This is a genomic window from Rahnella bruchi (assembly GCF_003614975.1).
In the GTDB taxonomy this organism is placed as follows: domain Bacteria; phylum Pseudomonadota; class Gammaproteobacteria; order Enterobacterales; family Enterobacteriaceae; genus Rahnella; species Rahnella bruchi.
The window spans coordinates 286,880-402,222 of sequence record NZ_QZWI01000002.1; the positions used below are offsets into that span (position 1 = coordinate 286,880).

At 51.2% G+C, this 115,343-nt stretch carries 93 protein-coding genes (1 of these 93 cut by a window edge); 40 read left to right on the forward strand and 53 right to left on the reverse strand.

The genetic code is table 11. The features are described from left to right. Positions 1-384: 384 nt before the first annotated feature. Genes mukB through cmoM form a run of 4 tightly spaced genes read right to left on the reverse strand, consistent with a single transcriptional unit; the run spans position 385 to position 7,646 of the window. Positions 385-4,833 (reverse strand): chromosome partition protein MukB, encoded by a 4,449-nt coding sequence (mukB, locus tag D5398_RS06770; RefSeq protein WP_120506917.1) that lies wholly within the window; start codon positions 4,831-4,833, stop codon positions 385-387. Continuing rightward, positions 4,830-5,561, reverse strand: coding sequence for a chromosome partition protein MukE (mukE, locus tag D5398_RS06775; RefSeq protein ID WP_120506918.1), 732 nt, complete (start codon positions 5,559-5,561; stop codon positions 4,830-4,832). Before mukE ends, mukB begins: the two co-directional genes overlap by 4 nt. Further along, the gene (gene mukF / locus D5398_RS06780) at positions 5,542-6,864 is read right to left on the reverse strand and encodes a chromosome partition protein MukF (protein ID WP_120506919.1); all 1,323 of its coding nucleotides are present in this window, start codon (positions 6,862-6,864) and stop codon (positions 5,542-5,544) included. Before mukF ends, mukE begins: the two co-directional genes overlap by 20 nt. Beyond that, a complete protein-coding gene (gene cmoM, locus D5398_RS06785; RefSeq protein WP_120506920.1) occupies positions 6,861-7,646 on the reverse strand; it encodes a tRNA uridine 5-oxyacetic acid(34) methyltransferase CmoM in 786 nt (261 codons plus the stop codon). Before cmoM ends, mukF begins: the two co-directional genes overlap by 4 nt. Positions 7,647-7,793: 147 nt before the next feature. On the opposite strand from cmoM, the gene elyC reads away from it, so the two are divergent. Then, positions 7,794-8,573, forward strand: coding sequence for an envelope biogenesis factor ElyC (gene elyC, locus D5398_RS06790; RefSeq protein ID WP_120506921.1), 780 nt, complete (start codon positions 7,794-7,796; stop codon positions 8,571-8,573). Between the two features lies 1 nt (position 8,574). Here the strand turns inward: elyC and D5398_RS06795 are convergent, their stop codons facing one another. The 15 genes from D5398_RS06795 to D5398_RS06865 form a co-directional block, all read right to left on the reverse strand. Next, the gene (locus D5398_RS06795) at positions 8,575-9,468 is read right to left on the reverse strand and encodes a YcbJ family phosphotransferase (RefSeq protein WP_120506922.1); all 894 of its coding nucleotides are present in this window, start codon (positions 9,466-9,468) and stop codon (positions 8,575-8,577) included. A gap of 192 nt (positions 9,469-9,660) precedes the next feature. Next, positions 9,661-10,413, reverse strand: coding sequence for a 3-deoxy-manno-octulosonate cytidylyltransferase (gene kdsB, locus D5398_RS06800; RefSeq protein WP_120506923.1), 753 nt, complete (start codon positions 10,411-10,413; stop codon positions 9,661-9,663). Next, positions 10,410-10,592: a Trm112 family protein gene (locus D5398_RS06805; protein WP_056771818.1), complete on the reverse strand. Its 183-nt coding sequence runs from the start codon at positions 10,590-10,592 to the stop codon at positions 10,410-10,412. The genes kdsB and D5398_RS06805 overlap by 4 nt, the downstream gene beginning before the upstream one ends. 408 nt (positions 10,593-11,000) lie before the next feature. Continuing rightward, on the reverse strand, positions 11,001-12,224 hold the full coding sequence (locus D5398_RS06810) for a winged helix-turn-helix domain-containing protein (RefSeq protein ID WP_120506924.1): 1,224 nt from the start codon (positions 12,222-12,224) through the stop codon (positions 11,001-11,003). Between the two features lie 95 nt (positions 12,225-12,319). Next, complete coding sequence (locus D5398_RS06815; RefSeq protein ID WP_120130813.1) at positions 12,320-12,532, reverse strand: cold-shock protein; 213 nt, start codon at positions 12,530-12,532, stop codon at positions 12,320-12,322. A gap of 249 nt (positions 12,533-12,781) precedes the next feature. Then, the gene (gene cspE / locus D5398_RS06820; protein ID WP_120506925.1) at positions 12,782-12,991 is read right to left on the reverse strand and encodes a transcription antiterminator/RNA stability regulator CspE; all 210 of its coding nucleotides are present in this window, start codon (positions 12,989-12,991) and stop codon (positions 12,782-12,784) included. A 350-nt stretch (positions 12,992-13,341) separates the two neighbouring features. Continuing rightward, entirely contained in the window at positions 13,342-14,331 is a 990-nt protein-coding gene (lpxK, locus tag D5398_RS06825) for a tetraacyldisaccharide 4'-kinase (protein ID WP_120506926.1), read from the reverse strand. Beyond that, positions 14,328-16,076: a lipid A ABC transporter ATP-binding protein/permease MsbA gene (gene msbA, locus D5398_RS06830; protein WP_120506927.1), complete on the reverse strand. Its 1,749-nt coding sequence runs from the start codon at positions 16,074-16,076 to the stop codon at positions 14,328-14,330. Before msbA ends, lpxK begins: the two co-directional genes overlap by 4 nt. A gap of 38 nt (positions 16,077-16,114) precedes the next feature. After that, entirely contained in the window at positions 16,115-18,361 is a 2,247-nt protein-coding gene (locus D5398_RS06835) for a DNA internalization-related competence protein ComEC/Rec2 (protein WP_120506928.1), read from the reverse strand. A 283-nt stretch (positions 18,362-18,644) separates the two neighbouring features. After that, a complete protein-coding gene (ihfB, locus tag D5398_RS06840) occupies positions 18,645-18,929 on the reverse strand; it encodes an integration host factor subunit beta (RefSeq protein ID WP_013574835.1) in 285 nt (94 codons plus the stop codon). Positions 18,930-18,989: 60 nt separating this feature from the next. Beyond that, positions 18,990-20,663, reverse strand: a complete 1,674-nt coding sequence (gene rpsA, locus D5398_RS06845; RefSeq protein ID WP_095925166.1) for a 30S ribosomal protein S1 — start codon at positions 20,661-20,663, stop codon at positions 18,990-18,992. 156 nt (positions 20,664-20,819) lie between these two features. Continuing rightward, positions 20,820-21,518, reverse strand: coding sequence for a (d)CMP kinase (gene cmk, locus D5398_RS06850; protein ID WP_112287348.1), 699 nt, complete (start codon positions 21,516-21,518; stop codon positions 20,820-20,822). 197 nt (positions 21,519-21,715) lie between these two features. Beyond that, entirely contained in the window at positions 21,716-22,999 is a 1,284-nt protein-coding gene (gene aroA, locus D5398_RS06855) for a 3-phosphoshikimate 1-carboxyvinyltransferase (RefSeq protein WP_120506929.1), read from the reverse strand. A gap of 104 nt (positions 23,000-23,103) precedes the next feature. Next, positions 23,104-24,189, reverse strand: coding sequence for a 3-phosphoserine/phosphohydroxythreonine transaminase (gene serC / locus D5398_RS06860; protein ID WP_120506930.1), 1,086 nt, complete (start codon positions 24,187-24,189; stop codon positions 23,104-23,106). Positions 24,190-24,361: 172 nt separating this feature from the next. Next, positions 24,362-25,051, reverse strand: a complete 690-nt coding sequence (locus D5398_RS06865) for a DUF421 domain-containing protein (RefSeq protein ID WP_120506931.1) — start codon at positions 25,049-25,051, stop codon at positions 24,362-24,364. Between the two features lie 160 nt (positions 25,052-25,211). Between D5398_RS06865 and ycaO the strand changes: the two genes are divergently transcribed. The 4 genes from ycaO to pflA all read left to right on the forward strand — a co-directional run bounded on the left by ycaO (position 25,212) and on the right by pflA (position 31,692). Beyond that, positions 25,212-26,975, forward strand: a complete 1,764-nt coding sequence (ycaO, locus tag D5398_RS06870; protein ID WP_120506932.1) for a 30S ribosomal protein S12 methylthiotransferase accessory factor YcaO — start codon at positions 25,212-25,214, stop codon at positions 26,973-26,975. 489 nt (positions 26,976-27,464) lie between these two features. Then, positions 27,465-28,322, forward strand: coding sequence for a formate transporter FocA (focA, locus tag D5398_RS06875; protein WP_120506933.1), 858 nt, complete (start codon positions 27,465-27,467; stop codon positions 28,320-28,322). Between the two features lie 75 nt (positions 28,323-28,397). Continuing rightward, positions 28,398-30,680 (forward strand): formate C-acetyltransferase, encoded by a 2,283-nt coding sequence (gene pflB, locus D5398_RS06880; RefSeq protein ID WP_120506934.1) that lies wholly within the window; start codon positions 28,398-28,400, stop codon positions 30,678-30,680. 271 nt (positions 30,681-30,951) lie between these two features. After that, positions 30,952-31,692 carry a pyruvate formate lyase 1-activating protein gene (pflA, locus tag D5398_RS06885; RefSeq protein WP_120131445.1) on the forward strand — a complete coding sequence of 247 codons (741 nt, stop codon included), beginning with the start codon at positions 30,952-30,954 and terminating at the stop codon, positions 31,690-31,692. Between the two features lie 75 nt (positions 31,693-31,767). On the opposite strand, the gene D5398_RS06890 is transcribed toward pflA, so the two are convergent. From D5398_RS06890 to lrp, 12 genes are all read right to left on the reverse strand, one after another. Then, on the reverse strand, positions 31,768-32,913 hold the full coding sequence (locus D5398_RS06890; RefSeq protein WP_120506935.1) for an MFS transporter: 1,146 nt from the start codon (positions 32,911-32,913) through the stop codon (positions 31,768-31,770). Positions 32,914-33,046: 133 nt separating this feature from the next. After that, positions 33,047-33,619 carry a ferredoxin-type protein NapF gene (locus D5398_RS06895; protein ID WP_120506936.1) on the reverse strand — a complete coding sequence of 191 codons (573 nt, stop codon included), beginning with the start codon at positions 33,617-33,619 and terminating at the stop codon, positions 33,047-33,049. Beyond that, complete coding sequence (gene dmsD / locus D5398_RS06900) at positions 33,619-34,227, reverse strand: Tat proofreading chaperone DmsD (protein WP_120506937.1); 609 nt, start codon at positions 34,225-34,227, stop codon at positions 33,619-33,621. Before dmsD ends, D5398_RS06895 begins: the two co-directional genes overlap by 1 nt. Positions 34,228-34,295: 68 nt before the next feature. Further along, positions 34,296-35,153, reverse strand: coding sequence for a dimethyl sulfoxide reductase anchor subunit family protein (locus tag D5398_RS06905; RefSeq protein WP_120506938.1), 858 nt, complete (start codon positions 35,151-35,153; stop codon positions 34,296-34,298). 1 nt (position 35,154) lies between these two features. Beyond that, on the reverse strand, positions 35,155-35,772 hold the full coding sequence (locus D5398_RS06910; protein ID WP_120506939.1) for a DMSO/selenate family reductase complex B subunit: 618 nt from the start codon (positions 35,770-35,772) through the stop codon (positions 35,155-35,157). 11 nt (positions 35,773-35,783) lie between these two features. Next, positions 35,784-38,231, reverse strand: a complete 2,448-nt coding sequence (gene dmsA / locus D5398_RS06915; protein ID WP_120506940.1) for a dimethylsulfoxide reductase subunit A — start codon at positions 38,229-38,231, stop codon at positions 35,784-35,786. Between the two features lie 82 nt (positions 38,232-38,313). Continuing rightward, positions 38,314-40,770, reverse strand: coding sequence for a selenate/tellurate reductase subunit YnfE (gene ynfE / locus D5398_RS06920; protein ID WP_120506941.1), 2,457 nt, complete (start codon positions 40,768-40,770; stop codon positions 38,314-38,316). Between the two features lie 201 nt (positions 40,771-40,971). Beyond that, on the reverse strand, positions 40,972-42,264 hold the full coding sequence (gene serS / locus D5398_RS06925; protein ID WP_120506942.1) for a serine--tRNA ligase: 1,293 nt from the start codon (positions 42,262-42,264) through the stop codon (positions 40,972-40,974). Positions 42,265-42,371: 107 nt separating this feature from the next. Then, positions 42,372-43,715, reverse strand: a complete 1,344-nt coding sequence (locus D5398_RS06930; RefSeq protein WP_120507009.1) for a replication-associated recombination protein A — start codon at positions 43,713-43,715, stop codon at positions 42,372-42,374. A gap of 7 nt (positions 43,716-43,722) precedes the next feature. Continuing rightward, positions 43,723-44,334, reverse strand: a complete 612-nt coding sequence (lolA, locus tag D5398_RS06935) for an outer membrane lipoprotein periplasmic chaperone LolA (RefSeq protein ID WP_120131436.1) — start codon at positions 44,332-44,334, stop codon at positions 43,723-43,725. A gap of 196 nt (positions 44,335-44,530) precedes the next feature. After that, positions 44,531-48,052, reverse strand: a complete 3,522-nt coding sequence (locus D5398_RS06940) for a DNA translocase FtsK 4TM domain-containing protein (RefSeq protein ID WP_120506943.1) — start codon at positions 48,050-48,052, stop codon at positions 44,531-44,533. A 120-nt stretch (positions 48,053-48,172) separates the two neighbouring features. Next, on the reverse strand, positions 48,173-48,667 hold the full coding sequence (gene lrp, locus D5398_RS06945) for a leucine-responsive transcriptional regulator Lrp (RefSeq protein WP_013574775.1): 495 nt from the start codon (positions 48,665-48,667) through the stop codon (positions 48,173-48,175). A gap of 733 nt (positions 48,668-49,400) precedes the next feature. Here lrp and trxB point away from each other — a divergent pair. The 5 genes from trxB to infA all read left to right on the forward strand — a co-directional run bounded on the left by trxB (position 49,401) and on the right by infA (position 55,109). Further along, complete coding sequence (trxB, locus tag D5398_RS06950) at positions 49,401-50,369, forward strand: thioredoxin-disulfide reductase (protein WP_120506944.1); 969 nt, start codon at positions 49,401-49,403, stop codon at positions 50,367-50,369. Positions 50,370-50,518: 149 nt separating this feature from the next. Further along, complete coding sequence (cydD, locus tag D5398_RS06955) at positions 50,519-52,285, forward strand: heme ABC transporter permease/ATP-binding protein CydD (protein ID WP_120506945.1); 1,767 nt, start codon at positions 50,519-50,521, stop codon at positions 52,283-52,285. Positions 52,286-52,287: 2 nt separating this feature from the next. After that, positions 52,288-54,009, forward strand: a complete 1,722-nt coding sequence (gene cydC, locus D5398_RS06960; protein WP_120506946.1) for a heme ABC transporter ATP-binding protein/permease CydC — start codon at positions 52,288-52,290, stop codon at positions 54,007-54,009. 53 nt (positions 54,010-54,062) lie between these two features. Next, positions 54,063-54,797, forward strand: coding sequence for a leucyl/phenylalanyl-tRNA--protein transferase (gene aat, locus D5398_RS06965; RefSeq protein ID WP_120506947.1), 735 nt, complete (start codon positions 54,063-54,065; stop codon positions 54,795-54,797). Between the two features lie 93 nt (positions 54,798-54,890). After that, a complete protein-coding gene (gene infA / locus D5398_RS06970) occupies positions 54,891-55,109 on the forward strand; it encodes a translation initiation factor IF-1 (RefSeq protein ID WP_002211347.1) in 219 nt (72 codons plus the stop codon). Positions 55,110-55,327: 218 nt separating this feature from the next. Here infA and clpA read toward each other — a convergent pair whose 3' ends face one another. After that, positions 55,328-57,610: an ATP-dependent Clp protease ATP-binding subunit ClpA gene (gene clpA / locus D5398_RS06975; RefSeq protein ID WP_120506948.1), complete on the reverse strand. Its 2,283-nt coding sequence runs from the start codon at positions 57,608-57,610 to the stop codon at positions 55,328-55,330. Positions 57,611-57,637: 27 nt separating this feature from the next. Further along, entirely contained in the window at positions 57,638-57,958 is a 321-nt protein-coding gene (gene clpS / locus D5398_RS06980) for an ATP-dependent Clp protease adapter ClpS (RefSeq protein WP_013574769.1), read from the reverse strand. Between the two features lie 394 nt (positions 57,959-58,352). Between clpS and cspD the strand changes: the two genes are divergently transcribed. Next, entirely contained in the window at positions 58,353-58,574 is a 222-nt protein-coding gene (cspD, locus tag D5398_RS06985; RefSeq protein ID WP_015696601.1) for a cold shock-like protein CspD, read from the forward strand. A 294-nt stretch (positions 58,575-58,868) separates the two neighbouring features. Continuing rightward, complete coding sequence (locus tag D5398_RS06990) at positions 58,869-59,858, forward strand: VirK/YbjX family protein (RefSeq protein WP_120506949.1); 990 nt, start codon at positions 58,869-58,871, stop codon at positions 59,856-59,858. On the opposite strand, the gene D5398_RS06995 is transcribed toward D5398_RS06990, so the two are convergent. Then, entirely contained in the window at positions 59,855-61,588 is a 1,734-nt protein-coding gene (locus D5398_RS06995; protein WP_120506950.1) for an ATP-dependent endonuclease, read from the reverse strand. The two genes, D5398_RS06990 and D5398_RS06995, sit on opposite strands and share 4 nt — an antisense overlap. A gap of 189 nt (positions 61,589-61,777) precedes the next feature. Here D5398_RS06995 and D5398_RS07000 point away from each other — a divergent pair, with 189 nt between their 5' ends. The 7 genes from D5398_RS07000 (at position 61,778) to D5398_RS07030 (ending at position 71,249) form a co-directional block, all read left to right on the forward strand. After that, entirely contained in the window at positions 61,778-62,677 is a 900-nt protein-coding gene (locus D5398_RS07000; RefSeq protein WP_120506951.1) for a LysO family transporter, read from the forward strand. A gap of 166 nt (positions 62,678-62,843) precedes the next feature. Then, positions 62,844-64,496 (forward strand): hydroxylamine reductase, encoded by a 1,653-nt coding sequence (gene hcp / locus D5398_RS07005; protein ID WP_120506952.1) that lies wholly within the window; start codon positions 62,844-62,846, stop codon positions 64,494-64,496. A 6-nt stretch (positions 64,497-64,502) separates the two neighbouring features. Continuing rightward, positions 64,503-65,516: an NADH oxidoreductase gene (gene hcr / locus D5398_RS07010; protein ID WP_120506953.1), complete on the forward strand. Its 1,014-nt coding sequence runs from the start codon at positions 64,503-64,505 to the stop codon at positions 65,514-65,516. Between the two features lie 179 nt (positions 65,517-65,695). Continuing rightward, positions 65,696-67,417, forward strand: a complete 1,722-nt coding sequence (gene poxB, locus D5398_RS07015; protein WP_120506954.1) for a ubiquinone-dependent pyruvate dehydrogenase — start codon at positions 65,696-65,698, stop codon at positions 67,415-67,417. A gap of 89 nt (positions 67,418-67,506) precedes the next feature. Then, positions 67,507-68,520 (forward strand): low-specificity L-threonine aldolase, encoded by a 1,014-nt coding sequence (gene ltaE, locus D5398_RS07020; RefSeq protein WP_120506955.1) that lies wholly within the window; start codon positions 67,507-67,509, stop codon positions 68,518-68,520. Positions 68,521-68,603: 83 nt separating this feature from the next. Beyond that, a complete protein-coding gene (locus tag D5398_RS07025; RefSeq protein ID WP_120506956.1) occupies positions 68,604-70,058 on the forward strand; it encodes a DUF2867 domain-containing protein in 1,455 nt (484 codons plus the stop codon). Between the two features lie 156 nt (positions 70,059-70,214). Further along, entirely contained in the window at positions 70,215-71,249 is a 1,035-nt protein-coding gene (locus D5398_RS07030; RefSeq protein ID WP_120506957.1) for an NAD-dependent epimerase/dehydratase family protein, read from the forward strand. A 22-nt stretch (positions 71,250-71,271) separates the two neighbouring features. On the opposite strand, the gene D5398_RS07035 is transcribed toward D5398_RS07030, so the two are convergent. Together D5398_RS07035 and D5398_RS07040 are read right to left on the reverse strand one after the other, a co-directional pair. Then, positions 71,272-72,120 (reverse strand): N-acetylmuramoyl-L-alanine amidase, encoded by an 849-nt coding sequence (locus D5398_RS07035; RefSeq protein ID WP_120506958.1) that lies wholly within the window; start codon positions 72,118-72,120, stop codon positions 71,272-71,274. Further along, on the reverse strand, positions 72,117-72,443 hold the full coding sequence (locus D5398_RS07040) for a heavy metal-binding domain-containing protein (RefSeq protein ID WP_112287284.1): 327 nt from the start codon (positions 72,441-72,443) through the stop codon (positions 72,117-72,119). The genes D5398_RS07035 and D5398_RS07040 overlap by 4 nt, the downstream gene beginning before the upstream one ends. A 189-nt stretch (positions 72,444-72,632) precedes the next feature. Here D5398_RS07040 and D5398_RS07045 point away from each other — a divergent pair, with 189 nt between their 5' ends. The 10 genes from D5398_RS07045 (at position 72,633) to D5398_RS07090 (ending at position 83,083) form a co-directional block, all read left to right on the forward strand. Then, positions 72,633-73,214 (forward strand): lipoprotein, encoded by a 582-nt coding sequence (locus D5398_RS07045; RefSeq protein ID WP_120506959.1) that lies wholly within the window; start codon positions 72,633-72,635, stop codon positions 73,212-73,214. A 211-nt stretch (positions 73,215-73,425) separates the two neighbouring features. Further along, a complete protein-coding gene (artP, locus tag D5398_RS07050) occupies positions 73,426-74,154 on the forward strand; it encodes an arginine ABC transporter ATP-binding protein ArtP (RefSeq protein WP_120507010.1) in 729 nt (242 codons plus the stop codon). A gap of 47 nt (positions 74,155-74,201) precedes the next feature. Then, positions 74,202-74,933: an arginine ABC transporter substrate-binding protein gene (artJ, locus tag D5398_RS07055; RefSeq protein ID WP_120131417.1), complete on the forward strand. Its 732-nt coding sequence runs from the start codon at positions 74,202-74,204 to the stop codon at positions 74,931-74,933. Positions 74,934-74,945: 12 nt separating this feature from the next. Continuing rightward, positions 74,946-75,662 (forward strand): arginine ABC transporter permease ArtQ, encoded by a 717-nt coding sequence (gene artQ, locus D5398_RS07060; protein ID WP_120506960.1) that lies wholly within the window; start codon positions 74,946-74,948, stop codon positions 75,660-75,662. Beyond that, the gene (artM, locus tag D5398_RS07065) at positions 75,662-76,330 is read left to right on the forward strand and encodes an arginine ABC transporter permease ArtM (RefSeq protein ID WP_120506961.1); all 669 of its coding nucleotides are present in this window, start codon (positions 75,662-75,664) and stop codon (positions 76,328-76,330) included. Before artQ ends, artM begins: the two co-directional genes overlap by 1 nt. 216 nt (positions 76,331-76,546) lie before the next feature. Next, complete coding sequence (locus tag D5398_RS07070; RefSeq protein ID WP_120506962.1) at positions 76,547-77,281, forward strand: arginine ABC transporter substrate-binding protein; 735 nt, start codon at positions 76,547-76,549, stop codon at positions 77,279-77,281. A gap of 171 nt (positions 77,282-77,452) precedes the next feature. Further along, entirely contained in the window at positions 77,453-78,337 is an 885-nt protein-coding gene (cdd, locus tag D5398_RS07075) for a cytidine deaminase (RefSeq protein ID WP_120507011.1), read from the forward strand. Positions 78,338-78,495: 158 nt separating this feature from the next. Continuing rightward, positions 78,496-80,193, forward strand: a complete 1,698-nt coding sequence (locus tag D5398_RS07080; protein ID WP_120506963.1) for an NAD-dependent malic enzyme — start codon at positions 78,496-78,498, stop codon at positions 80,191-80,193. Positions 80,194-80,420: 227 nt separating this feature from the next. Next, the gene (sanA, locus tag D5398_RS07085; RefSeq protein ID WP_120506964.1) at positions 80,421-81,338 is read left to right on the forward strand and encodes an outer membrane permeability protein SanA; all 918 of its coding nucleotides are present in this window, start codon (positions 80,421-80,423) and stop codon (positions 81,336-81,338) included. A gap of 683 nt (positions 81,339-82,021) precedes the next feature. Continuing rightward, the gene (locus D5398_RS07090) at positions 82,022-83,083 is read left to right on the forward strand and encodes a fimbrial protein (protein ID WP_120506965.1); all 1,062 of its coding nucleotides are present in this window, start codon (positions 82,022-82,024) and stop codon (positions 83,081-83,083) included. 154 nt (positions 83,084-83,237) lie between these two features. Here D5398_RS07090 and D5398_RS07095 read toward each other — a convergent pair whose 3' ends face one another. From D5398_RS07095 to D5398_RS07105, 3 genes are all read right to left on the reverse strand, one after another. Then, complete coding sequence (locus D5398_RS07095; protein WP_120506966.1) at positions 83,238-83,834, reverse strand: helix-turn-helix transcriptional regulator; 597 nt, start codon at positions 83,832-83,834, stop codon at positions 83,238-83,240. A gap of 61 nt (positions 83,835-83,895) precedes the next feature. After that, a complete protein-coding gene (locus tag D5398_RS07100) occupies positions 83,896-84,768 on the reverse strand; it encodes a LysR family transcriptional regulator (RefSeq protein ID WP_120506967.1) in 873 nt (290 codons plus the stop codon). Positions 84,769-84,817: 49 nt separating this feature from the next. Continuing rightward, positions 84,818-85,735: a LysR family transcriptional regulator gene (locus tag D5398_RS07105; protein ID WP_120506968.1), complete on the reverse strand. Its 918-nt coding sequence runs from the start codon at positions 85,733-85,735 to the stop codon at positions 84,818-84,820. 933 nt (positions 85,736-86,668) lie between these two features. Between D5398_RS07105 and D5398_RS07110 the strand changes: the two genes are divergently transcribed. From D5398_RS07110 to D5398_RS07135, 6 genes are all read left to right on the forward strand, one after another. Next, entirely contained in the window at positions 86,669-87,205 is a 537-nt protein-coding gene (locus tag D5398_RS07110; protein WP_415838555.1) for a fimbrial protein, read from the forward strand. 92 nt (positions 87,206-87,297) lie between these two features. After that, the gene (locus D5398_RS07115; protein WP_162940734.1) at positions 87,298-87,987 is read left to right on the forward strand and encodes a fimbria/pilus periplasmic chaperone; all 690 of its coding nucleotides are present in this window, start codon (positions 87,298-87,300) and stop codon (positions 87,985-87,987) included. A gap of 82 nt (positions 87,988-88,069) precedes the next feature. Beyond that, the gene (locus D5398_RS07120; protein WP_162940725.1) at positions 88,070-90,637 is read left to right on the forward strand and encodes a fimbrial biogenesis usher protein; all 2,568 of its coding nucleotides are present in this window, start codon (positions 88,070-88,072) and stop codon (positions 90,635-90,637) included. Positions 90,638-90,774: 137 nt separating this feature from the next. Continuing rightward, positions 90,775-91,311: a fimbrial protein gene (locus D5398_RS07125; protein WP_120506970.1), complete on the forward strand. Its 537-nt coding sequence runs from the start codon at positions 90,775-90,777 to the stop codon at positions 91,309-91,311. A gap of 10 nt (positions 91,312-91,321) precedes the next feature. Further along, positions 91,322-91,852, forward strand: a complete 531-nt coding sequence (locus D5398_RS07130) for a fimbrial protein (protein ID WP_120506971.1) — start codon at positions 91,322-91,324, stop codon at positions 91,850-91,852. Beyond that, complete coding sequence (locus tag D5398_RS07135) at positions 91,845-92,540, forward strand: fimbrial biogenesis chaperone (protein WP_120506972.1); 696 nt, start codon at positions 91,845-91,847, stop codon at positions 92,538-92,540. The genes D5398_RS07130 and D5398_RS07135 overlap by 8 nt, the downstream gene beginning before the upstream one ends. A gap of 18 nt (positions 92,541-92,558) precedes the next feature. Here D5398_RS07135 and D5398_RS07140 read toward each other — a convergent pair whose 3' ends face one another. The 8 genes from D5398_RS07140 to D5398_RS07175 form a co-directional block, all read right to left on the reverse strand. Next, complete coding sequence (locus D5398_RS07140) at positions 92,559-93,458, reverse strand: LysR family transcriptional regulator (protein WP_120506973.1); 900 nt, start codon at positions 93,456-93,458, stop codon at positions 92,559-92,561. 138 nt (positions 93,459-93,596) lie between these two features. Further along, positions 93,597-94,607, reverse strand: coding sequence for a galactose/methyl galactoside ABC transporter permease MglC (gene mglC / locus D5398_RS07145; protein WP_120506974.1), 1,011 nt, complete (start codon positions 94,605-94,607; stop codon positions 93,597-93,599). An 18-nt stretch (positions 94,608-94,625) separates the two neighbouring features. Beyond that, positions 94,626-96,161, reverse strand: coding sequence for a galactose/methyl galactoside ABC transporter ATP-binding protein MglA (gene mglA / locus D5398_RS07150; RefSeq protein WP_120506975.1), 1,536 nt, complete (start codon positions 96,159-96,161; stop codon positions 94,626-94,628). Positions 96,162-96,430: 269 nt separating this feature from the next. Beyond that, positions 96,431-97,429, reverse strand: a complete 999-nt coding sequence (gene mglB / locus D5398_RS07155; protein WP_120506976.1) for a galactose/glucose ABC transporter substrate-binding protein MglB — start codon at positions 97,427-97,429, stop codon at positions 96,431-96,433. 249 nt (positions 97,430-97,678) lie between these two features. Further along, positions 97,679-98,710, reverse strand: a complete 1,032-nt coding sequence (gene galS, locus D5398_RS07160; protein ID WP_120506977.1) for an HTH-type transcriptional regulator GalS — start codon at positions 98,708-98,710, stop codon at positions 97,679-97,681. Between the two features lie 270 nt (positions 98,711-98,980). Continuing rightward, positions 98,981-100,135, reverse strand: a complete 1,155-nt coding sequence (gene yeiB, locus D5398_RS07165; RefSeq protein WP_120506978.1) for a DUF418 domain-containing protein YeiB — start codon at positions 100,133-100,135, stop codon at positions 98,981-98,983. Between the two features lie 175 nt (positions 100,136-100,310). Then, a complete protein-coding gene (gene folE, locus D5398_RS07170) occupies positions 100,311-100,976 on the reverse strand; it encodes a GTP cyclohydrolase I FolE (protein ID WP_095922690.1) in 666 nt (221 codons plus the stop codon). 126 nt (positions 100,977-101,102) lie between these two features. Continuing rightward, positions 101,103-102,230 carry a YbfB/YjiJ family MFS transporter gene (locus D5398_RS07175; RefSeq protein WP_120506979.1) on the reverse strand — a complete coding sequence of 376 codons (1,128 nt, stop codon included), beginning with the start codon at positions 102,228-102,230 and terminating at the stop codon, positions 101,103-101,105. 199 nt (positions 102,231-102,429) lie between these two features. Between D5398_RS07175 and ptrR the strand changes: the two genes are divergently transcribed. Genes ptrR through fghA form a run of 3 tightly spaced genes read left to right on the forward strand, consistent with a single transcriptional unit; the run spans position 102,430 to position 105,396 of the window. Then, positions 102,430-103,359: a putrescine utilization regulator PtrR gene (gene ptrR / locus D5398_RS07180; RefSeq protein ID WP_120506980.1), complete on the forward strand. Its 930-nt coding sequence runs from the start codon at positions 102,430-102,432 to the stop codon at positions 103,357-103,359. A gap of 43 nt (positions 103,360-103,402) precedes the next feature. Continuing rightward, entirely contained in the window at positions 103,403-104,527 is a 1,125-nt protein-coding gene (locus D5398_RS07185) for an S-(hydroxymethyl)glutathione dehydrogenase/class III alcohol dehydrogenase (RefSeq protein WP_120506981.1), read from the forward strand. 11 nt (positions 104,528-104,538) lie between these two features. Further along, the gene (gene fghA / locus D5398_RS07190) at positions 104,539-105,396 is read left to right on the forward strand and encodes an S-formylglutathione hydrolase (protein ID WP_120506982.1); all 858 of its coding nucleotides are present in this window, start codon (positions 104,539-104,541) and stop codon (positions 105,394-105,396) included. A 212-nt stretch (positions 105,397-105,608) separates the two neighbouring features. Here fghA and gsiD read toward each other — a convergent pair whose 3' ends face one another. The 5 genes from gsiD to D5398_RS07215 form a co-directional block, all read right to left on the reverse strand. Further along, positions 105,609-106,529, reverse strand: coding sequence for a glutathione ABC transporter permease GsiD (gsiD, locus tag D5398_RS07195; protein WP_120506983.1), 921 nt, complete (start codon positions 106,527-106,529; stop codon positions 105,609-105,611). A gap of 8 nt (positions 106,530-106,537) precedes the next feature. Next, a complete protein-coding gene (gsiC, locus tag D5398_RS07200) occupies positions 106,538-107,458 on the reverse strand; it encodes a glutathione ABC transporter permease GsiC (protein ID WP_120506984.1) in 921 nt (306 codons plus the stop codon). 109 nt (positions 107,459-107,567) lie between these two features. Further along, on the reverse strand, positions 107,568-109,124 hold the full coding sequence (gene gsiB, locus D5398_RS07205; RefSeq protein WP_120506985.1) for a glutathione ABC transporter substrate-binding protein GsiB: 1,557 nt from the start codon (positions 109,122-109,124) through the stop codon (positions 107,568-107,570). 59 nt (positions 109,125-109,183) lie between these two features. Continuing rightward, positions 109,184-111,040, reverse strand: coding sequence for a dipeptide ABC transporter ATP-binding protein (locus D5398_RS07210; RefSeq protein ID WP_120506986.1), 1,857 nt, complete (start codon positions 111,038-111,040; stop codon positions 109,184-109,186). Beyond that, positions 111,037-112,044, reverse strand: coding sequence for an isoaspartyl peptidase/L-asparaginase family protein (locus D5398_RS07215; RefSeq protein WP_120506987.1), 1,008 nt, complete (start codon positions 112,042-112,044; stop codon positions 111,037-111,039). The genes D5398_RS07210 and D5398_RS07215 overlap by 4 nt, the downstream gene beginning before the upstream one ends. 278 nt (positions 112,045-112,322) lie before the next feature. Between D5398_RS07215 and tsgA the strand changes: the two genes are divergently transcribed. Further along, positions 112,323-113,519, forward strand: a complete 1,197-nt coding sequence (gene tsgA / locus D5398_RS07220) for an MFS transporter TsgA (RefSeq protein ID WP_120506988.1) — start codon at positions 112,323-112,325, stop codon at positions 113,517-113,519. 49 nt (positions 113,520-113,568) lie between these two features. On the opposite strand, the gene D5398_RS07225 is transcribed toward tsgA, so the two are convergent. Then, positions 113,569-114,483, reverse strand: a complete 915-nt coding sequence (locus D5398_RS07225; protein WP_120506989.1) for a LysR family transcriptional regulator — start codon at positions 114,481-114,483, stop codon at positions 113,569-113,571. A 158-nt stretch (positions 114,484-114,641) separates the two neighbouring features. On the opposite strand from D5398_RS07225, the gene xapA reads away from it, so the two are divergent. Continuing rightward, on the forward strand, positions 114,642-115,343 hold the 5' portion of the coding sequence (gene xapA / locus D5398_RS07230) for a xanthosine phosphorylase (RefSeq protein ID WP_120506990.1). Its footprint extends 132 nt past the window's final position; only the first 702 of its 834 coding nucleotides appear in the window; the start codon lies at positions 114,642-114,644; its stop codon lies beyond the right edge, outside the window.

Here is a 115,343-nt window from a genome sequence, read left to right on the forward strand (position 1 = left end):
TAAAGTGCCCAATTCATTCCCCAAAATTAAGCCAGTAACGTCTGGTTTAAGTATATAAACAGAATTCTTTTTTTGCGCGGTAACTCAATGAAATACAGTCCGCGTGTTACGTGAAGACTCTAAGCCAGCCGCCAGACGAAATAAAGGTTTGATTGGGTACTTTCCGTTCAATGGCAATCCGTCAGCTCAGATTTCATCCAGTCATTAGGAAAATCTTTATCTTAAAATTAATAAAGCATGGGATTTTCAGGGAAATATCTGATGAATGAATAAGTGGATAGGGAAGCTGAAAAAGGTGTTAAGAAAAGGAACAACGAAAATAACGGGCAAAAAGACAAAAAAAGCCCCGACATAAGCCGGGGCATGATCATATTCTGAAAATAATCAGGAGACGTCAGCTTCAGTATTGGCCAGTACAGGAAGTTCTGCGGCAAAACCGCGTAAACCCACCACATGCACATGTTCATTATTGCCAAACACTTTACGCACAAGTTTATACGTCGTCCCTTTTTCCGGGCTGATGTTTTCTGGCGCAGCAATGATCAGCTGCATTTCCAGACGGTCACACAGCTCGAACAGCGTGGCGATAGATTTCGCATCCAGGCGCGCGGCTTCATCAAGGAACAGCAGGCGGCATGGCGAAATATCTTTACCACGCATACGGCTCGACTCGTCTTCCCAGCTCTGAACAACCATCACCAGAATCGACATACCGGTACCGATCGCTTCACCGGTCGACAGCGCACCACTTTCCGCACGCAGCCAGCCGTCTGAACCCCGGTTTACTTCGACTTCCATTTCCAGGTAGTTGCGGTAATCCAGAAGTTCTTCGCCAATCGTTTGTGGCGTACGCTGGCCCATATCAATTTGCGGATTCAGACGCTGGTAGAGTTTCGCCAGCGCTTCCGAGAAGGTCAGGCGGTTACTGCTGAACAAGTCCTGATGCTGCTCCTGCTGCTCAGACAGCACATCCAGTAAACCTGCGTGGGCTTCACGCACGTTCACGTTCAGACGCACACTTTTCACCTGACCAAACGCCACAGCCTGCAGCCCCTGGTTCAGCTGACGGATACGGTTCTGTTCGCGCTGAATAGTTTTGCGAATGATATTCGCCACACTTTTCGAACTGATGGCCAGTTGCTGCTCGCGGGCGGTCAGTTCTTCAGTCAGACGTCCCAGCTCGATTTCCATCTGCTCGATGGCTTCGACCGGATCGTCGGTGCGGATAATATCCTGACGGATACGTTCGCGCAGATGCTGATAGACGGCGATATAGAACTGGATTTTACGTTCCGGACGTTTCGGATCTTCCGAAAGACGCAGCACGTCGCGCAGATGTTCGTTATCCGACACCGCAAGGCGCAGCGCACCCAATGCTTTATCCGACATTGAACGCAGTTCGTCGCCATCCATGTAAGCCAGCTCACGACGGTGCAGACGACGCTCAACGCCATTATCTTTCACCAGACGCATGACCGCACACCAGCCCGCTTTCGAGGACACCACCTGCTCACGACTCTGGTGGTAATCACGCTCAAGCTTACGCAGTTTTTTCTGCAGATTATCCATTTCTGCTTCGCAGAAGGTGATCTGTTTTTCCAGCTGGTTGCAACGTGCGCGGTTAGTACTGAGCGCGGAGTGCAACTCATCACGACGGGTCTTGGCACGCGCTTCGGCATTCGGATCAGCCTGAACGCCGATATCCTGCAATTCCTGACTCAGCTCTTTGAGCATATCGCGTTTGGCATCGAATGAACTTTTCAGCGAGGCCAGAACCTGACTGTATTGAGTCAGCTGAGTCTGATGTTGACGCATCTGCTCACGGGCACGCGTACGTTCCGCTTCCGCATGTTCCAGGCGCTGACGCAGTTTGTCATTCAGGTCACTGTTTTCATTCAGCATACCGGCAGAATCGGTATAGCTGAAGTGCGCACGGCGCTGAACCACTTCGGTCAGCGCAAATGCCTGTTGTTTCGCCAGGCGCTGTGAATGCTGCGCCTGCGCGTAATCTTCTTTAAGCTGCTCGTGCTGTTCCGGATCGCTTTGCAATACCGACACCAGCGGTTCCAGCTTAGCCAGTGAAATACCGTGTTGCTGAATGAAACGGGCAGAATCCTGCGCCTCTTCCATTTCTTCGCGGATTTCTTCCACACGGTCAATCAGCGTTTCGTCGCACAACAAACCAACGCGCGGCTGCAATTTATTGAGCATGCCGATCGCATCTTTCGCCTGATCGTATTGCTGACGCTGTTGCTGATTCTGGCCTTCGTGCGCATTGATAGCACGTTCCAGTTCGCCACGACGACCACTCAGGGTGCGGATTTCCGCTTCCGGATCGGCATCAAATGCAACGGCCAGATGGCTGCCAATGAAACGGCTGAAGGCCTGATGCGCGCGCTGAATTTTCTGCACGTCAAACGACAGTGTCGCATAGCGCTCGGAGAGATTTTCGCGCTCTTTATGTAAAGTCTCGAGACGATTTTCACGCGCCGCACGTCCAAACAACGGTACCTGCGGGAAGTGAGAATAACGCCACTGGCGGTCTCCGGTTTTCACCAGGACAGCGCCCTGCATTTCTTCGACTTCAAACACGTTGTCATCGAATGACTGCGGATCGCCTTCGATCAGATAGAGATCTTCCGGGCAATCATCCAGTCCGTCGAGCTGGTCGCGGATCAGCGATAAATCAGGCACAACAATCGCGTGGCGCGACGGGCCATACAACGCGGAGAAATAAGGCGCATCGTCAATGGTGACGTCATCATAAATTTCTGATAGCAGCACACCGCCGAAGCGTTCCGCCAGGGCGATCAAACGGGAATCTTCCGCACCGCTTGGCTGACTCAGACGAGTGATCTGACCTTCAATACGACGCTTGCGTGCAGCCACTTCGTCACGCTCAACCGTGGTTTCACGTTCCGTTTCCAGCAACTGCTGCATGTATTCTGTGACCTGCTGGCTGCTTTCCAGCGGTTCTTTACTTTGCTCGCTTAACTGGCTGAGTGCTTCCTGTGCGGCCAGCCAGACTGGCGCACGGGCGGTCAGTTCACGAATGCGCGACTGAACACGCTCCAGCTCCTGACGCATTTCCATGCGACGTTCACCGGCCTGCGACACCACGCCCTGCAATTCTTCAATCTGCACTTCCAGCTCGCGCTGCATTTCGTCCAGATCTTCCGGATGCACATCCTGACCGGTGCGTTTGCAGAATTCCTGCAACTGGCGTTCAGCGTCCTGCTGTTCACGCAGTCGCCCTTCCAGCTCCGACAAACGCATACGCAGCGGTTCAACCCGCTCCGCCTGATGTTGCTGCGAAGACCAGTCGCGCAATAATTCACGCGCCGTTTGCCAGGCTTCGCTACGGCTCACTTCACCAGCGATTTTCACCACCAGCTGATAAGCATTTTCGAACTGATTATGAGCCGCAGAAGCCACGCTCATTTTCTGTTCCAGCATCAGCAGGATTTCAGTCGCTTCCTGCTCTTTGCTCTGGAATGTTTCGAGCCATTCTTCACTGTTCTGAATACTCAGATCAGGGATCTGACACAAGTCACGCGCGCGCTCAATGGCCTGCAAAGCTTGCTGGTACTGGATTGCACGGGTTTGCTGAACATCCAGCGCCTGCTGATAATCGGCCAGCTGACTTTTCAGTTCATCCACTTCAAGCTCAGCCGCTTCCGCCCGCGCTTCATGCTCTGCGTGCTGTTCGCTGGCTTCCGCTACGACTTCGTTCTGCTCTTCCAGACGGTAAGTCAGTTCTTCAAGATCACTTTCGTAACGCTCGATTTTTTCCTGCTGACGCATCGCGGTCTGAACCAGACTCAGATGGTCACTGGCAGCCTGATAATCGGTTTCCAGATCACTTTGCGAACTACTTTGCTCAGCCAGTTCACGCGCCATTTCAACATGACGATATTGCTCGCTGGAAAGCTGTTTGCGGCTGGTCAGCAAATCGTTACGCAGCACCAGCGCGCCATCGAGATGAATGCGGCGCTCGTTGGCGTGGCGCATATAGTCGGCGGCCACGTAAGACGTCGCTTCAGAAATCAGATGCTTAAACAGATCACGGTCAGATTGTGTAACGCGGATCGCTTCCAGTGTCATACGGTTTTCACGCAGCGCCGCTTCCATATCCTGGAACGCTTTGCGCACACCGCTGTTTTCCGGCAACAGATAGTCGCGCAGGGAACGGGTGATGGCGCTGGAGATACCGCCGTACAACGAGGCTTCAATCAGGCGATAGAACTTACTGCGGTCAGACGCTGAACGCAGACGACGCGGGATAACACCCAGGTCGAACATCAGCGCATGATAATCAGTAATCGAGTTGAACTGCTTGAACTGCACGCCTTCCATTGCTTCCACGCGCTCTTTCAGTTCATGCAAAGGCAACACGCGGGCCTGACGCTCGCCGACCGTTTCTGTCAGCATTTCCGTCGGGTTCACCGCTACCGGTAAGCCCTGAATGGTGAAAGGTTTGATATCGACTTTACGGTCACGACCGGCAACCTGTTGCAGACGAACACCCACAACGATGCGCTGATGGCGCGAGTTGACGACATCCAGAACCGAGTAACAGACACCTGCGCGCAATTTACCGTGCAGACCTTTGTCGCGTGAGCCGGACGTCGCACCCGCTTCGGTGGTATTACGAAAATGCAGCAACGTCAGATCGGGGATCAGCGCCGTTACAAAGGCGGCCATGGTGGTGGATTTACCCGCCCCGTTACCGCCTGACAGCGTGGTGACCAGTGAATCGAGGTCAAATGTCCGGGCGAAAAAGCCGTTCCAGTTAACCAGCGTCAGTGAGCGAAATTTACCGCGTTCAATCATTCCTGTTCATCCTCTGCGCTCTCATGCCCTTGCTGCCCTGCCAGCGGTTCGCCATCTTCAGTTTCGTCGTTCAATGACAACGCGCTGTCGACGGGCATCGCTTCGCCGTCGCGGATCATGCGCAACTGCGCTTCGCGCGCGTCATCGCCGCTGCGGACATCCGCACCAAAACGAAATACCGCTTCGGTAATACGGAATTTAGTGCTGTCGACGCCCATGAAATACACCATGCCCAGGCGGCGCAGGCGATTCAGTGACGTGCGGACTTTATCCTGCAACTTCTGGCGATCTAAATCCGAGCCGGTTGAGCGCTGGTTGACGTATTTCAGCAATTTGCTTTCGTCGGCCAGACTCAGCAATTCGTCATACAATTCCTGCTGGGTAAAAATGCCCTCATGCGCCAGACGTTCCGGACTCAGATACAGATAGCAGAGAATTTTCCCAACCATCATATCCAGCTCAGAAAGCACGGAGCGCGGGATAAGCGTGGTGGAACGCGGGCGCAGATAGAAGAAGCCTTCCGGCGCCCGGATTAATTCCACGCTGTAGCGGCTGTAAAACAGTTCCATCTCTTCCTGATAATCCATCAGGAAAGCGTGGTTATCCAGTTCATCAATGCCGATATGACGGCCAGAACGAAGCTGGCTGTCGAGAGCAGGAAACACTGAGTTCGCCAGTGCCTGCGCCAGCTTAGCTGGCATTATGTGTTCAATATTTGTCGATGACATGGGCCTGCACCTTGGCTCCGTAATCATTGATTGCCTGCCATTCGGCATGCAACCCTGAAAAATCTGCTTCAGCCACACCGAGGCGTACCGCCTGGTCGACCACAATTCGCGCGACATCAAAATGTCGGGCACGCGGATACTGCTTAAGGTATTCACGCATTACCATGCCCAGATTGAGCGGCGTTTTTTGTTGCTGATAAACTTGTAATGCCTGTTCAATCAATGCCGCAAGTTGTTCGCGGATTTCGTTAAATTCTTCAAACTCGAGATCTGGCGGAAGTTCGCCGGTCACTTCTTCGCTGCGCAGTGCCAGCTCTTCATCACGCATATCAAGCAGACGGTCGGCATTAGCAAAGGTCAGCGTCCACGGCTGGTCAAAGTAGTTTTGCACCGACTGACGCAGACGTTGCGCAAACACCCGGTTTTTATCCATGTCGATCGCAGTACGGATAAATTTATGCACATGGCGGTCATAGCCAATCCACAGGTCAATGGCCTGCTGACCCCAGCTGGTAATGCGGTCGAGTTTGTTCTGTAAGTCGAACACCAGTTTGTCGACGAAACTCAAGTCGAGTTCAACCATCGTGGCGTCCTGAATGCGCATCAGATGCGCCTGTAACAAGTTGCCCGCGGCTTCGAGCGTATCTTGTAATTCACGCAGCGTGCCGGAGGTTTCTGACAGAAGGATTTCACAGCTGGAAATGGCCGCGCGCCAGTCTATATTCAGCAGTGCAGCAATATCGTCTTTCACACCCTGCTGCTGTTCATCCATGATGCGCTGGGTCATGTCGATACTGTCAAAAATCTCAGCAACGGAATATTTGAGGGGTGCGTAAACGTTGCGATGCCAGTGGAAATCATCGCCGCCCTCTTCGGCCGCATCAGCCGCACGTTTGAGTTCTTGCGCAACAATCGACAACTGCATAGACAACCGCAACGTGGAAAATTCACGCTGACGGATGTAATAATCTGAAATACCGATCGCCAGCGGGGTCAGGCGATAAATGGCATTACCGTCCGCCATTTCACTGACAAAACGGTTGAGCAAGCGCTGACGCACCATGTCATTGATGGCGTTATTGGCACGTACGGTGATGGTTTCGTTAGTCTGCTCAAATCCTTTGCTGACATGACGAAACGCATCAACCAGTTCACCCTCACTCATTTCCCCGTCAAGGCGCTCGCTGTTTAACGTGGCAATCGCCAGAAGAAAAGCCAGCCGCTCCGTTGGCAGCGAAATTGAGAAATCATTTTTTCGTGCCCAGGCGACCAGTTCGGGTACAGTCTGGGAAAATTCACTCATAATTCGTCCTTCAGAATGGGTTTGTGCGCCATCACATGGATGTAACGTCCCAAACTAACAAAAGGTTCCTGACGGCAATAACGCTGCTCCAGCGCCAAAAGCTCGTCAAAATCCTGCTTATGTTGTTGTCTGTTTCGCAAATAATCGTGGAACACTCTAACACCGGTCTTGCCGCTTATCTGCATTCCCAGTTCTTCCAGCCACTGATAAACCTGCGCAGGTTCCAGCGGATGATCGGGTAACAGGGAGCTTTTTTTGATTTTTGGCACACCTGCTTCGACATGACCGAAATTGCCGAGGATCATATGCCGCATGACCAGACCGTGGATATTGTAAAACATCAGCGATAATGCGCCACCTGGGGCCAGACAATCGACCAGCGCGGCAAGCGCCTCACGAGGTTCAGCCAGCCATTCAATGACCGCATGGAACAATATCAGATCAACCGGCTGTTCCAAATGTTCTGCAATGTGCTGAGCCGGACATTGTACAAATTGCATGTTCCCGCTCACACCTTTTTCCACCGCAGCCGCCTCGGCGCGTCGGATCATCTCACCGGAGAGATCGCACAACAAGACCTGATGTCCTAAAGCGGCAAGTTCACAGGCCATTTGTCCTTCACCACCGCCCGCATCGAGAATACGCAATGGACGCTGAGGCAGCGTTTGTAGCAATTCCTGCAGATCCTGACCCAGCACCGCCTGACGGATACGTCCCTTAGTTGTGCCGTAGATATTGCGCGAAAACTTTTCCGCCATATCGTCGAAGTTACGATCCTGCATGAAGAGATACCTGTTCCTGATAGTGCAATCTGTTAAAGGGTTTATCTGCGCGACCTGCTATTTTGGCACAGGCTGGCGTAGAATAAATCATCCTGACGCGGATTCATGCCCGGATGTCGTTTTTTCACCCAAAAGGACCGGTTTCAGATGTTATTTATTCTAAAAAAGACCTTCGGCGGCCTGTTATTACCGCTGCCCTTTATTCTGGTCATCATGGCGATTGCACTGGTGTTATTGTGGATGACCCGCTGGCAAAAAACCGGAAAAGTGTTTTTTTTACTGAGTTGGCTGCTGTTACTGCTGCTAAGTGTGCAGCCGGTCGCGGACAGTCTTTTGCGCCCGATAGAATCCGGGTATCCGACTTATCAGATAGCAGCGCATGCGCCCGTTAAATTCGTGGTGGTTTTGGGGGGGGGTTATACCTTCAACCCGGACTGGGCGCCAAGTTCTAATCTCATCAGCAACAGCCTGCCACGGGTGACGGAGGGTATCCGAATTTATCGCGCGAACCCGGGCTCGAAAATGATTTTTACCGGCGCACAGGCGATGACGAATCCGGTCAGCAGTGCTGCGGTAGCGGGTAAGGTGGCGCAAAGTTTAGGCGTGCCTGAAAGCGATATTATCTTGCTCGATAAACCCAAAGATACGCATCAGGAAGCGCAGGAAGTCAAAGCGCTGATCGCAGATCAGCCTTTCGTACTGGTAACGTCAGCGAATCATTTGCCGCGTGCAATGGTGTTCTTCCGGCAGCAGGGGTTGCATCCGATCCCGGCACCAGCGAATCAGCTGGCGATCGATTCACCGCTGAACCCATGGGAACGAGCCCTGCCTCAGGCCTTGTTCTTATCGCACAGCGAACGGGCATGGTACGAAACGCTGGGGCGCTTGTGGCAATGGATGACACTGCCCGCGCCCGTAACGAAGTAAATCAGTTCAGCCACGGCAACAACTGTTGCCGTGCAAAATCAAACTGACGGCGATCGAGTTTACCCGTGTGGATCATGTGAGCAACGGACTCCCACACCAGATACATCCATCTGCGGGCAAGGAAGCTTTCCGAAACAGGCGCTTTTTGCAGATAGCCGAACAGCAACTGCTCGCTCATCCCCTTTTCCCAGAGGCGGAACAAATCAAACTCACGTGGTGCCCAAAGTACCGGTCCCGGATTGATCATCGCCAGCAGTTGATCGCTGCGCGGATCTTTTAACATACTTCGAAGCGACAGATTGCCGTGGACCAGCACCGGCGTATCGTCAAAATCTTCAAACAGCGCCGCAATGCAGTTACGGGAACGAAAAAGCAGCGTGCGGTCTTCTGGAGTCAGCTCAGGTGCCTGCAAATTCGTTAATGTCGCCCACAGCACTTCTACTCTTTGCGGATACCAGTTCTGCCAGCTGTTTTCCTGTGTGCTGTCGACGGAACCAACGCAGCCGTGACTGTCGATGCGGTGCCAGGCCAGCATCGCCTCGACAATTTGCTCCTGCAATATTTTCCATCGTTCCGGCGTGCGTGTCGGCGCTTCCGCTGAAACACCACGAAGACGCTCAATTAACAGGATTTCCTGATAAGGTTTCTGGTGCGTTGTCACCATGCCATAGACCGTCGGAACCCTTACCACGCCCTCTCTCGCCAGCATCGAGAGTTTATAGGCTTCCTGTCCGGCGATACCCTGACAAACAAAACTTTTCGCCAGCAAGGGCATGGCATAACCCTGCTCATCATAAAGGGAAAACAGATGGGCATAAGGCTGCTCACTCACACATTCCAGTCGGGACAAACGTTCGCCCAACACGATGCTCAATTCGGCTTTTAGCTGTTCCATAACGTATTCGCAGTGACGAAAAAGTTAACGTTTATGATGAAAGCTTCAGTGGCGGATTACCCCGTTTCAGATCAAACAAAAACCGGATAATGAAGGCAGAAAAAGGAAGATGTCGCGCAAAACGCAGAGAAAGTCTAAAAGTAGAAACGGAATGCAGGAGCACCCCGCCTTATTATTTATGGATCAGGATCTTTATTTATGGCTCAGTATTGCGCGCACGCGTTCTAAATCTTCTGCCGTATCCACACCCACGGACGGGATAGCTTTCGCTACATCAACGTGGATTTTTTCACCGTACCACAGTACCCGCAGCTGTTCGAGCAGTTCGATGTGCTCAAGCTGGCTCGGTTCCCACTTCACATACTGGCGGATAAATCCTGCGCGGTAAGCATAAATGCCGATGTGGCGAAGGAAAGTATCTCCAACGGTTTCTTTCGAGACGGCGAAACGTTCACGTTCCCAGGGAATGGTCGCCCGTGAGAAATACAGGGCGTAGCCCCGTGCATCGCGGACGACTTTTACAGCATTCGGATTGAACGCTTCTTCCGCCGTTTCGATAGGTACCGCCAGTGTCGCCATACCTGCTTCGCTTTTTGCCAGATTGTCTGCCACCTGACGGATAATCACCGGTGGGATCAACGGCTCGTCACCCTGCACATTCACGATAATTTCGTCATCGGCAAACTGACATAATTCAATCACTTCAGCCAGACGCTCTGTACCGGACTCATGATCAGGACGGGTGAGGCAGACTTCACCACCGGCTGCTTCGACGGCTTTAGCCACATCGGGATGATCGGTCGCAACAATCACTCTTTTCGCCCCGGACTCAAGGGCGCGATCCATTACATGCACAACCATCGGTTTACCGTTGATATCCGCCAGCGGCTTGCCGGGTAAACGGCTTGACCCATAACGGGCCGGAATAATCGCAATAAAACTCATGGATGCGTCTCATCAACAGAAAGCGGACGGGCTTCATTTTCTAATAATACCGGGATACCGTCACGAACCGGATAAGCCAGGCTGTCCGCCTTACATACCAGTTCCTGTGATTCTTTATTAAAGTAGAGCTTACCGTTGCAGACAGGGCACGCAACGATTTCAAGTAAACGATGATCCATAAGTTCCTCCCGGAGGCGAATACACCGCGTTTTCAGTAAGGTGTAACGCAAAAAAACATTGGAAAACACGAGACAGCGGCCTGACAGGATAACATAACGCCTGTCACCCGTTAATCCTCAGTTCGCCTGCGGCGGCTTCAAAAAAGTTAATTCAATGTGACTAAAAAATTTCATCAGCGAGTGATTGCGTTGGAGATTTAGTGGGAGTACAATTTTTTTGTGATGCAAGTCACATTATCAACCCCACAGAAGAGCACTAAAATGAAAACCATTAACAAAATTATCGCAATGCTCGCTAACTTCAGTCACTAATACTGAAGTCACACCTGCAATCATCGTGAAATAACGGCTGCCTGACGCAGCCGTTTCATTTTACGGGATCCCACTTACAGAAGGGTATTTACGGCATCAGACCTGCCAGTCAGTCCCCCATAGCGCCATAAGTGTTTCAGGCACATTTCCCGTCAATACCCTTTCAGCCCCCTGCCACTGCGCAAACCGCGTAATCGCACTGTGAACATCTTGCGCGCGACGAGCTGTCATAGCGACCTGTGGTTCAAGATGCAAACTTTTCACTTCCAGGATTTTCTCTTTGCGATGCATTTTGGCATCGACCCGGCCAATCAGTTCACCACGCTGTAATACCGGAAGCGTGAAATACCCGTACTGGCGTTTTGCTTCCGGCGTATAACATTCAATCCGGTATTCAAAATTAAACAGCACCGACGCGCGTTTGCGATCCCACACTACCGGATCAAAAGGTGAAAGCAGCGTGGTGACGGTTGATCTTATTCTTGATTCAGTCGCTTGTTGTAACAAAGAAAACTGTCGCTGATGAACGTAAAAAACACCTTCAAGCCCTGTCACTTCGACCGGTGTGATTTCCTCATCTGCCAGTAATTGTGCAATAACGGCGTTGATATTCACACGCTTAAGGCGGTAATAGTCCGCCAGCCATTCCGGTTTGAAAATGCCGAGATACTGCGCCGAGCGTCGCAGCATCTGGAATTGTGCCACATCTTGTTTAAGAGTCTGACGGGCATCATCCCAACCTGGCATCACCCGTTCGGCCAGGTCGTAAACCCGGTGGAAATTGCGCCGTTCAGACACCATCAGTTTTCCCGAGGTGAACAACGTTTCCAGATGTTTTTTATGAGGTTTCCAGTCCCACCAGCCACTGGCAGATTTTTTATCTGCGGTGAAATCGGCAGAACGTACAGGACCGTTCTCTGCAATATGCCCCAGCAGCGCCTGAATATCGGATTCATGCTCATCAAACCAGGCCTGGGAAAACTTCCAGCCCATTCCTTGTGGATTCAGCATCCGGTGTCGCAGCAGTCCATAATCTTCGCTGGGAATAAAGCAGGCTTCATGCGCCCAGTACTCAAAAATTTTGCCAGCAGAGAGTGCTTCTTCGAGCCATTGTGGAGAATAACTACCCAGGCGACTGAACAAAACCAGATAAGGGCTGCGGGCCACCACGCTGATGGTATCGATTTGCAGCAATCCCATGTCACGGATGGTATCTACCACATCAGCAGCAGACGGTTTTCGGGTAAGGGGTTTTAAGAGATTTTGCGCAGATAAATGCAGAGTGCGGGCTGAAGCGAGAGATATAACCGGGTGAGACATATCGGTATCCATGGCAGCGAGTAAACTGTGGATACCGATAGCATATTTTTTCCGGAGCGTAAAATTCAGCTCAACGGTGAACGACTAAATCAGATTCAGAATGCAATCACATCTGCCGCTGAGGGGCCATGTGCCACGCTGCGATAGGTTGTAAACTCTACTTTCTGACCCGCGCTGAGTGATTTATTTTTGGTATTGGCGATGGCAGTACGCTGAACATAAATTTCAGAAGTACCATCAAGCGGGCAAATAAAACCATAGCCTTTAGCCTGGTTGTACCATTTAACTAAACCCATTTTTAACATCATAATTTCTATCCTTTCTTTTGGGCATCCATGAACACACTTTTTTATTATTGTTCGGATGCGTTTGCCCATTTCTAAGTTATTTTTTTATAAAAAACCTCTAATGAGCGAATTATTTAACGATTATTTTTACTTTTTAAATTTTAAAACTTAACTGACTTCTTCACACTAAAAACCCGCCTTAGGGCGGGCTTTATTCTGCTGATATAAATCACGATTCACGTTATTTTATATCACCACGTTAGTCTCTTATCAGAGAGCGATAACGTTGGCAGCAGCCGGACCGCGCGGGCTGTCCTGAATGGTGTATTCTACACTCTGGCCTTCAGCCAGAGTTTTGAAGCCATCAGTTGCGATTGCAGAAAAATGTACGAATACATCTTTACCGCCATCAGCTTGCTCAATAAAACCAAAACCTTTGCTTTCATTGAACCACTTAACCTGACCATTTTTCTTAGACATATTTATAACCTTATTACGAAATATAAAATCCTGCCATTCGGCAATGTTGGCCAATAGTTCAGACAATTACTTATGGGGAGGACTTAGAAGGTTCGTCTTGGAAGCGGAATCATCGGGAAAGAGATAACGTCTGGGAGGAACTGCTTTACTCTACACTCATACATAAATAGCGCTGCAACACAGGCTGCACGCATTTACTCATAAGTACTGCCTGATAGCAAGCCACCTTACGCGATTATTTTCAATAAAAGGGTGATTTTTTAATTTAAACCTTTAAAATCAATCACCTTGAAATTATATATTTACGTAAACTTTAAATCAGAATGTGAATTTAATCTGAAAACTTGGGTTCAGCGTATATTTTTTAGTATCAGATCGCTGATTTCTTGCAGTAATTTCTCTGCAAGAACCCCTTCGATTTTTGCATCTACCGGTAAATACCACCAGTCAGGCTGAGCAAACGAGCGGCATTTTACTGCGTCTTTTTCAGTCATCAGAAGAACTTGTCCGGATTGTGCAACGTCTGAAAGCGTATCGGGTGTGTAAGGCTGGTGATCAGAGAATGCGACTTCTTTTTGCACGTTCACATTCAGCTGTTTCAGCGTGGCAAAAAAGCGTGGCGGATGTCCAATCCCTGCCATTGCAACCACATTCGATAATTTTGCAGGATCACGCTGCTCACCGGTCAGCAGATTGACGGCTTTTCCAGGCTGGAGAATCATTGCTAATTCGCCTGGGTGTGCCGTGCCGCCATTAGTTATCACAGCATCAACTGAGCGCAAACGTGAACGACGTTCCCGCATCGGTCCCGCCGGCAACCAGTGCCCGTTGCCGAAGCGCCTGATGCCATCTACCACAACAATTTCAACATCACGCGCGAGTGCGTAATGTTGCAAACCATCGTCGGTGATAATCACATCCAGCTCATGCGAGGCTAGAAGTGCTTTTACTGCATCAGAGCGAACCGGTGACACCGCAACCGGTGCCCCCGTTCTCTGAAAAATCAACACGGGTTCATCACCCGCTTGTGCGGTTGAAGTATCTTCACAAAGCAGCAGCGGATAGCTTTGCGCTTTTCCTCCATACCCGCGTGAAACCACGCCGACACGAAAACCATGTTGTTGCAGTGTTTCAACCAGCCAGATGACCACCGGCGTTTTACCATTACCTCCGGCAGTCAGATTTCCGACTACCACGACAGGCACCGGGGCCCGCCAGCTTTTTTTCACCCCATGTTGATAACTGTAACGGATCAGAGTCGAGACGAGTCCGTAAAGCCAAGCCAGAGGCAGAAGTAACAGATATAACGGTGATTTCCCTGACCAGATGCGATCAATCATTGCCCGAATTGCATCCGGTAAAGTTGGGAGTAAACACCGCGCTCTTCGAGCAGTTTCACGTGAGAACCACGTTCCACAATACAACCATCCTCAATAACCAGGATTTCATCCGCTTTTTCGATAGTCGATAAACGGTGGGCGATAACCAGAGAGGTACGGTTTTTTTGCAATTCATCCAGCGCGGCCTGAATAGCACGCTCAGACTCTGTATCCAGCGCGGATGTTGCTTCATCGAGGATCAGAACCGGCGAATCACGTAACAAGGCCCGCGCAATGGCTATACGCTGACGCTGGCCGCCTGAAAGCAGAACGCCATTCTCACCAATGACCGTATCCAGCCCTTTATCCATTTTGCTGATGAAGTCCATCGCATACGCCATGGTGGCCGCTTTTTCGATTTCTTCGCGGGAATACATATCAGTACGGGCGTAAGCGATGTTGTTGGCGATGGTATCGTTGAACAAGTGAACGTTCTGAGAAACCAGCGCAACCTGGTCACGCAGTGACGACAGGGTATATTCACGCAAATCATGCCCATCCATCAGGATTTTACCTTCCTGAATGTCATAGAAACGTGTCAGCAAATTCGCGATGGTCGATTTACCTGAACCGGAGCGTCCAACCAGTGCAACGGTTTTCCCTTCAGGCAGGTCGAAAGAGATATTACGCAGTGCCGGAATATCACGACCAGGATAAGTGAAAGTCACATTTTTGAATTCCACATCACCTTTCACACGTTTCACTTCCAGTTTGCCTTCATCTTTTTCCTGTTCCATATCCAGAATGGAGAACAGAGTCTGACAGGCAGCCATACCGCGCTGGAACTGAGAGTTAACGTTAGTCAGGGATTTTAGCGGACGCATCAGGGCAATCATGGAAGAGAACACGACGGTAATAGTACCTGCGCTGAGCGTTTCCATAACAGACGGGAAGCTTGCCGCATACAACACGAAAGCCAGTGCCAGAGAAGCAATCAGCTGGATGATCGGGTCTGAAATTGAAGATGCAGAAACCATCCGCATACCCTGCTGGCGCATACGGTTACTGACTTTATCAAAACGCGCGGTTTCAACTTTCTGACCACCGAAGATCAACACTTCTTTATGGCCTTTCAGCATCTGCTCAGCGCTGGTTGTCACCTGCCCCATGGTGTTTTGCATCGACTTACTGATGTTACGAAAGCGTTTAGACACAACACGGATAACCACCGAGACAATCGGCGCAATCACCACGAGGATCACCGACAGCTGCCAGCTGTAATAGAACATCATGGCAAACAGTCCAATGATCGACGCGCCTTCACGTACGACTGTCACCAGTGCACTGGAAGAGGAAGAGGCGACCTGTTCTGAATCGTAGGTTATGCGCGAAAGCAAGGTACCGGTAGATTGCTGGTCAAAGAAGGCGACGGGCATTCTCATCATGTGACCGAACAGACGGCGGCGCATATGCATCACCACTTTGCCCGAAACCCATGAAATGCAGTAGCTGGAAATGTAACCACTGACACCACGAACAACCATCAGGCCGATAACGACCAGTGGCATCCAGAGAAGAATTGAGCGGTCAGCTTTGCCAAAACCGTCATCCAGCAGTGGCTTCAGCAAAGACAGCATGAAGGTATCACTGGCGGCGTTAGCGACCAGCGCAATAGCCGCAGCGATAAGCCCGGCTTTAAAAGGTGTGATCATCGGCCACAAGCGGCGGAATGTCTGCCATGTGGAGAGATCTTTATCGTTCATCATGCAATATCAACCAGCATCGAAAGAAATAGCGGTCTATTCTACTCATTATCTTCAGATACTCCAAACTGGCGGTGATACCAACGGGGGTTTAATTGCTCGCGTAAGCCATTAATTGTCCAATAATCGTCATAAATGAACAGACTCAACTGGCCCGATTCAGAGGTAGAATGCCAGTCATAGCGCGCTTTGTTGTATCTGCTAACAACTTTATGCGCGGGCAGATGCCATTTATTGAAACGTGAAGCAGAAGCGAGTGCAGTAACAGGTTTGACCGTTCTCAGGAAAGGCGGCGTGGAAGACGTATTACTCCCGTGATGGGGGACCTGTAGCACCGTCGCCTGTAAATCCTGACGCCACTTCATAATGAGAGCCTTTTCTGTTTCTGCTTCAATATCACCGGTCAGCAGTAAACTAAACGCCCCTTCACTGACGCGAATGACACAACTTTCATTGTTTCCCGCATCTGCGACCAGCTGCTCAGGCCACAGCACTTTAAACGTCAGGCCTTGCCATCGCCATTGCTCACCACCGGTACATGCTAAGTGAATCTGCGGAGATATTGAGCTTTGCCGAAGCGTAGCTTCAGGATATCGGGCTTGTAATATTTCTAATCCACCACGATGATCCATATCATTGTGACTGATAATTATCTGCTCCAGTTGGATATTCCGCCAATTCAGGAACGGAATAATATTCTGTTCAGCCGCCGAACTGCCTTCCCACCGGTTGCCGGTGTCATAAAGAACCCCCTTCCCGTTTTTGCTGATGAGAACTGAAAGACCGTGGCCGACGTCCAGCATATCAACCCGCCACCTTTCCGCCGGGATCCTGATAAACGAGGCGACAGAGAGAGCACACAAAGAGAGCAGCAAAGAAAAAGAGTGTCTAAAGGGAAGGAGGCGCCAGCAAATAATCATCGGCCATCCCAAGAGGCTTATTACCCCAAACGACTCACCGAGCGGAGTCCAGCCAGCAGCAAAAGGCTTTATCCCCCACATAGCCAGACTCAACGTAGTATCAGCGAGCTTCCAGACAATAATTTTCGCGCTAACCACCCAGCCCGCTGGCAGTAAATTAGCAAGTAAGGACAACAATACCAAAGGAACGGTGATCAGTGAAACAACCGGTACCGCCCACATATTAGCCAGGAAAGAAAAGATATTAACCCCGTGGAAAATCCCAATTTGTATGGGCAACAGCAGAAAAGTCATGCCAGCCTGTAGATGCCCCCAGCGTAAAAATGACCAATACCAAGCATGCTGAAAACGGGCCGGGAGTGGCGCCCACTGAAACCAAAACACCAGAGATGCCACCGCAAAACAGGACAACCAAAAACTGTCCGATAGCAGATTCATAGGATCTAAAAGCAGCAACAGCGCCACTCCCCACAACCAGATTTGCCACGGATGACAACGGATACGGAAAAAACGGAGAATTAGCCACATTGACACCGCCAGTGCCGCGCGCAAAGCTGGCGCATTTCCGCCCGACAGCCAGGCATACGTCAGCAAGAATATGCCACTGACTAATATCGGAAAGCGGTAGTTAATCATTCTTTCCGGCATAAAAAATTGCAGTCCACGCGCCAGCCACCAGCCGAATAAAGCCGCAATACCGATATGCAGTCCTGATATCGCCACCAGATGTGCTATCCCTGTTCTCTGCAAAAGAAGTTTTTCCGGTCCCTGAATTAGCCCTTTCTCACCAAATGCCAACGCCACCAGCACCGGCGTATTTATCAGCTGTGGCATCCCCTGCTGTACCCGGTGGATAAATTGCTGACGGAGGGTTCTGCTATTATCAAGCAACTCAGCGTTTCGGATTGTAGCGGTCAGAGGCGCATGCTGAGACAGAGCCCAGCGCTGCGCGTCAAAGCCGCCTTCGTTGAGCAGGCTATGAACAGGTCGTAAGCTGACTTTCATTTGCCATCGCTGACCGGCCTGAAGGCTTTCTCCTTCCTCACGCCACTTTGTTCTGAACATAACCGGTGGAAAGACCCTCTTGCCTTCAAGACTTTCAATTTTGAAGAGCTGGGATTGTTCACCGGCATTTCCCAGATTAATGGTTTGCAAAGTTGCAGTAACATTTCTGGAGGTTCCCTGAAATGTATTTATCTGGTGTATCTGAATTCCCCCCTGAAAAGCCCCCCAGCTGAAACTTAGCAAAACGATCGCTAACACCCTGAATAGTTTTTGCTGCCTCGCGGCCAGTGCCCAGGCGATAGCACATAATGCCGCCAGAAAACCTGCTGACGGAATATGAGGAAGAAATATCAGTGGCACCATGCCAGTTATGACGACAGCTGCGGCCTCATCCGTTGAGATTTTTATTTTTTGCTCCCTGACGTTTAACCACCAATCCCTTCGGTAGCTTTCCGTTGCGGAGTATGATTTTCAGGCAAAAAAGGGACAAGCAGAAGAGAGAGTCAATACGAGACATTACGCAAAATATCGAAAGGAGACCGGATTTTAGGGGGTAAGAATTGACATAAAAGGCAAAAAAAAACGGCACCCCGAAAGGTACCGTTTACGTTCGCTATAGGCAGACATTTATGTTCAGGCTAAAGCCTTAGCCATAAATGTTCGCGCGATCACGCAACTCTTTGCCTGGCTTAAAGTGAGGGACATACTTGCCGTCCAGCTCAACTTTATCACCTGTTTTAGGGTTGCGCCCAACACGCGGAGCACGGTAGTGAAGAGAAAAACTGCCAAACCCACGGATTTCGATGCGTTCACCATCAGCCAAGGTTGCAGCCATATGCTCAAGCATCTCTTTCACTGCATCCTCAACAGCTTTCGCCGGGATATGAGAGTGCTGGCCAGCAAGTCTTTCAATAAGTTCAGACTTGGTCATAGTACCTCCAAGCTTTGCAGCTAAACTACCGTTTCGGGGCGACAGAGCCGCCCCCCGTCATTACTCGCCTTTTGCCGCTTTGAACGCTTCAGCCATAGCGTTAGAGAAGTTGCTTTCGTCTGGTTTGTTGTTAACAACAGCGATTGCATCTTTCTCGTCTGCTTCGTCCTTAGCACGGACGGACAGGCTTACTACGCGGTTCTTACGATCAACACCGGTGAATTTAGCTTCTACTTCATCACCAACGCTCAGAACCAGAGTTGCGTCTTCAATACGGTCGCGAGAAGCTTCTGAAGCGCGCAGGTAACCTTCTACGCCACCAGCTAATTCAACTGTAGCACCTTTGGCGTCAACTGCTGTGACTTTACCAGTAACAATAGTACCTTTCTTGTTAACAGACAGGTAGTTATTGAATGGATCTTCAGCCAGTTGTTTCACGCCCAGGGAGATGCGCTCACGTTCTGCGTCAACTTGCAGGACCACAGCTGCGATTTCGTCGCCTTTCTTGTATTCACGTACTGCTTCTTCACCTGCAACGTTCCAAGAGATGTCAGACAGGTGAACCAGGCCGTCGATGCCGCCGTCCAGACCAATGAAGATACCGAAGTCAGTGATTGACTTGATTTTACCTTCAACACGGTCGTTCTTGTTGTGGGTTTCTGCAAATTGCTGCCATGGGTTGTTTTTGCATTGTTTCAGGCCCAGGGAGATACGACGACGTTCTTCGTCGATATCCAGAACCATAACTTCAACAACATCGCCCACGTTAACAACTTTAGATGGGTGGATGTTTTTGTTAGTCCAATCCATTTCAGAAACGTGAACCAGACCTTCAACGCCTTCTTCGATCTCTACGAAGCAGCCGTAATCAGTCAGGTTAGTAACGCGACCAGTCAGTTTAGTACCTTCTGGGTAACGTTTAGCGATAGCGACCCAAGGATCTTCGCCCAGCTGTTTCAGACCCAGTGACACACGGGTACGTTCGCGGTCGAACTTAAGGACTTTAACAGTGATTTCATCGCCAACATTAACGATTTCGCTTGGGTGTTTAACACGTTTCCAAGCCATGTCAGTGATGTGCAGCAGGCCGTCAACGCCGCCCAGATCAACGAATGCACCGTAGTCAGTGAGGTTCTTAACGATACCTTTAACTTCCATGCCTTCCTGCAGGTTTTCCAGCAGTTGATCGCGCTCTGCGCTGTTCTCAGACTCAATTACTGCACGACGGGAAACAACAACGTTGTTGCGTTTCTGGTCCAGTTTGATGACTTTGAACTCAAGATCTTTGCCTTCGAGATGCAGCGTGTCGCGAACAGGACGAACGTCTACCAGTGAACCTGGCAGGAACGCACGGATACCGTTCAGCTCTACAGTGAAACCGCCTTTAACTTTACCGTTGATAACACCGGTAACAGTTGCAGATTCTTCGTAAGCTTTTTCCAGCGTGATCCAAGCTTCATGACGTTTAGCTTTTTCACGGGACAGCAGAGTTTCACCGAAGCCGTCTTCAACAGCGTCCAGCGCAACATCAACTTCGTCGCCAACCTGGATTTCCAGTTCGCCCTGTGCGTTTTTGAATTGTTCTGCCGGGATTGCAGACTCAGATTTCAGACCGGCGTCAACCAGTACGATATCTTTGTCGATTGACACAACAACACCACGAACGATGGAACCAGGACGGGTTTCGATTGTTTTTAAGGATTCTTCAAAGAGTTGAGCAAAAGATTCAGTCATGTTGATAATCTTTAGGTTCTTAAGTTTAACGTCCATCTGGCTTCCTGCTGGATGGGGTTGTTTCAAATGCCCCGCTACAGATCCTTGCGGCGAGGTTAAAAAAAACTATAGCCAAAACTGGCACTGAATATTCTTCAGCACCAGATTACGGCTCGATTACCGGGTTTGTTTTTGCGGCAATCCTAGAATTTCTGTGGCATAAGCCAGCGCTTTTTCGATGACTTCGTCGATGGACATACTGGTTGAATCCAGTAATAACGCATCAGAAGCAGCCACTAAAGGCGCAATAGATCTGTTACGATCACGATCATCGCGTTCTTTGATCTCGGCTAAAAGCCGTTCAAAGTTAACACTAAAGCCTTTTTCCTGCAACTGTAGCATTCTTCTGTTTGCACGCTCTTCGGAACTGGCATCCAGAAATATCTTTACAGGTGCATCAGGGAATACCACCGTGCCCATGTCACGTCCATCTGCAATCAGGCCCGGCGTATCGCGGAATGCGCGCTGCCGGCGAAGTAGTGCTTCACGAACGCGGGGAAATGCCGCCGCCTGAGACGCAGTATTCCCTACCGTTTCAGTGCGGATTTCGTTGGTAACATCCTCACCTTCTAAAATAACGTGTAACTGCCCGTCCTGTGCCACAAAGCGAACATCGAGATGTGCGGCAAGCGGAACGAGCGCCTCTTCTGAGACAATATCAACCTGGTGATGTAAAGCCGCCAGCGCCAGGACGCGGTAAATCGCGCCGGAATCGAGCAGATGCCAGTTAAAGGCTTCTGCCAGCGCTTTACACAACGTACCTTTACCTGCACCACTTGGCCCATCAACGGTGATTACCGGGGCTAAAGCCGTCATTTTTGTCTCCTTTCGGTGGGGTATACCCGCTTCATTAGTCTTCGATGACTAATTCAGGAGCGGCATTATACGCTGCCTTTAGGACAACTGTTACCCCACATTTTTCAGTTGCCTAAAAAGCGGACGGTTCTGAGCCTTAAAACAAAAAACGGACATCTTGTGATGTCCGTTCGTTCTGTGTCATTCACAGTCAAAGACTATGCCAGAGTGCTGATTCCCGCCAGACGGTCAAAATAGTCGGGGAATGTTTTCGCCGTGCATTTCGGATCAAGGATAGTCACTGGAGTATCTGACAATGCGACCAGCGAGAAACACATCGCCATGCGGTGATCATTATAAGTTCCGATCTCGGCAAACTTCAGAGCCTTTGGCGGTTCAACGCGAATATAATCTTCGCCCTCTTCCACTGTCGCACCGATTTTACGCAGTTCAGTCGCCATCGCCGCCAGACGATCAGTTTCTTTGACACGCCAGTTATAAATATTTCGCAGGGTCGTCGGGCCTTCGGCAAACAATGCAGCCGTCGCAATGGTCATCGCAGCATCAGGAATATGGTTCATGTCCATATCGATACCTTTCAGCTCGCCACGGGTACACTCAATGTAATCGTCCGCCCAGTGAATGGTTGCACCCATTTTTTCCAGCACGTCTGCAAAACGAATATCGCCCTGCATGCTGTTTTTGCCAATACCCGTCACACGAACGGTGCCGCCTTTGATCGCCGCAGCAGCGAGGAAATAAGATGCAGAAGATGCATCGCCTTCGACCAGATAAGAACCTGGGGAGACATAGTGCTGACGCCCTTTGATGCTGAATTTTTGATACTGGTGGTTCTCCACTTCAATACCAAAAGTTTTCATCAGGTTCAGGGTGATATCGATATAGGGTTTAGAAACCAGATCACCTTTTATCTGAATGGTGGTGTCGTTGTCTGCCAGCGGAGCTGTCATTAACAGCGCAGTCAGGAACTGGCTGGAAACGCTGCCATCCACACTGACGTCACCCCCGTTAAATCCACCACGTAAACGCAGTGGCGGATAATTTTCCTGTTCCAGATAATCAATCTGCGCACCGCCCTGACGAAGTGCATCAACCAGATGGCCAATCGGACGCTCTTTCATACGCGGCTCGCCAGTCAGCACGACATCCTGTTCACCCAGACATAGTGCAGCGGCCAGCGGACGCATTGCGGTGCCAGCGTTACCCAGGAACAGTTCCAGACCTTTAGCATTGGAAAAAGCCGTGCCCAGACCATCAATTTCGCATTCAGTGCGGTTTGCCGATAAGCGGTGCGTTACACCCAGCTGAGTCAGTGCATTAAGCATATGACGCACGTCGTCGCTGTCGAGCAGATTAGTCAGGCGGGTAGTGCCCTGTGCAAAAGCAGCCAGCAAAAGCGCGCGGTTAGAAACACTTTTTGAGCCGGGTAAATTGATGCTGCCGTTAACCAGCGCAACAGGTTGTAATGTCAGGGATTCCACTCTTTCTCCAATTCTTCTTTTCATAAAATGACCCCGGACATTGAGCCGGGGTCATTTTTAAGGCTACTTACTTAAGCATTCTGCGGGCCCGAAAGCCAGCACGCTTAGCCGTGGCGTTTTTCGAACTCCGCCATGAAGTCGGTCAGTGCTTTAACGCCTTCAATCGGCATCGCATTATAAATAGATGCGCGCATACCACCAGCCACACGGTGACCTTTTAATGCATGCAGACCGGCTTCCTGCGCCTGATCGAGGAACATTTTGTCCAGAGAAGCATCGGCCATCTGGAAAGGAACGTTCATCCACGAACGGTTCGCCGCCGCTACCGGGTTACGATAAAAACCGGTGTGGTCGATGGCACCATACAGGAGTTCGGCTTTCGCGCGATTGCGTTTTTCCATTTCACGCAACCCACCCTGCTCTTTCAGCCATTTGAATACCATGCCAGATAAATACCATGCGAAGGTCGGCGGGGTATTGAACATGGAGTCGTTCTCAGCCAGAACGGTATAGTCGAGAATAGAAGGCAATTCAGTACGCGCTTTACCCAGCAAGTCTTCACGAACGATAACCAGGGTCAGGCCAGCAGGACCAATGTTTTTCTGTGCGCCGGCATAAATCACGCCAAAGCGGCTGACATCAATCGGACGGGAAAGAATGCAGGATGAATAATCCGCCACGACGATTTTGTCTCCAAAATCAGGCATTTCATCGATAGCGACACCATCGATGGTTTCATTCGGGCAGTAATGAACGTAGGCGGAATCTGCATTCAGCTTCCATTCATTCATTGGCAGAATTCCACGCTTACCGTCGACGGTAGTCGTGACATCAATGACATTCGGAGTGCAATATTTTTTCGCTTCGTTGACTGCGCTGTGAGCCCAGTAACCGCCATCAATATAATCGGCGGATGACTTATCACCCAGCAGGTTCATGGGCACCGCAGCAAATTGCGCGCGTGCGCCGCCGTGGCAAAAGAGCACTTTATAGTTAGAGGGAATGTTCAGCAGATCACGGATATCCTTTTCGGACTCTTCAGCAACCTGGATAAACTCCTTACTGCGGTGACTGATTTCCATCACCGAGGTACCCAGTCCGTGCCAGTTACAAAGTTCCTGTTCCGCACGACGCAACACTTCAGCCGGGATCATTGCCGGACCTGCACTAAAATTATAAACCTGAGTCATTTCCCCTCACCACTTCTCTGAGACAGCCACATAGTTAGCTTTAATTTACCGGTTTTATCATTCGAAACAAGCCATCTGCAACGGTTATTCCTCACGACCTGATAAAGCGCGTTGAGATCTGCGTCACAAGGTTCTTTCCTCCCTGGAAAGCTGATTTAACAGGATTATCTGTTCACACCCGCAGTGTACTCAGTGCCCGCACCCAGGTGATATTCTGGCATCGCGGGCAGGTCGGTTTTTCACCGACTTTGAAGGACTTAATCAGGCTACACCGATGGCAGGCATAGAGTCCGCTGGTCATCATCAGGGTTTCAATATCAATATAATCTTCGGGTAAAACTGGCAGCCCTGGCTCGACGTTTTCATCCTGACGGAAGTAGACGCTCAGGCCTCCATTGGCTTCAAGGAATGCGAGCCGGACCTGCCCGAGGTGTTCGACACCTTTTTGCCGCAGCTCCATGTAAAACTCGCCTTTGGTGATATTTTCCTTCGCCATGGTTTCCCATTCGAACATACCGTCGCGAATGATAATCAGCGGTTTTCCTTCCATCCAGTTCTGGAAATGACGGCTTTTATCCATCAGCCAGGTGGAAAGACGGTAAAGCAAAAGGATGGAGAAGAAGACCGCGAACACTGGCAGCAGGGGCACATCATCGTAAAAAGTAACGTCACCGGCCGCAGAACCCAGCGTCAGAATAATCACCACTTCAAACAAAGAAAGCTGATTGACCCCGCGCCGTCCGGTCAGTTTCAGAAATATAAACACCACCACAAAGATGAAAAAACAACGGAATGTCACCTCTCCCAGATACTCCAGAGGAAACTTATCCAGTGTCATACGTTTTATATCAAAAGCCTGCATAGATGCCTCACGGGAAGTGAAAACAGCGGCTTACGAACCGCGGATTTACAGACAAGCTTAGCGCGTTACAACGCGATTACATTCTTAACACGAATACATGGAGCTAATACGCAAAACCCCGTATCATTGCGCGTTTTTAGCACGCTCAAAAGTGAACTCAATGACGCAAACTTTTATTCCTGGTAAAGACGCGGCGCTGGAAGACTCCATTTCCCGCTTCCAACAAAAACTCACCGATCTCGGCTTTAATATCGAAGAAGCTTCGTGGCTGAATCCGGTTCCCCACGTCTGGTCAGTGCATATTCGCGATCGCGACTGCCCGCTGTGCTTCACCAACGGTAAAGGCGCCAGCAAAAAAGCCGCTCTGGCTTCTGCTCTGGGTGAATATTTTGAGCGTCTGTCGACCAACTATTTCTTCGCCGATTTCTATCTGGGCAAAGACATTGCCAACGGTGACTTCGTCCATTATCCGAATGAGAAGTGGTTCCCGCTCCCGGAAGATGACAGCCTGCCAGCGGGCATTCTGGATGAACGTCTGCACGCTTTTTATGATGCCGATAAGGAACTGGTTGCCGGTGATCTGATCGACCTGCAATCCGGCAATCCTGATCGCGGTATCTGCGCCCTGCCGTTTACCCGCCAGTCTGATCTGCAAACCGTTTACATCCCCATGAATATCATCGGTAACCTGTACGTTTCCAACGGAATGTCTGCCGGTAACACCGCGAATGAAGCGCGCGTTCAGGGGCTGTCAGAAGTCTTCGAGCGTTACGTTAAAAACCGCATCATTGCTGAATCTATCAGTCTGCCTGAGATTCCTGTTGACGTTCTGGCGCGGTATCCGGGTGTGGTTGAAGCCATTGCCAAACTGGAAGAAGAAGGTTTCCCGATTCTTTCATATGACGCGTCACTGGGCGGTAACTATCCGGTTATTTGCGTGGTGCTGTTCAACCCGGCAAACGGCACCTGTTTCGCTTCCTTCGGTGCCCACCCTGATTTCGGCGTGGCACTGGAACGTACCGTTACCGAATTGCTTCAGGGCCGCAGTCTGAAAGATCTGGACGTCTTTACTGCACCGACTTTTGATGATGAAGAAGTAGCCGAGCACGCCAATCTGGAAACCCACTTCATCGATTCCAGCGGTCTCATTTCCTGGGATATGTTCAAGCAGGATGCAGACTATCCGTTTGCAGACTGGAGCTTCAGCGGCACCACCGAAGAAGAGTTCGCGACCCTGATGGCTATCTTCGATAAAGAAGACGCTGAAGTGTATATCGCCGATTACGAACATCTGGACGTGTATGCCTGCCGCATTATCGTCCCGGGGATGTCCGACATCTATCCTGCGGAAGATTTGCTATTGGCAAACAACAGCATGGGTGCGCATCTGCGTGATCAACTGCTGGCGTTGCCGGACAGCGACCTGCCGAAGGAAACCTATCTTGAGATGATCACTCAGCTCGATGATGAAGGTCTGGATGATTTTACCCGCGTCCGTGAACTGCTGGGCATTGCCAGCGGCAAAGATAACGGCTGGTACACACTTCGTGTCGGTGAACTGAAATCGATGCTGGCACTGGCCGGCGGTGATTTGGATCAGGCGCTGACCTGGGCTGAATGGGCGCACGAGTTTAACTCGTCTGTCTACACCGACGAGCGCAACAACTATTACCGTTGCCTGCAAACTCTGCTGCAACTGTCTCTGGAAGAAGATCGCGAGCCTGCGCAGTACTACAACGCGTTCGTGAAAATGTACGGTCAGAAAGCGGTTGAAGATGCTTCTGCGGCTATCAGCGGTGAAGTTCGTTTCCACAGCCTGTTTGCCGTTGATCCTGAACTTAAAGCATTGCCAGCCCATCAGGCGCTGCTTGGCGCATACGAAAAACTCCAGATCGCAAAACGTCGTCACTGGTCGAAAGCGTAATCGCACAGACGTGATGAATTGATTGAAGCCAGCGGGTTTTCCTGCTGGCTTTTTTGTTTATACATTCAAAAGAAGTTCTGCGCTTATGCTGCTCCCCTTATTCGCAAAGGTTTGACTCAGCCATTAAAATGACGTGTAATTCCGCGCGAAATAATGTCTGTATGTCGTTTTTAAGGCCAAAATATGTCACTTATTTTTATGCGTTAAACCAAAGTGAAATTTCCAAACTAAAATTGATGATATTAATTAACATTGAAGCCTTATTATTTACCCGTAAGTGAAAATAATTTTGCGAACCCTCAACTTTATTTGTAAAAATTAAAATGTTTTTATACAAGTAACTTCAACAAGTTAGCCGTAAACCCACCCCTTCAGTAGTAGTTTGAAAACCACCAAAAACCGCCTCGTATGATCCACGTCAATTTTTACGTTATACTGCTTTGCTAGTATCTCGTTGCGCAGTACATAGCCCTGAATAAGAGAGTTAATGTGAAAGCTGACAACCCCTTCGATCTCATTTTACCCGCCGCTACAGCAAAAGTTGCTGAAGATGCCGGCGTTTATAAAGCCACCAAACAACCGTTAAAAACATTCTTTTTAGCCATCACTGCTGGCGTCTTTATTTCTATCGCCTTTGCTTTTTATATCACTGCCACTACAGGCACCGGAACTGTGCCTTATGGTCTGGCAAAACTCGTCGGGGGCATCTGCTTCTCACTGGGTTTAATGCTGGTCGTCGTGTGCGGTGCAGACCTGTTTACTTCCACTGTGCTTATCGTTATCGCAAAAGCCAGCGGTCGTATTACCTGGGGACAATTGGCACGCAACTGGCTCAATGTCTATATTGGTAACCTGTTCGGATGCCTGTTCTTTGTGGCGCTGATTTGGTTCTCAGGTGAATACATGGCCGATAATGGCTTGTGGGGGCTCAATGTCCTGCAAACCGCTGACCATAAAATGCATCACACCTTTGTTGAAGCCGTATGTCTGGGGATCCTCGCGAACCTGATGGTTTGCCTGGCGGTCTGGATGAGTTATTCCGGCCGCAGCCTGATGGACAAAATGTTCGCCATGGTATTACCGGTCGCGATGTTTGTTGCCAGCGGTTTCGAGCACAGCATTGCCAACATGTTCATGATCCCTTTAGGCATCGTAGTGAAGAATTTTGCGACGCCAGAATTCTGGCAAGCAGTCGGCACAACGCCGGCACAATTCGCTGAACTCAATGTCTCTAACTTTATCATCGACAATCTCATCCCTGTGACCATAGGTAACATCATCGGGGGTGGTTTGCTGGTAGGGTTAACTTACTGGGTCATATATCTTCGCGATGAGAAACACCACTGATACAACGTGGCACTCTTGTTACGACAGTTTTACACGTGATTTTTAAAGAAATCCAAATTAGAAGGTAGGTGCAAAATGTCCAAGCTCAATGAAAAATTGACCAACGCATGGCAAGGTTTTAGTGCTGGTGAATGGCAGAATGGCGTAAACGTCCGTGACTTCATTCAGAAGAACTACACACCGTATGAAGGTGATGAGTCCTTCCTGGCTGGCGCTACCCAAGCGACAACCACCCTGTGGGATAAAGTAATGGATGGTATCAAACTGGAGAACCGCACTAAGGCTCCTGTTGATTTCGATACTGACGTTGCCTCTACCATCACTTCTCACGACGCTGGCTACATCAACAAACCGCTGGAAACTATCGTTGGTCTGCAGACTGACGCGCCATTGAAACGTGCTCTGATCCCATTCGGCGGCATCAAAATGGTCGAAGGTTCATGTAAAGTTTATGGCCGTGAACTGGATCCAGCGCTGAAAAAAGTTTTCACTGATTACCGTAAAACGCACAACCAGGGCGTATTTGATGTTTACACCAAAGACATCCTGAACTGCCGTAAATCCGGTGTTCTGACCGGTCTGCCAGATGCGTATGGTCGTGGCCGTATCATCGGTGACTACCGTCGCGTTGCACTGTACGGTATCGACTTCCTGATGGCTGATAAATTCGCACAATTCCAGTCTCTGCAAGACGATCTGGAAAATGGTGTAAACCTGGAAATGACCATCCAGCTGCGTGAAGAAATCTCTGAACAACACCGTGCTCTGGGCCAGATTAAAGAAATGGCGGCTAAATACGGTTGCGACATTTCTGGTCCTGCGACCAACGCACAAGAAGCTGTTCAGTGGACTTACTTCGGTTACCTGGCTGCGGTTAAATCTCAGAACGGCGCTGCAATGTCATTCGGCCGCGTATCTACTTTCCTTGACGTGTTCATCGAACGTGATATCAAAGCAGGCAAACTCAACGAAGAACAAGCTCAGGAACTGATTGACCACCTGGTTATGAAACTGCGTATGGTTCGTTTCCTGCGTACTCCTGAATATGATGAACTGTTCTCCGGTGACCCAATCTGGGCAACTGAATCTCTGGCAGGTATGGGCGTTGATGGCCGTACTCTGGTTACCAAAAGCAGCTTCCGCTTCCTGAATACCCTGTACACCATGGGGCCTTCACCAGAGCCGAACATGACCATTCTGTGGTCTGAAAAACTGCCAATGAACTTCAAAAAGTACGCAGCGAAAGTGTCTATCGATACCTCATCTGTACAGTATGAGAACGATGACCTGATGCGTCCTGACTTCAACAACGATGACTATGCTATCGCTTGTTGTGTGAGCCCGATGGTTGTGGGTAAACAAATGCAGTTCTTCGGCGCTCGTGCAAACCTGGCAAAAACCATGTTGTACGCAATCAACGGCGGCGTTGATGAAAAAATGAAAATCCAAGTTGGTCCTAAAGAAGCACCAATGATGGATGAAGTCCTAACCTTCGATAAAGTCATGGACCGCATGGATCACTTCATGGACTGGTTGGCTAAACAGTACGTGACTGCGCTGAACATCATTCACTACATGCATGACAAATACAGCTACGAAGCGTCGCTGATGGCTCTGCATGACCGTGACGTTTATCGCACCATGGCATGTGGTATCGCAGGTCTGTCAGTTGCTGCTGACTCCCTGTCTGCTATCAAATATGCAAAAGTTAGCACCATCCGTGACGAAGACGGCCTGGCTGTAGACTTCAAAATCGAAGGCGAATATCCACAGTTCGGTAACAACGATTCTCGCGTAGATGACATCGCTTGTGACCTGGTAGAACGTTTCATGAAGAAAATTCAGAAACTGCGTACCTACCGTGGCGCTGTAGCAACTCAGTCTGTTCTGACCATCACCTCTAACGTGGTTTATGGTAAGAAAACAGGTAACACTCCAGACGGTCGCCGCGCTGGCGCTCCATTTGGTCCAGGTGCTAACCCAATGCACGGTCGTGATCAGAAAGGTGCGGTTGCCTCTCTGACTTCCGTTGCTAAACTGCCGTTTGCTTACGCGAAAGATGGTATTTCTTACACCTTCTCCATCGTTCCAAATGCGCTGGGTAAAGACGATGATGTGCGTAAAGCTAACCTCGCTGGTCTGATGGATGGTTACTTCCATCACGAAGCGTCCATCGAAGGTGGTCAACACCTGAATGTGAACGTAATGAACCGCGAAATGCTGTTAGATGCAATGGAACATCCTGAAAACTATCCTCAGCTGACCATCCGTGTTTCTGGCTACGCAGTGCGTTTCAACTCACTGACTAAAGAACAGCAGCAAGACGTTATTACCCGTACTTTCACCAAGTCCCTGTAATAATTCAGCCTTGTAATCTGGTCTGATAAAAAGGCTCCACACCGTGGAGCCTTTGTTTCATCTTTCCCTGCCCTGCACTGTCTGTACGACAGTCTGTTTTGCCAGAGCGCTATACGTTGTGGACCTCTGGCAAAGCAGTACCGCCATTGCTGACAATCAACCTTATTGATTGTCTGGTATCATAAGCCTGTGGTTTTCAGTTTATCTCTGCCAGGCCAGCACCCGCACATTTAGACTGCTATTCATTGGTCAATATGGAGAATAACCCGCAATGTCAGTTCAAGGTCGCATCCACTCATATGAATCCTGTGGCACCGTTGACGGCCCAGGTATCCGTTTTATTGTTTTCTTCCAGGGTTGCCTGATGCGTTGCATGTATTGCCATAACCGCGATACCTGGGACACGCACGGCGGGAAAGAGATCAATGTCGATGATTTAATGAAAGAAGTCGTGACTTACCGCCACTTTATGAATGCTTCCGGCGGTGGTGTGACGGCGTCTGGCGGTGAAGCGATCCTTCAGGCAGAGTTTGTGCGTGACTGGTTCCGCGCCTGCCAGAAAGAAGGGATTAACACGTGTCTCGACACCAACGGTTTTGTCCGCCGTTATGATCCGGTAATCGACGAATTACTGGATGTCTCGGATCTGGTTATGCTCGATCTCAAGCAGATGAACGACGATATTCACCAGAATCTGGTGGGCGTATCTAACCACCGTACGCTGGACTTTGCCCGCTATCTGGCAAAACGTAATCAGCGCACCTGGATCCGTTATGTGGTTGTGCCGGGCTGGTCAGACGATGATGAATCCGCGCATAAACTGGGTGAGTTCACCAAAGATATGACCAACATCGAGAAGATTGAGTTGCTGCCATATCATGAGCTTGGCAAACATAAATGGACCGCAATGGGCGAGAAATACGGGCTGGACGGCGTCAATCCGCCAACCAAAGAAATCATGGAAAGAGTGAAAAACATTCTCGCCAGCTACGGCCATAAAGTGATTTATTAATCACCCGGTTTTGCCCATTAAAAAAGACGCCCTTTGGCGTCTTTTTTGCTTTTGCAGCGTCAGGTATGAGGGGTATCAGGCGGTAGCAACCGGGTTATGTGTATGATCCGCTTTACGCATCAGCATCACCAGATAGACCAGCGAAACCACAGCGATCATCACGAACAGCAGGCGATCTGAATAACTCTGCATCAGCATGGCGGTCATCGTCGGTCCGGCAAGGCTACCGATGGTATAACTCATCAGCAGAGCCTGATTCATTGCCACCAGTTCATCTGCGCTCACTTTCTCACAAGCCCATGACATCGCGACCGGATAGAGCGTGAAGCCCGCGCATCCTAAAATAAACAGCGTCGGCGCCATCGCATAACCACTGAGCATCGCAATACTGCCGAGGATGACACAAAAAATCTGGATGCGTAAAACCATCAGGCGACCATAGCGATCAGCCAGACGCCCTACCGGCCACTGTCCGATAATTCCCGCACTGACCAGCAATGCCATCCAGTAACCTACATTCGCATCGCTCATTCCCTGATGCGTCAGAAATAGCGGCATCAGACCGTAGAGTGAGCCAAGAACAATGCCGGAAATAATGCAGCCGTTAATCCCCAGACGGGCATTACGACGTCTGAACATCGGCATCACCGCATGGCGCGGCTGCTCTCTGTCCTGATCCTCGATATGCGTCAACAGCAGTGGCAGCATCGCAATCACAATCAGCGCGGTCACCCAAGGCAGAACGCTGAAGATAGCCGTGGGTACCGTCCCGACCAGCAATTGCCCTGCCACTGTTCCGATGTAATACATGATCATATACGCCGCCAGCAGCTGACCACGATTTTTGACGGTTCCGCTACGCAACAGCGCGCTTTCCACAACCACCCAGATCAGCGCACAGCCAATACCCGCCACGAAACGCGCCGACACCCAGGTCCAGAAGCTCATGGAAAGCGCCAGCCCGGCGGTAGCGACCGCAAATATTACGCAGGAAAGATAGTAGCTACGGTTGAAACCAATGCGCTTAATCAGCCCGCCTGCGAGCAAAGTGCCCAGCAGGTTACCGGTAAAATACGATGAACTGACCAGCCCGACCTGCCAGGTCGGCAGCTGTTCATGGCTGAGCCACAGAGGTACCAGCGTGTTTAAAACGGCAATAGAAATCGTCAGCAGAAGGAGTCCGCACAACAGCAAAGAAACGGGGCGAGAGTAGGCGGACATAGGACGTTGATGACCACAAAGAGGAAGAAATTGCGCGCATCATGCCACTGGCGGATTAAAAGTCAATCCGGCAAAAATGAGCCGGAGCACAAACAGAAGACTGATGATTGAAATCGTTAATCAAGCACGAGTATCAGGAATCATGATGCTTTAATGACAAGATGATATCGCCATGATAACAAACGAGTTTACATTTCCCGCAACCGTTACATTTTGCGCTATCGACGGCAGGTTGATTTTGTTGATTAAAAAATATTGCCGTGCGCGGACACGCAATTTCGCACATCCTGCACAAGTCATCTATCCGCCCAAGACATTGTGGCAAAATCACCGGACGCAAACCCGTATCCATGACGACTGAGGCATCCAGCGCACCACTCTCGCAGGATGATGTACATGCGCCACAGGCATCACACTCTGCATATTCGATGGCCAATGTCGGCCTGCCGTCATGGATGCTCAGAATACCCACCGGACAGGCCTGTGCACAGCGGCCACAGCCATCACACTTTTGTATAAATAGCGGCTCGGCTAACGCTTGTGGCGGACGCGAGAACTGGCGAAACAGCAACGTTTGCTCCGGGCTGGTAGTCTGCTCGACGGCCTTTTTTGCCGGTGACAACAAACCGCGGAACAATCCGCGGCGGCTGACCGTTCTGCTGCTCATCCAGGAACGATAATTGCTGGCGTCGCGTGAGTCACCCATCAGAAATACAGATCCACTGCGTTCACTTCCAGACCCCGTTGCTGTTTCCAGCCACAGAGCGTGGATTCTGCCAGTGCAGCCACACCCACATAAAACGGATGCTCCGCTTTTTGTCGCAGCAATTCCAGATAACGCCCCGCCCACGGCAGCAAATGCATCGTCAGAAATTCATTCAACAATGCCGGAGAATTTTCAGCCAGCCATGCAGCCATCATCAGCAGTAAACCGATATGATCTTCCGGCTCAGCCTGGGTTAGGTGTGGTTCGATCCCGTTTTCACGCATCCACTGGCGCAGGGTTAGCGTTGAATCGCCAAACACAACGGATTCTTTATCCAGATAGACAGAACCCCACGGCGGCGCAGGCAGCGCATAAGGGCCAACAAACAAACGCTGAAAGGCGTCATCCAGACGTTCATCTGCGGAAGAGATCTGGCGGAAATATTCACTCGCCTGCGCCCTGGCTTCATCACTCACACATGGCCATGATTCGGCCCAGTCATCCGTTTCAAACAGTGCAATTAATGCGCTCACTTCAGGAGAAGAAGGCGGGTAATACAACATCGCGCCCAGGACTTTACCGGTTAAACTGATTGATTCTGCTGACATAATTTACTCTGATTAGCGGGAACACGCCCATGTCGCACGTGTTCCCTAAAGAATCTGACACTCTACGATTAGCCGCTGACGGCCATTCCCACAGTCATATGCAAACCATAGAAAATTGCGCGGCCAATCAGCTCCCCGGCAAAGACCAGCACGAATGCCAGAATCATGGATGCCAGTGCCGGACGCTTACGCATAATCAACGGACAGAACCAGCAACCGAGACCCAGAGCCACCAGTACCAGACGCCAGACTGACAGCGAACCGTATTGTGGGATCAGCGAAGAGGCAGCCTGAACCGAGCTGTTGATGCCTGCGAGACTGGCGCTTTGCAGCACAACAACTGCCATACTTACGATCAGTGCAACCAGGCTGACGACCGGCAACAAGCGCAACGCACAACCATTGATATTTGCGCCACGCAGCAGCAGATAGCCCAGAACCGGCCCCCCGATCAGTACCGTCAGACCGAAATGGAAGAAGGTATAAGCATTATCCCAGGTCGGCACGGTATCTATTTCATAAACGCGGCACATCGCATAAACAAAACCGATACCTGCCAGCATGGTAATGATTAACCAGATTTTACCCAGTGCACGAGGCATTTTGTTAATCATCGCCAGCAGCCAGTAAATCCCGCCTAAAGCAAAGAAGAACGACCCGCTGCCGATTTCATTGCTGAGCGGCGAAGCGCCCAGCCGGTTAAGCGAGTTAAATGCGCGCAGAGGAGAACCCAGATGCAGAACCGAAGCGATAAAAGCAATCGCCATTAGCGCCCACAAGAAGAACATCGAAAGATGGATCCTGCGCGTTTCTTCAGTACTGCGTTTTGTCAGTAACGCGATAGCCAGCACGATAAACGCGCCCACCACACACTGCCCCAGAACCGTAAAGACCATTAAAGGCCATTCATGCCATCCGTTTCCCATCTCAAACCTCCTTCGGGTTAGCCAGATAACCCGTGGTATCGCCTACAGGACGGCAATTCGCATTGGGTTTGATGACGATATTTGGTTGAGTAAAATGTGCAGCTGGCAACGGGGCCACTTCAGCCAGATCACCGTATTTCGCACGCAGTTCTTCGATTGGTGCCATATCCAGCGCGCGCAGCGGGCAGGATTCCACACAAATCGGTTTCTTGCCTTCTGCAACGCGCTCATAGCAACCGTCACATTTGGTCATGTGGCCTTTGGCTTCGTTGTATTGCGGTGCACCGTAAGGACATGCCATGTGGCAATAACGGCAACCGATGCAAACGTCCTCATTCACCACTACAAAGCCATCTTCACGCTTATGCATCGCACCGCTCGGGCACACTTTGGTACAGGCAGGATCCGCACAGTGGTTGCAGGAAATCGACAGATAATACGCGAAGACATCCTGATGCCAGCCGTCGCCATCTTTCTGCCAGTCGCCACCGGCATATTCATAGATGCGGCGGAAACTGACGTCCGGGGTTAAGTTTTTGAAATCTTTACAGGCCAGCTCACAAGTTTTGCATCCTGTGCAGCGGCTTGAGTCAATATAAAAACCATATTGAGTTGTCATGTTTTACTCCGTTAAACCTTAGCCACTTGCACAAGGTTGGTATGAGAGGGGTTACCTTTCGCCAGCGGTGAAGGTCTTTGAGAAGTCAGTACGTTGATGCTGCCCGCACGGTCGATTTTTTTACTGTCAGGGGAATACCAGGCACCTTCGCCGAGCGCCACAACGCCAGGCATCATGCGCGGTGTCACTTTGGCAGCAATATGCACTTCGCCACGGTCATTGAAGATGCGGATCATGTCGCCGTTGGTAATGCCACGCTGCGCGGCATCCATCGGGTTGATCCACATTTCCTGCCGGCATGCGGCTTTAAGCACATCAACGTTGCCGTAAGTGGAGTGAGCGCGCGCCTTGTAGTGGAAACCGGTTAGCTGTAACGGATATTTACTGGCCAGCGGATCGTCATAGTTTTCGAAACCGGCGGCATAAACCGGTAACGGATCGATGACATCTTCTTTGGAAAGTTCCCATTCAGAGGCAATTTTGGCCAGTTCAGCGGAGTAGATTTCGATTTTGCCGGAAGGCGTGGTCAGCGGATTGGCAGCCGGATCTTCGCGGAACGCTTTGTAAGCGACGTGATGCTGTTCAGGGTCGCGTTTTTTGAACATGCCCTGTTTGCGGAAGGTGTCGAAATCCGGGAGTTCCGGCAACGCCTCACGGGATTGCTGATACAAATGACGTAACCACTCTTCCTGCGTTCGGCCTTCAGTGAACTGTTGTTCAACTCCCATGCGGCGGGACAGTTCGCTGGTCATCTCATAGATATTTTTGCACTGGAAGCGCGGCGTGATCGCCTGATCGGCAAAAATGATGTAATCCATGTTGCCGCATGACGCATCAAGGCAGAAATCCATCTGCTCAGAGGCGGTACAGTCTGGCAGGATGATGTCCGCATATTTCGCAGAAGAAGTCATGTGGTTATCAATCACCACAATCATCTCGCATTGCTGATCATCCTGAAGAATGTCATGAGTGCGGTTGATATCTGAATGCTGGTTGATCAGACAGTTACCGGCATAGTTCCAGATAAATTTGATCGGCACATCCAGTTTGGATTTTCCGCGCACGCCATCTTTGGTCGCCGTCATTTCCGGCCCGCGCACAATCGCGTCCGTCCACATGAACATGGAAATGCTGGTCTCAACCGGATTTTCCAGCGTTGGCATACGGACAAACGGGATTTCGTAGGAGCCTTCACGGGCACCGGAATTACCACCATGAACGCCGACGTTACCGGTCAAAATAGCCAGCATCGCAATCGCTCGTGTCGCAATTTCGCCGTTAGCATGACGCTGCGGACCCCAGCCCTGAGTGATAAATGCTGGTTTCGCCTGACCGATTTCACGCCCGAGCTTAATTATTTTTTCGATTGAGATCCCGGTGATTTTTGACGCCCATTCAGGTGTTTTCGCCACACCATCGGGGCCGGTACCGAGAATATAGGCTTTATAATGCGCATTCTGCGGAACGCCCGCCGGTAAGGTTTTTTCGTCATAGCCGACGCAATATTTGTCGAGGAACGGCTGATCGACCAGATTCTCGGTGATCATGACATGCGCTAACGCCGCAGCCAGTGCGCCATCCGTACCCGGACGGATCGGCACCCATTCGTCTTCACGACCGGCACCGGTATCGGTATAACGCGGATCAACAATGATCATACGGGCGTTCGAACGCTGACGAGCCTGTTCGAGGTAATAGGTCACACCGCCACCGCTCATGCGCGTTTCGCCCGGATTATTACCGAATAAAACCACCAGCTTGCTGTTTTCAATATCAGACGGGCTGTTGCCATCCGCCCAGCCACCGTAGGTATAATTCAGACCCGCAGCGATTTGCGCCGAACTGTAGTCACCATAATGATTAAGATAACCACCGCAGCAGTTCATCAGTCGGGCAATCAGCGTTTTGCCCGGCGGCCATGAACGTGTCATGGTGCCGCCCAGTGTGCCGGTGCCATAATTCAGATAAATGGCTTCATTACCATAACGATGGATAATGTCTTTCAGGCTGCCAGCCAGTGTATCAAAGGCTTCGTCCCAGCTGATTTGTTTGAATTTACCTTCGCCACGCTTACCAACACGTTTCATCGGATATTTCAAACGGTCCGGGTTATAAACACGGCGACGCATTGAACGCCCACGCAGACAGGCGCGAACCTGGTGCAATCCCTCATAATCGTCATCACCGGTGTTATCGGTTTCGACATAACGGATCTCGTTATCAACGACGTGCATTCGCAGCGGGCAACGGCTGCCGCAGTTTACGGTGCAGGCACTCCAGACGATTTTCTCATCCGTAGCCTGAGCCGGAGCCTGACGCGTTTCAGCGCGTATCGTTTTAAATGGCAGTGATATGCCCCCGACGGCAGCTGCCATACCGGCGAGCGTAGTTCCCTTAACCAGGTCACGGCGGCTTATCCCGCCGCCTGAACCCGTTTTCTTACTGTTTGAATCCGACATTGCTTACTCCGTAACGCCCTTATCTGAAGGACGAAAATTTAACAACCATGTCATTGAGCCTGGCTCTTGGTCCGTAGCTTCTTTAGACTTTTTCTATTTGAATCAAATTCGTATGCTGAGGATTGCCCTTCGCCAGCGGGGACGGACGTTGGGTCGTCAGGGTGTTCATACAAGCGCCATGGTCAACGCGATCACCACTCATATTGGCCTGATGCCATGCACCCTGCCCCATTGCCACCACGCCTGGCATAATGCGTGGCGTGACTTTCGCCGCCACACGCACTTCGCCACGGTCGTTAAACACCTTCACTTTGTCGCCGTTCTCAATGCCACGGGTTTTGGCATCCAGTGGATTGATCCACACTTCCTGACGACAGGCCGCCTGCAGGATGTCGATATTTCCGTAAGTTGAATGGGTGCGGGCTTTGTAATGGAAGCCGAACATCTGGAGCGGAAACTTGCTGCGTTTCGGGTCATCCCAACCTTCGAAAGTTGAGGCATAGACCGGCAGCGGGCTGATGGTTTCGTCTTTTTGCAGTTCCCATTCGCTGGCTATTTTCGCCAGTGCGGAAGAGTAAATTTCGATTTTTCCGGAAGGCGTTTTCAGCGGATTGGCGACCGGATCCTGGCGGAATTTTTTATACGCCACGAAATGCCCGTCCGGGTCTTTGCGTTTATAAATTCCCATTTCGCGCAATTCTTCATACGCAGGTAAAGCCGGGTCTTTCGCCAGCATTTTGTCGTAAAGATACTGCAACCATTGACGCTGACTGCGGCCTTCGGTGAATTTGTTATAAACATCCGGGCCAAGACGACGCGCCACTTCGCTCATCATCTCGTAAATGCCTTTGCGCTCGAATTTGGCAGAGGTCGCCGGCTGGATAAAAATCAGGTAACCCATATTCCCGGCGTAATCGTTGGGGATAATGTCTTCCTGTTCGACAGTCATGAGATCAGGCAGCAGGATATCGGCATATTTCGCCGATGAGGTCATGAAGTTTTCCAACACCACGATCATCTCGCACTGCGAATCATCCTGCAAAATGTCGTGGGTTTTATTGATATCGGAATGCTGGTTGGTAATGGTGTTACCGGCATAATTCCAGATGAACTTGATCGGCACATCGAGCTTGTCTTTACCGCGAACACCATCGGCTTTGGCCGTCATTTCCGGCCCGCGCGCAATGGCATCGGTCCAGCTGAAACAGGAAATCTGCGTTTCTATCGGGTTTTCCAGCACTGGCATGCGTTCGATGGTAATCGTGTACGTCGATTCACGCGCGCCGCTGTTGCCGCCATTAATACCGACGTTGCCGGTCAGAATTGGCAACATGGCGATGGCGCGTGAGGTCAGCTCACCATTGGCCTGACGTTGCGGGCCCCAGCCCTGAGAGATATAAGCGGGTTTTGTCTGTCCGATCTCCCGCGCCAGTTTAATGATGCGATCGACAGGAATACCGGTAATACGCGATGCCCACTCTGGCGTTTTGGCGGTGGCATCTTCGCCCAGACCGAGAATATACGCTTTGTAATGGCTATTGGCTGGCGCATCCGCTGGCAATGTTTTCTCGTCATAGCCCACGCAGCAGGCATCGAGGAAAGGCTGGTCAACCATATTCTCCGTGATCAGCACATGCGCAAGACCTGCGACCAATGCAGCGTCTGTTCCCGGCCGGATTGGGATCCATTCATCTTCACGGCCTGCGGCGGTATCAGTGTAACGCGGGTCGATCACGATCATACGGGCGTTAGAACGCTGGCGTGCCTGCTCGAGATAATAAGTGATCCCGCCGCCGCTCATACGCGTTTCAGCCGGGTTATTCCCGAAAAGAACGACCAGTTTGCTGTTTTCAATATCTGACGTGCTGTTACCGTCATTGCTGCCATAAGTGTATGGCATCGCACAGGAAATTTGCGCGGTACTGTAGGTACCGTAATGACTGAGGAAACCGCCATAACAGTTCATCAGTCGGGCAACCAGCGAGGCATAAGGAGAAGAACGGGTGATATTGCCGCCCACGACGCCGGAGGTGTAATTGATGTAAACGGCCTCATTGCCATATTTTGCGACAATGCGCTTCAGGTTATTGGCGATTTCATCAAATGCTTCTTCCCAGCTGATGCGTTTGAATTTACCTTCACCACGTTTGCCAACGCGTTTCATTGGGTAATTCAGACGCTCCGGATGGTTCATACGACGGCGGATTGAGCGGCCACGCAGACAGGCGCGAACCTGGTGATCGCCGTAGACATCATGTCCGGTGTTATCCGTTTCAACCCAATAAACTTCGTCATCACGCACATGCAAACGCAGTGCGCAGCGGCTGCCGCAGTTGACCGAGCAGGCGCCCCAGACCACTTTGTCTTCCGGTGTCAGGTTTTTCGCATCCCCCACAGCCTGTGCCAGTGCTTTACGGCTAAAAGGCAGCGATACACCGCCAGCAGCAATGGCCAGCCCTGCCAGGGTTGATGTTTTCATCAGCGTCCGGCGGCTGATACCACTTTTTATCGTGATGACTTCTGGTTCTGTTTCCGACATTTTCCCGCTCCGGTCATGAAGTAGTTACCCACTCAGAATGCAGGGATACTACTAATAAGGAGGTAGGAAACTTTGTCTGCTATCAAAAAAGGAGGGGTTGAGTGGAGGCAATTGAGGAATTCTTAACGCAACGCACGATTTTATACATAAAAAAAGCGCCCGCAGGCGCTTTTTCGTTATATTACTTTATATATAGCGGGATTAGCCGATATATTCTAAACCACCCATATATGGACGTAATACTTCCGGCACTTCAATACGTCCGTCAGCTTGCTGGTAGTTTTCCAGCACAGCCACCAGAGTACGACCTACTGCCAGACCAGAACCGTTCAGGGTATGAACCAGACGCGGTTTTTTGTCTGTTTTGCTACGGCAACGCGCTTGCATACGACGAGCCTGGAAATCGCCCATGTTTGAACATGAGGAAATCTCGCGGTAAGTATCCTGCGCTGGCAGCCAGACTTCCAGATCGTAGGTTTTGCATGAGCCAAAGCCCATGTCACCAGTACAAAGCAGAACTTTGCGGTATGGTAGATTCAGCAACTGAAGCACTTTTTCAGCATGACCGGTCAGTTCTTCCAGCGCATCCATCGATTCTTCCGGACGAACGATTTGAACCATCTCGACCTTGTCGAACTGATGCATACGGATCAGACCACGTGTATCACGGCCATAAGAACCCGCTTCTGAACGGAAGCAAGGTGTATGCGCCGTCATTTTCAGTGGCAGAGATTCTTCTTCAAGAATTTCGTCACGGACCAGGTTGGTCAGCGGTACTTCTGCCGTCGGGATCAGCGCATAGTTGCTGCTGCCCGCTTCTTCATCAAGCGGTTTGGTATGGAACAGATCTTCGCCAAACTTCGGCAACTGACCGGTACCGTACAGCGTTTCCTGGTTGACCAGATACGGAACGTAAGTTTCCAGATAGCCGTGCTTTTCTGTGTGCAAGTCCAGCATGAACTGGGACAGCGCGCGATGCATACGAGCGATTTGCCCTTTCATCACCACAAAACGCGCACCAGTCAATTTAACGGCTGCGGCAAAATCAAGACCACCGGCCATTTCGCCCAGTGATACGTGATCACGCACAGTGAAATCATACTGGCGCGGCGTGCCCCAACGGCTTACTTCCTGATTGTCGTTTTCGTCTTTACCGGCAGGTACGGAATCATCAGGCAGGTTCGGAATTGCAGAAGCGATATCACGGATATCATTTTGCAATGCTTCCAGTTCAGCCTTCGCGGCATCCAGCTTCTCACCCAGCGTATTCACTTCCAGACGCAGGGGTTCGATGTCTTCGCCACGGGCTTTTGCCTGACCGATTGATTTCGATCGTGCATTACGTTCAGCCTGGAGAGTTTCCGTTTCTACCTGCAAGACTTTGCGGCGTTCTTCCTGAGAACGCAGCGTTTCCACATCGAGTTTAAAACCTCTGCGAGCGAGTTTTTCTGCAACTGCGTCTAGCTCATTACGCAGCATATTGGGATCGAGCATGCTAATCCTGTACGTGTCATTATTGAATGTTATTTTGACGATGCACGCTGACTGAAACGGCAGCGTGTCAAAGAGTTATCACGGGTAACCTTACCGCAACGATAAAGTTAGCGGTAGCGTTTTGTCGGGCTATTTTGATCTTGTTCTACAAGCCAGGCCAGCTTTTCGCCGATCTTACCTTCAAGCCCGCGTGACGTCGGGTAATAATACTGCTTACCGGCCATTTCTGGTGGGAAATAGTCTTCGCCCGCCGCGTAGGCATTAGGTTCGTCATGCGCGTAACGGTACTCTGCACCCAGCCCCATTTCTTTCATCAATTTGGTCGGTGCATTGCGCAGATGTTCCGGCACATCATAATCCGCCATTTCCCGCGCATCGCGCATGGCCGATTTGAACGCGGTATATACCGCATTACTTTTCGGCGCACACGCCAGATACACAATCGCCTGAGCTATGGCGCGCTCACCTTCTGCCGGACCGACACGGGTAAAACAATCCCAGGCAGCAAGCGCCACCTGCATGCCACGCGGATCTGCATTGCCGACATCTTCTGAAGCAATGGCCAGCAAACGGCGGGCAACATAAAGGGGATCGCCACCGGCGGTGATAATTCTGGCGTACCAGTAAAGTGCGGCATCTGGCGATGAACCACGTACCGATTTATGCAGCGCAGAGATTAAATCGTAAAAACGGTCGCCTTTATTATCGAAACGCGCACTGCGTTCACCGGCAATTTCCGTCAGTAATTCAGGGGTTAATGTCCGGTAACCTTTGGCGTCGATTTCGGCCATATCGGCCATCATTTCAATACTGTTAAGTGCACGGCGCGCGTCACCGTTCACCAGCTCTGACAGCATGCGGCGGGTTTCCGGTGGAACACGAATTTTTTCATTGGCATAACCGCGCTCGGCGTTGGTCAGTGCCTGATCAATTACTTTCTCAATATCTTCAGCTGTGAGTGATTTCAGCAGGTAAACACGGGCGCGGGAAAGCAATGCAGAATTGAGTTCAAACGAAGGGTTTTCAGTCGTCGCACCGATGAACGTAATGGTGCCGTCTTCGATATGCGGCAGGAAAGCGTCCTGCTGACTTTTGTTGAAGCGATGGACTTCGTCGACGAACAGAATTGTACGACGCCCGGCATCACGATTCTGACGGGCACGTTCAATCGCTTCACGAATATCTTTCACGCCTGATGTGACCGCCGAAATACGCTCAACATCGGCGTTAGCGTAGCGGCCAATCAGTTCTGCCAGCGTCGTTTTCCCGGTGCCCGGCGGCCCCCACAAAATCATCGAATGCAACTGTCCTGCTTCAATCGCCCGCGGCAATGGTTTGCCCGGCGCTAACAGATGCTGCTGACCGATATATTCTGCAAGGGTAACTGGCCGCATTCTGGCGGCCAGTGGCTGGAATTCGTTTTGGGAAAAATCGAGTGACAGATTACTCAAACTAACCTCACTGACGCTGGTCATCCACCGTCACACCCTTCGGTGGAGTAAATTTAAATTTAGCATCATCCACAGCCGCGTTTTGCTCACCTTTCAGGGTGTAAGCACTTTTCTGGCCGTCCTGCTCAACCGCAGTAAAGCTTTTGATGGTGCCGGTCGGCGTGACTGTGATCGCGAATTGTTTCAGATTACCGGTCGCGGCTTTCGGCGTTAATTCAAAATCATCGCCTTTCTGTTTCACGTTATATTTGGCCCAGTCACTGCTGTCGTTACGGGTGATCAGCATGAAAGGCGTATTGCCGGTCGCGTTTTTCAGCCAGGTCGCGGTGACCTGCTCAACGAACGGGTTGTAGAACCACAGGGTTTTGCCATCGGAGACCAAAATGCTTTCATCCGGCGTCGTCATATGCCAGTTAAACAGGTTTGGGCGTTTTACCCACAGCTGACCTTCGCCCTGCTGAACGGCAGCACCGTCATCGCTGGTGACAGTCTGAGTGAAGCTGGCGTGGAAAGTATTGAGTTTACCCAGACGGGATTTGAGATCACTGCTGGCGTCCGCTAATACGGAAGCGGAGGTAAATGCGGTCAGTAAACACCCTACCATTAACAATTTTTTCATTCTTATACTTACCTCAGAAATCCATAAACTTCAGACGATGCCTTTTACACAGGCAAAAGACGTATGGTGCGAACTCTATCCGAGGCGACGCTCAGAAGGTAGCTCAATCATCTGAAAAATCGATGTTTTACGCATCTTTGCATAAGGGTCGCTTTCGCGACCCTTCTTAACAATATACGGGCAGTTCAGTACTGATTTATTCGTGCGAAGGGGGCGCCAGTACTTCACGGTTGCCGTTATGGCCCGGCGTACTCACAATCCCCTGCGCTTCCATTTGCTCAACGATTCGCGCCGCACGGTTGTAACCGATACGGAACTGACGCTGAACGCCTGAAATCGATGCACGACGTTTGTCGACCACGAACGCGACGGCCTGATCAAACAGTGCATCAAGCTCTTCATCGCCGTCCAGACCTAAACCGCCACCTTCACCGTCATCACCACCGGAAACAATACTTTCGATGTACTTCGGACGACCGCGTGCTTTCCAGTCCTGAACTACCGCATGCACTTCCTGGTCACGAACAAACGCACCATGGACACGCACAGGAATTGAGGAGTTCGGCGCCATGTACAACATGTCACCCATCCCCAGCAGCGATTCAGCACCACCTTGATCCAGAATGGTACGGGAGTCGATTTTACTCGAAACCGTAAAGGCAATACGGGTCGGGATGTTAGCTTTAATCAGACCAGTAATGACGTCGACTGAAGGACGCTGCGTTGCCAGAACCAGGTGAATACCGGCCGCACGTGCCTTTTGAGCCAGACGCGCGATCAGTTCTTCAACTTTTTTACCGACGGTCATCATCAGGTCGGCAAACTCATCGACCATCACCACGATAAAGGGTTCTTTTTGCAGATACGGCGGCTCTGCGGCCATGCCGTCGCCCGGCTTCCAGAATGGATCAGGGATTGGACGTCCCATCGCTTCCGCTTCCAGAATTCGTTCGTTATAGCCCGCCAGATTACGCACGCCCAACGCTGACATGAGTTTATAGCGACGTTCCATCTCGCCGACACACCAGCGCAGCGCATTCGCCGCGTCTTTCATGTCAGTGACGACTTCAGTCAGCAAATGCGGGATGCCTTCATACACGGAAAGTTCGAGCATTTTCGGGTCGATCATGATGAAACGCACATCTTCCGGCTTGGACTTGTAAAGCATACTCAGGATCATGGCGTTGACGCCGACGGACTTACCGGAACCGGTTGTACCCGCTACCAGCAAGTGAGGCATTTTTGCCAAATCGGCGATAACCGGCTCACCTGAAATATCTTTACCCAGCACAATCGTCAGCGGAGATGTACTTTCTTTGAATTTCGCACAGTCCAGCACTTCACGCAGATACACCGTCTGACGCTTCTTGTTTGGCAATTCCAGACCGACATAAGGCTTGCCTGGAATAACTTCCACAACACGTACAGCAACAGCTGACAGTGAACGTGCAAGGTCACGCGAAAGGTTAGAAATACGCGCGGCTTTAACGCCCGGCGCCAGATCCAGTTCGAAACGAGTAATGACCGGACCGGGCAGCTTTCCGACGACATCCGCTTTAATACGGTAATCGTTCAGGCGGGCTTCAATCAGGTTACCCATCTGCTCCAGTGCGAACTCATCCACAGGCTCAGCTTCAGCCGGAGGTGAGGTCAGCAAATCCAGCGACGGCAGCGGCGTGGTCGGTTTGACCAGCGGCTGTTCATTACGCATCAGGAACGGGTGGATCAGGCTTTCCATATCAGGCTGCGCCGATGGCGATGACTGACGAGGTGCTTCATATTCCTGTGCATGTTGCACCGGCTCAGAGGCCACAGCGCGCTGATAAGGTTGCTGTGCAAATGCCGCAGGCTGCGGTTCTTCTTCCGCCTGGGCAGGCAGAGTGAACAGAGGCTCTGAAGGCGTATCGTCCACCAAATCAGCCATTGGCGAGAAGCTGAACGCATCGTGCTGACTGAGTTTCATCGCGGCAGCAGCAAAATCATCGGCAGCAGAATGGGAAATTTCTTCGTGATTTTCCTGCGAATGATGATGCTGAACCAGACCACTCTGTGGTTCAACCTCTTGCTGATAACGCACCTGCTCGCGGGCAGCGAACGCATTGCGTAATTCAGCTTCCTGCAAAGCAGCTTCTGCATCCGGCTCATTTTCGGTCGCTGCATCGCCGTAACGTTCTTGCTGCTGAGCGGCAAACGCCTGCTGCAATGCGGCTTCCTGCATAGCTTCTTCGTCGGCCTGAGCCAGAGGATCGTTATGCCAGGTTTCCTGTCCGGTATTTTGCTGTGCCGTTGACTGCGCATTTTCCTGCTGTTCAGCCATACGCTGAGACGGCAGTTTAATGCCATACGACGCCAGTTCGCGACGCGTTGGAATACGCACCGGATTTGGCCGCGGCAATTCAGGCCCAAAGCCTTTTTTCACCTGCGGATTTTCATCACTCACCGCGCTGAAAGCAGGCATAAAGGTATTGGCCGCAGAAGATGTCGCGGATTGCCCTGCCTGAGCCAGACCGGTAGCAAGTGCGGCCGTAGCGGCGACGCTGGCGGCCTGCGCCGCGTCAGGGACCGGCGAGCTGAAATCAAACGGTGAACGACTAGGTTCGACCGCAGTTTGCCAGTTCCCGAGACTTGGACCATCTTCCTGGTTACGCTCAACCGGCACCGGAGAAGGCGATTGCTGCACTGGCTGCGGATGGCGCGGTACCGGCGTTTCTTCCGGAATTTCGAAGTTGTAGAGCGGCGGCGCAGTTGAAACCGGCGTGGACGGATAAGGTGAAATCTCAGCAACCGGCGGTTGTGCCGCGTAAGGAACTGCCGCTGGCGCCGGGCTCACGACCGCAGCCGGTTCAGCGGCTGGTGCTGCCATTTCAGAGGTCGCAGCAGAAACAGGGGCTGAAGGCACCTGTGCCACCGGTTGCTCATTCACCGAAGGCGCAGAGAACAGCACGTCCTCGTCGTCTGTTTCAGCAGCCACTGCACCAGCTGGAATCGCTGCTGTTGCCGCGGCACCAGAGACAGCCGGAGCCACTTTAGCCACCGGTTTCGCTTCGTCGTCTTCCAGTAACGGATCGTCCTGCTCGTCGTACTCATAATCATCGTCACGACGAGAGCGGTTGGTCACGATATTGGTAATACCGAGCACGGCACCGCCAATTTTCTCGGCAATTGTCAGCCATGACCAGCCGGTAAATAATGTCAGTCCGGCCGCCCATACGCATAACAGCACCAGCGTTGCACCGACATTGTTAAAATACGGCGTCATTGCTGTACTCAACAAACTGCCGATCACACCGCCTGAAGCAAAGTAGTAAAGGTCATCAATGTTGACTGACGCCAGACCACAAGACGTGACGATGAGCGCCAGCGTCCCGATAAGGCGCAGCGAAAGGGCAAAATAATCGACGAAATCCTGATTGTCTCGCTGACGAAAAGCCGCCCAGCAAAGACACAGAATAATAGGTGGAATAGCGTAACCAAATACGCCAAAAATGAAGAACAGCGTGTCGGCCATCCAGGCACCCACACCACCGCCCCAGTTGTGAATTGGCCCATGCCATGCGGTCTGAGACCAGCTTGGATCAGAGGGGTTAAAACTCACTAATGCCGCCATCAAATAAGCAGCAAAAACCGCTACCACCACCAGCAAAGCCTCCAGAAGACGGCGACTATTGCTCAGCTTTTTAAGGGTAACTTCTTTATCTTCTGTGTATTCCTGGCTCAAGAAAGGCTCTCCAGGTTCCTGTGAACTGAGAAAAAGCAACAGCGCCGAGAGTCCCCGGCGCCATAGCTGTATAGATACACAGGAGTGTAGCTAAAATTACAAGGTTTTGCACCTGAACAATTACCGGGTTTTGATGACCAGGCGATTTGTCTGTTTTACTTCTTCCATGACCACATAGGTACGGGTGTCGTTAACACCTGGAAGACGAAGTAAAGTCTCACCTAACAGCTTACGGTAGGCGGACATATCAGGTACGCGGGTTTTCAACAAGTAGTCGAAGTCCCCTGAAACCAAGTGACACTCCTGAATATCTTCGAGTTTTTGCACTGCCGCGTTAAATTGCTCAAACACATCCGGCGCGCCACGGTTGAGGGTAATCTCAACAAACACCAGCAACGAGGCATCCAGATAATGCGGGTTAAGCAATGCGGTATAACCATTGATGAAGCCCTGACGTTCCAGACGACGAACGCGCTCCAGACATGGAGTTGGAGATAATCCCACACGTTTGGAAAGCTCGACGTTTGAAATCCGGCCATCCTTTTGCAATTCGTTGAGGATGTTACGGTCAATACGGTCGAGATCTTTTCCCGGACGCTTTTTGTTGTCTACCATTATTATTGTCTCTCTGCTGTCCTTCCCTGCACCTGCCATACCCCAGCCAACTTCAATGTCTAAGGGTTGTCCCAAGCGAAGACCCGATTATTAAGGTTTACGCATCCAAAAGCCGCGTTGATCCCCTGTCAAAAGGAACACGACCCAAAAACGGATACTCAAAAGAAATAACCCTGTGAAATTAATAGATTGCATACAGCCAACCTGATCCACTAAACCCTGCCGCAACAAAAACGCAAAAAAGCAACACCAGAACGGGTCCGGTAGCAGCCAATTGCATAAATTCAAGTCGCTGACAGGCAGTTAATTTCTTCTTCCCCTGATGTTTTCGCAAATGCACAGCGGATTGTCAAAGTAAAAGAAGCAAAATCAGAAGAACGTGCCAACCTGAAAAGCTGATACCCCCTTTTTAGCTGTCTTTTCTCTTTGGACAATAACAACTCAGTGCGCGAAATATTTCAGTCAAAACCCCACAACCTGCCGTGAAATGTGACTAAAAGACCGCACTCTGTTAAACAACTTCCACAGCGGATAATTTTCCCACTGTGGTTTTTTCACTCTGTTCATCAAACAGTTAAGTATCTGATAATCAGGGACGGAAACCTTTTTACCCGTCTTTCACTGTAAAAACTATCAGACAAATCGTTAACAACATCTGAGTTTGCTTTTTTTACTGCGCCGTTTTCCCTACAATCGGTCTATCGCTTGTCGCTACCGCGGAGATGAATTACGCATGAGTACGGTTAAACACAGTAAATTATTGATTTTAGGTTCTGGTCCGGCGGGTTATACCGCAGCAGTTTATGCAGCACGCGCCAACCTCAATCCGGTTTTGATTACCGGTGTGGAAAAAGGCGGTCAGCTGACCACAACCACCGAAGTCGAAAACTGGCCGGGCGATCCTGAAGGACTGACCGGTCCGGCACTGATGGAACGTATGCATGAACATGCGACCAAATTTAATACCGAGATTATTTTCGACCATATCAACAAGGTCGATTTGCAGAACCGTCCGTTCCGCCTCACCGGCGACAGCGGCGAATACACCTGTGACGCACTGATTATTGCCACCGGCGCATCCGCACGTTATATCGGTCTGCCTTCTGAAGAAGCATTTAAAGGTCGCGGCGTTTCAGCCTGCGCTACCTGCGACGGTTTCTTCTACCGTAACCAGAAAGTCGCGGTCGTTGGCGGCGGGAATACCGCAGTTGAAGAAGCGCTTTATCTGGCAAACATTGCCTCTGAAGTGCATCTGATCCACCGTCGCGACAGTTTCCGGGCAGAAAAAATCCTGGTAGACCGCCTGAATGATAAAGTGGCCAGCGGCAATATTGTGCTGCATACCCATAAAACCCTGAATGAAGTGGTCGGCGATCAGATGGGTGTGACCGGCGCGAGCCTGCTGGATGTTCGTACTGACGAGAAATCTCAGGTGGATGTTGCTGGTGTGTTCATCGCTATCGGTCATAGCCCGAACACCGGCATTTTCGACGGTCAGCTTGAACTGAAAGACGGCTACATCAAAGTGCAGTCCGGTTCCCATGGCAATGCGACACAAACCAGCATTCCGGGCGTCTTCGCTGCGGGCGATGTTATGGACCATATCTACCGTCAGGCGATCACTTCTGCCGGAACCGGTTGTATGGCCGCGCTGGATGCCGAGCGCTATCTGGACGGTTTATCGCAAGCTCCGGATTTATAATTACTCCTGCGGGTAGTTACCGGACGAAGAGTCCATACAAAGAGTAACGATTAAGGCGGCTTAAATGCCGCCTTATTATTTTCAGTTTGTGGTCTGAGCATGTAACATGAGCGCCCTCCCATCCGGATTGCTGCACAAACTGATGCCTGATGAATAAAACACGACAACAAGAACTTACCCGCTGGTTAAAACAACAAAGCTCTCGCGCTAAAGGCTGGATCCGTCTGTCTATGATGCTGGGTCTCCTTTCTGGTTTACTGATCCTCGCACAGGCCTGGCTGATGGCCGGATTACTGCACAGCCTGATCATTGAACATACTTCGCGTGATGCTCTGCTGCAAAGCTTCCTGTTAATGGCACTGACATTCGTGCTGCGTGCTGTCGTCACCTGGCTACGTGAACAGATTGGCTTTATTTGCGGACGCGTTATCCGTCAGGAAATGCGCAAACTGGTGCTGGATCGTCTGGAGAAACTGGGACCTGCGTGGATCCAGGGTAAACCGGCGGGCAGCTGGGCCAGCATTATTCTTGAGCAAATCGAAGATATGCAGGATTACTATTCCCGCTATCTGCCACAAATCGCCCTTGCCGGTATTATTCCTCTGTTGATCCTGGTCAGCGTCTTCCCGATTAACTGGGCCGCCGGACTGATTCTGCTGGTTACCGCACCGCTTATTCCGCTGTTCATGGCCCTGGTGGGCATGGGTGCAGCAGATGCTAACCGTCGTAACTTTGTGGCGCTGGCACGTCTGAGCGGGAATTTCCTCGACAGTCTGCGCGGTCTGGATACGCTTCGCTTGTTCCATCGCGGTACGGCGGAAATTAACCAAATTAAACGCTCAACGGAACATTTTCGTGCGCGCACGATGGACGTCCTGCGGCTGGCCTTTTTATCTTCTGCGGTACTTGAATTTTTCGCCTCTATCTCCATCGCCGTTGTCGCGGTTTACTTTGGTTTTTCCTATCTCGGCGAACTCAATTTCGGCAGCTATGGCACGCCGGTAACCCTGTTTGCCGGTTTTCTGGTGCTAATACTGGCTCCTGAGTTTTTCCAGCCTCTGCGTGATCTGGGCGCGTTTTATCACGCCAAAGCGCAGGCCGTCGGCGCAGCTGAAAGTCTGGTGACGTTCCTGAGCGCCGAAAGTACAGAAATGGGTGACGGTGACCAGGATTTCCCGGCAGGCAAAGCTGTCAGTCTTGAAGCCCGCGATCTGGTCATTCAGTCGCCACAAGGCAAAACGCTGGCAGGCCCGCTGACCTTCAGCATTCCGGCAGGACAACGTATCGCCATCGTTGGCCTGAGCGGTGCGGGTAAAAGCTCACTGCTGAATGCCCTGCTCGGTTTCCTGCCTTATCAGGGCTCCGTTACCGTCAGCGGGAAAGAACTGAAATCCTTACGCAACGATCAATGGCGTCAGCAACTGAGCTGGGTCGGCCAGAATCCACATCTTCCTGAACAGACCTTACGCACCAACATATTGCTTAATCAGCCGGATGTCAGCGATGAGCAGCTTCAGTCTGCTCTTGAGCGGGCATATGTGAATGAATTTCTGCCACTGCTGCCGCTGGGACTGGAAACTGAACTGGGTGACGGCGCTGCGCGGTTATCTATCGGACAGGCGCAGCGTGTAGCCGTAGCCCGCGCCCTGCTCTCACCATGCAGTTTATTACTGCTCGATGAACCGACCGCCAGCCTCGATGCACACAGCGAAAAGCGAGTGATGAGTGCGCTGAGCGACGCCTCTGAAGCGCAAACCTCCCTGCTGGTGACGCATCAGCTGGAAGATACACGAGATTACGACGAAATCTGGGTGATGGATAAAGGTCTGATCGCCGAGCGCGGAACCTTCGCCGAACTGGTGGCTCAGAATGGCCTCTTCGCCAGCCTGCTTTCTCAGCGGAATAAGGAGCTGTAATCATGAAAATTCTTCTGCCTTATCTCGCGCTGTATCGTCGTCACTGGTTCCGCCTGTCCCTCGGGGTCATTCTGGCTATCGTCACTTTACTGGCCAGCATCGGCCTGCTGACACTTTCCGGCTGGTTCCTGGCGGCTTCTGCCGTTGCGGGTGTCGCCGGTTTATACAGTTTCAACTACATGCTTCCCGCGGCCGGTGTGCGGGGAGCCGCGATATTTCGTACCGCTGGCCGTTACGCTGAGCGTCTGGTCAGTCACGACGCCACATTCCGCGTGCTGGCGCACTTGCGCGTATTCACTTTCACCAAAATCATGCCCCTGTCGCCGGGTGGCATTGCGCGTTTCCGTCAGGCCGACTTGCTCAACCGCCTGGTTGCCGATGTCGATACGCTGGACCACCTGTATCTGCGGGTGATTTCTCCGCTGGTGAGTGCACTGGTAGTGATCCTGCTTGTGACGTATGGCTTGAGTTTCCTTGATATGAAACTGGCGCTGACGCTCGGTGCAATCATGCTGGCACTGATGTTACTTCTGCCGGTGATTTTCTACAGTGCGGGTAAACCGGCTGGCCGGGAACTGACGGCACTGCGCAGTGATTACCGTCTGCAACTGACGTCCTGGCTTCAGGGTCAGTCTGAACTGGTGGTGTTCGGCGCCCAGTCGAGGTTCCGCCAGCAACTGGATGATATCGAACGGCGCTGGATGTTGCGCCAGCAGCAGCAGGCAAAACTCACCGGTTTGTCGCAGGCGATGGTGATTGCCGCAGCCGGTCTGACCGTTACGCTCATGCTGTGGCTCGCCGCTGGCGGGATCGGTAACATTGCACAGCCCGGTGCGCTGATGGCTTTGTTCGTGTTTACTCCGCTGGCCGCCTTCGAAGCGCTGGGCCCGGTCGCTGCCGCATTCCAGCATCTGGGACAAGTCATCGCGTCTGCTCAGCGCGTCAGTCAGATTATCGACCAGCCCGCCGATGTGACTTTCCCGGCGCAAGGTCCGGCTGGCGGTGAACACATCAGTCTGTCGCTGCAAAATGTGGATTTCACCTATCCGGGGCAGCCGTTGCCGGTGCTGAAAAATATCACGCTGGATGTGCGTGCCGGGGAACATATCGCCCTGCTCGGCCAGACAGGTTGTGGTAAATCTACCCTGTTGCAATTATTGACCCGCGGCTGGGATATCCGCAGCGGCACGCTGGGAATCAATGGCCAGGCGATTGGCAATTACGACGAAGCGACTCTGCGTAAGATGATCACCGTCGTCAGCCAGCGCGCGCACGTCTTTAATACCACGCTGCGGGAAAACCTGCGCATGGCCGCGCCGCAAAGCACCGATGAGCAAATCGCGAATGCACTGAAACAAGTGGATTTACATGTGCTGCTGGAAAATGAAGGCCTGAACGCCTGGCTGGGTGAAGGCGGGCGTCAGCTTTCCGGTGGCGAACAGCGCCGTATCGGGCTGGCGCGTGCTTTGCTGCATGACGCTCCGCTGTGGCTGCTTGACGAACCGACAGAAGGGCTGGATGCCGAAACGGAACAACATATTTTGGCACTGCTACACAAGCATTGTCAGAATAAGACGCTACTCTTAGTGACGCACCGTCTGCACGGTCTGGAAACTTTCGACAGGATTTGCGTCATGGAGGAAGGTCAGATTGTTGAGCAAGGTGATCATCCGACGTTAATTGCTGCACAGGGCCGGTACGCGCGGTTTTTGTCTCGCACCTGACGTCGTAGTTGCCCGTTTAGCGGCGGCCCGTGAGCCGCCGGATAAGGAGATCTATGCGGTTAGTAAAGCTTGCGGCCAATTCAGTCAATTTTCCTGATCCTGAAACTGCATTGCAGGATCCGAATGGCCTGCTGGCTATCGGGGGTGACCTCACCGCCCCTCGCCTGCTTTCCGCGTATCAGCACGGTGTTTTCCCCTGGTTTGAACCGGGGGAGATGATCCTCTGGTGGTCGCCCGATCCCCGCGCAATTTTAGTTCCCGGTGAGCGTCATGTCAGCCGGAGTCTGAAGCGTTTTATGCGCAAAATGCCTTTTCATTTCACGCTTAATCAGCAGTTTGAAAAAGTCATACGTGCGTGTGCAATGCAGCGTGAAGACGGCACCTGGATCGGCCCGCTGGTTCAGCGGGGTTATCAGGAATTGCACGAAGCCGGACGGGCGCATTCGGTTGAAGTCTGGGAAGGAAATGAACTGGTTGGCGGATTATACGGTGTTTCAGTAGGGGGATTATTTTGCGGCGAATCGATGTTCAGTCGTCGTGAAAACGCCTCAAAGGCCGCCCTGATGGTTTTTTGCCAACATTTTTCCCGCAATGGTGGAGAACTGATTGACTGTCAGGTGCTCAACCCTCACACTGCGTCGCTGGGTGCGAGAGAGATCCCCCGCCGCCAATTTTTGCAGCAGTTATCCGAACTTTCGCAACGCGCGTTAGCACAAGATTGCTGGTTGCCACAAGACTTATCCCCACATGATGAAGACCTGCCGGTGTTCCCGAAGGATAGGGAATAGGTGCGGTCATGGACCATACTTCTTTACATAATGTGGGTTTTTCGGCATTATCTTGCCGGTTAAAAACTATGGTAGTTAGACCTAGAGGATTCGATGGCCAAAGAAGACAACATTGAAATGCAAGGCACCGTACTTGATACGCTGCCAAACACTATGTTCCGCGTAGAATTAGAAAACGGACACGTAGTTACCGCTCACATCTCCGGTAAAATGCGTAAGAACTACATCCGCATCCTGACGGGCGACAAAGTCACAGTTGAGCTGACCCCGTACGACCTGAGCAAAGGCCGCATTGTCTTCCGTAGCCGTTAATAAACGGCTCACTCATCGCTGATTTTCTGGCGATACCTGAGGATACCTTCTTCGCCCTTCCTGCTGTTGCAAGGGCGTTTTGTGGTATCCGCAATCCGGCATTTTGTTCCACTATCCTTTCTGAAATCCCCCACTAATTCCTGAATTAATAAAGCGTTTCAGAAAGAAAAAAGGCGATGTTTTCACATCGCCTTTTGTTTTTTCATCACAGATGGAAATTAATGCACCGCACCTTCCGGTTTTTTCTTCTGCGCACTCATGAAGTGATAAGTGAGCTTGTCAGCCGCCTTATCCAGTGCCACAGAGACGGAACCACCATCCACCAGTGAACCAAACAGCAGTTCGTTAGCCAGTGGTTTCTTCAGGTTTTCCTGAACGGTACGGGTCATCGGACGCGCACCCATCGCACGGTCGTAGCCTTTCACTGTCAACCAGTCACGAGCTTCATCGCTGACTTCCAGAGAAACGCCTTTGGCATCCAGCTGCGCCTGCAGTTCGACGATAAATTTATCGACAACCTGCTGGATAACTTCCGTAGACAGATGGTTGAACCAGATAACGTTGTCCAGACGGTTGCGGAATTCCGGCGTAAAGGTACGTTTGATCTCTTCCATTGCATCAGGGCTGTTATCCTGATGAACCAGACCAATCGATTTACGTTCCGTTTCACGCACACCGGCGTTAGTGGTCATGACCAAAATCACGTTACGGAAGTCCGCTTTGCGCCCGTTATTATCGGTCAGCGTACCGTTGTCCATTACCTGCAACAGCAGGTTGAAAACATCCGGGTGCGCCTTCTCGATTTCATCGAGCAGCACTACGGCGTGAGGATGTTTAATGACCGCATCCGTCAGCAAACCGCCCTGATCAAAGCCGACATACCCCGGAGGTGCACCGATCAGACGACTGACCGTATGACGCTCCATGTATTCCGACATATCAAAGCGCAGCAGTTCAATATCCAGCGCTTTCGCCAGCTGAACCGTGACTTCAGTTTTACCCACACCGGTAGGACCGGCGAACAGGAACGAACCCACCGGCTTGTGATCCTGACCCAGACCGGCGCGGCTCATTTTGATCGCCTCGGTCAGTGCTTCAATCGCAGGATCCTGTCCGAAGACCAGCATTTTCAGACGATCGCCCAGATTTTTCAGCACATCGCGATCCGTCGCAGACACGGTTTTTTCCGGAATGCGGGCAATACGCGCCACAACGCTTTCGATGTCACTGACGTTAACGGTTTTCTTGCGTTTGCTGACCGGCATTAACCGGCTGCGCGCGCCCGCTTCGTCGATGACGTCGATGGCTTTGTCTGGCAGATGACGGTCATTGATGTATTTGACCGACAGCTCAACCGCCGCACGTACCGCTTTCGCGGTATAACGCACATCGTGATGCGCTTCGTATTTGGTTTTCAGGCCGTTAATGATCTGAACAGTTTCTTCCACGCTTGGCTCAGTAATATCAATTTTTTGGAAACGACGCGCCAGGGCACGATCCTTCTCAAAGATATTGCTGAATTCCTGATACGTGGTAGAGCCGATCACGCGGATTTTCCCGCTCGACAGCAACGGTTTGATGAGGTTTGCCGCATCCACCTGACCGCCCGATGCCGCACCGGCACCAATGATCGTGTGGATTTCATCAATAAACAGGATGCTGTTCTTATCCTGCTCAAGCTGTTTGAGCAAAGATTTGAAGCGTTTTTCGAAATCACCGCGGTATTTAGTACCCGCCAGTAACGAACCGATATCCAGAGAATACAGGGTGCAGTCGGCCATTACTTCCGGCACATCGCCCTGCTCGATTCGCCATGCCAGACCTTCGGCAATGGCAGTTTTACCTACGCCGGATTCGCCCACCAGCAGCGGGTTGTTCTTACGGCGACGGCAGAGCACCTGAATGGCGCGCTCCAGTTCTTTGTCACGGCCAATCAGCGGATCGATACCACCTACACGCGCTAACTGGTTAAGATTAGTGGTGAAGTTCTCCATACGATCTTCCCCCGCCGACTGCTCTTCGTTAACTGGGTTTTCCGCATTGTTTTGCGCCTGACTGCCCGATTCATCTTTACGGGTGCCGTGCGAAATAAAGTTCACCACATCAAGGCGGCTGACATCATGTTTGCGCAGGAGATAGGCCGCCTGAGATTCCTGTTCGCTGAAAATCGCGACCAGAACGTTGGCGCCGGACACTTCGCTGCGGCCAGAAGATTGCACGTGGAATACCGCACGTTGCAGAACGCGCTGGAAACTCAGCGTAGGCTGGGTGTCACGTTCCTCTTCACTGGCAGGTAAGGTGGGTGTGGTTTGCTCGATGAAGGCTTCCAGCTCCTGGCGTAATGCCACCAGATCGACTGTACAAGCTTCAAGCGCTTCACGGGCAGCAGGGTTGCTGAGCAACGCCAGCAACAGGTGCTCCACGGTCATAAACTCATGCCGGTGCTCACGGGCTCTTGCGAAAGCCATGTTGAGACTGAGTTCAAGTTCTTGATTGAGCATAGGCACCTCCCAAATAGATTGCCTTAATCAGGCTTTTTCCAGCGTACACAGCAACGGATGCTCATTCTCCTTGGCGTACTCATTTACGTGTGCGACCTTGGTTTCCGCGACTTCGGCTGTATAAACACCGCATATCGCTTTGCCTCTATAGTGCACCTGGAGCATCAGTTGCGTTGCACGTTCAATATCATAAGAAAAGAACTTTTGCAGAACGTCAATCACAAATTCCATTGGAGTGTAATCGTCGTTGTTTAATATAACTTTATACATAGATGGCGGTTTTACCTCATCCTTTTGCTTATCCGCCGCCAAATGTTCAAAATTTAGCCAGTCTTGATTATTGCCCATTGCCTGTTCATCACCTGTGAAGATCGTATTGGAAGCCAAATACACAAACATGAAAGCTTTCTGCAGAGCCTCACGTTGTTATTACCGTATTTTACCATCTCTGGCCTCACCTTGCCGCTGCACAAAATGTCTTACGTGCAATAGATAACGCCGTTATAAATTTAACAAAATATGTCAATAGCGTTACCTGCTTCAAACTTTGGTTATCTGCTCCCCCGGGACAAATGCCGTTTCCTTGACGTCTAACTCTATTCCACTAGAGTGTAAATTCGTGAGCTGAACGGAATTTATACTGGCCTGAACAGGTGCTTACCCGCTGCGTTCCGGCCTTCGTGCTCACCCAACTGGCTTTATCTATTTACTACCAGACTAGTCATGAGAGGGATGTAGAAGCATGCAGACGGGTACTGTTAAATGGTTCAATAACGCTAAAGGCTTTGGCTTCATTTGCCCGCAAAATGGCGGTGAAGACATCTTCGCTCACTACTCCACAATCCAGATGGAGGGTTACCGGACTCTGAAAGCCGGCCAGCAGGTCAATTTCGACGTTCATGAAGGCCCAAAGGGGAATCATGCCAGCCTCATTATTCCAGTGGAAAGTGAAGCGGTCGCCTGACCGGTTCTGCACTACGTACCAAATTACGCTTCAACTGCAAATGCCGGTCACTCACTGACTGGCATTTTTATTTATGGGGGAGAATGACTCAGGCTTCAAGCCCTCTTTACGAAAATAAAGTACATTTTTTAGACACCGATTGCTAAGACACGACATAAACAAAATCAAATCTAAACACAATCTCAACAAATCGCGTTCAATTTCTCCCTAATTTCCCCCGTTGCACAGTCGTTTATGCATCGCCTGTTGAAATGTCGGTAACAAAATTCCGGCAGTCAATAACAGGTAAAGACCATGACGACTCTCCATTATCCTGACGTAGAAAAAGCTCCGCTTTCAGGCTTGCAGTTGATGAAAGCATTGCTCACCAACCGCATCACGCCGGGACCGTCCTGGAAATTACCGCGCTATCGCCTTAAATTCCTTTTCCGCACCCTGAGGCAACCGCGCAGAACGTTTGCGCTGCTCGATTATCTGGCGCAGCACCCGCAGCGTGATGAAATTTTGTATGCCATGCCCGCCCTGCCGGCGAAATTACACCGCACCTATCAGGCGGCAAATATCACGCAGGCACAGGCCCTGAAACGCATCACCGATCATTACAGTATGATTCAGGATTGCCTGCCGGAAGCCATCAGCCACGGATATCTGAGTAAAAAGCCGATGGCGATTGCCACCCTGACAGGTAAAGAAGAACAACGTTACGCCATTACCTTCAATGCCGTCAGCCGTCTGGATAAAGAAGGTGAAGCCACGCTGTGTTTCAATAATCCCCAGGGAGAACCGATTGCTATCGTGACGTTCTCTTTTATTGAGTATCAGGGCAAACCGACGCTGTTTATCGGGGCGTTGCAGGGCCCGCGCGCCCATGTTGACCATCAGGAAATCCAGACAGCCACTAAAGCCTGCCACGGTTTATTCCCGAAACGTTTGGTGATTGAAGCGCTGACGACGCTGGCGGATGTGACCGGTATGACCCAGCTGGTTGCCGTCGGCAATCGCACCCATATTTATGAGGATCCGCGTTACAAAAAACGCAAAGGGATGGTGTTTGCGGATTACGACAGCTTCTGGGAAACACTGGATGCAAAACAAGGCGAAAACGGATATTTCCATCTGCCGCGCCAGATAGCTCACCGTCCGCTGGAAGAGATCGCCAGCAAACGCCGTTCTGAGTACCGCCGCCGTTATCTGCTGTTAGATGACCTTGAAAGCCAGATCCGCCAGACATTCACCAGCGGACATGGCAACCCGGTCACTGCTGCCCAAAGTCAGGCCGCTTAATCGGCTCGCCCGCGTGCCAGCCAGGCCACGCGGGAAAACATCTGCCGCAGCAGCGGAGGAATCGATGACGTTCCCCGCAAGGATGCCGCCATCGCCACGTCAATCGCCAGATCAGGCTTTGAACTGCGGTGAATGGCTTTATCGATAATGCGCCTCGGCGACATCGGCACATTTTCCGGTATCGCCGCATTCTTACGATAAACATCCTCAAAACCATCGCGATACAGAAAGTATTCAATGTCCTGCGCCGGTAACGCGGTCAGCCGATAACGCAGCGTATCGTCGTGGCTTTCCACGTTCGCCATCACCGTCGCCGCATATTTACGCCCCGCTTCATCTCCATCGACCAGCGCATGCCATTCAATGCCCATTTGCCGGGCAAAACGCAACAACGGTTTGAGTCCGCACTGCGCAAACTCGATCACCTTGATCCCCTCAGATTCAAAATGATAACCGCATTGCCGCGCCAGCTGGTTCAGCAACCAGACTTCCGTTTCCCCTTCCACCAGCAACCAGCAGCGGGCGAACAGAGATGAAGGCCGGTTGAAGCGAATATGAAAGGCAATGCGGCGGCTGTCTTCCATGCTCAACCCTTCCGGGCCAATGCCATAAGCCGCCACGCGCCCGGATTCACGTACCAGACGGCAAATTTGCTCGACAGGCACGAGAGAGAGCAGATCGCCGGAATTGGTAGTAGTGATCCGCTGCAACGGCAGCTGATCCAGCAATCCCCAGGCTACCGACAGCATGATCGGATGCAGACGGGTTTCAGGGTCTTCAATCAGCAAAAGCGGCCTGGCATCGGGATGCAGCACCACGGAGCCTTTGGCCTGTAATAACGTCGAGAACATGCCGAGCAGCATCACCCGCATACTGCGGCTGTTCGGTTCGGCAATCATGCGGTTGATGTTATCGAGAGATCGCCATGCGCGGCGGCTTTCGGCGCGGCCATGACGTTTCTGCTGCCACGGCGCGCTGTTCGAGGTGCCCTGCTCGGCAAAATAGTGTTCCAGCAACTGCTGCATGGCCGAAAGGCCGCTGCGCAGTTCACTGTTTTTCAGCGTCTGCGGACTGTGAACCAATTCCCGCGTCAGTTCATCAAGCTGTTTTGCCAGTTCTTCATTATTTGCCGCCAGCCGCGGCGCCAGCGTTTCACTGCGCAGACGGCGGATAAAACGCGCATCACGTAAACGCAGAACCGGACTCAGGCGGATAAGCGCCTGCGCCAGGGGATCAATCGTCGTCAGATTTAAAGGCTGACCGTTGGATGACAGGAAACTGCGCAGCGTCATCACGCTGCCATCGTCGTCGAGTTCGCCTTCCAGCCGGTAATAAATACGGTTCAGCTTATCGGCACATTTCACCCAAAGCGGTGAGAGCGAATTAAAGCGCGGCGACATATGATGTCCGGCCTGGTTCTCGCAAAAGGTAAATACCACGTGCAGATACTGAGATTTGGATTCCTCCTCGCCCGCCGGGAAATAGAAATCCTCTTCTTTAAAGCAATAGAGTTTGGGTTCCGGAGAAAGCAGCAAAGTTAAGGCGTCAAGCAGGCTGGATTTACCCCAGGCGTTCTCACCAATGAGTACGGTGTTGGTCAGAAAGGATTCGCCCGGCCCCTGCGCAGAGGTTCCGGTAATGGATGCGCCACGTTGTGCGGGCTGCGTCAGCGTCAAAGACAGGCGGTTAATCCCGCGAAAACCGACAATATCAACACGTTCCAGATACATCAGACGCCTCCTGTGCGCTCAACACTTTCCTGAGCATGGCGTTAAAAATTGGTTCAGGTCAAGCGGTCAAAGATATCTCTGCGTGCCGAAGCTGCTTTACAGTCAGATAACTTTTCGTTAGCGTGGCGGGCGGCCTTTTCTGCGCCGCGTTCCACTCTTGGGATTTCACTTTTCAGGGACTTTTGCATCATGTATTCCGGGCTGTTAATTATTCTCCTGCCGCTGATTGCCGGCTACCTTATTCCGCTCAAAAACCGGCCCCTGCTGCACATTGTTAATCAGTTACTCAGCTGGATGGTTTACGTCATCCTTTTCATTATGGGCATCAGTCTGGCGTTTCTCGACAATCTGAGCGCAAATTTGCTGCTGATTTTCAAATATGCCGCCGTGTGTTTCCTGTGCATTTTTGTGATGAACTACGCCGCGCTCTGGCTGCTTGAACGCCGCCGGCCCTGGAAGTCAGAGCACAAGCAGGAAAAACTGCCGTCGCGTATTCACATGGCGCTGGAATCGCTGAAGTTATGCGGTGTGGTCATTGGCGGTTTCGCGCTCGGTCTGACCCAATGGCACTGGCTGACTTTCGCCTCGCAGGCCAGCGAAATTGCGTTGTTATTCCTGCTGGCACTGGTCGGCATACAGCTTCGTAACAGCAGCATGACCTTGCGCCAGATAATCCTTAATCGCCGCGGGATGATGGTCGGGATGGTGGTCGCTGTCAGCGCATTAGCAGGTGGCGCTATCGCCGCGTTGTTGTTGGGTCTGCCGCTGAAAACCGGTCTGGCGCTCGCCTCCGGATACGGCTGGTATTCGCTGTCGGGTATTGTTCTGACCGATTCATTCGGGCCGGTGATTGGCAGTGCGGCATTCTTTAACGATCTGGCCCGCGAACTGTGCGCCATCATGCTGATCCCGACGCTGGTGCGCACCAGCCGTTCGACGGCACTTGGCCTTTGCGGTGCAACGTCTATGGACTTCACCCTGCCGGTTTTACAGCGCAGTGGCGGCCTGGATATGGTTCCGCCCGCCGTCGTTCACGGTTTTGTGTTGAGCCTTATAGCCCCTGTGCTGATGGCCTTTTTCTCCGCCTGACGTCTGTTTTCCCGCTGCTTTCCGGCAGCGGGCACTTCCCTGAAAAACTTGCGATAAATCAACTCCGCTTCACTTAGCCTTAAAAAACCCTTCATTTCTTTCCCTGCCAGTTTTAGGCTTGCATTAAAACAAGCATTTTAAATGCAACTTTAAAAAGGACCTCATTATGTTTTGTGTGCAATGTGAACAAACAGTCCGTACCCCGGCGGGCAATGGCTGCGCTTATGCGCAGGGAATGTGTGGCAAAACGGCAGAAACCTCTGATTTACAGGACTTACTGGTCGCCGTACTGGAAGGCTTATCTGCCTGGGCGCTGACCGCGCGCGGCTACGGCATTATTGATGAAGAGATCGACAGCTTCGCGCCCCGCGCCTTTTTCTCCACCCTGACCAATGTGAACTTCGATTCTGACCGCATCGTCGGCTACGCCCGTGAAGCGATTATCCACCGTGAATCTCTGGCCGTTCGCTGTCGCCTGATGGATCCGCAAATCACCGTCAGCCATCCGCTGGCCGCACTGGAACTGGTCAGCGATAACCTCAGCGAGCTGCAACAACAGGCGCAGCAGTTTGCGCTCAACGGCGACAAAGCGCAGATCGGCGATGACATTCACGGCCTGCGTATGCTCTGTTTGTACGGCCTGAAGGGGGCGGCGGCGTATATGGAACACGCGCACGTTCTGGGTCAGTCGGATACTGCCATTTATGCCGAATATCACCGTCTGATGGCGTGGCTCGGCACACAGCCTGCCGACATGGGCGAGCTGCTCGAAAACGCGATGGCAATTGGCAAAATGAACTTTGGCGTGATGGCGATCCTGGATAAAGGCGAAACCGATGCCTATGGACATCCGCAGCCGACCAACGTCAATGTCCGCCCGCTGGCGGGTAAAGCGATTCTGATTTCCGGGCACGACCTGAAAGATTTGCAAATGCTGCTTGAGCAAACTGCTGGCACCGGCATCAACATCTATACCCACGGCGAAATGCTGCCCGCACACGGTTATCCTGAACTGAAAAAATTCCCACATCTGGCCGGTAACTACGGCAGCGGCTGGCAGAATCAGCAGGTGGAATTCGCCAAATTCCCGGGGCCGGTGGTGATGACGTCCAACTGCATCATTGACCCGAATGTCGGCAACTATGGCGACCGCATCTGGACACGCAGCATCGTCGGCTGGCCGGGCGTGCAACATTTGGAAGGGGAAGATTTTACGCCGGTCATTGCGCAGGCATTGCAGCTGCCGGGCTTCCCTTACAGCGAAATTGAACAGGAAATCACGGTCGGCTTTGGCCGCCAGACTCTGCTCGGTGCAGCGGATACGGTGATTGATCTCGTCGCCGCTAAAAAACTGCGTCACATCTTCCTGATCGGCGGCTGTGACGGCAGCCGTGGCGAACGCAGCTACTTTACTGATCTGGCACGCAGCGTGCCGCAGGATTGCCTGATCCTGACGCTGGCCTGCGGTAAATACCGCTTCAATAAACTGGATTTCGGTACGATCGAAGGCCTGCCTCGCCTGCTGGACGTCGGTCAGTGTAACGACGCCTATTCCGCTATTATCCTTGCGGTGAATCTGGCCGAGAAATTAGGCTGCGGTGTGAATGATTTACCGCTGAGTCTGGTGCTTTCGTGGTTCGAACAGAAAGCCATTGTGATCCTGCTGACCCTGCTGTCGCTCGGTGTAAAAAACATTGCCACCGGCCCGACCGCACCTGCCTTCCTGACCGATAACCTGCTGACCATCCTGAATGAAAAATTTGGCCTGCGCGCAATTACGTCGGTTGAGCAGGATCTGAAAACCATGCTGCCGGAGTAAGCTGAAATGAATTTTCCTTTATTTCCTGACCAGCCGACCGCGTTATGCCAGAACCGCATGCAGGTGTATTCCGTCACGCAGGAAACACCCGATGTCCGCACGCTGTCGCTGATTAATCACGACGTATACCCGTATCGTCCCGGCCAGTTTGCGCTGGTCAATATCGGCCAGAGCGGTGACGTGCAGCGCGCTTATACGCTGTCTTCCACGCCCGGTCAGAGCCGTTTTATTCAGCTGACGGTGCGCCGCATCGAAGGCGGCGAAGGCTCGCAATGGCTGACTGAGCAGGTTAAATCCGGTGATTATTTGTGGTTGAGTGACGCGCAGGGCGAATTTACCTGCGATACCGCACAGCCGTTATTATTGCTGGCAGCCGGTTGCGGGATAACGCCGGTGATGTCCATCACGCGCGATATTCTTGCGCATCGTCCGGCGCAAAGCGTGCAGGTGTTTTACAGCGTGCGCAGCCCGCAGGACATCATTTTTACAGATGAATGGCAGCAACTGGCGGCGCGATATCCGCAACTGAATCTGACGTTTCTGGCTGAAAATGACGCGGAACCGGGACACATCGCCGGTCGTCTGAGTCAGGATTTGCTGCAAAGCCGGGTAGCGGATATCCGTGAACGCCGGGTGATGATTTGCGGCCCTGCGCCTTACATGAAACTGGCGGGTGAGTGGGTGAACGGGCTGGGCGTGACGGCAGCTGACATCATTAAAGAGCAGTTCCAGTCCACGCCGTCTGAAGTTTCTGCCGATCAGCAACTCACACTGACCCGCCTGACACCGTTGCAGAATTACCGCGTACCGGTCGGTTCTGCTTTGCTGGCCGCCATGGAACAGCACAACTTACCGGTGGCGGCAGCCTGCCGTGCAGGCGTGTGCGGCAGCTGTAAAACCCGGATACTTTCCGGCGATTACCAGACCACCAGCCGCATGACGCTGACCGATGAAGAGGTCGCTCAGGGTTATGTACTGGCCTGTAGCTGTCAGCTTCAGGGGGACGTCACCCTCGCCTGATCCCCGCGTTAACTCCCTGCCCGCATATGACTTTTTACAGTCTGCGCGGGCAGCTTTACAAAACTTCACGCCCCTCCTCCCAGTATTTTTGTATGGTTTAAGGCTGAACATTCAAGGATGTAATCAGTGGACTATGCTTAATCCAGTCTTTTTTTTGAAATTCACCGAGGGATCTGAAGATGAAGCAGAGCGTAGCGTCTTATTTAGCAAAAACACTAGAGGCCGCAGGGGTTAAAAGGATCTGGGGCGTCACCGGCGATTCCCTGAACGGGCTGAGCGACAGCCTGAACCGCATGGGCACCATCGAATGGCTGGGCACGCGCCATGAAGAAGTGGCCGCATTTGCCGCCGGTGCCGAAGCGCAAATTACCGGAGAACTGGCGGTGTGCGCCGGTTCCTGCGGGCCCGGCAACCTGCATCTGATTAACGGCCTGTTCGATTGTCATCGCAATCACGTTCCGGTTGTCGCGATTGCCGCGCATATTCCGTCGAGCGAAATCGGCAGCGGTTATTTTCAGGAAACCCATCCGACCGAATTATTCCGAGAATGCAGCCACTATTGCGAGATGATCAGTAACCCTGAGCAACTTCCGCAGGTGCTGGCGATTGCCATGCGTAAGGCCATTCTTAACCGTGGCGTATCAGTGATTGTGCTGCCGGGAGATGTGGCACTCAAGCCTGCACCGGAAGATGCCAAAGTCAGCTGGTATCCGCCGGTGTTGCCGAAAGTGACGCCGCAGCCAACCGAACTGCATAAACTGGCAGAGCTGCTGAACGGTTCGACAAACATTACCATGATGTGCGGCAGCGGTTGTGCAGGCGCGCACGATGAAGTGATTAAGCTCGCCGAAACACTGAAAGCACCGGTCGTCCATGCGCTGCGCGGTAAAGAACATATCGAATGGGATAACCCGTACAGCGTCGGTATGACGGGGCTGATTGGTTTTTCTTCCGGTTATCACGCCATGCTCAACGCTGACACACTGATCCTGCTCGGCACACAATTCCCGTATCGCGCGTTTTATCCAACCGATGCCAAAATCATTCAGATTGATATCAATCCGGGCAGCATCGGCGCACATTGCCATGTGGATATGGCGCTGGTCGGCGATATTAAATCTACCCTGACCGCTCTTCTGCCACAGTTGCAGGTGAAGAATGAACGCAAGTTCCTCGACAAGGCGCTGAAGCATTACGAAGAAGCCCGTAAGGATCTCGACGGGCTGGCGACGCCCAACGACAAACAAGCCATTCACCCGCAATATCTGGCGCAACAGATCAGCCGCTTTGCTGCTGCCGATGCGATTTTTACCTGCGATGTCGGTACACCGACCGTGTGGGCGTGTCGTTATCTGCAAATGAACGGTCAACGACGTTTGCTTGGTTCCTTCAACCATGGCTCGATGGCGAACGCCATGCCGCAGGCGATTGGCGCGCAGGCCATCGACCGTTCACGACAGGTGGTGGCGCTATGCGGCGACGGCGGCTTCGCCATGCTGATGGGTGATTTCCTGACGCTGGCGCAGCAAAAGCTGCCGGTGAAAATCATCATTTTCAACAACAGCGTGCTGGGCTTTGTGGCGATGGAGATGAAATCCGGCGGTTATCTGACGGACGGCACCGAGCTGAAAAACCCGGATTTCGCCGCCATTGCTGAAGCCGCGGGTATCAAAGGGATCCGCGTGGAAAAGGCTTCTGATATCGACACAGCCCTACAGGACGCTTTCGCCTACGAAGGTCCGGTGCTGATTGACGTGATCACCGCTACCGAAGAACTGGCCATGCCGCCGCAGATCAAATTCGAGCAGGCAAAAGGCTTTAGTCTCTACATGCTGCGCGCGGTGATCAGTGGCCGCGGCGACGAAGTGGTCGATCTGGCAAAAACCAACTGGCTGCGATAACCCCGACAGGGCTATAGTGGTGAATCAGGCGGGCTGCTGGCCCGTCTGATCTGTATCCCAAAATAATCCCTTAGAATGAGGAAGTAACGTTGATCGACTTACGCAGTGATACCGTAACCCGCCCCAGTGAAGCTATGCGTCAGGCCATGGCCCGTGCTGAAGTCGGCGATGATGTCTACGGCGATGACCCAACGGTAAATGCCTTGCAGGATTTAGCGGCAAAAATGTGTGGCAAAGAAGCGGCACTGTTTTTACCGACTGGCACGCAGGCCAATCTGGTCGCACTGCTGACACATTGTCAGCGTGGGGAAGAATATATCGTCGGCCAGAAAGCCCACAACTATATGTATGAAGCGGGCGGCGCTGCGGTACTCGGCAGCATTCAGCCACAGCCGCTGGACATGGATGCCGACGGTTCTATCCCGCTGGATAAAGTGGCGGCAGCCATCAAACCCGATGATATCCATTTCGCCCGCACCCGCCTGCTGAGCCTGGAAAACACCCACAGCGGCAAAGTGCTTCCGCTGGATTATCTGCAAAAGGCCTACGCTTTCACCCGCGAAAAAGGGCTGGCATTGCATATCGACGGCGCGCGCATTATGAATGCGGCCGTGGCGCAGAACGTGGAGTTGCGTGAAATTACGCAGTATTGCGACACGCTGACCATTTGTCTGTCGAAAGGTCTGGGTGCGCCAATTGGTTCACTGCTGGTCGGCAGCAAAGAGTACATTCAGCGTGCGAACCGCTGGCGTAAAATGACCGGCGGCGGTATGCGCCAGTCAGGTATTCTGGCAGCGGCGGCAATTTATGCGCTGGAAAACAACGTGGCGCGTCTGAAAGATGACCATGACAATGCCCAGTGGCTGTCAGAAGAACTGAGCAAAATCGGTGTGGAAATCGCTGAGCCCGGTGCGCAAACTAACGTACTGTATATCAAACAGAGCGCAGAACTGGCGGCTAAAATGGGCCCTTGGATGCGCGAGCGTGGCGTGATCATCAGTGCCGGACCCGTGACCCGCGTGCTGACCCACATCAACATCAGCCGTGAAGACCTGCAAAAAGTCGTCGCGCTGTGGCAGGAATTTCTGCACCAGCATGCCTGATCGCCAGACCTGTTCACGGCGATAGTCTGCACAATATCGCCGTGTTTTCTACATCCCCCTCTCTACTGACTGAGCAAATGGAAATGCCAATCTCGACACAAACTGGCCGGGTCGTCATTCTCGGTGCCAGCGGATATATCGGACAACATCTTACCGCCCACCTGAGCCGCAACGGTTTTGAGGTGACGGCGGCGGCGCGCCGTATAGAGTGGCTGCAACAGCAAAAATGGCCGCATGTCCGCTGCTGTTTTGCCGATGTCTATCAGAGTAAAACGCTGGCCACTGCCTTTGAAAACGCTGACGTGCTGGTGTATCTGGTTCATGCCATGACCGAAGACGATGACCTGCTGGAAAAAGAGCGGCAGGCCGCACAACACACCCTTCTCGCGCTCAAAGACTCTCCGATAAAGCACATCATTTATCTCGGTTCCATGCAGCCGGAAGATAATCACTCCCCGCATTTACAGGCCAGAAAACTGACCGGCGATTTGCTGCGCATGAGTAACATTCCGGTGACCGAACTGCGCACCGGCATTGTCATTGGTGCAGGGTCAGCAGCTTTCGAAGTGATGCGGGACATGGTGTATAACCTGCCGGTGCTGACGCCTCCACGCTGGGTGCGCTCGAAATCTTCGCCGGTTGCGCTGGAAAATCTGCTCAATTATTTACAGGGGCTGGTGACATTACCGGCCACAGAGAACCGGATCCTGGAAGCAGCCGGACCAGAGTACATCAGCTATCAGACGCTGTTTGAACGCTTCATCGCCATGAGCGGAAAACGCCGCTGGCTGGTCCCCATTCCTCTGCCGACTTCTTTTGTTTCGGTGTATTTCCTCAGTCTGATCACTTCGGTGCCGACGTCGCTTGCCAAGGCATTGATTCAGGGGCTCAATCATGACCTTCCCGCCGACAGCGCGGAGCTGCAAAGATTAATTCCGCAGAACCTGATTTCAATTGATGACGCGATACGCAGCACGCTTGCTAAAGAACAACAACAGGTGATGGATTCGCCCGACTGGGGATATGATCCGGATGCCCGTGCGCGCTGGCGTCCCGGCTATGGTTATTATCCGAAACAAGCCGGTTTCACGCTGGAAACCTCGGCATCTAAAGCCTCGCTGTGGAAAGTCGTGCAGCAACTTGGCGGTCAGGAAGGGTATTTTTACGCCAACGGGTTATGGAAAACACGGGCGCGGATCGACGATTTACTCGGAGGTGGCGTGAAATATGGCCGTCCGGATCGGGACTTCCTGAAAATCGGCGATAAAATTGATGGCTGGAAAGTTATCGGGCTTAAACCACAGCGCGAACTGGCGCTGCTGTTCGGCATGAAAGCGCCAGGTCTCGGACGCCTGACGTTCACCATCACCGACAACGGTGAAAGCCGCAGTCTGGATGTGCGCGCGTGGTGGCATCCGGCAGGATTCAGCGGTTTGCTGTACTGGTTCAGTATGATGCCCGCTCATCAGTTTATTTTTCGTGGCATGGCAAAGCGTATCGCCAGCCTGGCCCGTCAGAAAGACCGGTGCGGACGCTAAAGAGGGTTAATTAATCCGCTTTCGCACACAGCTTGCACCCTTTCTCATTGCAACCCGCACAATTTCACGAAAGAATGGCACCCTTATTGCTCAGGGGTGCCTGACCTGAGACGCTGAAAACATTTTCTCTCTATTTATGAAGGCATTGGCCTGTATATGAAGGTTTTGGTTACCGGCGCGAGCAGCGGTTTAGGTCGTAACGCCGTCGAGTTTCTGCGAAATAAAGGCATTAAAGTCAGGGCGACAGGCCGTAATGCCGCTATGGGCTCACTTTTGCAGAAAATGGGCGCAGAATTTATTCATGCCGATCTCACCACGCTGATCTCCTCGCAGGCAAAAGCTCTGCTGGCCGATATTGATACCGTATGGCACTGTTCGGGGCTGATGTCGCCGTGGGGCAGTGAACAGGAATTCGAACTGGCGAATGTGCGCGCTACGCGACGTCTGGGTGAATGGTCTGCGGCATATGGCGTAGAAAACTTTGTCCATATTTCCTCACCGGCCATCTATTTCGATTTTCATCATCATCGGGATATTAAGGAAGACTTCCGTCCGCACCGTTTTGCCAACTCTTTTGCGCGCAGCAAAGCCGCCGGTGAGCAGGTGATCCACACGCTGGCGCTGTCAAATCCGCAAACACATTTCACCATTTTACGCCCGCAGGGTATTTTCGGCCCGCACGAAAACGTGCTGTTGCCGCGCCTGCTGCAAATGCTGAAATATGGCGGCACGCTGATGCTACCGCGTGGCGGTGATGCACTGGTGGACATGACTTACGTCGAGAACGCCGTCCATGCGATGTGGCTGGCGACGCAATCGCAGGCGACAGAATCTGGCCGCGCGTTCAATATCACGAATCAGCAACCGCGCCCGCTGCGCACGCTGGTTAAACAGTTGATGGAAAATCTGGATATCAAATACCGCATCCGTTCGGTGCCCTATCCTTTGCTGGATATGATGGCACGCGGCATGGAACGCATCAGTAAAAGCTCACATAAAGAACCCGTGCTGACGCATTACAGCGTGGCAAAACTGAATTTTGACCTGACTCTGGATACCCAACGCGCGCAGAAAGAACTCGGCTATGTGCCGGTAATTTCGCTTGATCAGGGGATTATCCGCACTGCCGACTGGCTGCGGGATCACGGTAAACTTCAAGGGCTGCACGGCATCGGTCCGAAACGCGACTGACCGTCATGGTCAGTCGCTGATTTCAGTCGTTCTTGTCGGGAAACTGCTGCAATAGCGCCCTGGCAATCGCTTCAGTCTGGGCATCTGCGTTCCCGCGATAATCACTCTGCCTGAAATGCATCTGGAACGCTGCAATCACCCGTTTTTGTTGTTGCGGCGTCATATTACTATCCACTGAATATCCGTACGCTTTCAGCAACGCCAGCAGCTGCGCCTGTTCAACCGGCAGTTGCGGATTGCGCCCTGCCAGATACTGTTTCACTAAATTCGCATCCGGCCAGGCACCCACGCCGCGCTGCGCCATTTCCTGCCACGGGAATAACGGCCCCGGATCGTCCTTGCGCTGCGGCGCTATATCGCTGTGCCCCACGACATTTCGCGGTTCAATCTGATAACGCGCCACAATCTCTTTGCTCAGATTTGCCAGCAGATCAATTTGCGCAGGCGGGAACGGATAGAATTTTTTTCCAAGCAAATAGTGGCTGTAGCCTTTATTTTCCAGCTCAATCCCTACCGACGTATCATTCAGGTTAGTGCGACCGCGCCAGCCGCTGGCACCGGCGTGCCACGCCCGCATGTTTTCCGGTACCAGTTGCCACGCCACCGGTTTACCGTTCTCAAGCGGTGGTTTTGCCGGGATCAGATAATGTGCGCTGACATGTTCATCAGTTAGCGTATTTAATGCGTTGTGGAAATCTTCAGCGGTGTAGTGAATGACCAGAAAACGGATCCGCTCATCCGCTCCCTGCGCCTGTCGGGTAGTTTCTAAGCGGAATGCGGGATCTGCAGCCTGATGGCTGGCACCCTGACATCCCGCCAGCAGTAATAATGCAGCGGTTAACAATCCCTGTTTCACCGGTTTGCCGATCATTTGCGGTGCACAATGACAGCCGTGCCGGAGACGCTCACCATCAGCATGCTGCTGTCTTTGCCCACGGTTTCATAGTCGATATCAATGCCTACAACGGCATTTGCACCGCGCTCTTTGGCCTGTTCTTCCAGTTCACGGAAGGCAATTTCGCGCGCCTTACGCAGCTCTTTTTCATACGCGCCTGAACGCCCGCCGACGATATCGCGGACACCGGCAAAGAAATCGCGAAAAATGTTCGCGCCTAAAATCGCTTCGCCTGTCACCACGCCACAGTATTCAGCGATAGTGAAACCTTCAAGGGTCGGAGTGGTAGAAACTTGCATGAGTATTCCTTATCAGTTGTCGTCCAGAGCTTGGCATTAATTTCATTTACAGCATAAACCATGCGTGCGGGTTCAAGGTATCAGCCGGTGACTGATTTTCTCTTTGCCATGCATTAAGCCAAATCGGTTTTATACTGTATGGTAAAGAAAGTCATGGTGAAAATGTTCAATCTTTCAGTAAGGAATACGATGAAAAAGAAAACTCTTGTCGCCGCAATCCCGTTGGTATTCATGTTAAATGCCTGCACCACGGTCGAACCTGCATACAAGGACATAGGCAGCCGTACCGCACCCTGCGTCGACGGCGGCCCGGACAGCGTGGCTCAGCAATTCTATGATTTTCGCATCAAACAAGGCGGCAGCGGTTTACCTAACTCCAGCCAGCTTGCCGCTTATCGCCCTTACCTGAGTACAGCGTTGTATAATGCTTTACTCAAAGCGCAGTCACAGCCCAAAGTCGATATCGCCGCCACGCCGAATGAAAAAACCGATAACGGCGCAAGTGACGGCGACATTTTCTCCAGCCTGTTTGATGGCCCGACGTCTGCTTCAGTGGACAGCGCCTCCACCATTCCAAACACTGACGCCCGCAACATTCCTCTTCGTGTGACGTTCACGCATGAGAAAGACAAAGGCGCGTCCACCAGCTGGAAAGATGAAGTGTTAATGGTTCGCGAAGGCAAATGCTGGACAGTCGATGATGTCCGCTACATGGCCAATCTTGATTTCGCTTCCAGTGGCACATTACGCCAGGTTTTAGAAAACCAGTAACCCGCGCAGCTTTCTAAAAAAACCTCGTAAAAAATGTTGGTCAGTGATGAATAACATCATTGGCCAACACTTCCGTCACAGATAGTTAACAATATGTTGTGCTAGACTTTAGCCTTCCTGCGGCAACACATAATTTTTAAGCCGCGATCGTTGCATAACTATGCTGTGGAAGTTACCATCTGCGGCATCAATGGCTATTCACTATTTGCGCATGAGTATTCAACTTAATAGCATCAACTGCTTCTACGGCGTGCATCAGGCGCTTTTTGACATTCAGCTTAACTGCCCTGCCGGTGAGACTCTGGTTTTACTCGGGCCAAGTGGTGCAGGTAAAAGCTCCCTTTTACGTGTTCTGAACCTGCTGGAAATGCCGCGTTCAGGCACTTTGCAAATCGCCGGTAACACCTTCGATTTCACCCGCAAACCGGACGAAAAAGCCGTTCGCGAGCTGCGTCAGAATGTCGGTATGGTCTTCCAGCAATATAATCTGTGGCCGCACCGCACCGTGCTCGACAACTTACTGGAAGCCCCGATGCGTGTTCTGGGTCTGACCAAAGATGTCGCGATGCAACGCGCTCAAAAATTGCTGACCCGTCTGCGTCTGACCGATTACGCGGATCGTTTTCCGCTGCATCTTTCCGGCGGCCAGCAACAGCGCGTGGCGATTGCCCGTGCGCTGATGATGGAGCCTCAGGTTCTGCTGTTTGATGAACCCACAGCGGCGCTGGATCCGGAAATCACCGCTCAGATTGTCAGTATAATCCGTGAACTGGCCGGTACCGGGATTACCCAGGTTATCGTGACCCATGAGGTTGAAGTGGCGCGTAAAACCGCCAGCCGCGTGGTGTACATGGAAAATGGCCGCATCGTTGAACAAGGTGATGCCTCCATTTTCACACAGCCGCAAACCAAAGAGTTTGCCAGCTATCTTTCCCATTAACTGTATTTTCACCAATACATTGATTGATGTTTTCTACGGAGTTAGCGATGAAAAAATTAGTAATTGCCGCGGTTCTGGCTACCGTCAGTTTGTCAGCCAGCGCTGCTGATACCATCCGTTTTGCGATGGAAGCGTCTTATCCTCCGTTTGAGTTTGTAGACTCCAGCAATCAGATTCAGGGCTTTGACGTCGATCTGGCTAATGCCATGTGTAAAGAGATGCAGGCGACCTGTACCTTCACTAACCAGGCATTCGACAGTCTGATCCCAAGCCTGAAATTCCGTCGTTTTGACGCGGTAATTTCCGGTATGGACATCACGCCTGAGCGTGAAAAACAAGTTTCCTTCACCAACGCTTATTACGACAACTCTGCTCTCTTCATCGCGCATTCTGGTCAGTTCGCTGATGTTGCGGCGCTGAAAGGCAAACGTGTCGGTATGCAAAACGGCACCACCCATCAGAAATACCTGATGGATAAGCATCCTGAAATCACTGCCGTGCCTTACGACAGCTATCAGAATGCCGTGCTGGACCTGAAAAATGGTCGTCTTGACGCCGTATTCGGTGACACCGCTGTAGTAAACGAATGGCTGAAGCAGAACAAAAATCTGGCAGCCGTGGGTGACAAAATCACCGACCCGACTTACTTCGGTACCGGTCTGGGTGTAGCGGTTCGTCAGAACAATACTGAACTGCTGACTAAACTGAATGATGCTCTGGCAAAAGTGAAAGCAGACGGCACTTACAAAACGCTGTATTCAAAATGGTTCCAGCAATAAGTTTGCCTATCAATGACTGAATTCCAACCTTTAGCAAGCGCCGCCGGTATGACCGTCGGCCTTGCCGTTTGTGCGCTGATCCTCGGCCTGGTGCTGGCGATGATCTTCGCTGTCTGGGAATCCGCGCCGTGGAAGCCGCTTAGCTGGCTGGGCACCGCGTGGGTCACTGTGCTGCGCGGTCTGCCGGAAATTCTGGTGGTGCTGTTCATCTATTTCGGATCTTCTCAGCTGCTGATGGTGCTGGCCGACGGTTTTAGTCTCAACCTTGGTCTGTTTGCCATTCCGATAAAACTGCCGATTGAGAACTTCGAAGTCAGCCCGTTTGTCTGTGGTGTGATTGCCCTTTCTCTGCTCTATTCCGCTTACGCCTCGCAAACGCTGCGCGGTGCGCTGAAAGCCGTTCCGCAGGGACAATGGGAATCCGGTCAGGTTCTCGGTATGACAAAATCGGCGATATTCTTCCGTCTGATCATGCCGCAAATGTGGCGCCATGCATTGCCGGGCCTGAGCAATCAGTGGCTGGTGCTGCTGAAAGATACCGCACTGGTGTCGCTGATCAGCGTGAACGACCTGATGCTGCAAACCAAAAGCATTGCGACACGTACTCAGGAGCCGTTTACCTGGTATGTGATTGCCGCCTGCATTTATCTGCTTGTCACCCTGTTCAGCCAGTTCGTGATTAAACGCATCGAACTGCGTACCACCCGCTTTGAACGGAGTGCTTCCTGATGTGGGAATATTTACCTGAAGTCCTCAAGGGATTGCACACCAGTCTGACGCTGACCGTGGCAGCACTGATTGTGGCGCTGCTTCTGGCGATGATTTTCACCGTGATTCTGACGCTGAAAGTGCCGGTGGCCAGCCAGATCGTCAAAGGTTACATCACGCTGTTTACCGGTACGCCGTTGCTGGTGCAAATCTTCCTGATTTACTACGGGCCGGGTCAGTTTCCGTCGATTCGTGAAATTCCGTGGTTATGGGAAGTGCTGTCGCAGCCGTGGCTGTGTGCGATGTTTGCTCTGGCACTGAACAGCGCGGCGTATACCACGCAGCTGTTTACCGGTGCGGTGCGCGCCATTCCTTCCGGTCAGTGGCAATCCTGTGAAGCGCTGGGCATGTCCAAACCGCAAACCCTGCGCATCCTGCTGCCGTATGCCTTTAAACGCGCGCTGTCGTCATATTCCAACGAAGTGGTACTGGTGTTTAAAAGTACCTCTCTGGCTTACACCATCACGCTGATGGATGTCATGGGCCACAGTCAGCTGATGTATGGCCGCACGTATGACGTGATGGTCTTCGGCGCAGCAGGTCTGGTTTATCTGTGTGTGAACGGATTACTGACCCTGATGATGCGTCTGATCGAACGCCGTGCGCTGGCATTTGAACGCCGCAACTGATTGACCTGAAAAATATACAGGGACGAGAAATCGTCCCTTTTTTTATGTCTGTTACAAAGGCACTTATTAATTTTATAATCAATTTTATTGCATATAAATTCATTTAATGGCACTTTAATCACAGGTCTCGCTTCCTGCCAGTTACCCGATTACATTAATAAAATCAGTAAACTGTACCGTGAAGGGAATGTCATCTTTAGAACAGGAATGTATTGCATGAAAAATCTTATCCTCGCCGCCCTCTTGTCTGCTACAGCTTTTGCTGCCACCGCTGCGGAGACTCTTCGTTTCGGCACATCCGCCACTTATCCGCCGTTTGAATCAATCGGTGCTGATAACCAGATTATTGGTTTTGATATCGATCTGGCGAACGCGCTGTGTAAGCAAATGCAGGAATCCTGCACTTTTACCAATCAGCCTTTTGACGGCCTGATCCCTGCCCTGAAATTCCGTCGTTTTGACGTGATCATTTCCGGCATGGACATCACCGAAGAGCGCAGCAAGCAGGTCACTTTTACCCAGCCTTACTACGCGAATACCGCGATGATCATCGGGCCGAAAGGCAAATTCGCTTCAATTGCGGATCTGAAAGGCAAACGTGTTGGTCTGGAAAATGGCACCACCCACCAGAAATACCTGATGGAAAAACACCCTGAAATCACCACTGTCGGTTATGACAGCTATCAGAATGCGATTCTGGATCTGAAAAGTGGTCGTCTGGACGGGCTGTTAGGGGATACCGCCGTACTGAACGGCTGGCTGAAATCCAATCCTAATCTCGGTGAAGTCGGCGAACTGATTAAAGATCCGCAATACTTTGGTTCCGGCGTCGGCATGGCGGTGCGTCCTGATAATAAAGAGCTGCTGGCGAAACTGAACACGGCACTTGAAGGCATCAAAGCCAACGGCGAATTCCAGAAGATTAATGACAAGTGGTTCCCGGCACACTGATTCCCCTTTATCCTTCAACAGCCGTCTTTTCAGACGGCTGTTCTGCGTAACATCTCTCAAAAATGTAATACATCAGAACTTATTACATCGGAAAAGTGACATTCGTCACACTACATTCATGGAATGACTTTTAAACTGTTCAACCGTAATCACTGTCGAGATCGAATGTTTATGCACGCACGTTTTCATACCGCCTTTGCGGCACTCCCTGAAAATTTATCCTCCGCGCTTGAGCCATTTCTGCGACATGACGACTTTCCGGCAATGTTCTCTGCGGCGGATGTTGCAGAGATAAAACAAGCGACAGGATTGAATGACGATGCGCTGGCCTTTGCTCTGTTGCCGCTGGCCGCCGCCTGTTCCGTCACGCCAATTTCTCATTTCCACGTCGGTGCTATTGCCCGCGGTATTTCCGGCAATCTGTATTTCGGTGCCAACATGGAATTCGCCGGTGCGCCGATGCAACAAACGGTTCACGCTGAGCAATCCGCAGTCACCCACGCCTGGCTGCGTGGCGAAACCCGTCTGGCTTCCATTACCGTGAATTACACGCCTTGCGGTCACTGCCGTCAGTTTATGAATGAACTGACCAGCGGAACGGCGCTGAATATTCATCTGCCGGATCGCGAAGTGGCGACGCTGGGCGATTATCTTCCGCATTCATTCGGGCCAAAGGATCTGGATATCACCACCCTGCTGATGGATAAGGTCGATCACGGTTTTAAAACTGATACAACTGATGCGCTGGCACTCCACGCACTGAATGCCTGTAACCAGAGCCACGCGCCTTACAGCAAATCTCACAGCGGTGTGGCGCTGGAAACCTCCAATGGTAAGCAGTTTGCAGGCCGCTACGCAGAAAACGCGGCATTTAACCCAAGCCTTCCTCCGTTGCAGGCTGCTTTAATCTTGCTGAATATGTCAGGGGAAGATTGCCAGAAAGTTCGTCGTGCGGTGCTGGTCGAACAACAAGAGGCACTGATCACTCAAAACGATGCCACGCGCGCCACGTTAAACGCGCTGGGCTGTCAGGACATCACGACGCTGACCTGCTGATAGTGTGAGCCGGTTAACACTAAAGACTCCGTTTCCGGAGTCTTTAGTTACATAACATTGCCATTACACTTGTCATTTGAAATCCTCATTTCCTCTCTGTTACCCTCATCGCTCCGAAATATAAAAAACAACGTTCTGAACACCGGAAGAGTAAAACGATGGAACTTGAATACGAAAGTAAACGTCCCCTGTATATCCCTCATGCTGGCCCGATCCTGTTAGAATTCCCGCTGCTCAATAAAGGCAGTGCGTTCACCGAAGAAGAACGCAGTAATTTCAACCTCCACGGGCTGCTCCCGGAAGCGGTTGAAACCATCGAGGAACAGGCCGACCGCGCCTACCGCCAGTTTCAGAATTTCAAAACCGATATCGATAAACACATCTATCTGAGAAACATTCAGGACACCAACGAAACGCTGTTCTACCGCCTTCTGGACAGTCATCTCAGCGAAATGATGCCGGTGATTTATACCCCGACTGTCGGCGAAGCCTGCGAACACTTTTCCGATATCTATCGCCGTGCGCGTGGCCTGTTTATCTCTTATCCGAACCGCGCCCACATTGATGACATGCTGCAAAACGCCACCAAGCAACACGTAAAAGTCGTGGTGGTGACTGACGGCGAACGCATCCTGGGCCTGGGTGATCAGGGCATCGGCGGGATGGGGATCCCTATCGGTAAACTGTCCCTTTACACCGCCTGTGGCGGCATCAGCCCGGCGTACACCCTGCCGGTAGTGCTCGACGCAGGAACAAACAATCCGCAACTGCTCAATGACCCGCTGTACATGGGCTGGCGTCATCCGCGCATTACCGGCGAAGAGTACGAAGCTTTCGTTGATCAATTCATTCAGGCAGTAAAAATCCGCTGGCCGAACGTGCTGTTGCAGTTTGAAGATTTCGCGCAAAAGAACGCTATGCCGATCCTCGAACGTTACCGCGATGAGTTGTGCTGCTTTAACGATGACATTCAGGGCACCGCTTCCGTCGCGCTGGGCAGCCTGATTGCCGCCAGTAAAGCGGCTGGTGGTAAGCTGAGTGACCAGACAGTGGCCTTCCTCGGTGCCGGTTCAGCCGGTTGTGGCATCGCCGAGCAGATCGTTGCCCAGATGAAATCTGAAGGTCTGAGTGAAGAAGAAGCCCGCGCCAAAGTCTTTATGGTGGATCGTTTCGGTCTGCTGACCGACAAACTGCCTAATCTCCTGGATTTCCAGAGCCGACTGGTGCAGAAAAGCAGTTCCCTTAGCGGATGGGGTATGACTAACGACAGCATTTCCCTGCTGGACGTGGTGCGTCACGCCAAACCGACCGTGCTGATCGGCGTATCCGGCCAGCCGGGTCTGTTCACCGAGGAAATCATTCGTGAAATGCATAAGCATTGCGCGCGCCCGGTGGTGATGCCGCTGAGTAACCCGACATCACGCGTTGAAGCCACGCCTGCCGATATCCTGAACTGGACCGACGGCGCAGCGCTGGTCGCCACCGGCAGTCCGTTTGCTCCGGTGAGCTACAAGGGCCAGATCTACCCCATTGCCCAGTGCAACAACTCCTTTATCTTCCCGGGCATCGGTCTGGGTGTGATTGCCTCCGGTGCGACACGCGTGACCGACGGTATGCTGATGGCCGCAAGCCGCACGCTGGCCGAATGTTCTCCGCTGGCGACAGAAGGCAAAGGCTCGCTGCTGCCGGACGTGGATGATATTCAGGGCGTATCCAAATGTATTGCGCTGGAAGTCGGCAAAGCCGCACAGTTGCAGGGAGTGGCGATGGTGACGTCAGAAGATACGTTATCGAAGGCGATTGAACACAATTTCTGGGCACCGCAATACCGCAGCTATAAACGCACCTCTTTCTGATAGCATTTGTGTCGAAAGCGGGCTGACCATGATCCGGACCAATGCCTTGTGCATTGGTCTTTTTTTACGGCTAAATTGCAGCGCATTACGCAGATCTGAAAGTAATTACCTGAAAAGTGCTGAAAAAACCTGCGAAGCGGGTGGATGCAGAGTTCAACGTATTGCGAACCCCGGAGAGGTAAAGTAGCCTTGGATCCGATTTCCATCTGGTCATAACAGGGATACCTATGATTAAGCGACTTATAGCTGGCGTTTTCGGCATCATTATTCTGATGCTGGCTGTCGCTATTGGCCTTGATCAGTGGATCAGCTTGCGCACTCAGCCCTATATTTATGACGAAGTGCAGACCCTGCCCCATCGTCAGGTTGGCGTGGTTCTCGGTACGGCAAAATATTACCGCACCGGCGTGATCAACCAGTACTACCTGTACCGTATTCAGGGGGCGATTAATGCCTACAACAGCGGCAAAGTAAAATACCTGCTGCTCAGTGGCGATAATGCGCTGCAAAGTTACAACGAGCCGAGCACTATGCGCCGTGACCTGATCGCCGCCGGTATTCCTGCCAGCGATATTGTGCTCGACTACGCCGGATTCCGCACACTCGACTCCATCGTGCGTACCCGTAAAGTCTTCGACACCAACGATTTCATCATCATCACCCAGCGTTTCCACTGTGAACGCGCGTTGTTTATCGCGCTGCACATGGGCATTCAGGCGCAATGTTTTGCCGTTCCTTCGCCGAAAAATATGCTCAGCGTGCGCAGCCGCGAAATCTTCGCCCGTCTGGGGGCGCTGACGGACCTGTATCTGCTCAAACGCGAACCCCGCTTCCTCGGACCGCTGATCCCTATCCCTGCGGTACATAATATTCCCGACGACGCTCAGGGCTATCCGGCAGTGACTCCGGAACAATTACTGACCCTGCAACAACAGCTGGAAGCCGAGAAAAAAGCGGCTATTGCTAAAGCTGCGGCCGATAAGGCAGCAGCAGACAAAGCGGCTGCGGACAAGGCCGCCGAAGAACAGGCTGCGAAGCTTAAAGCCGAGCAGGAAGCCAATGAAGCTGCTCAGGCTGAAACCGAGGATGCCGCACCGGCACCTGAACCTGCGAAACCAGTGGGCAAAAATCCTTTCCGACAATAACGTCTCGCAGCAAAATACTTCTATCGACCGTCGCCCCTCTATCCACGTTCTATGCGGCAGGGCCTTTGCTTTGCAAAGCGCCCACTCATCCCTTGAGATCCACGTCAATAAAATAGCCTTAGCAAATTAGATAATTCTAAAATGACATTCAATACTACAAAGACAAAATCACACCATAAAAAAAGGCATCACACAGGAGAATGTGATGCCAAATCGGATAATGGATCCTACGCGCCAATGGATGGCTGTATTTATCAATATTACAGGCGCATTATCGCTGAATAATTTTCATAAAACATCTGCATAATTTTGAAATGCTAATTAAAAGAAATTAAATGTGATCCCCTTACTGAAGAATTGCAAAAGAGATAAAACTTGCAAGCGGCCGAAAAGGTTGCATCATTAAAATCAACAACCTGATAATCAACATCTTTAATTTCACATTTAAAAAATACTAAAAAACCCTCTGAAACAATTAATTACAGTCGGTTCATCGCAAAGTGAATAAAAGCTTCGAAAATTCCCGCTTCAAATATTCTGTTTTGAGCATGATAATGTCCGCAATATTGTGCACTTCGCAAGGTGACCCAATTCCAGGGGAATGACTCCACAAACCTTCCTATTAAGATAACTTATAGATATACAAACTGGCACCGGCTCACTCATAGGAAAATACACATAAAATGAAAAATAACATAAAATTGCTGCTCTTTATTTTATCCTCATTCTATAGTGTGGAGACGATAGCAGCAGATGGAGTCTGTTCGCCCATTAATGGACCGGCTACATTAACCTATGATATAGGAAATATGACGATAACCGATCCAGGTAATAATATTGCAGGAAAAGTGCTGCCAGACCAAATACTGTCAGCGCCCAGCAAAACAACAACGATTAACTGTACCTGCTCAGGAGGCCCTTATACTTATGTATGGATATGGGGTGACACGAACCTTCCTAACCCACAGACTATTGGTGATTACACTTACTTTGATATACCCGGAAATGAATACGCTCAGGTGGGTATAAAAGTTAAGACTATTAACGGATATGTGTCCGTGCCATTCGGGCCGATACATAATAAAGTAAACTCGTCCACCACCAACTATTCATGTAATGAAGACATCCCTTTAAATTCTGGTGGTAAAAATACCGGCGGTCAAATTGAAGTATCCGTAAGATTAAAGAGGTCAGTCGTTGGTCAGTCAGTCATTAATAATGTCCTGATTGCATCCACTTACTGGACAGTCGGCGATACAGGAGGCTCCTCACATGGGGCTATGGCGACAACAAATACTTATCTCAATGGGACAATTACCGTTCCCCAAAACTGTGTTATTAATGCCGGAACACAGGTCGTGGTTGAATTAGGAGATATTTACTCGAGTGACTTTAAAGTTGCCGGAGAGAAACCTGCTAACTATACACCGAAGACATTCAGTATTCCTGTTGAGTGTAACGATATGAGCGCCACGGCAAACCTGACGTTGCGACTTCAGGGAACGCCCTCGGTACAATTCCCTGATGCTTTACAATCAGACAACAAAGATGTTGGTGTCGTTGTTACTGATGAAAGCAATAATCCTTTGGTCCCGAATAATGCGACCAGCGTCATCCCCTTTACCTTAGACGACAGTTTTCGCTCTGATATCATTTTGCATGCCTTTCCGGTTGGAACCACTGGCACCCCTCCAAAGGAAGGTGTGTTTACTACTCTGGCTTACTTACGAGTCGATTTTTCCTGATCCTGAAATTTCAGCTACTCACGGGCCAATAGCAATATTGGGCACGTCACGAAATATAAAAATCATTAAGCGGCAGTAACAATATTAACTGCCGCTAAAATTATAAGCACATGAAATTAATTTCAATATTTCATCACCTGGCGTTCTCAAATCATTATTCAGCTTGTATGAATATTTTCCATAAATTGGTAACATTGCGCACATTCGTTTTTTTATAAATATTTCGCCTGTGTAAACTGACAGATTTTTCATTTATTGATAAACGATTCGAGATTTCATTATTTTTGTATCCTTTCAGGATATATTTCAAGACAAGATTTTCATTTGTTGTAAGCCATTCTATTTCATTGCCTGACACGAAATCATCTTTCTGATAACCCGATTTATGTCTCCACAATACACTCACCAGTCGCTGCTTAATAACTTCCACTTCCATCTTTTTAAAATTTTTGCCATCTGACTTTGCGCTTCGATATAAATGATAAAAGTCACATTCAAGACCATTTTTCATTGACAGTAAACGTACGTTAGGATTAACGCTACGTATAAATAAAAACTTCCTAATCGTCAGCCATAAGCCATCTTCATCATCGTAGACCAGGTAATCGACATCTTTAATTACAGAGATCATCCTTCTATAGGAGTGACAGATGATGACATTCGAACTTTCTGAATTTTTTATCTGACAGCAAAGTGCCTTTAGTGCATTTACGAGAAATAAGTTTCGACTAAAAATAAGTATGTTTGCCATGGTCAATGCTCCTGTTAAAATGCCCGATGAAACTTTGTCCGGGCATATATAACGAAATAAATTAAGTTATAATATTATCCAGGTGAGTATCAAAAATATCATACAGGCCCAAAGAACTGATTTTCTTTTCAAGCGCACGATGATAATGAAGATAACACTTGAATTTCATTTCAAAGGATGGCGGTGGTGAAAATGATTTAAGTGGAAGCATAGAAATAAGTGGTTTGGTAAAAACCGCAGGAACCATCATGATATTATCGCTTCCCGAACATAAATAAGCCAGTGTCAGTAAATTGGGGCTTTCCCAGGCAATGTCGCGCTCACTAAAATACCGCTCCGAAGCGCCAACTCCATCAACCATATTACTGATGCTCCCCCGGTCACGCTGCCAGCGAAGATGCTGATTCTGGTGCCAGTCTTCAAGCGTAAACTTATTTTTAATCGAAGGATGATTTTCCCTGACAAGAATGCACATATCAGAATAAAGGTACCGCTCTGATATGATGGAAACATCTACGGGTAACCGGCCGCCGATATCAATATCGACTTCCCGGTGTTTCAGCTTACGCAACCGCTCATTTTCACAAGAATCCATTGGCACGAAATGAAGCGTTTTCTCGCTGATAAAATCATGAATGTAATCAGCTAAAAGAAATTCGACCAAAGAATATGTTGTGATAATAAAGGTTTTTCGGGTTGTACTCAGTCCCATCACTTCATTGTATTGGTCCTGAAGTGAATAAGCCTCGGCATTCGGTTTCAATCCCTGTTTCTCTCGTCGAAAAAGAGGAACGCCCAGCTGATCCTGTAATTTTTTTAAAGTGTAGCTTATGGATGATGGGGATATATTTAACATCTTCGCGGCATTCGTTGCACTGCCATTTTCAATCAATGCATTAACCACTTGTAGTTTTTTTATACTAATGTTATTCATTTTATCACCAGAAAAGAACTTACGAATCTACCTTATGGCACAACAATCACTAGAAGGAATGGCTATATGCTTTCAAACCTTCAACTATGTCATTCAGATAGAGAGCTGCTTTATTATCATCTATAAACCTTGTATTGAAATGCATGTGACAGTCGTAATTAATATCAAGTTCATCAGGAAGAGAAAGTCTTTTCACCGGGAATCTTTTTATCAGCATCGGGATAAATATATCAGGGATCAGCATCACACATTGAGTGCTCGCACAAAAAGCGACCATATTAACTATGCTTCCAGAAATAATAGCCACATCCCGATCCTGCAAATACTCATTATTTTTCACTGTACTCAATATATTATCGGAATAATAATCCATCATAACAGACCAGATCGCATGTCGTGTTTTCTGTAAATCATCAACGGTCAGTAAATCAGGTAATGATGTATTATTCACTCCTGCCAACAGTGAAACCTTTGAAGTGAAAATTTTTATCCGGCTGATCTGCCTGTCCGGGGGCAAACTACCACCAATATCGATATCGATCGTTCTGTTTATGAGATGATTCATACGATCATTGATATCAGGTGCATAAGTCAGGAAAACGAAACGATACAGAGGCTCAATGTTCTTTAAGCAAAATACAGAATCAGCTAATAACATTTCTACCAATGAAAAGGTCATGAACCTGAGCTCACTTCTTGTTTCCATATTCCACTTACTATCTTTGACCATATTACCTGCAGCGAATATCTCATACCGCTGGCTTAATTCAAGCGCCGTGGTGTCAGGCTTCATTCCATGTCGCGTTCGGATAAAAAGATGCTCACCTGTCATGCCTCTTAATATCTTAAGTGAATAGCTTATCGCACCAGGCGTAAGATTGAGTAACTGCGCTGTTTTCGTGACGCTCCCCGTCATCACGAGGATATTTATTATTTTTAAAAACTTAAATTCGATTTTGTTTTTCATGCATTACCCCAGAGAGGATTTGTATAAACTTTGCTTAGCCTGGAGACTGCATATAAAAAATATTATCAAGTAAGCTCATAACATAATGTTTAAAAAAACTCATACTGTGAATATAAGGCCACTCGCTGATTTGCACAATGCATATGACGAACCGCATTGAAACAGGAGACCATTTATAGTGATTTTAAATATTAAAGACACAGTATTTCAAGAAGTTACGCGAACTTTCAGGAAAATTCAAAAGCAAATTTAAAACAATTGAATATACATAATTTCAATCAAAAATATAAAAAATATGAAGCACAGGCTGTATTGAATCATTTTCAATCTGCAAAATAAATGTAGCTTAGATTTCTTCATTTGATAATAAGGTAGTGACAGAAGTTCACCGGGGCGCCATCTCTGTAAGAGCATCCCTGTCGAAATCCCTGAATATCATAAGGCAGTTATTCGTTTAATTTCAAAAGCACTTTTAAATTTATATACCCCCCCCAGAACGGCACCCTCTTTTTCCATTCGCCTCTAATGTAAGTATAAAAAATTAACATAACTCATGTAAACAAACCTCACAAATCCCACTGGGAAGGGATAAAAACAATCATCACTTAGCTTCAAAAGAACCTCTGTGCAAGCTCACTTTTTGAAACACCTTGTTAATATTCCAATTAACTAAATTCATAATATAAAAACATTAAATTTTGATTTTTTAGCACCATTATCAACCTGTTACAGGCCTTCATGACTTTCTGCTTTCAGTCACGTATTTCATCTGTCTTGTTTTATTCAAACCGGCAAATTAACATTCATCTCAGTAATAAAAACCAAATGAACCTTATCTCTTTAATTAAAGGCATTCACTTCAGAAAACACGTTTTACCTTCACAAACCAACAGAGTAAAAATAATACTTACAACTCAAGGAGCACTAATGAAACTGGATAAAAAAACATTGGCATTGGCTATTTCACTGGTACTTATCAGCGGTTCTGGTTTTGCCGAAACCACGTCAGTATCGGGTGGCACTATTAACTTTGAAGGGAAAGTTATTAATGCAGCATGTTCAGTTGCCGCAGACTCCATAAATCAAACCATCACGCTTGACGACGTTAAGGTTTCAAAGCTCGCGACAACCGGAGAAGCGGCAGGTCAGCCAGTTTCTTTTGAAATCCTTATTTCCGATTGTGACACCAGTGTCATGCAAAACGTGTCCGTGACTTTCAATGGTCAGTCAGATTCAACCACGTCAGATGCACTGGCCAATACCGCAGGGGTAGGCGCAGCAACTAATGTCGGTCTGCAATTATACGGCCCTGACGGAAAAGCACTGCCGGTTGGCATTGAATCGGCCACTATCCCTCTGAATGGCATCCAAAACACCCTGCCGTTCAGCGTTGATTATATCGCGACAGGTGCGGCTGCAACGGCAGGTACCGTTGCCGCAACAGCCACTTTTAGCATGAACTATTCCTGATTGAAAATATGTTCCTCTGCTTCCCGCGAGGAACATTCACTTGCATTAAAGGCAGGGCAATAATGAGCGCCAGTGATAAAAAATTAAGTCATATGATTTCCGGCAAGAATATAAAAGTGACGCTATATGCCGGTTTACTGGCAGCTATGTTGATAGCCCCCGCTCATGCCGGGGGTATTTCTCTGGGCGCAACGCGTGTCATTTATATGCAAGGTGCCCGCGAGACGACGTTATCTCTTGCTAATACCTCGGAAAGTAATCTTTATTTAATTCAGTCGTGGATAACAGACGCTGAGGGTAAAAAATCATCCTCTTTTGTGCTAACGCCTCCGCTGTTCACAATAAAACCTAAGAAAGAGAACAGCCTGCGAATTATGTACACCGGCCCCAAATTGCCCACAGACAGAGAGACTGTTTTTTACCTGAACAGCAAAGCCATTCCTTCCGTTAATAAGAAAGACTTACAAGGGAATACGCTGCAAATTGCTACACAAAGTGTCATTAAATTATTTGTTCGCCCGCAAAACTTACCCTCCACGTCACGGGAAGCCCCTAAAAACCTGAGCTGCAAAGTGGTTTCGGGGAAAGTCACAGTGAAGAATCCTTCGCCTTACTACGTCACCCTGGTGAGTTTCTCTGTCGGCGGGAAAAAATTGCCAAATACCATGATTTCGCCACTCAGCTCGCGCGAGATCAATATTCCAGGTCATCAGACGGGAACAGTCAGTTTCCAGACGGTAAATGATTACGGGTCAAATACCCCCCGGCAGAAATGCGATTGACCCTATTTTAGGACACGATTTTCGCAATATTTCTCCCGGCAGAGTATTGCGATGGGTTTTACACGTAAGGAATGAATAGCCAGTGCTGACCATACATTATCGAATATCTGCACTGGCAGCTTTTATCGCAATTTTTTCCGTGAATAGCTTTGCGGATGAATATTTTAATCCTGCTTTTTTATCGGGTACCCCTTCTGCAATAGCCGATCTCTCTCGCTTTGAAGGGGGGGCTCAGGCTCCCGGAATATATCGGGTCGACGTTTATCTGAATGACAGATTTCAATCCCGCAAAGACATCCGCTTTATAACTTCGGATAGCACTGCTGATGACACCGGCCTGACCCCGTGTCTGACTCCCGGAATGCTCACCAAAATGCGGGTGAATCTGGAGAACCTGCCTGCACTGAAAGCACAAAAGCCGGATGCCTGTCTGAACCTGCCCTCTGTGATTGAAGGTGCGACAACACAGTTTGATTTTGAAGGTTTACGTCTGGATATTACGATTCCACAGGCGATGATGATGAACTCAGCGCGTGGCTATATTCCGCCTTCCCAATGGGATGAAGGGATTAATGCCCTGTTGCTGGATTATAATTTCACAGGTTCGAACAGCGAGGATGGCACCGGCTCAGAGTCTGATGACTTCTTTCTCGGTCTAAACAGCGGTATCAATGTCGGTCCATGGCGCCTTCGTGATTATTCAACATGGAGCTACAACAACAAACGTAATAATAAAAGTGAACTACAGCATATTAATACCTGGCTGGAGCGCGCCATTATTCCCTTACGTAGTGAGCTGGTTGTTGGCGACAGCAGCACCCAGTCCGATATCTTTGACAGTATCGGTTTTCGCGGCGTGCAACTGGCATCCGACGACAATATGTTACCCGACAGCCTTCGGGGTTTTGCTCCTACCATTCACGGTATTGCCCGCAGCCACGCGAGAGTCACTGTCCGCCAGAAAGGGTATGTCATATACCAAAGTTATGTGCCTCCCGGCGCTTTTGCCATCACTGATTTATTTCCCACCTCATCGAGCGGGGATCTGATCGTGGAAGTGAAAGAGTCCGATGGCAGTCTTGATATCTATACCGTCCCTTACTCTTCCGTACCCGTTTTACAGCGTGAGGGGCATATAAAATACACCCTCACAGCCGGTAAATACCGTAGCAATTCGGACCAGCAGGATGAGGTCAGTTTTGTGCAGTCGACAATGATTTGGGGATTGCCCGCGGGATTTACTGCCTATGGCGGCTTCCAGACAGCGCAGGATTATCAGTCAGTGGCTCTTGGCACAGGCGCGAACATTGGCGATTTCGGTGCACTATCATTTGACGTTACGCAGGCGAACAGCGTATTGGCCGATGACAGTAAACACAGCGGAACCTCATTGCGTTTTTTATACAGCAAGTCACTGCAAAATATGGGAACCAGCCTCCAGCTCGTCGGCTATCGTTACTCGACAGAGGGTTTCTACACGCTTGAAGAATCCACCCGGAACCAGATGACAGGGTATGTCGATAATTCCGGGGATGAAGTCTCTGCAATCCCTGCTTCCGTTTCAGACTATTACAATCTGCATAATAACAAGCGCGAAAAAATACAGATCAATGTATCGCAGCAACTTGGCGACAGCGGCTCGCTTTACATCAGTGGCAGCCGCCAAAACTACTGGCGGTCGGACGAACATAACACCCTTTTACAAGCCGGTTACAGTGGGAATATCTCTGGCGTCTCCTGGACGCTCAATGTCAGCTACAACAAAATACCCGGCCTCAGGGAGGCGGATCAACGAGTGGCGCTGGGTATTTCTCTGCCGCTCAGTCAATGGCTGTTCCCGGCCAGCGATATCACCCATCAAAGTCACAATACCTACGCCACCTCCAGTGTGAGCTCAGATACGCATGGCCGGACAACCCAGAGTGCCGGACTCAGCGGTACGTTGCTCAAAGACAATAACCTCAGTTATAGCGTGCAGCAGGGTTATCAGAACAGGGGCGGCGGCACCAATGGCGCTGTCAGTGCAAATTATGACGGAGCCTGGGGAAGTGCCAACGCCGCCTATAACTACAGTGATAATCACTACCAGCAGGTGAACTACGGACTTAGCGGCGCGATCGTCGCGCACCGAAACGGGGTAACTTTTTCTCAGCCGCTGGGCGACACCAATGTTCTGGTGGCAGCTCCCGGTGCTGAAGACGTCAAAGTGGAAGACAACGCCGGTATCCAGACAGACTGGCGGGGCTACGCTATCGTGCCTTACGCCACCACCTATCGCCTGAACCGGATGGCGCTGGATACCACAACCCTCCCCGATAATGTTGATCTCGACGAAACCGTGGTCAGTGTCGTGCCCACGCGCGGAGCACTGGTTCGTGCACAATTCACAACGCATATCGGTGCCAGAGTCTTGCTGACGCTGACTCATGCAGGCAAAAAAGTTCCTTTTGGCGCGCTGGTCTCAACCGCTGATGGCAACAGCAGTATTGTCGGGGATGACGGTCAGGTTTATTTGTCCGGTCTGGCTTCTCATGGGCAACTGACAGTGAGTTGGGGTAAAGCGTCATCACAGCATTGTGTGGCGAAATATGTTCTGCCTGAAGATGCGGCCAATAACACGATAAATAAATTAACGAGAGCTTGTCAGTGATGAGAACGCTCCGGGTTAACACATCGCTCTTTTGCACATTTCACTTTCTCCTTACCCGACGGGTCAGGGCTTTCGTCATGAATAGTCTTGACCCAACGGCTCTGCAAATTAAGCCCCAACTCAAAAGATGCAAAAAAATGAAAAAGTTATGGCTAAGAAAAATGGCGTTTATAGCCCTGTTATCCCCGACATCAGGCGTGGTTTTCGCCGATACCTATAACCTGCAAATGACCGGCACCATATTGTCCCGTAGCTGCGAAGTGGAAAGCAGCAGTCAGAAACAGACGGTCGACATTGGTCAGTTTGCGGTAACCGATTTTACTTCAACGGGGAGCGCAAGCCCGGCGAAATCCTTTGAAATCAAACTGAAAGGCTGTGGAACCGCTGCCACCGGAACATCACTGAGTTTTTCTGGTATCAGCGATGCTGCAAATCCCGCCTTACTGGCATTAACAGATACCGGCGATGCAGGAGGAATGGCCAGCGGAATTGGTGTGGAAATATTGAACGCCAGTCAGCAACCCTTAGTGCTTAACAACCCGACACCTGCAACGTACCCCCTTGAACCGGGAGACAACGTTCTCTCTTTCTATCTGCGTTACAAATCCACGCAGTCGGTTGTCACGGCAGGCAATGCCACGGCTGTCATGTATTTCGACCTGCAATATCAATAAGGAGTAAGCGATGAACTCTACATCAGGAGTAAGTTTAGCTGCGCTCAGCCTGCTCATGGCTTGGTCAGGTGCTATTTCGGCTCATGATGGTGAGATCAATATCACCGGAAGGATTGTGGACAAAACATGCTCAGTGTCAGCGGATTCGTTAAACTCGCTGGTCACGATGGGAAGCGTGAGTAGCAAACAGTTTGCCCGCGCAGGCGATGGATCCCGCTATGAACCTTTTACTCTGACTCTTGAAAAATGTGGCGATGCGGCCAGTAATGTCAGCGTGACATTCAGCGGAAGCGCGGACACTCACAATTCTGACTTACTCGCCATAGAGCAAACTGAGGGCAGCGCGGCCGGTATCGGTATCGCTCTCTATGACCATGACAAAAAATTGATCCCCCTGAATCAGGCAAGCGCAGGTACAGCGTTGTTGCCTCATCAGGCTCAGGTCATGCTGGCGTTTTATGCCCGTTACCTTGCCAATGGCGATGAGGTTTCTGTCGGAACCGCAAATACTTCAGCAACGTTTGTGCTGAACTATGCGTAAAATTTTCCTGGCCGGCCTGATAATCCTGCTCGCCAGCCCTGTGGTTAACGCCGGGGTGGTGATAGGCGGAACGCGTGTTATTTATGGTGGAAAGCAAAAGAGCGTGGCACTCACCTTGCGTAACAACAGTGATTCCCCCTGGCTGATTAAAAGCCGCATTACGCCAGGCGGGAGCTGGTCAGGCGCATCAGTACGACCAGCACTTAACCCATTTATCATCACGCCGCCTTTATTTGTTATCAAAGCCGGCAGGGAAAGTGAGATCCGGGTCATTAAGTCAGCGGAAAAGCTGCCTGATGACCGTGAGAGTTTGTTCACACTGAGCGTGGCGACCATCCCCTCAGGAAAGACTGACAATAACAATGTTCAGATAGCTATTCGCTCTAAGCTGAAACTTCTCTATCGTCCGGCCAGACTGAAAGGGGTGGCAGCGGAAGCCTATAAGGAACTGCATTGGTACAGGTCGGGCAACCGGCTGAAGGTTGATAATCCAACGCCCTACTTCGTGACCCTTTTTGATTTGCAAATTAACGGGCGCAAGATAAAAAATGCGGGTGTAGTACCGCCCTACAGCATCCGGGAGACATCCTGGTGCCACCGGCAAGCTACTCAATGCCATATCACATGGAAAAGTATCAATGATTACGGCGGATTAACGCCTACCGCGAGAGCTCATATCGAAAATTGATGACCTTTACCACGTGGATTAATCCTCCGGACTCATTTGATGCTGAGTCACTTTCTGGATCTCAGATAACAGCTGATGGAAGTTTTCATTTTTGGAAAAAGAGTGATGATAATGTACATAACATTCAAAACTCATCTTCATTTCAGCAGGCAGCTGCAATGCCTTTACCGGGAAAAGCGATTCTACTTTTTTTCCGATCAGCAAAGGTAAAAGAATGACCAGATCACTGTACGCACACAACGCAGTCACATTCAGCGAACTGCTTGCCACGAAAGCAATTTCCTGCTGATCGAACAAGGCTCGAAAACTGTGCGTCAGCTCCATATTATCGCTGATAAATTGCATCCCACGGGACCAGATAATGTGCTGGTTCTGGTGCCAGTCGTCCATGGTGAACGTCTCTTTTATGGTGGGATGATTTTTACTGACCAGCGCACCTAAATCCGATGAAAAGAGTTTTAGCTGAACAATGGAACTGTCTACGGCAAGCCGGGAACCAATATCGACATCGACCTCTTTATTGCGCAGTTTCATCAGGCGTTCTGCATCATCATGAGACGACCTGCTGAAGGTCAATTTTGTCGTATTCAGCAAAGTGATAGACAGTAATAATTCGAATAATGAGTAAGTGCTCAGGACAATCGTTCTTTCGTTTAAGGACTTTTGCATATCCCCTTCAGAAAATTGTTCTGTCACTCCCAGATAGCGCTGACTAAGTTCCAGTGCCAGAGTATTGGGTTTCATCCCGTCACGTGTCCGAAAAAACAATGCAGATCCTGTTGATTTTCTTGCCTTATTAATCAAATAACTCACCGCACCTGGAGTCACTTGTAAAATTTCCGCAGTTTTTGTCACGCTGCCGGAAGTACTGAGTAAATGTATCGCCCGCAGCACTTTCATATCCATTTCTATACTCATTTCCAGAATGCTCCTTCAGTTTCCAAAGACTTTACTTCCGTCTTATTCACGCCTGATAAATTATAGATTTGAAGTTGTGAAAGCCATAGTTACGCAAAAAGGGCGCCGAAGCGCCCTTTTGTTTTACTGCAAATGAAATTATTTCTTCTTGGCGTATTTCAAAGAGTCTAGCGCCACCGCGAAGATGATGATGCTGCCTTTGATAATGTACTGCCAGTAAGGGTTAACGCCGATATAGGTCAGGCCGTAGTTGATGACGGTGAAGATCAGAACACCGGTCACCACCCCTGCCACAGAACCCACCCCACCGGCGAAGGATACGCCGCCGACCACACAGGCTGCGATGGCATCAAGTTCATACATAAAGCCGAGGTTGTTGGTCGCACTACCGATACGCCCTGCCTCCAGCAAACCACCAAAGGCATAGAACACACCTGAGAGCGCATAAATCATGATCAGGTTTAACGGTACGTTAACGCCTGAAACTTTTGCTGCTTCCGGGTTACCACCGATAGCGAAGATGTTTTTACCGAAGCGGGTTTTATTCCACAGCACCCAGACAAACGCGATAGCAATGACCGCATAGAAGGTGATGTAGGAAAGCTTCAGGCCGCCCAAATGGATAAAGCCCTGTGCGAACTTGGAAAAGCCTGGGTCAAAACCGGCAATGGGTGAGGAGCCCACATAGTCGTAATACAGAGAGTTAATCCCGTAAACGATAATCATGGTACCCAACGTGGTGATAAACGGCGTCACGTTCAGGTAAGCGATGATAACCCCGTTGAGCAGACCAATCAGCGCCCCGACGATACACACAGTCAGGATAACCAGTGGGATCGGCACCACTTCCAGATTCGGGAAGACTTTGTTGACGTTATCCATCGCCTGCAACATGGTGGCCGCGACTACCGCTGCCAGACCCACCTGACGACCGGCTGACAGGTCCGTACCTTGTGTGACAATCAGACCTGCCACACCGAGCGCAATGATAACGCGCACGGAAGACTGAGTAAGGATGTTACTTAAGTTAACCAGACTGAGGAAGCTGGGATCCTGAATGATAATAATGGCCAGTAAGACCAGCAGTACCACATAAATCCCGCCCTCTTTTAAATAAGTGAGCACACTTTTCTTATTTAATGCTTTCATAATAAGAACCCTTAAAAATTAGAGATGCAAGGAAGCCAGGCGTAATATTTCATTCTGCGAAGTCGTTTTTGTTTCAACAATACCCGCAACCTGTCCATTACTCATAACCAATATTCTGTCAGTAATACCCAGCAACTCAGGCATTTCAGAGGAGATAATAATGATCCCCTTCTCTTTTTTAGCCAACTCGGTGATTAACTGGTAAATTTCAAATTTAGCGCCAACGTCAATCCCGCGCGTCGGTTCATCCAGCATTAATATTTCAGGATTGGTTAATAACCAGCGCCCGATAATGACTTTTTGCTGGTTCCCGCCAGACAACGAGCCAATACTGGTTTTATGCCCTGGTGTTTTCACGCGCATGGAATCGATAACCCATTGGGTATCACTTTTCATACGGGTGGTGTCGAGCAATCCGGCTTTATTTTTATATTGACGGATGTTCGAAATCAGCGAGTTAAAACCGATATCCAGATACGCATAAATACCGGTGGAACGACGCTCTTCAGTCACCAGTGCAAAACCATGGTTAATGGCTTCATTGGCGCTGTGATTATTAATTTTTTTGCCGTGCAGTTTAATGGTTCCGGAAACTTTCTCACGGATCCCAAATAATGTTTCGACGATATCTGTACGCTTCGCGCCGACCAGACCGGCAATCCCGAGAATTTCCCCTTTGTGTAAATCAAAGGAAATATCACGAATTGAAGGCTGACGCAGTGAAGTCAGATTACGCACTTCAAGGATCACTTCACCTGGGACGTTCTGACGGTCCGGGAAGCGCTGACTCAGTGAACGGCCAACCATCATGGAAATAATTCTGTCCATGTCCAGGCCTTCCAGCGGCTGAGTGACAATCCACTGGCCATCGCGAAGAATAGTGATTTCATCACAGAGCTGGAAAATTTCTTCCATCTTATGAGAGATATACACGATGCCACAGCCGCGATCTTTCAGCTTACGGATAATCGTGAACAGGTGGTTCACTTCTTTTTCCGTCAGGGAAGATGTCGGTTCGTCCATAATGACGATTTTGGCATTGTAGGAAAACGCCTTGGCGATTTCGATCATCTGCATTTGGGACACAGACAATTTACCGACCTTATCACGCGGGTCGATGTCAATATCCAGCTCATCAAAAATCGCTTTGGTGTCTTTGTACATTTTGTCCTGATCGACAAAAATACCTTTGGTCGGATAACGTCCCAGCCACATGTTGTCCATGACGGTACGTTGTAACACCAGGTTTAATTCCTGATGCACCATCGACACACCTTGTTCAAGCGCCTCTTTGGAGCTTTTAAAATTAACTTCCTGTCCCTGAAAAAGAATCGTACCGGCATCTTTGCTGTAAATTCCGAACAGGCATTTTAATAATGTGGATTTACCCGCGCCATTTTCACCCATTAAGGCATGGATGGAATGCGGTCGCACTTTTAAATTCACATTATCTAACGCCTTAACGCCTGGGAATGATTTATTAATACCGCTCATTTCCAGCAGGAATTCACCTGGCTTTTCTGTTTTTGTGTCAGATAACGAAATATCGGCCATAGTTGTACCTGGCTAAAGATAAAAATAAACGGATGTATTAATGCCTGATGTCAGTAATGCAGCCGGGAAGCGAACTTACCGGCTGCATTATGGCATGACATCCTGTCAGACAAGCATTAACGTCTTAATACCCTTCATACTTATTTTGGGTATAACACTTACTTTTTTTACGGCTTAACCGCAATATTAATTGCCACTGCTTAGCTTTGTTTTTGTATTGCTGTCTGTCAGTCTTACGGGTCTTACTTTATGACACTAAAGCGTCGGTCTTATTTCGTGAAAGTAGACAGGTTATCTTTATCTACAGCCACGTAAGGAATACGAACGACTTTATTTTCAACTTTCCAGTTGGTGCCATCAGCTGCGGATTTACCTTCAGCCAGATTTTTAGCCAGCTCGAAGGTTGCTTTAGCCTGGTTGCTTGCATCGTTGAGCACGGTACCGGCCATTGCACCAGATTTAACCAGTGCCAGCGCTTCTGGCAACGCATCCACACCGAAGACCGGAATGCTGGATTTGTTATGAGATTTCAGTGCTTCTACAGCGCCCATTGCCATTGCATCGTTGTTGGCAATAACCACTTCGATTTTGTTAGCGTTAGGACCGGACAACCATGCGTCCATTTTGTCTTTCGCCTGAGCGGTATCCCACATGGCGGTGTCGAGTTGCAGCTGATCGGTTTTCAGGCCTTCTTTGCCATTCAGGGTGCTGATCACGTATTTAGTACGCGCTTCAGCATCCGGGTGACCTGGTTCGCCTTTGATCAGCACATACTGAATTGTGCCATCTTTGTTCAGATCCCAGGCCGGGTTAGCTTTCCAGTGTTTAGCAATCAGCTCACCCTGGATAACACCGGATTCTTTAGAGTCAGTACCGACATAATAGGCTTTGTCGTAGCTGTCTAAATCTTTACGGGAAGGTTCTTTGTTATAGAAGACAACAGGAATGCCAGCACCGCGGGCTTTTTCGATAATTACCGGGGCAGCAGCCGGGTCAACGAGGTTGATGGCCAATGCTTTAACACCCTTCGCCAGCATAACGTCCACCTGGTCGTTCTGGGTGGACTGGCTGTTTTGCGAGTCATTCATCAGCAGTTGCACATCTGGAGAAGCTTTTGCGTCTTTCTCAATGGCTTTGCGAACTTCTGACATGAAGTTGTCATCATATTTATAAATGGTGACGCCGATTTTAGTATCAGCAGCATGCGCGGCAAAACCAAACATCATGCTTGCAGCCAGAGTCGCCAGGGTGAAGACCTTCTTATTCATTTGTATCTCCGGTTATGTAGGGTGTTACAGAATGTGGCACCGGAAATCCATGCGGGAGCAGTACAGTTCCACGCTATGTTTGCGGGTGCCTGCCATCCTTGACTTATAACGTCCTGACTCGCTGTGAAACAAGTCCGCTAAGCGGACCCAAATTGAATCATGTTGAAAACGAATGAATCATAATGTGCGCGATGTTAATAAACTGTGAAAGTTCTCACAGATTGAAAACGGTTACATCGCGTTATTTGATCAATAAGTGACGGGCGCCACATTTTGCCACGGTGACACAGAATGGCGTCTGACCAGCGTCGGCATAAAACAATGCGAAACACCCGTAGATAACTGTTCTGCCGCACCTTTTAGGGCCAGTTCGGTAGCCAGCGTCGCCATCGATACGATCGGATAACGCACCGTCGTCATCTTCGGACTGGTATAACGGGCGATCGGAATATCATCAAAACCAATCAAAGAGAAATCGTCCGGAATGTTAATTCCGTTTTCTTTCAACACCGCCATCGCGCCCGCCGCCATCGAATCGTTATACGCAAAGACCGCACTCAGATGTAAATTGCGACCGAGCAGTTCCACCATCGCCGCTTCGCCGCCCTGCAAATCGGGCGAGCTTTGTGCCCGCCATGCGGCAGGTGGCGCGTCTCCTGTCTGATGTGAGTGCGTCATGGCCTGCGAATAGCCCTGATAGCGCTGCAAATCGTCTTCGATCCCGTGGCTGGAACCAATATAACCAATGCGCTGATGCCCCTGAGAAAGCAGTAATCGGGTGGCCATTTCAGCGCCACTGACGTTATCAAGCCAGACGCAGCGGTGTTCGTAACCCGGAATCACCCGATTAATCAGCACCATGCCGGAAACCTGATCCATAAAGCGGGAAAGTTCGTCATCGCCTAACGCTTTGGAGTGCACAATCAGTGCGTTACATCGCTGACGAATCAAAACCTCAATGGCATGCCTTTCTTTTTCAGCAATATGATAGCTGTTACCTATCAGGACATATTTCTGGTGTTGCTGTGCGACGGTATCCACCGCTTTAACCAGTGCGCCAAAAAAGGGATCGGACACGTCCATGACCACCACGCCGATGGTGTCGCTGCTTTGTGTTGCCAGCGCCTGTGCGTTGGCATTTGGCCGGTATCCCAGCGTGGCGACTGCCTGTAAAACTTGTTCGCGCGCTTCTTTGCTGGCAATGGCCGGATTATTCAGAACACGTGAAACGGTGGCGACAGAAACGCCCGCCAGCCGTGCGACATCACGAATGGTGACCATGCGTCGCTCCGTGATCTGCCAGAGAATGGTAAGGAGGAATACGGAAATTTTTGACCCAGGAAGTAAAAAATGCAGACAAAGAGAAGCGAGGTGAAGTGCTCATGGCGTTTCCTTTATTAGTGTAGTGGTCGTCGGAGTGGCACGACCGCTATCCTAATCATTTTGTGAAAACGCCTGCGTGAATCTCGTCACAGGAAAGAAAACGTTTACATACAATTTTGCAACCTTCATCCCAAATCTATCATTTAGGATGATGTATCGACGTCATACTCAGGCTGTTTTCAGTTCTTCCCCAGCTGCTTTTGCTGTCAGCAGGCGCCATAGCCACTCAACCGGCCCCTGCCGGAAATAACGCAGCCAAAACAACGTCATCAGCAGATTACACGCCCAGACCAGTGGCACCAGCGCGACCAGTTGCAGCCGGTCGAAATGCTGATAGAAGCCGAACACGTTGAAGAATGTGGTACAGATAAACGTCTGTAACAGATAGTTGGTCAGCGCCATGCGCCCTATTTGTGATACCCAGCGGGTCATGCGCCAGCGGGATATCTGCGGCCAGAATCCGTAACACAGTGCCAGATAACTCACCGCTTGCATCAGCGAGCCGATTTCACGTGGCACCTGCAACAAAAAACCGCTCCAGCGGTAGTCCCAGCCGGTGCGATATTGCAGGTAAATTGCCGGAATTTGTATCAGCAATGAAAGCGGTAACAATACCGCTGCGATTTTGCGGTAATGCGAGGGGCGAAATTCTCCTTTCAGCCATCCGCTGCGCATCAGACCGGAGCCGATAAGCATCGCGCCAGCCAGTTCCCAGCCATATTGCGCGCCAATGGCCAGCAAACTGGACGACAGTAAATCGAGCCGGTTCTGAATCGCCTCCCAGCCGCCTTTCAGCCTCCAGTATTGTTCATACTGTATTTCCGCCGGTCCCGGAAGCCAGAAACTGCCTGGTTCTGGCGAGGTAATAAAACCCAGCATCGCCAGAACCGCCACGCCAATCAGATACAAAATGATTCCGGTGGAAATCAGCGACTGACTGCTGCGCCCTTCCCTCACCATCCGCCAGCACACCAGACCGATCAGCCCATACGACAGCAAAATATCGCCGTCCCACAGCAAAGTCGCGTGCAGAAATCCGCACAACAGCAGAATTGACAGACGCGCCTGGATCCAATGTTTGCCGCGTGGCAGTAACAAATACAAACCGCCGCCAAACAGCATGGCGAACATCATCAGGAATTTTCCCTGTGCCAGCACGTCAAGCACCGCCCAGGTCCAGGTATCCGAAGTGGAGGGGGTACCGGCAAATGCCGGATTCAGGTAGGCAGCTTTCGGCAAACCGAAGGCGCTGATATTGAGCAGAAGAATGCCAAAAATGGCGAGACCACGGGCAAAGTCGAGCGTGGCAATACGTGAGCGCACCCTGACATTCCTTTTGAAGATTATTGAGATATTTAAGAATAAGGGAAGAAAATCAGGGTGGCTACCATCCAAGTAAATGAAGTTGCAGCAAGCCAGCCAGCGAGGAGAGCCCGATGAGCTGACTGATGTCAGTGATTCGGGTCTCCGAACGCAGCGAACGCCGCTGCGGCTTTAGTTACGACGGATGGCGAACGGTTCTTAAGAATTCTTGTCGTGTATTCTGACTGGATTTAAATAATCCGCCCAGCGAAGTCGTGGTCGTTGCGCTGGTCGCGTCACGCACACCGCGCGCTTTCACGCAGTAATGCACTGCATCAATAGAAACCGCGACGTTGGTGGTGCCGAGCAGGGTCTGCAATGCCACCAGAATCTGCTGGGTCAGACGTTCCTGAACCTGCGGACGCTGGGAGAAGAACTGCACGATACGGTTAATTTTCGACAGGCCGATCACCGTGTCTTTCGGGATATACGCCACGGTCGCTTTGCCGTCGATGGTCACGAAATGATGCTCGCAGGTGCTGGTCAGGGTGATATCGCGCACAGTGACCATTTCATCCACTTTCATCTTGTTTTCGATGACGGTGATTTTCGGGAAGTTGGCGTAATCCAGCCCGGAGAAGATTTCATCCACATACATCTTGGCAATACGGTGCGGCGTTTCTGCCAGACTGTCATCGGAGAGATCCAGATTAAGAAGCTGCATAATACCGGTCATATGTTCCTGGATCCGCTGCTTGCGCGTTTCATTGTCAATCGGCAAAGCTTCACGCAGAGGGGTTTCCAGACCACGGGCTAACAGGGCCTCGTGAACCAAAATGGCTTCTTTACTCAGGGTTGGCATTCTTTCTTTCTCCGGCAGATGTAATCACTTTGACGCAGATCACGCCAAAGTGAGGTGGCTTACTGTAGTGGAGAGCGGATTCATAATCCAGTGATTGTCTTTCATAATGGATGAAATAGCTGCAACTTATCGGTTATCCCTAAAGACCAGCGCACCGGCAATAATGAAACCGGCCAGCGCGACATAGAGCGCAGGCTCGAGCTGATGCGTCAGCGCGGTCGAAATCGCAGATAAAATCGGTCCAAATAACTGTCCGACGGCATAACCGGTGGTCAGCAATCCGGCCATGTAACGGCTGTGATTGGGTGCAAGTTCACGACTGCATTGCAAGGCCAGCTGTACCACGCTTAAGAAACCGCCGCCGGTCAGCAATGCTCCGAGCACCAGACCGGTCACGCCCGGCACCACTTCCGCACATAAAATTCCTATTCCCTGCGCCCATAACGTCAGTGCCAGACGTTTATGCGTGGTCAGGCGGTGCCGGGTCAGAATACCGATAACGATGCCGATAACCGCTGCTCCGCCAAACACCGGCCAGACGAACTGAGCGAACAGGCTGTCAGGGAAACGCGCACTCGCCATTTGCGATAAAAATGTCGCCGGAAGAATGTAACCAAAACCCGCCAGACTGTAGCTCCAGACCAGCCGTTTAAGCGCTGGCGTCATCACCAGCGGCTCCGTCGCCATATGGGAACGGTGCAAATCACCTTTGCGCGGCAGATTCGGTGTAATGATCGCCACGAAAATCAGCGCCAGGACGCCGTACACACACCAGGCCTGCGCCGAGGTCAGCTGTAAGCTGTGGATGCCCACCGCTAGCATGCCGCTGAGGAAAATCCCCGCGCCCGGCCCGGCGAACACCGCAGCACTCAGCGCCGGACGGCCATAATGCGCCAGCCGTTCGTTACACCACGCTGACACCATCACCATCGCCCAGCCGCTGGTCCAGCCGATCATAAAGCGCACAATGCTGTGCAGCACTTCGCCGGAAATCACCGCGGATAATAATGTCAGGATCACCCCGCCCCACACGCCCAGCCACAGACGGCGTTCGAGATGTTTGCTGGCACGCATACCATCAAATGCACCGCACAGATAACCGAGATAGTTGAATGCGGCGACCAGCCCCGCGCCGGTCAGGCTGAACTGATGTTCAGCTATCATTAAAGGAACCTGTGGCGTGAATGCGAAGCGCCCGATCCCCATCGCGACCACAAAAGCCAGAAAACCACTTAGCGCAATTCGAAAAGCCATAACTGCTCCGTCTGAAGAAACCATGATGCAACATCTTAGAAACAATGAGTAAACATACTCAAAGCCCGAGGCTGAAAACAGCAGATTTCTTAAAAGAAAGTTAATTGGAAGTTGTCGCTATGATGCCTTATGGGTACAATCACGAAAACTGAATAATACATACCAACTTGTTTACGATAAGAGAACACAGGGACCCCTCATGGATCTGACTCAGTTACGAATGTTTTGCTGCGTAGCGGAAACCGGTTCGCTGGCGCGTGCGGCAGAGCAGTTACACCGCGTGCCGTCGAACCTGACCACCCGCTTGCGCCAGCTGGAACTCGAACTGGGCACCGATTTGTTCATCCGTGAAAAACAGCGCATCCGCCTTTCCGCAATGGGCCACAACTTCCTTAACTATGCCGAACGTATTCTGGCGCTGAGCGACGAAGCCATGAGCATTACGCATGCCGGAGAACCTGCCGGGAACTTCGCGCTGGGATCGATGGAAAGCACAGCGGCTACGCGCCTGCCTTCTTTACTGGCGGCTTATCATCAGAAATTCCCGCAGGTGGCGTTGTCGCTGGTGACGGCGACTTCCGGCGAAACCATCGACAGCGTCCGGGCAGGACGTCTCGCCGCAGCGCTGGTTGATGGCCCGATAGATTTTGACGACATTAACGGCTGTATCTCGTTTCGCGAACGTATGGTGGTCATTAGTCCGCTGGGCGAATCGCCGCTGGACGTGCCTGCCGGTCGCAGCGGTCATACCGTTTTTGCATTCCGCCCGAGCTGTTCCTACCGCCAGCGTTTGCAGGGCTGGATTAAGCATATGAATGTGCCGGTCGCCAATACGATGGAGATTCAGTCCTATCATTCGATGATGGCCTGCGTCGCCAGCGGTGCGGGTATCGCGATGATCCCGCGCTCCGTACTGGAACAATTGCCCGGCCACGAACGGGTAGAAATTCACGAAATCCCGGATGAATTCGCCGATACCGCCACCTGGCTTATCTGGCGCAGGGACGCCTTCAGCCCGAATGTCCGGGCGCTGAAAGAACTGATTATTGAACAGAATGACGGTGTGATCCCGTTACTTAAACACCCGCTCGCCGGCGAACATGACCCGGTATTGCATCCGACTTATTAACCTGAATCTGATTAAGCTAAAAACACCTGACTGGAGCTACATAATGGAAATGATTAAAACGCGTGCGGCCGTCGCCTGGGGCCCGAATCAACCTCTGTCCATCGAAGAAGTCGATTTGATGCCACCACAAAAAGGCGAAGTGCTGGTGCGGATCGTCGCCACCGGTGTTTGTCATACTGATGCCTACACGCTGTCCGGCAAAGATCCGGAAGGCGTCTTCCCGGCGATCCTCGGCCATGAAGGCGGCGGTGTTGTTGAAGCCGTTGGCGAAGGCGTTACCAGCGTCGCGGTTGGCGACCACGTGATCCCACTTTACACGCCGGAATGTGGCGAGTGTAAGTTCTGTAAATCCGGCAAAACTAACCTGTGTCAGGCTATCCGTACCACACAAGGCAAAGGCCTGATGCCGGACGGTACCACCCGTTTCTTCAAAGACGGCAAGCCGATTTTCCATTACATGGGCACTTCGACCTTCTCCGAATACACCGTCGTTCCTGAGATTTCGCTGGCGAAAATCAACAAAGAAGCGCCACTGGAAGAAGTGTGTCTGCTCGGTTGCGGCGTGACCACCGGTATGGGCGCAGTCATCAACACTGCCAAAGTGAAGAAAGGCGATACGGTGGCAATCTTCGGTCTCGGCGGTATTGGCCTTTCGGCGATTATCGGTGCAGTGATGGCTGGTGCAGGCCGTATCATCGGTATTGATCTCAATACCAGCAAATTCGATCTGGCCCGTAAACTGGGTGCAACCGATCTGATCAACCCGAAAGATTACGACAAGCCAATTCAGGACGTGATCGTCGAAATGACCGACGGCGGCGTAGACTTCTCCTTCGAATGTATCGGTAATGTGAACGTGATGCGTTCCGCGCTGGAATGCTGCCACAAAGGCTGGGGCGAATCCGTCATCATCGGGGTGGCCGGTGCGGGTGAAGAGATCTCTACCCGTCCGTTCCAGCTGGTGACTGGCCGCGTATGGCGTGGTTCTGCATTTGGTGGCGTGAAAGGTCGCAGCCAGCTGCCGGGCATTGTGCAACGTTATCTGGACGGCGAATTCGCGCTGAACGATTTCATCACCCACACCCTGCCGCTGGAAGAAATCAACGAAGCCTTTGACCTGATGCATGAAGGGAAATCTATCCGCACGGTTATTCATTTTAATAAGTAAGGAATGTTTCGATGAGCAGCTCGATTGAACTACTCGAAGAACACCGGATGTTTGGCGGCTGGCAACAACGCTACCGTCACACGTCTGCCAGCCTGAATTGCAGCATGACGTTCAGCATCTATCTGCCACCGGCGAAAGACGATGCGCCGCCGCCGGTGCTGTACTGGCTGTCGGGTCTGACCTGCAACGATGAAAACTTCACCGTCAAAGCCGGGGCGCAGCGCGTTGCGGCTGAACTTGGGTTGATTCTGGTGATGCCGGACACCAGCCCGCGCGGTGAAAGTGTCGCCAATGACGAAGGCTACGATCTCGGTCAGGGCGCAGGTTTTTACCTGAATGCTACGCAGTCGCCGTGGGCAGCACATTACCGGATGTACGATTATCTGCTCGATGAATTGCCTGCGCTTATCAGCGGGCATTTCAAAGTCAGCGATCGTCAGTCCATTTTCGGTCATTCAATGGGCGGTCACGGCGCGCTGATGCTGGCGTTACGTAATCCGCAGCGTTTCTGTTCAGTGTCCGCGTTTGCACCGATCGTAAATCCTGCGCAGGTGCCGTGGGGGCGTAAGGCCTTCAGCGCGTATCTGGGTGATGACGAAAGCCAGTGGTTGCAATACGACAGCTGTCATCTGCTGAGTGCCTTACCTGCGGATCAAAAAACATTCCCGATTTTAGTCGATCAGGGCGATGGCGATCAGTTCCTGGCCGATCAGTTGCAACCGTCAAAACTGGCAGAAATCGCCCGTCAGCGCGGCTGGCCGTTACAGTTGCGGGCGCAGCCGGGGTACGATCACAGCTACTTCACGATTGCGTCATTTGTGGAAGATCATCTGCGATTCCATGCGGAGTTTTTGCACTCCCCTGCATGAGTACGCAATGCCTTTTGATGCAGACTGAGAAAATCTCGGTTTCCCGATGGCTGTGATCACTTAACGCGCTGTGTCGAAACCGCCCAAAAGGGGAAAGTGATTTTCCCCTTTTGGGCGATTTCAAACACCGTAGGTACTGTGAAAGCTGTTATTGAGAAACCGAAATCTTCGCGACTCAGATAAAAGGGGCTTTGGAGGATCTCCCAAAAACCTCAACTCTTTAATTTCGGATCCAGTGCATCCCTTAATCCGTCGCCCAGCAAATTAAACGCCAGTACGGTCAGGAATATCGCCAGACTTGGGAAAATTGCCACGTGCGGTGCCATCACCATATCGGCGCGGGCTTCGTTAAGCATCGCGCCCCACTCCGGTGTTGGCGGTTGTGCACCCATACCGAGGAACGACAGGCTGGCAGCGGTAATAATCGATGTGCCGATACGCATGGTGAAATACACCACTATCGATGACAACGTGCCTGGCAGAATGTGGCGGAACAAAATTGTGGCGTCGGTTGCGCCGATACTGCGCGCCGATTCAATATAGGTTTGCTGTTTGAGCACCAGCGTATTGCCGCGCACCAGACGGGCAAACGCCGGTATGCTGAAGATAGCGACCGCGATAATCACGTTCGACATCCCATTGCCCATCACCGCAACCACGGCAATCGCCAGCAGGATACCGGGAAAAGCAAACAGCACGTCGCAAACGCGCATGGTGATGCGATCCCACCAGCCTTCATAATATCCGGCCAGCAATCCGAACACTGTGCCGATAGCCGCGCCGAGTACCACGGAAAGGACACCTGCGGTGAGGGAGATGCGCGTGCCCATCAGAATGCGGCTGAAAATATCCCGTCCCAGAGAATCCACGCCCAGCCAGTGAAGCAGCGACGGGCCTTCGTTCAGACGGTCATAATCGAAATAGTTTTCCGGATCAAACGGCACCAGCCACGGCGCAAAAATTGCAGCGACAATCAACAGCAGGATAAAAACGCCCGCAATCATCGCAATATGCTGCCGTCTGAAACGACGCCAGAACGCTTTCCACGGTGTCCGAACCGCCTGTGATTGCGCAGTTCCCGGTGTAATTATCGGCAAACTCGCGAGTACGGCATTTCGCCGCCAGTTTTTCATGCGTTGACTCACTTGTATCGGATGGAAGGGTTGATGACGGCGTACAGCATGTCCACCAGCAGATTGATGAGGATGAATTCCAGCGAGAACAGCAGCACTTCTGCCTGTATCACCGGATAATCACGCATCTCGACGGAATCGACCAGCAACCGCCCTAACCCCGGCCAGTTGAAAACTTTTTCTACGACAATCGAGCCGCCAAGCAGGAAGCCAAATTGCAGCCCCATCATGGTGACTACCGGGATCATCGCGTTGCGAAGGCCATGTTTGACCACCACCACAGCCTCGTGCACGCCTTTAGCGCGTGCGGTTCGCATGTAATCTTCCTGCATCACCTCGACAAAAGAGGCGCGGGTAAAGCGGGCCATGATCGCCGCCACGGCAGCGCCGAGCGTAATGGAAGGCAAAATATAATGCCGCCAGCCGTCAGCGCCCACCGTCGGCAGCCAGCCCAGCTCAACGGAAAATATTTGCATCAGCAACATGCCCAGCGCAAAAGCCGGGAATGAAATGCCGGAGACGGCCAGCGCCATACCGAGACGATCCGGCCAGCGGTTACGCCACACGGCGGAGACCACGCCAATCACCAGCCCGAATATCACCGACCACAACATGCTGGTCAGCGTCAGCCAGAATGTCGGCATAAAGCGGGAACTGATTTCATCAATGACCGGGCGTTTTGATACCATCGAGTGACCGAAATCACCGGTCAGCGCATTGCCGAAAAAGGTGAGAAATTGCTGATAAAGCGGCTTATCCAGCCCGAGATCCTGACGCACCAACGCGACAACGCTGGCGTCCGCATCCTGTCCGGCCATCAGCCGCGCCGGATCGCCCGGCAAAAGATGCACAAACAGAAAGACCAGCACAGCCACAATCAGCAGTGTCGGGATCAGTCCGAGTAATCGTTTTAAAAAATAATTAAGCATGATTCGCTGTCTGTGATTTCACGGTACGACATCCATGTTCCGTCGGCGGAACACACGAGTTCAGGGCACGGGCTCATGGGTTCCCGTGCCCTGAAAACTTCACCGCGTATTATTTCACGTCTGCATCATCAAAGCTGAAGGCCGTATCCGGCATAACATAGAATCCGGTCAGGCGTTTATTTTTCGCCGACACCAGACGTTCTGTCACCAGGAATGCCCACGGCGCGTCAGTCCAGATTTGTTTCTGGGCATCGGCGTACAGTTTGGCTTTCTCGGCTTTATCCGTCGTTTTCAGCGCGTCTGACAAATCTTTATCCACCTGCGCGTTACTGTAGAACGCGGTATTGAACTGTTTCGGCGGTGCAGCCTGTGTGGAGAACAGCGGCGAAAGTGCCCAGTCTGCTTCACCGGTAGACGCTGACCAGCCGGTATAGAACATGCGGATCCCCGCTTCTTTCTGCCCGACGTTTTCCACCTGCGCGGCACGCTGTGCGGCGTCCATGGCGGTGACGGTGACTTTGATACCTACCTGCGCCAGTTGCTGCTGGGTGAACTGCAATACTTTCTGCGCGGTGCTGTTATTGTGCGAAGACCACAACGTAGTGGTGAAACCGTCCGGATAACCGGCTTCTTTCAGTAATTCTTTGGCTTTAGCCGGATCATATGGCCACGGTTTGAATTTCGCGGCGTATTCAATTCCCTGCGGCAACGGCCCTTCAGAAGGCACTGCATAACCGGCAAACGCGACTTTGATCAGCGCCTGTTTGTTGATGGCGTAGTTGATTGCCTCACGCACTTTGACGTTATCGAACGGCTTTTGCGTCACGTTAAAGCTGATGTAACGATGCAGAATTGACGGTGCGGCCACCAGATCCAGCTTATCGTTTTTCTTCAGTAACGCGGCCTGTTCGTAAGGCACCGGGAACGCCAGATCCGCTTCACCGGTTTGCAGCATCGCAGCGCGGGTATTGTTATCCACGACCGGACGCCAGGTAATGGTGTCGAGTTTTGGCTCACCTTTTTTCCAGTAACCGTCGAATTTCTTCACTTTCACAAAGTCAGTCTGGTTCCACTGTTCCAGCGTGTACGGGCCGGTACCGACCGGATGGAAGCCAATATCTTTGCCGTATTTGGTCAGCGCCGCCGGGGAAATAATCACCGCAGACGGGTGCGCCAGAATGTTGATGAACGCCGAGAACGGTTCTTTCAGCGTGATTTTCACCGTGTTGTCATCCACCGCTTCGGTGCTGGCGATGTTTTTAAACAGGTTATAGCGTTTGAGGTGGCTGTCCGGATTGCTCGCGCGGTCAAAGTTAACTTTTACCGCCGCCGCATTGAAATCCGTACCGTCCTGGAACTTAATGCCGGGATGCAATTTGATGGTGTAAACCAGGCCATCTTTGCTGACCGTGTAGCTGTCTGCCAGCACGTTTTCCAGCTTCATATCTTTATCAAAGCCAAACAGCCCCTGATAGAAAGATTTGGCCACGGCCTGCGACAGGGTGTCGTTGGCGTCATAGGGATCAAGCGAGGTGAAGTTAGAACCTACTGCGACCACTACGTCTTTCGCCGCCCAGGCAGACGCCGAAGCCAGCGAACCGAAAACAGCGGCAGCGAGCACGGCCTGACGGACAACGTTCTTACCTTTATGTTTATGCTGATTCATATCAGTTCCTTTCCTGTCTTACCCGTTAAAAAGTGGCTCAAGATGAGCAACCATAAAAATTAGTAAACCCCTGCAATTGCATGCCGGGCAACAAAATGCCCTTCCGCCACCTGAACCAGCGGTGCGACAAACGGTTCGTCGTTAAGCGCGCGAATCGGGCTCGGGATTTCATCCACCAGCAGCGCCTGATCTTTACGTTTATGCGCCGGATCTGCCACCGGCACCGCCGCCATCAGTTTGCGGGTGTACGGATGCTGCGGATTTTCAAACACCGCGCGCCGTGAGCCGATTTCCACAATCTGGCCGAGATACATCACGGCAACGCGGTGACTGATGCGTTCTACCACCGCCATATCGTGTGAAATAAACAAAAAGGCCAGCCCGAATTCTTTCTGCAAATCCATCAGCAGATTGACGATTTGCGCGCGGATAGACACATCCAGCGCCGATACCGATTCATCGGCAATCACCACTTTGGGATTGAGCGCCAGTGCGCGCGCGATACAAATACGTTGCCGCTGACCGCCGGAAAATTCGTGAGGATAGCGCTGCGCGTGTTCCGGCAGCAGCCCGACTTTTTCCAGCAACCACGCGACGCGCGCTTCTGCGTCTGCGCCTTTTGCCAGCTTATGCACCAGCAACGGCTCCATGATCGAATAGCCAACCGTCAGACGCGGGTCGAGCGACGCATAAGGATCCTGAAAGATAAACTGAATATCACGGCGCAGATGTTGCAGCGCGCTGCCGCTGATATCCGTCAACGTTTTGCCGTCAAAAGTGATGGTACCGCCCTGACTTTTCACCAGTTTGAGCAATGAGCTGCCGGTGGTGGATTTTCCGCAACCGGATTCGCCCACCAGCGCCAGCGTTTCGCCGGGGTGTAAATCAAAACTGACTTTTTCAACCGCATGAACTCGCCGCGTAACCCGGTTAAAAATACCGCTGCGCAGGTCAAAACGGGTCACCAGATCACGCACCTGCAATATCGCCGGCGCGCCGGGTGTCAGGGTATTTTGGGTCAGCGCCGGATCACCTTCATATTGTGCCGGTAACGGGAATTTCGCAGGCAATGGTTTACCGGCCATAGAACCGAGTTTTGGCACCGCCGCCAGTAACGTCTGCGTGTAAGGCTGTTGCGGCGTGCGAAATATCGCGCCCACATCACCGGTTTCCACGCTGTTGCCCTGATGCATGACCAGTACGCGATCGGCGATTTCCGCCACCACGCCCATGTCGTGCGTGATGAAAATCACGCCCATGTGCATCTCTTTTTGCAGCACACGGATCAGCTGTAAAATCTGTGCCTGAATGGTCACATCCAGCGCGGTAGTCGGTTCATCGGCGATCAGTAACGCGGGTTTACACGACAACGCCATCGCTATCATCACCCGCTGGCGCATACCGCCGGAAAGCTGATGCGGATAGCTGTCGAGAATATTTCGGGCTTCAGGAATACGCACCAGATCCAACATCCGCAACGCTTCTGCACGTGCGGCGCGGTGATCTTTATTCTGATGCAGACGGATAGACTCAGCGATTTGCTCACCGACCGGAAATACCGGATTGAGCGAGGTCATCGGCTCCTGAAATATCATCGCCATATCTGCACCGCGCAGGCTACGCATGGCGGGTTGCGTCGTCGCCATCAGATCAACCACTTCGCCGTTACGGCGGCGGAACTGCATTTCACCCTGCGTTATCTGCCCGCCGCCCTGCTCCACCAGACGCATCAGCGCCAGCGAAGTCACGGATTTGCCGGAGCCGGATTCGCCGACGATAGCCAGCGTTTCACCGCGTTTTACCTGAAAACTGAGCTGATTCACCGCCGGGATGATTTGCCCTTCATGCGCAAACTGCACGCTGAGCTGGCTGACCGCCAGAACGTGGTTAGGAGGCAGAGTCAGGGAACTGTTCATGAGCGGTAAATACTGACAACTGGCGCTTCGCCCACCCGGGCAAATCCGCGGTACATGCCTTCACTGTTGAAAGGCAGCTCCACGTTGCCAAATTTATCCACGGCAATCATTCCGCCGCTTCCGCCCAGTGGCAGCAGCTTTTCCTGCACCACTTTATGTGTGGCTTCCTGCAGCGTTAAACCGGCGTATTCCATCAGCGCGGCGACGTCGTAAGCGGCGACGGTACGCATAAACACTTCACCGGTTCCGGTGCTGGAAATCGCCACCGTATTGTTGCTGGCATAACAACCCGCGCCAATGATCGGGGAATCGCCGACGCGCCCGGCCTGTTTGTTGGTCATTCCACCGGTCGATGTGGCTGCCGCCAGATTGCCGGATTCATCTATCGCCACCGCACCTACGGTGCCAAATTTACGTTCAGGATCAATGGGGTCAGCCGAAGCATTCAGCGACGCCCCGTCGTGATCGAGCATGACGCCGGTGTCAGCGGCGATAGCACGCTGCAACTGGTCATAACGTTCCTGGGTGAAGAAAAACGCCGGCTCCACCATTTCCTGACCATTGGCGCGGGCAAAATCTTCCGCGCCGGCACCGGTAAACAGGACGTGCGGGCTGTTTTCCAGCACCTTGCGGGCGGTAAGAACAGGATTACGGATATGGCTGACGCCGCAAATCGCACCGGCATCCAGCGTGCGGCCATCCATGATGCAGGCGTCTAATTCATGCGTGCCCTGATGGGTGAATACCGCACCTTTGCCTGCATTAAATAACGGGCACTCTTCGAGCAGGCGGACAGCTTCAGTTACGGCGTCCAGCGCGCTGCCGCCTGCGGCCAGAATCGCCTGCCCGTGGCTGACGATCCTTTCCAGTTCGGCTAAATAAAGTTGTTCTTTTTCGACGCTCATTGCCGCACGTGTTATTGCCCCGGCGCCACCATGAATAGCAATGACCGGACGCTTCTTGTTCGAAACGGAAGCCGCTGAATTATCAGTAGAAGAACTCATTAGCACTGCACCTTTCGATGTTGTATTTATGTATGGAAGATGTTGACCTGTTTTTTGACTATATTTAGCCCGCTACAGTATGTAAAGCAGAAATGCATCGCCATCAAAATGGCGCTAATTGCTTAGATTGTTTAGGAAAAACAAATGCTGCAATTGAATATACATGCGGGACAAATCACCAGAGAACGGCAATAATAAACGTCCTAATCGCGGAAAAAGCACCTCTGGATGAGCTTACCGCGACTTTTTTTTATTTTCTCTTTTTAGGAAATCAGTTTATGGAAACTGTTTATAACCGCCCCCGTCTTAATGTGATTTCGTGGCTAAGTTACTTTTTTACAGGTGGACTCGTCTCCACCCTGGGTATTGTTATCGGGCCAGTCGCCACAGCGTTTAATAAAGATCCGGCCTTTATTGGCCTGATGTTCTCACTGATGAACATCGGTTTATTCCTGCCGATTATGATCAGTGGCATCCTGATGCGTAAATTCGATCTGGGCAAACAACTGATCACAGGTTCGGTTATCACTATCCTGACCTGTATCGCGCTGTTCGTCATGCCGTCGATTACCCTGTTCGGCGTCGGCGTTTTCCTGATCGGGGCGACCGCTGGTCTGATGATGTCGATTGGCAGCTATCTGGTCGTTCGTATTAACGAAGATCCGAAAAAGCGTTCTGCTAACTTAATCTTTACCGACTTCTTCTTTGCGCTTTCCGGCATGACGCTGTCTCTGGTGCTCGGCTTCCTGTTCAAGCATGGCGCGAGCTGGCTGGCGATGTACGGCATCATGGGTACGCTGAGCGTGCTGATGATCCTGCTGTGTGTGGGTCAGAAATTCCCGACCGTTGCCCAGCCTGAAAAAGTAGCGAAAAGCCAGCAAGAAGCGAAAGAGCCGTGGGGTTTTGCGGCTTACGTGTTGTGTTTTGCTCTGTTCGCCTTCGTCTTCAGCGAACTGGTTTTCACCCTGTGGATGCCAAGCTGGTTGCATGAACACTTTGGTCTGGACACTGACCGCGCAGCGATTTACATCACCACTTACTGGATGGTGAAAGCGATTGGCCTGTTCCTGAACCAGTTCACCGTGCGTTTTGTGAAACTGCGTACGTTCCTGTTTGCGTCGGCCATCATCGGCTTAATCAGCCTGATTGTGGTCACGCACAACGAAAACACCACGCTGGTGATGATTGCGGTTGGCCTGTTCGGTTTCTGTAACTCCGGTATGTTCTCCGGCCTGATGAGCTACGGCAGCCTGCAGGTGAAAAACTCACCGCCAACGCTGACCTCTGCGCTGCTGACGACCGCTTCCGTCGGTACGCTGATTTTCGCCTCATTCTCGTCATTCATTTACCGCGAATATGGTCTGTTCTGGGCACTGAATATCGCGACGGTATCTTACGTTCTGCTGGTGCTGGCAGTGATCATCGCCGGTGTGCGCAGTAAAGCGGAAAAAATTCACCGCGAAATGGCGGCGTAAACGTCGTTATTTTTTTAACAGCGGGGTTTCGGCCCTGCTGTTTTCACACTTATCCTTCCAGTGAATCCAGAAATCGCACCGCCGCCGGTGTCACAGAATCCGTCTGATAAATCGCATACAAATCTACCGCCAGCCGTTCGCTCAACGCACAGAAGCGCACGCCCGGCCAGTGAATGCGCGCATAACTTTCCGGCAACAGCGTAATGCCATAACCGTTCGCCACCAGCGCCAGCGCGGTTTGCGGCTCATTCACCTGCTGAACTATTTTTGGCAAAAAACCGTGCTGACGGCACATCGAATACAGATAACTGCCGAGACTCGATGTGTTCATCGGCATCAGAATAAAATCTTCATGTGCCAGTTCGCCGAGTACAACGCTGTTTTTCATCGCCAGCGGATGATGTTCAGAAATCGCCAGCGCCACGTTTTCTCGCCCCATCAGGCGGCTCGACAGCCCGTGCGGCAGCGCCAGTTTTGCCTCACGCCAGATACCAATATCGATACGCTGCAACTGCAAGGCATCAATTTGCTGTACCGGCGTCAGTTCGGTTACTGACCAGCTGATTTCCGGCGCAATGCGGGCAAAGCTGTTCAGCGCAGGCATCAGCGGTCCCCAGGCGGCGGTGCCCACGGTGCCAAACTGAATGTGCCCGACTTCCCCGCGCCCGATTTTGCGAACCTGATGCAGCGAACGGTTAATGCTGTCGAGCATCAGTCCGGCTTCGCGCATCAGCGCCGCCCCCGCAGGCGTCAGCGATACTGAACGGGTGGTGCGCAGAAACAACGGTGTACCGAGCAGATTCTCCAGCTCTTTGATGTGCAGGCTGAGCGGAGGTTGCGACATATTCAGGCGCACCGCAGCCTTGCTGAAACTCAGCTCCTCAGCCACCACGCGAAAATAATGCAGCAGCCGCAGATTAATCTGGCCGAGATCGAAAACGGAATCAGTAAACGTCCGCGTCATATGGGTTTCCCTGTCATATTTTATCCTTACATTTCTGAGCGTTAGATTTATAGATTTTGACTATAAATCCTTGCGGAATTCGGTATTAGACCCTGACAGCCGCCCACACTAGCATTGCCTTCACTCCTACCCTACTGTGAAAAATGAGAGAAGTGATCATGCTCAATAACAATGCTTTTGACTGCGCCGCCCTTATCCGCCAACGCGCCCCGAGTTTTATCCCGAAAGCTGCCCTGATACTCGGCTCCGGCCTCGGCACCCTTTGCGATGACATGTCTGACGCCATCACCATTCCCTACAGCGAACTGCCGGGATTCCCGCAAAGCAATGTCGTCGGCCATGCCGGTGAACTGGTACTTGGCACGCTCGAAGGTGTACCAGTGATGTGCATGAAAGGCCGTGGCCACATGTATGAGGGCCATGGCATGTCAGTAATGACCAGTGCCGTTCGCACCTTCAAACTGCTTGGATGTGAATTTTTGCTGGCCACCAATGCCGCCGGGTCGATGCGCAAGGAAGTCGCGCCCGGAAGACTGGTGGCGCTGACCGATCACGTGAGTTTCATGCCGGAATCGCCGCTGGCGGGTCCCAACGATGACCGCTTCGGGCCGCGTTTTTTCAGCCTGGCGAATGCCTATGACAAAGACTTACGCGCTCAGCTACACGGCGTGGCAGAAAAACTCGGTATCGACGTCGCCGAAGGCGTATTCGCCGCCTACACCGGCCCGAACTTCGAGACACCGGCTGAAATCCGCATGATGCAAATTCTCGGCTGTGATGTGGTCGGCATGTCCATCGTGCCCGAAGTGATTTCCGCACGCCATTGCGGGCTGAAAGTGCTGGCGGTATCCGCCATGACC

Bases quoted from the DNA above. Each gene is read 5' to 3' on its own strand.
- fghA (WP_120506982.1), top strand. From the start codon at position 104,539: ATGAGCAGCTCGATTGAACTACTCGAAGAACACCGGATGTTTGGCGGC.
- clpA (WP_120506948.1), bottom strand. From the start codon at position 57,610: ATGCTCAATCAAGAACTTGAACTCAGTCTCAACATGGCTTTCGCAAGA.
- lpxK (WP_120506926.1), bottom strand. From the start codon at position 14,331: ATGATTGATCGCATCTGGTCAGGGAAATCACCGTTATATCTGTTACTT.
- ihfB (WP_013574835.1), bottom strand. From the start codon at position 18,929: ATGACCAAGTCTGAACTTATTGAAAGACTTGCTGGCCAGCACTCTCAT.
- tsgA (WP_120506988.1), top strand. From the start codon at position 112,323: ATGGAAACTGTTTATAACCGCCCCCGTCTTAATGTGATTTCGTGGCTA.
- D5398_RS07175 (WP_120506979.1), bottom strand. From the start codon at position 102,230: ATGGCTTTTCGAATTGCGCTAAGTGGTTTTCTGGCTTTTGTGGTCGCG.
- mukB (WP_120506917.1), bottom strand. From the start codon at position 4,833: ATGATTGAACGCGGTAAATTTCGCTCACTGACGCTGGTTAACTGGAAC.
- poxB (WP_120506954.1), top strand. From the start codon at position 65,696: ATGAAGCAGAGCGTAGCGTCTTATTTAGCAAAAACACTAGAGGCCGCA.
- cspD (WP_015696601.1), top strand. From the start codon at position 58,353: ATGCAGACGGGTACTGTTAAATGGTTCAATAACGCTAAAGGCTTTGGC.
- ptrR (WP_120506980.1), top strand. From the start codon at position 102,430: ATGGATCTGACTCAGTTACGAATGTTTTGCTGCGTAGCGGAAACCGGT.
- hcr (WP_120506953.1), top strand. From the start codon at position 64,503: ATGAATTTTCCTTTATTTCCTGACCAGCCGACCGCGTTATGCCAGAAC.
- D5398_RS07140 (WP_120506973.1), bottom strand. From the start codon at position 93,458: ATGAGTATAGAAATGGATATGAAAGTGCTGCGGGCGATACATTTACTC.
- serS (WP_120506942.1), bottom strand. From the start codon at position 42,264: ATGCTCGATCCCAATATGCTGCGTAATGAGCTAGACGCAGTTGCAGAA.
- D5398_RS06910 (WP_120506939.1), bottom strand. From the start codon at position 35,772: ATGACAACTCAATATGGTTTTTATATTGACTCAAGCCGCTGCACAGGA.
- D5398_RS07100 (WP_120506967.1), bottom strand. From the start codon at position 84,768: ATGAATAACATTAGTATAAAAAAACTACAAGTGGTTAATGCATTGATT.
- cydD (WP_120506945.1), top strand. From the start codon at position 50,519: ATGAATAAAACACGACAACAAGAACTTACCCGCTGGTTAAAACAACAA.
- gsiD (WP_120506983.1), bottom strand. From the start codon at position 106,529: ATGAAAAACTGGCGGCGAAATGCCGTACTCGCGAGTTTGCCGATAATT.
- D5398_RS07215 (WP_120506987.1), bottom strand. From the start codon at position 112,044: ATGAGTTCTTCTACTGATAATTCAGCGGCTTCCGTTTCGAACAAGAAG.
- cmoM (WP_120506920.1), bottom strand. From the start codon at position 7,646: ATGCAGGATCGTAACTTCGACGATATGGCGGAAAAGTTTTCGCGCAAT.
- D5398_RS06995 (WP_120506950.1), bottom strand. From the start codon at position 61,588: ATGTATCTGGAACGTGTTGATATTGTCGGTTTTCGCGGGATTAACCGC.
- D5398_RS06810 (WP_120506924.1), bottom strand. From the start codon at position 12,224: ATGTCTCACCCGGTTATATCTCTCGCTTCAGCCCGCACTCTGCATTTA.
- rpsA (WP_095925166.1), bottom strand. From the start codon at position 20,663: ATGACTGAATCTTTTGCTCAACTCTTTGAAGAATCCTTAAAAACAATC.
- trxB (WP_120506944.1), top strand. From the start codon at position 49,401: ATGAGTACGGTTAAACACAGTAAATTATTGATTTTAGGTTCTGGTCCG.
- D5398_RS06865 (WP_120506931.1), bottom strand. From the start codon at position 25,051: ATGCAGGCTTTTGATATAAAACGTATGACACTGGATAAGTTTCCTCTG.
- pflB (WP_120506934.1), top strand. From the start codon at position 28,398: ATGTCCAAGCTCAATGAAAAATTGACCAACGCATGGCAAGGTTTTAGT.
- lrp (WP_013574775.1), bottom strand. From the start codon at position 48,667: ATGGTAGACAACAAAAAGCGTCCGGGAAAAGATCTCGACCGTATTGAC.
- hcp (WP_120506952.1), top strand. From the start codon at position 62,844: ATGTTTTGTGTGCAATGTGAACAAACAGTCCGTACCCCGGCGGGCAAT.
- D5398_RS07025 (WP_120506956.1), top strand. From the start codon at position 68,604: ATGCCAATCTCGACACAAACTGGCCGGGTCGTCATTCTCGGTGCCAGC.
- mglB (WP_120506976.1), bottom strand. From the start codon at position 97,429: ATGAATAAGAAGGTCTTCACCCTGGCGACTCTGGCTGCAAGCATGATG.
- D5398_RS07125 (WP_120506970.1), top strand. From the start codon at position 90,775: ATGAAAAAGTTATGGCTAAGAAAAATGGCGTTTATAGCCCTGTTATCC.
- cdd (WP_120507011.1), top strand. From the start codon at position 77,453: ATGCACGCACGTTTTCATACCGCCTTTGCGGCACTCCCTGAAAATTTA.
- D5398_RS07080 (WP_120506963.1), top strand. From the start codon at position 78,496: ATGGAACTTGAATACGAAAGTAAACGTCCCCTGTATATCCCTCATGCT.
- cydC (WP_120506946.1), top strand. From the start codon at position 52,288: ATGAAAATTCTTCTGCCTTATCTCGCGCTGTATCGTCGTCACTGGTTC.
- D5398_RS07135 (WP_120506972.1), top strand. From the start codon at position 91,845: ATGCGTAAAATTTTCCTGGCCGGCCTGATAATCCTGCTCGCCAGCCCT.
- cspE (WP_120506925.1), bottom strand. From the start codon at position 12,991: ATGTCTAAGAAAAATGGTCAGGTTAAGTGGTTCAATGAAAGCAAAGGT.
- kdsB (WP_120506923.1), bottom strand. From the start codon at position 10,413: ATGAGTTTTATTGCGATTATTCCGGCCCGTTATGGGTCAAGCCGTTTA.
- ynfE (WP_120506941.1), bottom strand. From the start codon at position 40,770: ATGTCGGAAACAGAACCAGAAGTCATCACGATAAAAAGTGGTATCAGC.
- D5398_RS07035 (WP_120506958.1), bottom strand. From the start codon at position 72,120: ATGATCGGCAAACCGGTGAAACAGGGATTGTTAACCGCTGCATTATTA.
- D5398_RS07105 (WP_120506968.1), bottom strand. From the start codon at position 85,735: ATGAAAAACAAAATCGAATTTAAGTTTTTAAAAATAATAAATATCCTC.
- serC (WP_120506930.1), bottom strand. From the start codon at position 24,189: ATGACTCAGGTTTATAATTTTAGTGCAGGTCCGGCAATGATCCCGGCT.
- D5398_RS07040 (WP_112287284.1), bottom strand. From the start codon at position 72,443: ATGCAAGTTTCTACCACTCCGACCCTTGAAGGTTTCACTATCGCTGAA.
- D5398_RS06805 (WP_056771818.1), bottom strand. From the start codon at position 10,592: ATGGATCATCGTTTACTTGAAATCGTTGCGTGCCCTGTCTGCAACGGT.
- artJ (WP_120131417.1), top strand. From the start codon at position 74,202: ATGAAAAAATTAGTAATTGCCGCGGTTCTGGCTACCGTCAGTTTGTCA.
- mukE (WP_120506918.1), bottom strand. From the start codon at position 5,561: ATGTCATCGACAAATATTGAACACATAATGCCAGCTAAGCTGGCGCAG.
- mglC (WP_120506974.1), bottom strand. From the start codon at position 94,607: ATGAAAGCATTAAATAAGAAAAGTGTGCTCACTTATTTAAAAGAGGGC.
- D5398_RS07095 (WP_120506966.1), bottom strand. From the start codon at position 83,834: ATGGCAAACATACTTATTTTTAGTCGAAACTTATTTCTCGTAAATGCA.
- D5398_RS07115 (WP_162940734.1), top strand. From the start codon at position 87,298: ATGATTTCCGGCAAGAATATAAAAGTGACGCTATATGCCGGTTTACTG.
- artQ (WP_120506960.1), top strand. From the start codon at position 74,946: ATGACTGAATTCCAACCTTTAGCAAGCGCCGCCGGTATGACCGTCGGC.
- artM (WP_120506961.1), top strand. From the start codon at position 75,662: ATGTGGGAATATTTACCTGAAGTCCTCAAGGGATTGCACACCAGTCTG.
- msbA (WP_120506927.1), bottom strand. From the start codon at position 16,076: ATGATGAACGATAAAGATCTCTCCACATGGCAGACATTCCGCCGCTTG.
- clpS (WP_013574769.1), bottom strand. From the start codon at position 57,958: ATGGGCAATAATCAAGACTGGCTAAATTTTGAACATTTGGCGGCGGAT.
- D5398_RS06990 (WP_120506949.1), top strand. From the start codon at position 58,869: ATGACGACTCTCCATTATCCTGACGTAGAAAAAGCTCCGCTTTCAGGC.
- elyC (WP_120506921.1), top strand. From the start codon at position 7,794: ATGTTATTTATTCTAAAAAAGACCTTCGGCGGCCTGTTATTACCGCTG.
- infA (WP_002211347.1), top strand. From the start codon at position 54,891: ATGGCCAAAGAAGACAACATTGAAATGCAAGGCACCGTACTTGATACG.
- dmsD (WP_120506937.1), bottom strand. From the start codon at position 34,227: ATGTCAGCAGAATCAATCAGTTTAACCGGTAAAGTCCTGGGCGCGATG.
- cmk (WP_112287348.1), bottom strand. From the start codon at position 21,518: ATGACGGCTTTAGCCCCGGTAATCACCGTTGATGGGCCAAGTGGTGCA.
- D5398_RS07185 (WP_120506981.1), top strand. From the start codon at position 103,403: ATGGAAATGATTAAAACGCGTGCGGCCGTCGCCTGGGGCCCGAATCAA.
- sanA (WP_120506964.1), top strand. From the start codon at position 80,421: ATGATTAAGCGACTTATAGCTGGCGTTTTCGGCATCATTATTCTGATG.
- D5398_RS07210 (WP_120506986.1), bottom strand. From the start codon at position 111,040: ATGAACAGTTCCCTGACTCTGCCTCCTAACCACGTTCTGGCGGTCAGC.
- D5398_RS07225 (WP_120506989.1), bottom strand. From the start codon at position 114,483: ATGACGCGGACGTTTACTGATTCCGTTTTCGATCTCGGCCAGATTAAT.
- gsiB (WP_120506985.1), bottom strand. From the start codon at position 109,124: ATGAATCAGCATAAACATAAAGGTAAGAACGTTGTCCGTCAGGCCGTG.
- mukF (WP_120506919.1), bottom strand. From the start codon at position 6,864: ATGAGTGAATTTTCCCAGACTGTACCCGAACTGGTCGCCTGGGCACGA.
- D5398_RS07130 (WP_120506971.1), top strand. From the start codon at position 91,322: ATGAACTCTACATCAGGAGTAAGTTTAGCTGCGCTCAGCCTGCTCATG.
- D5398_RS06905 (WP_120506938.1), bottom strand. From the start codon at position 35,153: ATGGGAAACGGATGGCATGAATGGCCTTTAATGGTCTTTACGGTTCTG.
- D5398_RS07030 (WP_120506957.1), top strand. From the start codon at position 70,215: ATGAAGGTTTTGGTTACCGGCGCGAGCAGCGGTTTAGGTCGTAACGCC.
- D5398_RS06895 (WP_120506936.1), bottom strand. From the start codon at position 33,619: ATGGGTGACTCACGCGACGCCAGCAATTATCGTTCCTGGATGAGCAGC.
- D5398_RS07090 (WP_120506965.1), top strand. From the start codon at position 82,022: ATGAAAAATAACATAAAATTGCTGCTCTTTATTTTATCCTCATTCTAT.
- ycaO (WP_120506932.1), top strand. From the start codon at position 25,212: ATGACGCAAACTTTTATTCCTGGTAAAGACGCGGCGCTGGAAGACTCC.
- D5398_RS07000 (WP_120506951.1), top strand. From the start codon at position 61,778: ATGTATTCCGGGCTGTTAATTATTCTCCTGCCGCTGATTGCCGGCTAC.
- artP (WP_120507010.1), top strand. From the start codon at position 73,426: ATGAGTATTCAACTTAATAGCATCAACTGCTTCTACGGCGTGCATCAG.
- D5398_RS06795 (WP_120506922.1), bottom strand. From the start codon at position 9,468: ATGGAACAGCTAAAAGCCGAATTGAGCATCGTGTTGGGCGAACGTTTG.
- D5398_RS06815 (WP_120130813.1), bottom strand. From the start codon at position 12,532: ATGATGTTAAAAATGGGTTTAGTTAAATGGTACAACCAGGCTAAAGGC.
- galS (WP_120506977.1), bottom strand. From the start codon at position 98,710: ATGGTCACCATTCGTGATGTCGCACGGCTGGCGGGCGTTTCTGTCGCC.
- D5398_RS06890 (WP_120506935.1), bottom strand. From the start codon at position 32,913: ATGTCCGCCTACTCTCGCCCCGTTTCTTTGCTGTTGTGCGGACTCCTT.
- mglA (WP_120506975.1), bottom strand. From the start codon at position 96,161: ATGGCCGATATTTCGTTATCTGACACAAAAACAGAAAAGCCAGGTGAA.
- lolA (WP_120131436.1), bottom strand. From the start codon at position 44,334: ATGAAAAAATTGTTAATGGTAGGGTGTTTACTGACCGCATTTACCTCC.
- aat (WP_120506947.1), top strand. From the start codon at position 54,063: ATGCGGTTAGTAAAGCTTGCGGCCAATTCAGTCAATTTTCCTGATCCT.
- D5398_RS07045 (WP_120506959.1), top strand. From the start codon at position 72,633: ATGAAAAAGAAAACTCTTGTCGCCGCAATCCCGTTGGTATTCATGTTA.
- D5398_RS06835 (WP_120506928.1), bottom strand. From the start codon at position 18,361: ATGGTGCCACTGATATTTCTTCCTCATATTCCGTCAGCAGGTTTTCTG.
- dmsA (WP_120506940.1), bottom strand. From the start codon at position 38,231: ATGTCGGATTCAAACAGTAAGAAAACGGGTTCAGGCGGCGGGATAAGC.
- folE (WP_095922690.1), bottom strand. From the start codon at position 100,976: ATGCCAACCCTGAGTAAAGAAGCCATTTTGGTTCACGAGGCCCTGTTA.
- pflA (WP_120131445.1), top strand. From the start codon at position 30,952: ATGTCAGTTCAAGGTCGCATCCACTCATATGAATCCTGTGGCACCGTT.
- D5398_RS07070 (WP_120506962.1), top strand. From the start codon at position 76,547: ATGAAAAATCTTATCCTCGCCGCCCTCTTGTCTGCTACAGCTTTTGCT.
- gsiC (WP_120506984.1), bottom strand. From the start codon at position 107,458: ATGCTTAATTATTTTTTAAAACGATTACTCGGACTGATCCCGACACTG.